Origin of the sequence: Verrucomicrobium sp. BvORR034, from assembly GCF_000739635.1 — a bacterium.
In the GTDB taxonomy this organism is placed as follows: Bacteria; Verrucomicrobiota; Verrucomicrobiia; order Verrucomicrobiales; family Verrucomicrobiaceae; genus Verrucomicrobium.
The window spans coordinates 1-115343 of sequence record NZ_BATQ01000182.1; the positions used below are offsets into that span (position 1 = coordinate 1).

Genomic DNA, 115343 nt, shown 5'->3' on the forward strand with positions numbered 1-115343 from the left:
TCATCAAGTCTGCCCACGACGAGCATCCCTGAATGACGTCGGGCCTACAGCCCTCAACATCTAAAACGAGCGCCTACCTTGGGCGTTGCCCAAGGCTGCAATGATGCCGGACCTTCGGCCCTCAATACTTTCACAAAAGGGAGATGCTCGACCTCTCCACTTTTCCCTGATGGCATTGGTCCCGCATGCGGGACGGAACTCCAACCACGGCGCGAGCATTCGATGAGAGATAGGAAACACTATCTCCCTGTTGGAAGATATCGGCAACGCGGTTCATGCAACAACTTTGCTTCACGCCACATCCGCAGACTGCAACAGACGCCCAACAGCGCCCACAACTCCCAAACCATGAACAAGCGCTCGCACCGGGGTTGGAGTTCCGCGTTTACGCGGCTCAGTCGTGCGTCTCCATCACGTCGATCTTCGGCGAAAGCTTTCCAATACGCCGACTAAAGTCGGTACTCCAACCACGGTGCTCCCTTCAATCGGAGTTATTGCCCATACTCGCGCTGATCCAAATTGCCCCCCAACAAAAAAGGCGCGCCGCTTTCACGGACGCGCCTCAAATGGATTTGCCAACCAACCGAACCTATTCAATCCGCTTGAGCAGCCCCAAACGGTAAGCGCCATTCAGCAGCTTCTGGTTGTCCAGCTCGGCAGTCACGGCATCGAGATAGAGCAGCTTGGGGAAGTCATCCAGCTTGATGGTGTGGATGCTTTCCTTGGACTCCTTGAAAACCTTGTCGAGATCCGCCAGGTCATTGATCACCTGGCCGTTCACTTCGCTGACGATCGCACCACCCACGCGCTCGTAGCCCTGGGTGCTGCGGGTGGGGAGGGCGGCGGCGAGGATCACGATCTTGCGCTTGCCTTCCTTCTCGTAGTCATCTGTGTGCTTGGCCACGTGCACCAGGCGAAGCGGAGCGCTGGTTTCCCAGTCGTTGCCGAAGCTCTGGAGGAACGGGATGGAGAGCTCCTGGAAGATGAGCCCGCCCATGACGAGGAAGTTCGTGCCGCGATCAAACAGATAAGGGGCCACCAGGAAGTCCTTGGGGTTCTTCCGCGTGAGCTTGCCGGTGAGGGTCTGCTCTTTGCCTCCACGGAGGACCTTCACCTTCAGTTCATCGCCCACATAGCTGCTGCCGCGCACGATGTGGCTCATGTTCAGCGTGCCGTACTTGGGATCCTTGTAGTCGCCGCGGGAGTCCACCTTGAAGCCGTTCATCTCCAGGATGATGTCTTCTTCCTTGAGCCCAATCTGCTCCGCAGAACCGCCCTTGGTCACACCGCTGACATACACGCCCTGCTGGTCTTTCTTGAGCCCCAGGTACTCGCGGAACTGGTCGTCCAGCGTGATCTGGAACTCCACACCAAGGCTGGGGAAACCCTGGTACTGGCCATCAGCATTGTCCTTCAGGAAATGCTGGATGATGGGTCCGGGCAGGATCGTGGCGGTCTGGTTCTTGGAATCATATCGCAACAGCAGGCCGGCAAGCTTGCCATCCCGGATGATAGGGAGGGTGAAGCTGTTGGCCTCACTGCGGATGATGCCGATGGTTTCATAGACCAGGAACATGCTGCCCTCGACATTGTAGAGGGAGGTGAGCACCTTGTTGATCTCCATCGGGGTGACGATGAGGTCCCCCACGCGGCCGAGCTGCCAGGTCTGGAGCTTGTCGCCCACCCGGGAGTCGGCATCCACCTTCAGCGGAGTGAGGTCTGCAAAGAAGTCCTTCACAGCGGTGGCGGGTTCGAGGAGTGCGAGGTTGGCCTCGTAGTCCACGGCCTTCACCTTGGCGGGAATCTTCCGGCCGGTGTCGGCCTGTTCCAGCTCGATGTAGGTGGCATCGGCCACGATCTGGCCGGTGACGAGGATCCGATTGCCGTCCAGCAGCACCCCCAGGCCACGACGGGCACCAGGTGAGGACTTTTGCCACGGGATGCGGTAGTTCCAGGGCTGGAAGGTGACGTTCACCTTCACAAGAGCGGTGTTCTTGCCGGCGGCCTCGATGATGGGAGCGGGCCCGCCAGCAGCGACGACCGGAGCCTCCTCTGCAGCAGCGGGAGCGCCGCCGCCAGCACTGCCAGGCTTGGGCATGTCACCCGGGCCGGCCTGGGCCAGGCAGACGCCGCTGGTCAGCAGCGTGAGCGACAGCGAGGTGAAGGTGAGTGTAGCGCGAAAAAGATTCATGATGGATTCTGAGGAAAAAGGTCTGTCAGAAAGAAGGGTAGTGGGGAATCGAGGAAACAAAGCCGGACCTATTCGTCGCCCAGGTAGCTCTCCTCGCTCACGTCATACTTCTGCATGATCACCGGATGCGCGGCATCCGCCAGCTCCCGCTTCAACACGAGCGGGCGGTTCTTCTCCAGAAGCTTGATGACCACGAACTTGCCGTCGCCCTCTTTCTTCTTGAGCGCCTCGGCCAAGTCCTTCATCGTCTTGATCTTCATGCCGTTGACCTCGTCCACGATGCTGTGTTGATACCCCTGGAGGTAGCTGTTCACTTCATCGGGCAGGATGGTGGTGAGGATGACCACTTCCGGACGGTCCTTGAAGATCTCCTTCGTCATGTAGTTGTCGAAGACGTAGTTGACCAGCGGATCGCGGATGGAGTGGGCCTCCATGAGGTTGCGGTTCATCGGCTGGAACAACATACCTGCGTACATCACGTACTTGGGCCGCTGGTTGTACTGCTCACCCAGGGTGAGGTAGGGCAGGTACCGCTTGAGCGTCAGCTCCACGGACTTCTTCTCCCCCTTGCGGAGGATCTCGGCCTTGATCTTGTCACCGGCGAACTTGCGCTCGACCACTTCGTTCATGTTCACCAGCTCGCCATCCACGCGGATGAGGCCGTTGGTGTACACCGGGCTGCCGTCCAGGGAGAGGATGACATCGCCCACCTCCAGCAATCCAGCCGCACAGCTCGCGCCGTCCACATTGGCGACCATGACACCCAGACCGTTGTCCTCGAGCCCGAGGGCCTTGATCTGGGCCGGGTTTTCCACCGGGAAGTCCGTGACCGCGAGATCCATGTAGTGATCATAACTGCCATCTTCCACATCCTTGAGGAAGCGGTTGATGACCGGCACCGGGATCATGTAGCCCACGTTCTGGGCCACGGAGCCACTGTAGCCCTGGAAGGCCACGCCCACCACCTTGCCGTTCTGCAAGACCGGACCGCCGCTGTTTCCGGGGTTGATGGCCGCGTCCACCTGAATGGCCAGGTGCTGGTCGATGCCACTGTGCGAATAGCTCTGGAAGTCGATACGGGACACCACGCCGCGGGTCACGCTCACGCGGTCGCCGCCGATGGGATAACCGACCGCGATCACCTCTGTGTTGAGCTTCGGAATGCCATCGATCTGAAACGGCTTCAGATGCTCGAACGGCTTGGGATCCACCGCCTCGATCATGGCGAGGTCACAGTCATGGGCGATGAAGAGAATGCGAGCCTCGAAGGGCTCGGGATCATTCATCGTCCGGATGATGAGCTTGGTACTATTGCTCACCACGTGTGCGTTGGTGAGGAAGCGGTTCTTGCCCACCAGCCAGCCCGTGCCGCTGCCGCTCGAGGGCCGGCCACCTTGCCACGGGATACGGTAGTCAGGCTGAAGGAAAGCCGCCTCGATGCGCACGATCGCTTCAAAGGGGTCCGCATCGCCCGGCTTGGTCCGGTTTTCCGAATCTGGGGCGGGAGGCGGGGCGGCGGCGGGTTTTTCCTCGCCCTTCAAGGGCAGTACCATGGCCGCAATAGCGATGGCCGGCAGAAGCAGGAGTCTGGACATAATCTTGGGGATAACGCGCGGAAGGAGTCGTCTCAGACAACGGAGGCGCAAGAACTTCCAAAAGTTTTGTTTGTTGAATGCGAAAAAATTCCCGGCACACCCTGCCCTGCAGAGACACGACCATGCGGGACCATCTGGTCGAATACGCCCGTCCGCCAAATCTGGGCACACCGCGATGACTTGCCGGGGCGTCAGAACCTACTTTTTCCCGAAACCAAACCAGCCCTTTTTCTTCTTCTCTTCTGCTGGTTTGGCATTGGAGTCCGCTTTCACCGAGGCACGCCCACCAGGATTCACGGTCATGATCTGTGGGGATCCGGGCGCTTGCTTCACGGTCGTGCTGGCGGGCTCCGGGCCGGGCACCACGGTGGTGAAGTTCAGCGTCGCCGGCTTCATGTTGGGCGCATTCACCACGTAGTCGAATGCCTTGGGCGGAAGGGCCTTGCCCGTCGGGTCGTACTGCCGGATGACGCGTCGGAACACCTCGCTGCGCGTGTTCACGCAGCGCTCCTCAATGAGGCGGCCCAGACTGTCGAAGTAGAATTCCACCCGCGCGATGAGATTGCCTGCGCCATCGTGAATGAGGCCCTGCAACGGATCGCCGTTCTCATTTAGCAAAAACGTCTTCTTCGCGATCGCCACATTCCGGGAGTCGTACGTCGTCTCCGTGAGCTGTCGGCCTGTGAAATCCTTCACCGAATCTGTACGAGTCCCATCCTGGTGCAGCACCGCCTTGGCATGCATGGAGGTATCCACGATCTGCTGGGCCTCCGCCCCGGCGGCGAGGGCGAACCAGACGCCAGCCACGCCCGCGAGCAACGCAGGAAGTCTGGGGGCGAACGTACAAAGGCGGAAATTCATTTCCCGGGGATGCTAGCGGAACGGCCTTCTGAGGGCAAGGACGGGATTTTACCAAGGAATTCAGCCTTTCGTGGCCATGCGGAATCGCCAAAACTGGGCGGTTTCGAGGCAGATATTCGGTTCCCAATGCCCCGGCCCGGCTTGAGACGGGCGGCTCCCCTGCATGAGCAGGCGATCTAAAGCTTGCGCAAAAAGAGCTCCAGCGTCGCACCGTCATCGACTACCGATCCCATGGGAAGATCCCCGTCCTGCGCCTTCTCATGGCGGCTGGAAAATAGGAGGTAGGCGGGGTCCCCTTGCGAAGGATCAAAGATGATCTTGCGCGAGAGCCCCTCCCCCCAATAGAGGTACTGATACTCTGGAGGCACCTTCTTGAAGAGGACACAAGCATCTTTCGGGACCGTTTCGTCGAATCGGCGGAAACGCTCAATCCAGGGGAGGTTTCCCCGACACAGCTGCCACATTCGGTCGGTCTGGTTGAAGATTGAGCCTTCGAAAAAGATGGTCCCCTGGGTGCTGTAGAAGGGACTCGTGTACCGGAAAAAGCCTCCGTTCACACCGCAGAAGACCACAACAACCGTCGCGGAAACGAGGAAAGCCTGCATCATCAGCGGGCCCATCCGGGACTTTCCACGTGGCGACGGGCAGAAGAGGGCTGCGACCAAGGGACCCAGGAAGAGGGAGAGATTAACGAATGAGCGCCCTCTCCAGGGATCGTAGCGACTCGAAGCGGACTGTGCGAGAAGGTAGAGCAGCGCTCCCAAGATGAGAGCGATCACCAGCAATCGGTTGGGGAGTCGGAACAGGGCAATGAAAGCACCTGGCAACATCAGCAAAAGCAGAACGGGACCTGCAAAGGAAAGGTCATCATTGGCGGTCCAGAACAAATCTGGCTGAAAGGGTTGGCGACCTTCTGACATTCCCAGTGTATCCAGACCCGCTCTGGCAGCCAGCGCCACCAGGGGAGCCCGCAGAGACGACTGCCATCGGAGGGTCTCCTCGGTGAGGGGGAACCCATCCAGCCCCACAAAGTGGATGGCATATCTCGCCGTATTGGTGAGGGCTTCTTTCGCGAGCGAAGCCGGGCCGATCGCTGGCAGGATGACAGCTTTTCGCCAGGAATTCGGGCCCATGAAGTGGCCGTATTGGGAGGCATTTTCGTAGTAGCCCGCCGGAAGCACAAACAACACGCCCCCCAAGAGAGCCGTGGCTGCCATGGTGGCCCACCCACTTATACCGAGCGTGGATCGCTTCCCCCACCAGCAGGCCAGAAAGACCGCCCCGAGGGAAGGCAGCAAGAGCAAAGCAGAAGCCTTCGCCCCGCACGCCATGGCCACACAGAGGATCGCCAGCAGCAAGTCGTGAAGTCGGCCCGAGTCAGCCCTCCAACGAATCACAAAATACAACGACATCACCACAAACAGAGTCACCGGCATGTCGAGCTGCGGGGTGACCGAGATCATGATGAAATTGGCCGCCAGACCCGCCGCAGCCGCAGCCGCCAACGCTGGCAACACGCGCCCCGTCAGCATGATCGCAATCCCGAAGAGGCTCAGCAAAGTCAGCCAACTGCAAACGAGAGTCACCAGTTGCACTCCCCACTCTGCCCGTCCCGTCATCAGGTACCCAAAGACCTGCAGGAGGGTGGCACCCTTGAAATGCACGGTCATCGCCACATAGTTGCTCTCGAAAAAGTCCAGCGAACCCTGCTGCAGGTAGCACGCCAGCCGAGGCATGATGTAGGTCATGCTGTCGTGGTTGGCAGGTGCCAGTCTCACCGCTATCAGCAGTTGCGCGATCTGCACAGCGGCCAAGGCAAGGAAGAGCAGCAGGCTGAGCGTCCCGTGAACGGGCGCAGCCCTGAACTCCTCCCCAATTTGACGGAACAAGTGAGCCCACGCAAAACCCTGCCTCTCCGTTTTGCTTTCTGCACCTCCAGACAGGAGGCGCCTGCATAGCCCCCTCCCCAGCAGACAGATCGCGGCCACCACCGCGATTCCCACCAGCCAGGCCATCGTGTGATTGAGCAAGCCCATCCACGACAGGGTGTATCCAACCACAAATATCCCACCCGTAGAATAGGCGACTATCCCCAGGATTTGATCCAGCGGCGCAAGGCCGCTTGCCATTTCGGAAGCAGCCAGTTCCCTGGCTGGAAGGTTCTGTGAAGCGGCCCTTCGAAAAATCGAAAAGGGAATCCAGGGCAACAGCAGCAGCAACACGCCGCAAACGCCAGGCACCGACTGCGCACGGTCCCCCAAACGATGCCAGGCCAGCCACATGCGGGGGCCATCGGCCGAGACAGGCACCCCTGGAGCAGGGCGCAGTAAAATTGATTTTGCCGACACGACGAACCTGGGTCCGTCCCGCGCCTTCAGTTCTTCCCTGCTAGAGACAGGGGCATAGACAGAAATCCTGGAGTCCACCACGGTGCCCGTAGAAACCTTCGCGATGGGAGTGTCCCTGGGTATGGGAAATCGGTAGGTGGTTCCGTCCACCAAGGTGACTTTGTCAGTCCGGAGGGGATCACGCTGCCAGAATGGCGAAATCGGGGCCGCCAAAGGGGAATTCAAAATGAGGAGAACCAACCCTAGAGCCGCGAGGACCATTTTGGTACGAGCACGACTCACTCCGATCACTGACATGGGTCCGATACCCCGATGGCCCTCATTTTTGGCAGTCGGGCTGCCTGCGTTTTCCGGCATAGGAGATGGGCTTGGTGCGACCTTCCGATTTCGGTGAATCAATCTGCCAAACCCTGAGAGACGGCAACAGAATTTCTCTTCAGACGCCGCCTCAAGCACGAAGCGTCGCTACAGCAGGCGAATGCCATCAAGCCTCTGGCCCCTGAGGAATTCAGCGGCAGACATCGGCTTGCGACCTTCAAGCTGCACGGATTCCAGTTCCAGAGCACCTGACCCACAGGTGACCCAGAGTCGCCCCCCCTGCTCCGACACGGTACTGGGATCGCTGTCTGTCGGAGTGAATCCATCTCCCAGCGAAGCCTTCAGAATCTTGAGCTGCAGAGGTCTCTCACCTCCGGGCAGCCGCGCAAACGTTCCCGGCCAGGGCTGGTAGGCACGAATGAGACGCTCGAGCTCTTCGGCAGGCCTTTGCCAGTCCAGATGACCGTGCTCGCGCTCCAGCTTCTTGCAATGGGTGGACTGACTGTTGTCCTGAGGAATCTTGGGAGCATGGCCCGCCTCAATCAAGGCCAGAGCCTTGTCCAGAGATGCAGGAGCCAACTGGGCGAGGCGATCGTGCAGAGACCCGCCCGTCTCATCAGCACTCAAGGGGAAACAGTCCTGTAAAAGGATGGGCCCGGTATCGAGACCTTCATCCATCCACATGATGGTGACCCCGCTCTCTGCGTCGCCTTCTCGAATCGCGGCCTGGATGGGCGATGCGCCCCGATGCCGGGGCAGAATGGAGGCGTGAATGTTCAGGCAGGCCAGGCGGGGCAGGTCCAGCACCTGACGGGAGAGGATCTGCCCGTAGGCCACGACCACAAAGACGTCTGCCTGATACTCCGCCAGTGCGGCCACGTTCTCCGGCGTGCGGAGGCGCTGCGGCTGTAGCACCGGGATGCCCGCCTCCAGCGCACGCACCTTCACCGCGGGCGGCGTGAGCACCTGCTTGCGCCCCACGGGCTTGTCAGGCTGGGTAACCACGGCCACCACCTCGTGGGAGGTGGCCGTGAGGAGATGTTCAAGCGAGGGCAGGCCGATATCGCCCGTGCCCAGAAAGACAATGCGCATGCAGCAGGTAAAAGACGGGACGAACTAGACGCGGTGACTCTGCATGACGGTCCAGGCATCCAGCTCCATGATGCGGCTCAGGATATGGTGCACCACCTTGGCCGGAGGCTGGCCAGCATCAATATCGGTAACGATGTTGCGCCCCGCGTATTTGCCGGAGGAGTAGTAGTCCAGGATCGGCTTGCTCTCCTCTTCGTAAGTGCGGATGCGTTTCTGAATGACCTCATCGCTGGCGTCATCGAAGCGGTTGTCCTTGAGCGCCCGCTTGCGCAGGCGGCGGGCCAGTTCCGCACGGTCCGGGCAGCTCAGGTGAAACACCTGCAGCACGTCAATGTCCTGCTCCATGAACTTGGCCTGCTCCACATTCCGGGGAATGCCGTCCAGTACGAGGAAATCGATGTCGGGCTTGAAGCGGTGAGTCTTGTCGTGGTCGTGGATGTTCGCGCGCCAGAGCTTGACGGTCGTTTCATCCGGCACCAGCTGCCCACGGCTGGAGTAGTTCACGAATTCCTGTCCGAGAGCCGTACGGGTATCAAGCGAGCGGAAAACATCCCCGCAGGCCATATGATAAAATCGCGGGATCGTGCCCAAGACTTTCCCTTGGGTACCCTTGCCACTGCCCGGCGCGCCGAACATCAGGAAGGTGCGGAATTTTTGGAATGGCTTCTCGATTTTCTCTGACATGGAACAGAAACGTAGCAGCGGGAACGCTCCTCACAAGGATCACGAATGAGTTTTCTGCGGTCCATCAGCCAGCAGTGTGGCTGATTCCTCCCATACTCTGGCGGCACTCAGCTCGGCCAAATCACCCGTCTCCTCCAGCAGAATTCGGACGCCAGCGTTCCTGGGGGCCCAGATTGCCGGATCGGTGGGGCCGAAGAGCAACAAGGACCGCACGCCGACAGCGGCGGCCAGATGCCCGATGCCGCTGTCGTGCCCCAAAAAGGCGGCAGATGCCGCCAGCCGGTGCCCCAGCTCCGGCAGCGGAAGCTGGTCCCAGTGCAGAAAATCAATCCCCTGCCAGCCCCTCAAGATCGCGGCCGTGGTGCCCCGCTCAAGCTCAGCTTCCCCCGTGACGAGGGCGAGCCGCCATCGAGGGAAACGGGAAGAAAGTTCCCGCCCTGTGGCGATCCACCGATCCAGCGGCCAGTTCTTCTTCGTCGATCCGCTCCCAGGGTGCATCGCCAGGATGGGGCGGTCCTGCGGCACAGTCACGCTAGGAGCCAAGTCCAGACGCGGAGCGGGATCCTCAAGGTACATCGCAAGTCGCTCCAAGGGACGCGCCAACTGCTCTGCGGCATGTCCTTCCCCTGGGACTACACGATGCGAGGCCTCCAGGAAGGTCTTCACGCCGATGCGCTCCATGTTTCCCCGGAAATAGCCGTCGGGGTCATACAAGTAGCTCACGACGAGGTTAAAACCACGAAAGTACTGCAGCAGGGCCTCGTCCAGGGGAACATTCGGCACAAAGAGCTTGGCCATGGAGACATGCTCCAGATGCCGGGTCGCCTCCGCCAGTCCGCCCGCCAGCGCGAGATCCAGAATCGGCTTGTAGCCCAGGATCTCCAACTGGATGCCGGGGATGCTCTCCCTCAGCAGCTGAATGGCTGGCAGCGTGAGGATGAAGTCGCCGATGGCCCCTCCACGGATGACGAGGACTCGGGGGGCTGCCATGGCTACAGATCGCTTCCGCTCCTAGGAAGAGCAGGTTCTCCTGCCTCAGATCAATAGTTCACCAGCGCCACCACCAGCAGCACGATACCGTAGGCCGCACCAGCCAGGGAGGCCAACTTCCAGCGCCCCGTGGATTTGGTCGCCCAGGTGATCCAATCCCGCATCAGGTAAGGCATGCCCACGAAGAACATGCCGACGATGATCCAGACGTAGGCGAGGATAGGGAGCAACAGACGGCTGATCTGCGGCTGGAGAAAGGCGGCGTGCAGCACCGGCGACGCCGCAAGGAGCATGAGTGTGCCGAGAGCGCGTACCGCCAGAAACTCAGGCACATACATGACCACCAGCGCGAAGGTGACTGGCAGGATCATGAGCAAGTACCGACGGAAGGTGAAGAACTCGCCCATGTCCATATAGGCGGCGAGGAAGAGGCTCCAGACCAGGCAAACGCCCAGAATGACCACGCCCCAGGTGCGGTTACGCGGGAAGCGCCGGGCGATGGCGATCGAGGCCTCAGCGTTCCACCAGGCAAAAAGGTGAGACAAGGCCAGAGCCAATCCCAATACAATGCCGGTAACCTTCAGCGACAGCCCTGAAAAGTCGGGGTTCTGATGGAAAATCCAATTGTAGAGCTCCTGAAGATTCATGCGGGGCGTCGGTAAGGCAGAAGGCGGGCGGTCTAGTTCGCCAGAACCGCTTCCCCGTAAAGGGTGAAGTTTGCGAAATCAGTCACATGAACGTCAAAGATCTGGCCCGTGAGGCGTTCTGCCGGGCCCTCGAACACGACAATCTTGTTGGTGCGGGTCCGGCCGACCAGGCGGGAGGCATCCGTCTTGCTGGGCCCTTCGCAGAGGATCTCCACCTTGGTCCCGATCAGCGGCACGTACTTCGCCTGGGCGTGGGTGTTGATCAGCGCCAGGAGGTCCTGATTGCGCTCCTCTTTGACCCGCTCAGAGAGCTGGAGGGCGTCATCCATCTCCGCCGCCGGGGTGCCGCGGCGCTTGCTGTAGCGGAAGATGAAGGCATTCTCAAACTGCACGCGGTCACAGAGCGCGCGGGTCTCCTGGTAGTGCTCTTCCGTTTCACCGGGGAAGCCCACGATGATGTCCGTACTGACGGCAATGCCCGGGCGAGCCGCGCGGATGCGGGCCACAAGATCCTCAAACTTGGCTGCACTGTACGGGCGGTGCATCTTCTTCAAGATGGCGTCCGACCCGCTCTGAAGAGGCAGGTGCACATGCTCCGCCAGCTTGGGAAGGTAGGTGAAGGCGTTGATCAGGTCCGCCTTGTAGCCAATCGGGTGCGGGCTGGTGAAACGGATGCGCTCGATGCCTGGCACCTCATGCACGCCTTCCAACAGCTGGACGAAGGGGCTCTTGCCATCCTTCATGGGAAACTCGTGACGGCCATACAGATTCACGATCTGGCCCAGCAGGGTCACCTCCTTGATGCCCTGGTCGGCAAGGCGTCGCACCTCCTCCACGATCTCCGCAATCGGCCGGCCTCGCTCGCCACCCCGGGTGTAGGGCACGATGCAGAAGGTGCACTTCATGTTGCAGCCCTGCATGATGCTGACAAAGGCCGAGGCCTGCTTCTCCTTCAGGATGTGGTCCCGGATCGCGTTCTGGGAGGAAGTCTCCTCCTCCACGTCCACGATGGAGAATTTCTCGTCGTCCATCTGGCGCTCTTCCTTGGCGCGAACGATCTCCTCCACATACTCCACCACGCGATGGTACTTCTGGGTACCCACCACGAGGTCCACCTTCGCGGTCTTGAGGAGTTCCCCGGCGCGACTCTGGGCCATGCAGCCCATGAAACCCGTCACCACATGGGTGCGCTGGCGGTGGATCTTCCGCAACATACCCATCTTGCCGATGGCCTTCTGCTCCGCCTGATCACGCACGGAGCAGGTGTTGATGAGCACGACATCCGCCTCCGGCTCCTCCCGGGTCATGGTATAGCCGCGCTCGATGAACATCTGCGACACCTGCTCGGAGTCGCGCTCGTTCATCTGGCAGCCATAGGTCTTGATGTAAACTTTGGGCATGGGGAATGGGGAGCCGGGAGGATACGCCCGGAGAAGTCGGGAGGCAAGTGGCGTGCGTGGAGGGGTGGGGGCAGTTGGCAGTTGGCAGTTGGCAGTTGGCAGGCGGAGGGCGGAGGGCGCAGAGCTGTATGGGCACACCTTGAGTGGCAACGCGCTCCACGCGCAGGACGCTGCGGCATGCCATTTCACAGGATCACTGCTCCGATTTCGATCGGTTGTTGACGCTGTAGGGCGAGCGCCCCGTTTGCCGCGAACGGCCCCTCACTTCTCTTCCCGCCAAAACAAAAACGGATGCCCCAGTGCGCTTGGGCACCACGGCATCCATTTGAAAAACGACTGGCGGGAGAATTACAGCGAATTGCGGCGGCGCTTCACGCGAAGCTGGGCCGTGGAGCGCTGAATGCTGGCCATGACGGTGGCGAGCTCTTCGCCGCCGATGTCCTGCGAATGCTTGAGCTTCTCGACCGTTTCTTCGGCACGCTTGAGGGCCTCTTCGACGGCCTTCTCATCGATGTCGCTTTCAGCCATGGCCATGTCCGTGAGGACGGCCACGCGATGTCCGGTGATCTCCACGAACCCGGTGCCCACCGCGAGGTGCTGCACAACACCTTCCTTGGTGTAGGCCAGCTCGCCGGGATTCAGGGCGGTGACGAGGGGCACGTGAGACTCGAGCACTCCCAGTTCACCTTCGCTGCCCGGAAGCACGACGGTGTCCACCGTATCAGAGAACACGCGCTTTTCAGGAGTGACGATTTCGAGCTTGAGGGACATCTGGAAGGGAAGGTGGTCGGTTTGGACGCGGAAAAGGGAGAAACGAACCGGGTTTCAGCCGGGGAGGGATGCTCCGCGCGCTTGAAACCCGGCTTGAGGAAACAGCACTAGGAGCGCTTCACCTTGTCGATGCTGCCCTTCATGTAGAAGTTGGCTTCGGGCACGTCGTCCCACTTGCCTTCAAGGATCTCAGCGAAGCCACGGACGGTGTCTTTCACGGAGACGTACTCGCCGGGGGTGCCGGTGAACACTTCGGCCACGGAGAACGGCTGGCTCAGGAAACGCTGAAGCTTACGGGCGCGGTACACGGTGAGCTTGTCTTCGTCGCTCAGTTCATCCATGCCCAAGATGGCGATGATGTCCTGAAGGTCCTTGTAACGCTGAAGCACGCGCTGCACGCCACGGGCGACGCGGTAGTGTTCCTCACCCACGATTTCCGGGGCAAGCGCCTTGGAAACGGAGGAAAGAGGATCCACGGCCGGGTAGATGCCCAGCTCAGCAAGGGAACGCTCAAGCACGACGGTGGAGTCGAGGTGGGCGAAGGTGTTGGCAGGAGCGGGGTCGGTAAGGTCATCCGCCGGCACGTACACGGCCTGGAAGGAGGTGATGGAACCCTTCTTGGTGGAGGTGATGCGCTCCTGCATGGCGCCCATTTCGGAGGCCAGCGTGGGCTGGTAACCCACCGCGGAGGGGGTACGGCCAAGGAGAGCGGACACTTCGGAACCGGCCTGGGAGAAACGGAAGACGTTGTCCACGAAGAAGAGCACGTCCTGGTTCTTCTCATCGCGGAAGTACTCGGCCATGGAGAGGGCGGAGAGGGCGACGCGCAGACGAGCACCGGGAGGCTCATTCATCTGGCCGTACACAAGGGCCACCTTGGACTCCTTGAGATTGTCCGGCTTGATAACGCCGGAGTCGATCATTTCATGGTAAAGGTCGTTCCCTTCACGGGTACGCTCACCCACGCCAGCGAACACGGAATAACCACCGTGGCCCTTGGCGATGTTGTTGATGAGCTCCATGATGACCACGGTCTTGCCCACACCTGCACCACCGAAGGCACCCACTTTACCACCCTTGGTGAAGGGGCAGATAAGGTCGATGACCTTGATGCCCGTTTCGAGAATCGTGGCGGAGGGGTCCTGGTCGACCAGCGTCGGAGCCGGGCGGTGGATCGGATAACGCTTGGTGGCATTGACGGGGCCTTTCTCGTCCACCGGCTTGCCGGTCACGTCGAAGATACGGCCGAGAACTTCTTCACCGACAGGAACGCTGATGGCAGCACCGGTGTCACGCACGGCCATGCCCCGGACGAGACCTTCGGTGGTGGTCATGGCCACCGCGCGCACCCAGCCGTCACCGAGGTGCTGCTGGGTTTCGAGCACGAGGGTGGTGTCGCCGCCGTAGAGCTTGTAGTCAATCTCCAGGGCGTTGTAGATGGCGGGAAGCTGGCCCGCTTTGGAAAAGTCGATGTCCACGACGGGTCCGATGACCTGGGCGATGCTACCGATGTTATTGCTCATGTTGTTCCTTTGGAAAAATGTGGGTGGTGGGGAGGATGACGGGGCGGGGCGGGATCAGGAGGCTATTCCAGCGCCTTCATGGCGGTGGTGATTTCCAGCAGTTCGTTGGTGATGCTGGCCTGGCGCAGTTTGTTGTACTCGAGCGTCAGGTCCTTGATCATCGACTTCGCGTTGTCCGTGGCGCTCTTCATGGCCACCATCCGCGAGCTGTGCTCGGAGGCACGGGCTTCAAGAATCATCTGGTACACCATGTAGTCGATGTACTGGGGAAGCACCTGGTCGAAGACCGCAAGCGGGTTGGGCTCGAAAAGGTATTCCTGGCCGACAGCGGCGGCGACTGGCGGAACGTCCGCACCCATGCCTTCAAAGTCCTTGGGCTTGCCGATCGTGACGGGGCTGACGGGAAGAACGGTTTCGATCAGGGGCTCCTGGCGGAGCACGTTGACGAAGTTGGTGAAGGCGACCTTCACGCGGTCATACTTGCCGTCCAGGAACTGCTGGATCAGGAAGCGGGAGACCGGGCGGGTTTCAGCGAACTTGACCGGATCCTTCACACCGAAGTCGGCGACCAGATTCTTCTTCAGCTTGCCGAGCGAGTTGCGCAGCTTGCTGCCCACGGTGATGAAAGCCACATCGCCACCCTTGGTCTGCTCGATAACTTTGCGCAGGAGGTTGGTGTTGAGGCCGCCGCAAAGACCTTTGTCGGTGCTCACCACGAGGATGAGTTCGCGATTGCCTTCGCGTTCTTCCAGAAGGGGGTGGACGAGGTCACCCGTCTTGTCCTTCAGGCTCACAAGCACCTTGTTGAGCAGTTCCGCGTAGGAGCGGCCGGCCAGGGCCTGATCCTGGGCGCGCTTCATTTTGGAAGCGGCCACGAGCTGCATGGCCTTGGTGATCTGGGCCGTGTTTTTGACCGACTTGATGCGTCGGCGAATGTCGCGGGTGCTGGGCATCTGGGGTGTTGCGTTCCGGTGTCAGGATGGCGGGGAGCGGCGCGGGCGGGACCTCCGCCCGGCGGCGGGCCGGGCTGGCTTGGGCTTACTTCCAGCTGGCTTTGAAGTCAGCGAGGGCGGTTTTCAGTTCCGCCACGATGTCTTCCTTGAGCTCCTTCGCGTTGCGAAGCTTGTCGAGGTAGGAGGACTTGCGGGTCTCAAGGAACTCTTCGAACTTGGCCTGGAACTCCTTCACGCGATCCACTGCGACGTCATCGAAACCGCCGTTCTGCATGGCCCAAAGAATGGAGGCCATGATTTCAAGGGACTTCGGATTGTACTGGCCCTGCTTGAAGAGCTCCACAATGCGCTGACCGCGGTCGAGCTTGGCCTTGGTGGCGGCGTCGAGGTCGGAACCGAACTGGGCGAAAGCGGCGAGTTCGCGGAACTGGGCGAGGTCGAGCTTGGTGGTACCGGAGACCTTCTTGATGGCCTTGGTCTGGGCGGCGGAACCCACGCGGGACACGGAGAGACCCACGGAGATGGCCGGACGCACGCCTTGGTAGAAGAGGTCGGTCTCAAGGAAGATCTGGCCGTCCGTGATGGAAATCACGTTCGTCGGGATGTACGCGGACACGTCACCGGCCTGCGTTTCAATGATCGGCAGAGCCGTCATCGAACCGCCACCTGCGGCGTCGGAAAGACGGGCGGAGCGCTCAAGAAGGCGGCTGTGGAGGTAGAACACATCGCCGGGATAAGCTTCACGGCCGGAGGGGCGGCGGAGCACCAGGGACACCTGGCGGTAGGCGACAGCGTGCTTGGAAAGGTCGTCGAAGATGATGAGAACGTCTTCGCCCTTGTCCATGAAGTACTCACCCATGGCGCAACCAGCGTAAGGGGCGAGGTACTGGTTCGTGGCGGAGTCGGCGGCGGAGGCGCTCACGATGATCGTGTAGGGAAGCGCACCGGCGTCTTCAAGCGTCTTGATGACGCGGGCGATGTTCGCCTGCTTCTGGCCGACGGCGACGTAAATGCAGATCACGCGCTTGTGGCCCTGGAGCTGGCCTTCCTCGGCGGCCTTGTTCTGGCGGGCCTGGGAGATGATGGTGTCCACGGCGATGGTGGTCTTGCCGGTGGAGCGGTCACCGATGATGAGCTCACGCTGGCCGCGGCCGATCGGGATCATCGCGTCCACGGACATGATGCCCGTCTGAAGGGGCACGCTCACGGACTTACGCTTAACGATACCAGGAGCGATCTTCTCAACGGGGTAGAAGGCGTCGCCTTTGATCTCACCCTTGCCGTCGAGAGGCTGACCGAGGGAGTTCACCACGCGGCCCAGAACGCCGTTGCCCACTGGCACTTCGAGCAGACGGCCCGTGGTCTTGACTTCGTCACCTTCCTTGATGTTCAGACCGTCACCGAGAAGAATCGCACCGACTTCGGTTTCTTCCAGGTTGAGTGCCAGGCCGTACAGACCGCCGGGGAACTCGATCATTTCGTTGAGCATGACATCGCTCAAACCTTCGATCTTGGCAACGCCGTCGCCGATTTCCCGCACCACGCCCACATTGGATCTGGTGACGGAAGTCTTCAGTCCGGCGATTTCGGTTTCAATCTCCTGGAGGATGCTGCTCATAACGTGTTCTGGTGTTGGATCAAAGGATCAAATTGACGGGGCTGGGCGGGGCGGAAGGGAACGAATCGGAGGGAATCGTTGACGGGATGGGGCTAGGCGAGGCTCTGACGGAGGGCTTCCAGCTTGGCGGCGACACTGCCGTCCCAAACGTGGCTGCCCACTTTCACACGGAGACCGCCGATGAGAGAGGGATTTTCAAAAAACTCCAGGGTCAGGTCGTCACCATACTTTTTCTGGAGGTCCACACGAAGCTGCTCGCGCATTTCGTTGGAGAGGCGGGAGACGCTCTCGACCACGGCCGTGCGTTTCTCCGTCTCAAGGCGCACGAAGCGCTGGAAGGCCGTGAGGACGGCGATGTAATCGCGAGGCTTTTCCTCGGCGACGCGCTTCACGACGCGCTTCACCCGGCTGTTGTGGAGACGGCCGCTGGAGTCCACACACGCGCGGAAGAGCTGGCGGGCTGAGCGAAGGGCGTCTTTGCTGATCTTCATAACCGGGAGGGAGTGAAAGGAGGAGAAGCGAGCGAACCTTGAACCTTAGAGAGAGACCTGGGCGGCGGTTTCGCGGTTGATGCGATCCTGGTCGTCGTTGTTGAGGACCTTGCCGGTGACGCGGGAGGTGGCATCCACGACCATGCGGCCGAATTCGCGCTTGAGCTGGGTGACGAGCTGCTCCTGTTCGAGCTGGGCGGCTTCGCGAGCCTTGGCGATGATGCCGGTGGCTTCGTTGACGGCTTCCTGGCGCTTTTTCTCAGCCAGGATGTTGGCGCTTTCGCCAGCTTCTTTGATCAAGCGGCCTGCTTCGTCGTCGGCCTTGGTGACGATGGCTTTCGCGTTCTGCTCAGCAGCAGCGAGGTCGCGGGCGATCTTCTCAAGCTTGGCTTCACCGTCAGCGATCCGCTTGCGGCGGGCTTCCAGCATCGCAAGGATGGGGCCGAAGGCGTAGCGACGCAGGATGAAGACCACGATCGCAAAGATGATGATCTGGGCGATCAGGTGGCCCCACTGGAGCCCGAACTGGTCTGTGATTGCCGAAACTGCCGACGCTGCCGCGATCATATGAAAGCCTGGTTGAATGAGTAAGGGTGGGGAAGGGGCGGGAAAAGGGTGGCGGAGGCGAGCTCCGCCACCCGGAATCTGAAGGACCAACGGCAGCGATTAACGGCCGCCGAAAGCGATGATCAGAGCGTAAATGGCGATAGCTTCTGCCAGCGCCATGCCGATGATGCCAAGGGTCATGATGTTGCCATAAGCGCCGGGGTTACGGCCGACGGCTTCAACAGCCTTGCCACCGATCATGCCGATTGCGATAGCGGCACCAGCACCGGCAACGCCGAGGGTAAGGCTGCCATTCACGCCGGTCACTTTGGCAAGTTCAACTGCGGAGGGAGCTGCAGCAACGGCGGCTTCAGCAACGGACATAAGTTCCATCATCATAGTCTTAGTAGGTATCGTGTTTCGTTGTTACTACCGCCGCCCGCAGTCATAGCCACGGTCCCGACGGCAAAGGGGTTTATCAGTGGTGGTCGTCGTGCTCCTCGTCGTGGGCGGTGGAGAGCAGGATGTACACTGAGCAAAGGAGGGTGAAGACGACCGCCTGGAGGAGACCCACCAGCAGTTCCATGAAATAGAAGGGCAGCGGGATCAGGATGCTGCCGATGAAATTGATGACCGGATGGGCCCCATGCAGGATGGACATCATCGTGTGCAGGAGGGTTTCACCAGCGTAGATGTTGCCGTAGAGTCGCAGGGAGAGCGACATGGGGCGGAAGGCGATGGAGACCACCTCGATGAGGCCCACAAAGGCGAAGATCACGCCCATCATCAACATCATGATGCCCTTGAACTTGCCCTTGGGCGCGAACATGTGCTTGAGGAAGCCGATGACGCCCACCTCGCTGATTGTCAGAATCAACCAGACGATCATGAAGCTCAGCGCAATGCCGAGGGTCATGTTAAGGTCAGCAGTGGCCGGACGGAAAAGCGGGGCATGAACCGAGGAGAGCGTCAGATTGCCGCTGCCCTGGCCCCAGCCGATGGTGCCCACGCCAGGAATCAGACCGAACCAGTTCGAGACCAACACAAACATGAAGACGGAAGCGAGCAGCGGGAAGGCGCGCTTGGCGACCTTGGGCCCGATGATGTCCTCAACTTTGCCGTACAAGAACTCGACCACACCCTCGAACCCGTTCTGCCAGCCATGCGGGATGAGCTGCATGTTGGAAGTGGCCTTGCGGGAGACCCACAGAAGCACGCCCAGCACGATGCCGGCGAGGAGGAAGGAGTTCGTGAAAAAGGAGAGAGTGCTCTTCTCGCCGAAGAGCGAAATTGCGTACGGACTCACACCTTCTGCCAACAAGGGAGGCAGAATGAAAAAGGATTCAGAAACGTGCGACATATACTGGAAATCCGAGGCTCGGCTGAGAGAAGGGCCACTTATTAAACCGACCCTGCAATTTCCCGCAAGATTTATTTGTGAAAAATTTCACAAAGTCCGTCCCATGGGGCTTGGAGCGCGATTTAACCGATTCTTATGCTCGTCGCAGCCAGTCTCAATTGTTGGCGATTTTGGGTGAATTTTATGGCACTGGCAAGCTCAGTAATTGAAACACTTCGCCAGTTTTTCTCCTTGCTCTCGGACAGGTTCGAGGCGAGTAAAGCAGCCCTCTAGACGCGCAGGTAGCTCAGCGGTAGAGCGGCTCGCTTACACCGAGTTGGTCGGGGGTTCGATCCCCTCCCTGCGCACTCTTTTTCCAAGCCTGAAATGGCGTCTGGGGCGGTGCGGCGCGATCCTTCTGACCGGAGATTTCAGGCGCTCTGAGGGCGATATTTTGAGCGATGCCGCCGATGAATGGCGGCGGTGGAAGCTGGTCGCCTGTCACCAGTCAAAAGACGCCCAATGTCTGATCCCGCTGGCGGGACTGTGGGGCCATTGGGACATCCGGTCTCCGATCTCGCTCCCGGGAAGTTACAGGTGCTCAGGGCTTTTCACCGCAAGTTGAGCTCCCCGGACGCCGTTGCACTTGGCGGAAACTCCCCTCCCCCCCTGTGCCAGCGGCCTCCACGGCCACCGCCTCCTCAAGACTCCGCTCACCATGCACCGCCGCATCGCTTTCTGCCTTCTCACCCTCGCCCTCGGCTTCACCCTGCCTCTACGCGCGCAGGAGAAAGCCCCCTCTCCGCCGGAGGGGTTCACCGCCATCTTCAACGGCAAGGACCTGAGCGGATGGAGCGGCAGCGAGAAGTACTGGTCGGTGGAGGAGGGTTGCCTCACGGGCGTGACCGATGGCAAGCTGGACTACAACCGCTTCATCACCTGGAAGGACGGCAAGGTGAAGAACTTCGAGCTGCGGGTGAAGGTGAAGGTCACCACCGGGGGCAACAGCGGCCTGCAGTATCGCGGCCAGGAGCGCCCGGACCTGGGCGAGTGGGTGGTCACGGGATATCAGTGCGATGTGGTCCCGGCGCGGGACGATTACAACGGCATGCTCTACGAGGAGCGCGGTCGCCGCATCCTCGCGCACACTGGCGAGAAGGTGATCATCGATCCGCAGGGCCAGCCCTGGGTGGTGGGCAAGCTCCCCATTCAAAAGTTCCCCGCTGAGACCTGGCATGAGTACCGCATGCTTGTGCAGGGGAACCACCACCAACACTGGATCGATGGCGCCCCCACCGTGGATGTCATCGACCTGGACGAAAAAGGCCGCGCGCTGGAGGGCGTCATCGCCGTGCAGGTCCATGTCGGCCCGGTGATGAAGATTCAATACAAGGACTTCTTCGTGAAACACCTGCCCACAGACCTGCCACTGCTCAGCGCTGCGCAGGCACCGATTCCGGCGGAGGCGGTGAAAGTTGTCCCGCAGGGCGGCAAGCCGAAGAAGGCTGCTACAGATGCCCCCGCCAAGTGAGTGCAATCGTCACGCCCCCGCCCGCGCTTTAGCTTCAAATTGAGATCCCCACGCACCCTTCCTTCACATGTTCAAAAGACTTCGCCTTGTCGCCCTTTGCCGATCGTTCGCGCTGCTGGCCCTGCTGCTCGCGGGTTCTATCCCGTTACACGCCGCCGAGTCGAAAGCGCCCCCTGTGAAAGTGGTCATCGCCGGCCTGGTGCACGGGCACGTGAATGGTTTCCTGAAACGCGCCTATCAGGGCTCCGTGGAGATTGTGGGCATCTACGAGCCCAACCGTGAGGTCGCGAACCGCTACCGCGAGCGTTACAAATTTGATGAATCCCTCTTCGGCACCGATCTGGCGAAGATGCTGGATGAGCGCAAGCCACAGGCCATCTGGGCCTTCTCCAACACGTATGACCATCTGGCGGTGGTCGAAGCCGCAGCACCGCGCAAGGTGCACGTGATTGTGGAAAAGCCGCTCGCGGTGGACAAGCCCGCTGCGGACCGCATGGCGGCGCTGGCCCGGGCGAACAAGATCCACCTGCTGACCAATCTGGAAACCACGTGGTACTCCAGCCTCGCGGAAGCGCACGGGATCTGCGTGCAGGACCAGCAGCTCGGCGTGATCACCAAGATCGTGGGCCACTTCGGCCATCCGGGGCCTGATCGCGTGGAGCCTGAATTCCTAGCGTGGCTCAAGGATCCGAAACTGAACGGCGGCGGGGCCTCGGCGGACTTCGGCTGCTACGGCGGCGTCATCATGACCTGGCTCCGGGGCAACGAGCGCCCGCAGTCGGTCACGGCGGTCTTCCAGACCAACCGGCCGGAGACGTGGACCAAGGTGGACGACAACGCCACGCTCATCCTGGAGTACCCCCAGGCCCAAGGGATCATTCAGGCCTCCTGGGACTGGAGCTTCCCGCGCAAGGACGTGGAAATCTACGGTCGCAAGGGCATCATCCGGACGATCAATCCCACGGACTACGACATCCGCATTGCTCCCGCCAAGCAGCCCGAGGAAAAAACCGCCGCGCCGTTGGCCGAACCCTATGGCACCTCGGTGGAGTACTTCGCCGCCGTGATCCGGGGTGAGATCGATCCCAGCGGCAGCCAGTCCTCCCTGGAGACCAATCTGATCGCGGTGGAGATTCAGGATGCAGCCCGCGAGTCGGCCAGGACGGGGAAGAAGGTCGAGTTAGCGAAGTGAGAGACAGAAGACTGGAAGACTTGAGGTCAGGAGTGGAGCGAGGCTGGAGGGGGCAATTCGTCGATTTCGTGCATTTCGTTCTTTTCGTACTTCGTACGGAGAATTTATCAGGGCTCAGGATGAGGGAGTTGTGACGGATCGGTTTTTGGAGGGTGTTTTGGTTCTTGGTTGAGGGGGTGAGAGCACCCGTGATGCTGGAAGACCTGGGGAGCCAGGCAACGCCCAGGGGTCAATTCGCCGAATTCGTACTTCGTACGGTGAATCACTCCGCCCCTGATGGGGCAAAAATGGCCGGCCAGGAGGAACGCCGGCCAGCCATGTTGATGTTTCCTCGAACCAACGCCATAGAGCTCCCTTACCTAACCTACCTCACCCTTACTACCTACCTGCTTACCTAGCTACCCTGCCTCTACCAAGGCAGGCCAGGAAGGAAGGCCTGAGCCTTCTGCATGGTGCAGAAGCCCCTCAGTCAAACGTCCCTTTGACACCTCAGCCCCCTGACTCCCTTCAAACCCACTCCCTCGCAACACCTGGCGGCGGAACCGCTTTGGGACTGCGGTGAGCATCACCGCTTTGGGGACGCCTTGTGAGGTTCGATCCTCCAACGCGGCTCCCAACGAAGCCCCTCCCCCTCCGGTCCCGACAGGCCTTCATCTGGCCGACACAGGACTCCCTAAAGCGGGATCAGGTGGAGGATGCGAAAGGGACAAAGAACACGCAGGCGGCCTGGGAAGCGGAGGGAACGCGCGACTGACGTCCCCGGCAAGATGCCGGGGACAGCACGCAAGATGCGTGCGCTCCCCACTGACTCTGAAGCGGCCGGACGAGGAAACTTGGAATGACGAGGCTGGAGGACGCCTCCACTCGTGCCTGTCAGGGAACCCTCTCTGGAGACAAAGCGTCTCCACAACGCTTTCAGCGTTGAGAGTTTCTCTGACTCTACCCAACGTTGACTCGCCCAGGGCTCGTCCACGTTGGGCTGTGTTACAGATCCCATTCTGGGATCAGAAGCCTCCTTCATGCTTCCTCTAACTCCGTCATCAAAGGCCAAACTCCAGAGATCCCCTTCTGGGATCAACTTCGGACTGAGGTGGGCTGGCCAGGCTGAGGTTCTGAGCGGCGTTGTGCAGACACCCGGCCTTGTGCAGACGCCCGGCGAAGCTCTTCCTCGAAGAGGATGTGGCTACAAGCCCAACGTTGACGAGCTTCCAGCGAGTCTACGTTGGGTAGGTGAGGGTGGGGAAACTACTCCGAAGGAGTTGTGGCGGTCTGGCTCCTTGCGTCGTGAGCGCTCGCATTTGCGTGAAAACGCACTCCATCGCTTCGCTCAGACGAATCCCGGCATCCTGCCGGGAACGTCAGAGTGGGAGCCAGGTGTGTGCCCCCCCTACCAAGCATCAGCGCTCGGCATCTCTGAACTGGAGCCTGCACTCCGTACCACTTCGCCTCCAATACCTCTCCCCAGCACCAGCACGAGCCCCGCCTCCCCCCCCTTCAGCAGGGCTCAAAAAGCCCATTTTTCATAACTCCCTCATCCTGAAGCCTCGCAAAATCTCCGTACGAAGTACGAAAAGAACGAAATGCACGAAATCGACGAATTGGGGGCTGGGATGCAGAGAGGAAGGCCTGATGAAATAGGGTGCGAAGGTGCGGCTGGCGTAGGCGGCGTCACAGCAGATCAGCCCTGCGCCTTCAGCGTCACGGCCAGACGCCCCAGGCTGGTGTCGAAGCGCTCCTGCAGGTGGTCATCCAGCCGGAAGCCGGTGTCCGTGTAGTGAAACTGGGTGTCCACGACGAACACCCCCTGGCGCAGATCGGTGGCCCCCAGCACGGAGAGCACGGGTTTCAGGGAATAATCAATGGCCAGAAGGTGGGCCTGGGTGCCCGCCGTGGCGATGGGGACGATGGTCTTGCCGCGCAGCGAGTTCTGGGGCAGGATGTCGAGCAGCGCCTTCAGGCCGCCCGTGAAGGAGCCTTTGTAGATGGGGGTGGCGATGATGATCGCCCTGGCGGCCTCCACCTTGGCCTTGAAAGCTGTGAAGGACTCACTCTCATAGCGGGCCTGAATGAGATCCTCCGCGGGGAAGTCGAGAATGCTCACCGTCTCGTTGGAGACATTCCAGGCTTCGAGAGCGTTGGCGGCGAATTCCAGCAGAAGGGAGGAGCGGGATTTCGGAGCCGGGCTACCAGAGATCAACAATACGTCGGACATGGGAAGTGTACGTTTGAGAGGGCAGATGGATGTCGGTTTTGAGACCAGCGAAATGTTGACACCGCACCCCTACCCTACCCTGCCGCGGTGGCAGTCGCAACGAGGTTCGTCCGCCCCCCTCTCTCTATTGCGGCCAGCGTGCCAGCCAGCACCGGGGGCCAGCCCTCCATCAGCGCAAGTCTCTCGATCTCAATCCCTTGCCCCGGCACGAGCCTCCGGAAGGTTCATTGCAACAACTTCATCCGAAAAGAACAGATGCCTAGGCCGACTCCTGCCGGTCTTCATGAGGCAGGCCCAGATGCTTGCGCGACTCCGTCCAGCGAATGGCATAGCGGACCACGTCGCCGCCGTCCTCGAGCTCCAGTTTGCTCCGGATGTTCCTACGGTGGACGTCCACCGTCTTGGGACTGATGCCCAGGACCTCGGCGGTCTTGAAGGTGCTGCGCCCCTCCCCCAGCAACCGAAATACCTCGAACTCGCGGTCACTGAGCATGTGCAGGCCGGTCTCCGACCGCGGAGGCGCGCCGGAAGAGTAGGCCATGAGCACCCGGTCAGACAGGCTGCGGCTGACGGCCACACCGCCTTGGGCCACCGTCTTCAACGCCTGCTCAAACACCTCGATGGAGCTGTTCTTCATGAGGTAGCCCCGGGCACCGGCCTTGAGCGCACGCTCGGCGTACAGTTCCTCATCGTGCATGGACACAACCAGCACCGCTGCCTCCGGGTGCGTGGCCTGAAGATCCCGGATCAGTTCAAACCCGCTGCGATCAGGCAGGGAGATGTCCACCAGCAGCATGTCCGCCGCCTGCTCCTGCATCCTCGCGACGGCCTGCGCCGCAGAATTAGCCACCCAAGCACACTCAAATCCCTCGATATTGCCCACCAACACCTTCAATCCCTCCTGCATCAGGATGTGATCTTCAACTATTCCAACACGACAAATGGGCATAAGCGATTTCAGTTTTTGCCCACCAGGGGCTTCATCAGCAAGCAGGATCAACTCCGCCGAAGCGGAAAAGTTGCAGAGTTTTTTCGCCTCGTTTTACCCCGGCCTTCCACGGTGACACCTGCAGATGCAAAGCCGTACCGCGGATGCAGTTATTGGAAGGAACTCGCTCGCTCTGTCGCCGTAGGAGGCCGCATCAAAATCGGCGTTCTGGCACGGTGATAACATCGCCAGGGATGATGATCACTCTCGTCTGATCGGGCTGGGAGGCGAGCCGCTCCAGATTCACCTCATAGACCTGGGTGCCACGCTTCACCAACACCTTGGACTGGCGGGCCAGACGGGTGCACCCACCGGCGAGCGCCACGGCCTCCTCAATCGGCAACTGGGCGGGCACCCCCTTGGGGAAAGTGTATCGGCCGGGCTGCGCAATCTGGCCGAGCACCGCGTAGGCCTGGCCCGCGTACTCCATGACCAGCACCTGGGCGCGGGCGTTGACCAACATCTGATTGGACCGTGCCGTCTCGCTGATCCGCTCCGCCAGTCGGGAGGGCGAGCTCCCTGCGGCCTTGACTTCCGCTTTGCCGTCGGCCGCCAGGATGGGCACACTGATCAGGCCATTCCAGTCCACCCGAACCTGCTGAGTGAGCGTGGGCTCCCCGGCAAAGCTGATGGTCAGCAAATCCCCCGGCCGGATGGTGTAGTGCTCCCCGGCAGGCGGGGGAGCTGGCGGCGGCGGCAGGCTGCCGGAGGTGGTTTTACGCTCCGCATCGGTGGCGCATGCTGAAAGCACAAGGGCCAAAACCGACACCAGCAAACCACAAGGCAGCTTCATGAAGCCATGTGATAACCGGGCAGCCTCCGCTATGTCAATGCCAAAGCGCAAATCCTCTTGACCAAATTAGTTGCATAACGATTAAATGGGAGCCGTGCCCAATATGGACGCAGTATTGCCAGTCTGGGGGAGGTTAGCCATAGCGCTTTTCGGCGGGACCGCGTTCGCGATGGAGGGAGAGCTGGTTTTGCCGATGGTTCCCGGAACGGCGGCCGGGTATGAAGCAGGAGAAACGCCGCCACTCAGATCCCCCACGTTGCTGGATGCTGCCTTGTTTGCCCCATCGGGCAATACCACCGGTATCAGCCGCCCCGTGACCCAAGTCTCGCGTAGAGACACGGACTTGGGCCTCACCGTCCAGCGACGCCGCTGGCACAGTCTCTCCCCTCTCGCAGCGGGCCAGCCTCCCACATGGGGATTCTCCAGGCCAGTGCCGCTCCAGGTGAGCCTGGGCCTGCAGGGGGAGGTGTTCTACACAGACAACATTGCCTCTGAACCAAATGACCGCGCGCAAGGCGGAACGGTGCTGGAGCTCTCCCCCATCATCAGGCTGGATGTGGGCGATGTCCCGCTGGAGGGCGGCCCAGTATCCCAGCGCACGGAGTACTACGGCACGCTGCTCTATGTGCCCACATTGCACCATCTGGTGGATGAAGATGAGACCCAGCACCTGCAGCATGTCTTCAGTCAGGTAGGCCGGTTCACGGAGCTCTCGCACCTGTCCCTGCGGGTGGACTATGACGAGCGGATTGTTTCCTCGTCCGATGACACGTCTCCTGAGGACACCTACACGGTCTTCGAGGTGGCTCCTGCCTTTGACTATCATCTCACTCCCAAGACGCGGCTGCGCACCCGCCTGGCCTGGCGAGACATCACCGTGGCAGACGGCATTTCCAATCGCACCACCTGGACGGGTGAAGCCGGACTGGAATGGGCGGCCACACCCAAGACAACGCTTGGGCTCGGCACGGAACTGGGGCGGCTCGACTTCGAGCAGGAGGAGGCGGGCCGGCAGGAGTATGCACAACTGCTCGTCGTCTGGCGCTGGCGGCCGACAGCCAAACTCAACCTCTACTCCCGTACCGGTGTGGAGCGCCGGGAGTTCGACAAGACACCGCCCAAGAGCACGCAATACAGCCCGGTGGCAGCGGCCGCGGTGCAATGGCTCGCCACGGAGCAGACCCGGGTGAGCGCGAGATTTCGCGTGGGGAATGAGCCTTCCATTGTCGAGAACGGTGCTCTGTTCCAAGACATCCGCTTTGGCACGGAGGTGCAGCATGATCTTAGCACGCACTGGTATGTGGCGGGTGAGTTCCAGCTCATCGGCAGAGACTATGACACGGGCCGTAGAGAAACGGAGCCTGCGACAAGGCTGACGTTGGGCTTCCGGGAGAATCCGGACCCCGGTGCCAATCATCTGCATGTGGAGCTCTATCTGCACTGGAGACAACGGCAGCGCCACGATGAGCCGGAGACGGCCGACCGCACCCAGGTGGGCTTGCAGGTGACCAGATATTTTTGATCTGAAGCAGGATCCTCCGCCATGTCCACCCATGAGATGAAACAGACCACGATCGCTCTGGCCGATGATGCCCTGGCGGGTGAGCGACGGGGATGCTGTCGCGGCCCGGCGGGATGGCGCGATCTCATCGGCCATCATCTGCGGCATGGGCTGCGCCGCGGCACCAAGCGTCTCGTGGACATCGTGGCGGGTGTGATCCTGGTGCTGCTGCTCTCCCCTATCATGATCTGCGCCGCCCTGGCGATCCTCATCATGGATGGACGACCGATCGTCTTTGCAGGCTCCCGCGTGGGCAAGGACGGACGCCTCTTCAAGATGATGAAGTTCCGCACCATGCGCCGGGATGCAGAAGCCATCGCCAGAAAGATCCAGGAGCACAAGATCAACGAGACGGCGTGCAACTTCGAAATCCCCGAGGATGAGTCCGTGCTGAAACTGCGCCACGCCCTGCAGCAGCACTCGCCTTCAGACAAGTACCACCGCGATCCGCGCATCCTCCCGTTTGGCCAGTTCATGCGCCGCTTCTCCATCGATGAGCTTCCCCAGTTCTTCCACATCATCAGCGGAGAGATGAGCCTGGTAGGTCCCCGCCCGCTGGCCGCGTGGGAGGTGGCAGACTTCACTCCGCGAGATCTGCTGCGCCACAAGGTGAAGCCGGGACTGACCGGCCCCTGGCAGATCAGTGATCGCAAGAGTCTCACCCATGACCAGGCCATCAGCCTGGACCTGCAATACATCGCGCAGCAGAACCTCCTGCTGGATCTGAAGATCCTCATGCAAACAGTGCCCGCGGCTTTCAAGAATCGCGGCGGCAACTGACCAAGTCATCCACATCGAGCCTGCCTCTCCATGACCTGCGATGCCATCATCTCCCGCCAGCCAAACCAATGGGTGGAGGACCGGCCCTTTCTTTTGTGGGATCTGGGCACGCACCATGTGCTGGACCATTGGATGGATGTGCTCTTTCGCAGCAATGCCACCCTGCGCCTCTGGCTGGAGGCACCGGATGAGCGGGTCTATGCCTATGTGTGCGAGACCTTCCCCATCAACCGCCGGGTGCAGGTGGCCACCGGGCCTCCCACCTCGCGCCCTGAAGCCTGCACGTTTCTTGATTCAACGGGAAATGTGGTGATTCGACGCGGTGCCCAACTCACGCACTATCTGCCCAAGCAACCTGCCTCACAAACCTGGTTCGCCATGGCGCAGCGCTGGCTGGATGGCCTGCAAAAAAGCGGCAGCAAGGTGCCGGAGCTGGAACATCAAATCAGCCCGGGAGTGTATGTGGGCCACCACTGCTCCATCTCCAAGGACACCGTCTTCCATGCACCCTGCTGGGTGGGCAGCGGCACCACCATCCACGGTGCCACCGTGGGGCCACGGGCGGTCGTGGGAGAGAATTGCGTGATCAGCCGCGGTGCCTCGGTGTCCGATACTTATCTGATCACCGGAACTTATGTAAGTCCGCAGACCAAAATGTCTGGACTTGCAGCCGGTCCTGCTGGCATCATAACACACGCCACCGCTTCCTGCCTTTTTCCATCGAGGTCTGTCGAGACACGTTGATCGGTCCATCGACGCATGAACGCGAATCACCACAACCGGATCATGCTGCTGGCCCCGGACAACGAACGGGGTCACGAGGTGCGGGAAGTCCTGCAGAATGCCCGCGGTCACGACCAGACCGTGCTGGCCAACCGCTCTGATGATGCCTTCCGCAAGATGGGTGAAAAGGCCTGCGAAGTGGCTGTGGTGGCGGGCGATGAGGGTTTGTCGTTTGTGGAGTCCGTCACCGGGCTGGGCCTCAATGTCCCGGTCATCCTCATTGCACCGGATGAAGATGGCTCCCTGGTGGACAGAGCCCGTCTGGCTGGTGCCAGTGATGCCCTGCTCCACAGCCAGCTCACGCCGAAGGCACTGGATGACGCGATCCGCCACGCGCTGCTCTGGCGCACGGAAGAGTCGCCCGATGCCCGACGGGAACGCGAGAACAAACAGGCCAGGCTCTTTGGCATGGAGAACAGCGACTCCCTCGCGCGGTTTGTCTCCGGCATCGCTCATGAAATCCGCAATCCCCTGAGCCTTATTCTGCTCGCAGCCGACTATGTGGCGCGTCCACGTCCGCTTACGGACGAGTCGCGCGCCAAGATTGTCTCTTTCCTGCGCGAGGGAGCGGGCCGCATCGATAACATCATGTCCGGCATGCTGGGGGCCTACGCAGCCCAGCAGATGGTGAAGAGTGCGCATGATGCGGTGGAGGTGATCGAAGAAGCGCTGTCCCACGTGGCCCCGCGGCTGGAAAGCCTGACGGGCATTCATGTCTGCAAGGAATATGGCAAAGCCCTGCCCAAGGTCCTGGTGGACCGCAGCCGCCTCGTGGAGTCCCTCGCGCACCGCCTGGGCAATGCCATCGATGCCATGCCCGACGGAGGACGCCTGAACATCCGGGCGTACGCCTACACCTTCACCTCCAATGAACGGGCCAACTGGCATCGGGAGGCCTGGTTCGAAGCGGGGGACACCACGGTGATCATCGAGATCTCCGACACCGGTGCGATGCCCGCCGACAAGTCCCGGCACATCTACGAGCAGTTCTTCACCACCAAGCCGTCCGAGCCCGCCTGGCTCATCTCTTTGGACAACCAGTGCAGCGCCATGATCCTGCTGGAGGGCATCAGCCCCGAGCGCCAGATCACGGACGACGGATGACCTTTCCCTGAATGCCTTTCCCTTTCCACGTGGCACCGCGCCTCCCGGCACCACGGCCCAGCCAGCTCAACCCGACATGAGTGACTCCATGAACCCGTCCACTCCTGCTGAGCCCCCCAACCAACGCAAGAGGCGCATCCTGCTCGTGGATGACGACCCTTTTCTCACCAGTCTCCTCAGAATGAACCTCGAGGATATAGGAAACTACGAAGTGCGGGAGGAGAACGAGTCCCTCCGCGCCCTCGATTCCATCCAGGACTTCCTGCCGGACCTCATCCTGCTGGATGTCATGATGCCCGAACTGGACGGGGCTGACATCTTCTACCGGCTGAAGAATGACCAGCATCTGAAACACATGGTGGTGGTCTTTCACACGGCCACGGTGCGCAGCTCTGAGCTGAGCGCCCAGGGAGGTCTGATCAACGGCTACCCCTTCCTGCCCAAGCCCTCCTCCGTGACCAAGGTGGTGGAGTGCATCGAGACCCACCTGGCCAATGCCATGCCGGCCGCCGCCAACTGATGCGCCCCCATCACATCTCCCCGCCTGAAACCATCCACATTGCGCCGGAATGAAACTCCAGCCCGCCACCGCCAGGATCGCCTGGGTGACCCGGCGCGAAATCATGGACGGGGAGGTATTGCCCTCGAACCACGCGTGGGGGACGGACCACCTCTTTGCCCAGGGTGCCCGGCGCGTGCCCACACACCGGGTGGCTACGCTGGATCGTCTGGGGGAGCACCTGCGCCTGGGGCCCAACATCACTGAGCAGATCTGGCTCTTTCTCCACCCGGAGCAGTACGACTGCATCATCGCCAAGGACACAGATCTGGTGTGCATCCTCTGCGGGCTGCTCTCCCTGACAGGCAGAAGGAAGCCGATCCATGCCTTCCTCCACTTCCCACTGCGGCGGTCTCTCAAGGATGCGTGGCTGGAGTCTGGATGCAGCACTCTGCTGGCTCTGAGTGACAAGATCCAGCAGCTCTCCCTGGTGGAGCATCCCGGTGCGGCCGCACAGCTGGCCACCGTGCCCTGGGGGGTGGACGTGCCCTTCTACGACCGCTTGCGAATGGAGGCGGGAGGCCCGGCCCAGCCGGAGAATGGACGGTTGAAAATCCTGCTCAACGGCATCACCGGACGGAGCTTCAGCGCCTTCGTGGAGGCCCTCGCGGGTGATATGGACGTGGAAGTCCGCGTGCTGACGGACTCAGCAGAGTTCATGGCGGAGATCCAGGAGATCCCAAACTTCAGCTCCATCCGCCGCTCGCAGGGGCAGCCCGTTCCCTACCGGGAGCTGGTGGACCATCTGGTGGCGTGTGATGTGGTGGCCCTGCCGCTGAACCAGCCGCCTGCCACGGATGCGGAGTTGATTGCAGGGAGGGCCACGCTCTGGGGGATCACCGCCCTGCTGGAGGCCGCCGCGGTAGGCCGGCCCGTGCTGATGACCCGCAATCCGCTTATCGACCTGGACCTGGAGGCGGAGCAGTGCGGCCGGTTCGTGGAAACGGCCGACGCCACCGGCTGGCGGGAGTCGGTGCAATGGTGTCTCGCCAACCGGGCCGCCCTGCCTGTGATGGGGGCGAGGGCCCGTCGGCATGTGCTGGCGCACCGCTCCATGGAGGAATTTCAAAGCCGGCTGCAGCAGATCATTGAGTCCCATCTCGACGGAAGCTGAAGCACGCAACCCATCCCGGACCATGGAAACTACCGTCTGGATCAACGCCCGCTTCCTCCCCCGCCCCGTGACGGGAGTGGAGCGGGTGGCACGTGAGCTGATCACCGCTTTGTGCGACCGGCTGGATGATGAAGGGGCATGGTCCGGTCCTCAAGGCCTGCGGCTGAACTTCCGCCTCGTCTCTCCCGCAGATGTCCCGGCTGAATCCCCCTGGCCCAAGCTTCCGCTGGACCAAGTGGGACGCGGCGGTGGCCATCTCTGGGAGCAGACCAGCCTGCTGGCGGCCACCCGGGCCGGATGGCTGCTCTCCCTCTGCAATACTGGCCCGATGTTGAAACGGCGTCAGGTGCTGTTCATGCACGACGCCCAGACCTTTGCCATCCCCGGGAACTTCACCTGGAAGTTCCGGCTCTGGTACCAACTGCTCTTCACCGTGGCGGGGCGCATCTCCAGCGCCATTCTCACGAACTCCAGCTACTCACGTGAGGAGCTGGTGAAACGCGTGGGGCTGGACCCCGCCGCCATCACCGCCACCTGGCTGGGCGTCGAACATGTGCTGAGGGAGGCGCCGGATGAAGGCGTCTTTGACCGGCACGCGCTTCCCGCAGAGGGCGGCTACCTGCTGGCCGTCTCCAGCAACAATCCCAACAAGAACTTCGCTGCGGTCCTGAAGGCCCTCCAGCTCCTGGGGCAGGATGCGCCGCCCTGTGTGATCGCGGGGCATCATGACCCCAGAGTGTTTGGTGAACTGCCGGCGGACGACTCCCGCATCGTGCAGGTGGGCCATGTGACGGATGCGGAGCTGCATGCCCTGTACGCCCGTGCCACCGCGCTGTTGTTTCCTTCCTACTACGAGGGCTTCGGCCTCCCGCCGGTGGAGGCCATGGCGCTGGGCTGCCCCGCCATCGTCTCCAGCACCAGTGTCATGCCGGAGATCTGCGGGGATGCCGCCCTGTACTGTGATCCCGCCGTCCCGGACACTCTGGCGGCCGCCATCCGCAGGTTGCACCTTGAACCCGGACTGAGGCAGCGGCTCATCGCCCGCGGCCGGGAGCGGGTGCAGCTCTTCTCCTGGGCCAACGGTGCGGAAGCCGCCCTGCAAACGCTGGCCCGCGAGGTGCTGACCCGGCAGCGGCAGGCGGGGGTGGTCGAGACCCCCACACGCCCCAGCAAGCCGCCCGCCCGCACCAGTCTCCAGCCGACCGCAGACAACATCATCCTGGCGCATGATTACCTCCTCCAGATGGGTGGTGCGGAGCGGCTCTTTGCCTCCCTGCACCGCGCCTGGCCCCAGGCACCCATTTTTGTCAGTGCCACGGACTACGAGCACCTCCTGCCGGGCTTCGAAGACGCCAGCATTCACAACACGTGGATGCAGAACGTCCCCGGGCTGAACCGGCACCACAAGTCCTTGTTTCCTCTATACCCCATGGCCTTCCGCTCGTTCGGCCGGCTGGACGGAGCCGCAGCGGTTGTGAGCAGCAGCGGATTCTCCAAGTGGCTGCGGTTCACCCCGCGCACCCGGGTCTTTTGCTACTGCCACACCCCGCCCCGCTTCTTCTGGCAGACGGACCACTACCTGAAAAATGAACTGGGCAGCCGGTTGCTCAAGATCCTGGCCCGCCTGTTCATCCTGTGGCTCCGGCCCGCCGATCACGCCTGCGCCCAGCGGGTGCATCACTTCATTGCCAACTCCGAGACCGTGCGACGCCGCATCAAGGACTTCTACGGACGGGAGTCTGTCGTCATCCACCCCCCGGTGGAGGTGGAGCGGTTCCGCCCCACCGCAGATCACGATGGTTATTACCTCATTCTGTCCCGGCTCGTGTCCTACAAGGGCGTGGACCGGGCCATCGCCGCCTTCCTGGAAAGCGGGCGGCATCTGGTGATCGCGGGCAGCGGGCCTGACCGGGGTCGCCTGGAGCGGCTTGCCCATGGTGCGGTGAACATTGAGTTTCACGGCAGGGTGGATGAGGCCCGGGCGGTGCGGCTGATCGAAAGATGCCGGGCCTTTGTGCTGCCGGGCACAGAGGACTTCGGCATCACGCCGCTGGAGGCCCAGGCGGCTGGAAAACCGGTGCTGGCCTATGCTGATGGCGGGGCTCTCGAGACCGTGGTGGAAGGCCAGACGGGCTGTCTGTTCACAGATCCCAGCCCGGCGGAGATCAATCGGGTTGCCGCCCTCCTGGAGGCCACGGACTGGGACCCCGCGGTGATCCGGCATCACGCCGAGCAGTTTGCTGAACCGCGGTTCATCCATGCCATGCAGCAGTATGTGGACGAGCAGTTGCATGAACCTGTGCCGGTGCTCGATGAGCGGCATTTCCCAGCGATCCGGTCATGAAGGATACCCCGCTGCCCTGCTTCAGCCTCATCATCCCCACCCTGCACCGGGATGAGGAAGTGGCGCGGCTCTTCCAGTCCATTCATCAAAATACCCTGCAGGATCTGGAGGTGATCCTCATCGATCAGAACGAGGACAACCGGCTTGATGATACTTGCAGCACCTACGCGAAGCTCTTCCCACTGCAGAGGGTGCGGATCCGGCCCGTGGGGGTTTCCCACGCCCGCAATCACGGGCGGCAGTTTGCCCGGGGCAGGCTGCTCAACTTCCCAGACGACGATTGCGAACTGACACCCGGCCTGCTGCAACAGGCTGCGGACCGCTTTGCCGCCGATCCCGGCCTGGATCTGTTGTTTGCTCGATCCGTGGATCCCCGGTCGCTCAAAAGCTCCGTGACGCGATTTTGCACGCAGGCCCAGGCCGTGACACCGCGGAATGTGTACAGCACCACGGTGGAGTTCACGATGTTCCTGAAGCGGGAGATCTTTGACCAGGTGGGCCCGCTGGATGAGCGGCTTGGCGTAGGCACCTCCTATGGTGCCGAGGAGGGCGCAGACTTCGTGCTGCGTGCGCTCTATCTGGGAAAGAAGCTCCACTACGACCCAGAGTTGGTCTTTCATCATGCGCAAAAGACGGAGGGGTACGACGCCTCCGCGCTGGCGCGTGCCTACAGTTACGGCCGGGGCTTTGGGCGGCTCTCGCTCAAGCATCTGGTGCATCATCACCAGCCCGGTGCGGCGGTGCGGTTCGTCCACTTCCAGTGCCGGGCTGCCGCGGGCATGCTGCTGCATGCCGTGCGGCGCGACCTGCCCCGGAGCCGTTTTTACCTCGAATCCATCCTCGGCAGATCCGCGGGACTCTGGAACGCCTGGCAGGACTTCCGCCACCAGGGGGCGGAGGCCTGGGCATTGGAGGGAAAGGCTGCATCCCCATGAAAATCACGCTGAACGGCTACTACGGCTTCTCCAACTACGGGGACGACCTCTTCAACCTGACCAGCGTGCTGGGGGCGGCCCGCTGGTGGCCGGGCCACGATGTGGACATCCTGGGACCTCCGGTTCATGGAATTGACGCCCGCTTTCGCGTGCCGACATGGTTTCCCAATGATCTGTACACCGCGCCAGGCTTGGCCGGGAAGCTGAGCCGGCTGGCCTTTCTGGCAGGTGCCCTGACCACCCGGGATCTGCTGGTGTATGCGGGCGGCTCCACGCTCTCTCACAGCAGCCTGCTGAAGAAGCTCCAGCGCGTGGCCGCCGAGCACAGGTGGACCAAGTCCGCCGCTGTGGGTGTGTCGGTGGGCCCCTTCTCCGACGCCGCAGACGAGGCGGAGGCCGCGCGGTTCCTCAGGCAATTCTCTTTCGTCGCGGTGCGAGACCGGCAGTCCCTCGCCGTGCTGGAGCGCATGCGGGTGCCGTACCAGCCTGTCCTGGCCCGGGATCTGGTGGGGGCGCTACCCCTGCTCCTGCCTGGCAGCTTCTGGGTGGAGCCCGCCCCCGCGGCCCCACCCACACTGGGTGTGTCCTTCCGGTTCTATGAAAGTCATTCTGGAGGCGATGTGGAGCGGGAGCGGCGGCGCCATGCGGCCCTCATGGAAGGGATCTGCCGCCATGCGAAAAGGAGGGGCACGAGGGTGCGTATCTTCTGCCTGAACACGCACCCCCGGTGGGGTGACATGCCGCTTTGCTGCGAGCTCCAGGACCGCCTGGCGGCAGAAGGAATGCTCGCTGAGATCATCACCAGTGAGGATCACCTGCTGGGCTGCTGGCACAGCCTCGCTGCCTGTGACGCCGTGCTCTGCGTCCGCATGCATGCCGGGATCACCGCCTATCTCAACAATGTGCCCTTTGCCCTCGTGGAGTATCACGAGAAATGCACCGACTTCCTCGACGACATCGGACAGCCGTCCAGCCTCCGGATCACGGCCAACGCTGCGGATCCAGACGAAGTGTCGGCATTGATCGAGCGGCTCTTGCGCAGAGACGGGCACCCCACTCTTTCACCGGAGACCTATGCGCTGGAGGCGGCGGCGAACTTCACGGCGGCACCGTGGGCGACCCCGGCGGCACGGATGCCGGAGGCGTCGTCCGTCCTCGCACGCTGAACCACACCGCCATTTGCAACTCCTTCCTCGCGATCATCCACGCCACCAGCAGGAAAGCCCATGCGGCAAAGGTGCGCCCCGTGGTGAGGTAAAAGATGCGCACCTGGTCCGTGAGCCCCATGAAGAGGAAGGGATAGAGGAACAACCCGGCGAGCGATCCGCGCCGGAACGCCCGATAGAGGAGCATGACCACCCCGCCAAAGACCGCCCAGAACACCAGCCCCGCCGGGACGCCCAGGTCGGTGAACACCACAAAGATGCCGGTGGGGTTGTTGAACTCCGGATTCCCATCCTCCGCCACCAGGATAGCGGCCAGCTCCGCTGGATCATCCGACCCACCGAGGAGATTCCTCAAGGGCCTGCCCAGCAGCGGAAAACGCCAGAGCCACTCCAGGGTGGCATACGGGAAATAAAGCTCCCCCATCCCGTGCCAGAGCAGGGCACCGTTGTTGAGCGCGGTCACATAGTAACCGGACAACCGCACCAGGCTGAAGCGCAGCAGGGAAGTCTCCCCTTGCTCCGCATAGTAGCCCCATGACCGGAAGTACTCACTGGCGGTGAACAGCGCATACAGCACCACGATGCCCAGAACCGGCACCAACTGGAGCAACTTCCTGCGGGCTGCCGAACTCCGCGCCACCACGCCCAGACGGAGCCAGAGCAGAAAGCCCGGCAGAAGCATCTCGATCAAAGCGAGGCGCTCTGCCAGAAAGACTGCCCGCACGAAGGTGAGCCCCAGCAGCAGGAGCATCGGCCAGCGCACCCGTCGCCATCCCAGATGATGGGCCAGGAAGACACCCACCAGCCAGGTGCCGATGCCTGTTTGGGTGAAGCTGGTGACCCCAGTGATCGCGGCGTCCTTGCGCAGACGGATCAACTCAAAGATGCTCCCCTGCTCCAGGCGCAGCACTCCCACGAGGATGCCGGGCCCGGTCTCACGCAGGATGAGGGCAAACCAGAGGAGATACGCCGCCGAGGTCACGGCCACGCCGATGTGGAACCAAAACAACAGCAACTGCCAGCCAGGGGCGACCTCGCCGGAGGTGCTGATGCGAAGACGCGGCCGGAGCATGGCCCGGTCCACGGCGACCGCAACCATCGCCCCCAGGGCAAAGGCAGCCGCCACCGCCAGGCACAACTGGAGATCTTCCACCGTGAAGAACTTGGGCATGCGCCAGTAGGACTGGTAGTCGGTTTCAGGAATCACCCAAGCCGCCCAGGCCACGACCAGGAGCGGGAGCACCAGCACCCCGCAGGGATTCCACCACCACAGACTGCCTGTTGTGCCCGGTGTTTTCATGAGGCGACCGGTGCCTCCGGTAGCTGGGACTTCTGAAAGGGATTTAACCCCTGCCGCCAGAGCAGGATGAAGGCGGTGAGAGCAATGAATCCCTCCGCCGCCAGCACCGCCCAGGCGGCCCCCTCCGCCTGAAGCGTCGGCACCAGGAGGAACACGAGGCCTACGTTCAAAGCTGCCCCCACCATGACGATCCGGTTGTAAGTGCGGTCGAGGCCCAGCGGGAACATCCATCGAATGCCCATGACACTGTTCACCGCCGCGAGCGGGCAGACCAGACCGAGCACCCGCAGCACGGGTACCGCCGCATCATACCCAGGGCCCAAAAGCCACCACACCCACCAGTCGGCCCCCAGGGTGAGGACCAGTCCCAAGCCGGTGCCAACCACGGCCACCAGCAAAGTCCCCTGGCGCACCGTGGTGCGGGCAGCAGGCAGATCGTGTTTCACCAGCCATGCCAGTCGCGGATACAGCACCTGATTGACCGGTCCCGTGAGGCTCAGGATGCCACGCATCATCCGCTCCGGACCTCCGTAGAAACTCACCGCCGCGGGCGCGGCCAGGAGTCCTAGGAAAAAACTGTTCGCCCGGGTGTAAACATTCACCAGCGCCGCAAAGAGGAAGAAACGCCAGGCCTCCCGCAAAGACCGCCACGCTCCAGAGAGAGTGCCCAACCCGGCCCCGGTCTGCCGGTACATGATCGCTAGCGTGATCAAGAGGGAGCACGACAGGCCAGCGGCCTGATACACCAGCACCATGGGCGCATCCGCAGGCGACCTGACCCAGATGAACACCGCCACCACATAGAGCACCCGGCACGCCACCTCCAGCACCGCGGGCAGGCGCATGCGCTCCATGCCCTGAAAGTACCACAGAGGACTCAGCCCCTGGGCCAGCCCCAGCCAGCAGGTGCCCACCATCAGGATGTGACCGCCTGCACGAAACTCCGGCACGCTCCACCAGAGCACGAGAGCGAAAAGAATGGCCAGAAGGCAGAGCCCCATGCGGCCTGCCATGACCTCGGTCACGATCTGCCGCACCTTCTCTGGATCATCCGCATGACGGGCCACCTCACGCGTGGCGGAGTAGGTGAACCCATACTCCACCAGCAGCCCCAGCCAGATGGCGGCGGTCTGCGCAAAGAGCACCCTGCCCCAAGGCCCCGGCCCAAGCACCCGGGCCACGTACGGGATGAGTACCAGCGGCAGCAGCGCATTGGCAAACATGACGCCATAGAGCGCCAGGGCATTTTGCACCAGGCGCTCACGGCAGAGGCGGGCGATTCGATGAAACATCGCAGCAGGCGGGTTCTGGATGTTCACTTGTAGCTGCCGTAGCTCCCGTACCCCAGGGAGTTCCTGGACACCTGGTTGAGCACAAAACCTGCCGGGGGATGGCCCGCTGCCTGGGTGAGCATCTGCTGCGCTCTCGCGACGGCCCGGCCGGGCGTGGCCCCGGCCCGCACCACCAGGCAGGTGTGCTGCGTATGCGCCACGAGCCGCAGGGAGTCGCTCACCGGCAGCACCGGGGCGGAGTCCATCACCACCCGGTCATAGGAAATAGACGCCTCCTTGAGCAGCTTCTCCAACGCGGGAGAAGCCAGGAGTTCTGACGGCCCTGTGATGCTGGCCCCGGCGGTGAGAACGAAGAGGTGCTCCAGCTTCGTCGGGCGCACCGCCCCCGTGAGCGTGGCCCGGCCCTGCAAGACCTCGGCGACACCAGGAAGACCGTCTTTCCCAAAGAGCTGCGGCCCGACTCCGGGAACCCGCAGGTCGAAATCAATGAGCAGCGTGCGGTGCCCCTCCAGCGCCAGAGACGCGGCAAAGTTGATCGCGCAGAAGGTCTTCCCCTCACCGGGCAGGGCGCTGGTGAAGATGTAGGAACGTCCATCTCCGTTGGAGCCGTGCAGGGTCAAGACCGCCCGCAGGGAGCGCAGGGCCTCAGACGCCGGAGCGGCCGGCTGGTCCAGGAGAAAGATCCGATGCGGCCCCTCCCGCATACGGGACTTGGGCACTGCGGCGATGGCGGGGATGCCCAGGTGCCGCTCCGCCTCCTCCACGCTCGTGAGCGGGGCGTTGAACCACGCCGGGACCAGCGTGGTCAGCGTGCCTCCTGCCAGGCCGAGCAGCAAGGCCACCGCCAGGGCAGCGCTCTTTCGCGGACTGACGGGGCGATCCGGCACGGTGGCGGGCTCCACCACCCGCACGGCCCCCTGCTCCACACCCTGGACGATTTGCGTTTCCTTGAACTGCTTGAGCACCGCATCATAGAGCGTGCGATCCGATTCCACCTCCCGGACCAGAGTGTTGTACTGGATGGAGATGTGGCTCAGCTCCAGTGCCTGCTTTTCCTGGGATTTGAGAGCGGACTCCAGCTTCTGCTCCGTCTCCTGCGCGGCATTGAGCGAGGTCTTGAGATGCTCCGCCGCCCCTTGCGCCGCCTTGGTGAGGGACAAGGTCAACTTGGCCAGTTCGCTCTGCGCCTGGAGGTACGAAGGGTGCCGGGCATCATAGCGCTCCGCGAGACTGGCCAGCGCTGCCTCCTTCTCGGCCACGCTCTGTTTCAGAGCGACGACATCCGGGAGACTGCCGATGCCCGCCATCGCCAGCAACTGGCCCGGACGATCCTGAGACTGGGCCACTGCGGCCACGTCTGCCTCCAGCTTGATGCGTGCGTTCCGGGCTTCACTGAGGCTTTTGTTGAGATCCTTCAGAGACTCCACCACGATGTTCTGTGTCTGCTCCAGCGACACTGCGCGTTTCTCCTCCCGATAGGCCTGCAGCTTTTGTTCCGAGTCCTCCAGCTTCCGTTTCAGGCGTTCCAGTTCACTCGTCATGTAACCATGTGCCGGGCGGGAGGCCTCTACCTTCTGCTCAAAGTTCAAACGGATGTACTCGGCCACGACCGCCTGGCTGAGCTGGGCCGCCAGCGTGGGGTCTTGGGTTCTGACGGTGATATCGATCAACCGCGTGCCACGACGCAAGCCCACCTTCACGCGATCATTCATGAGCCGGATCAAACTGGCATCCGAAGGGCCCTCCGCCTTGCCACGCGGGAGCACAGCCATGAGGCGGGACATCACTCCGGGACGTTCGTTGCGCAGGCGCGGATCATTCAGCAGATCCATGTTGCGGGCCACCCGCAGCAGCAGCTCCGTGCTGCCCAGATTCTGCTCAATCGTCCGCAGGACATCTACGGTGCGGAAGTCCTCCCGCTCCACGTCCTTGCCTCCCACCAGGGTTGGCCCCTGCTGTTCCACCTGAACGACCGTCCGGGCTTCGTAAACCGGCGGTGTCAGAGTCAGCCACCACACACCCAGCCCCAGGGCCAAGACCACCACGGCCGCCAGCCACATCCATCTCCGTCGAAAAGTGCCGGTAATGGCCGCCCAATCCCAGGCCCATGATGGATCTCCCGGGAGATCGCCTCGCGCAGAAGAGGTGCTGGAAATCATGCAAAGGAGCCTCCAAATGCGCTGCCCGTCGTCCGGCTGGAACGACAAACATCGCGATTGGAAGAGGGGCTCCTTCCAATTGTTTTGATTTGATAAAAGATACCAAAAAAAGGAGACACCTCAAAGCGCAAACATCTCCCGTGAAAGGCGGCGTCAAGAATAAGCCACCCGGCGACGGCGGGAAAGAAGAGCCCCCGCCCCCAGCATCACCAGCAGGACTCGCGAAGGCTCTGGCACGGCCACCACGGAGATGGTGCCGTTGCTCAGGAAATCATCGATGGACCATGTATAGCCGTCGGCGAGGCTGCTCATGGCAGCGCTGAAGTCGAAGTTGAAGGCGCCCGTGCGGGTCGGGTTCGTGCCCAGACTGGCCCAGTCAATCAATTGCCAAACGCCTGAAGTCCAGCCGCTACCGCCACTGACATCCGCCACCACAATGGTGCCGCCCAGCACAATCTCACTGGCCGAGGTGTTGATGATCAAACGGTCCGACTCCGTTCCAGCAAGCCCGTCCTCATTGCCAAAGAGGTCAAACTGGAGCGAACCAGCAAGAGTGATGGCCACATTGCCGCCCTGCCCCAGTTGGAAATCCTGGGCTCCGCCCCCGGCCACGCCGTGGGTGGTGCCAATCCGCAACTGAGTACCGGAGTTGATGGTGATGCTTCCCGCGCTACCGCCGGAGATGCTGCCCGTGCCGCCCAGAGTAGCCCCACTGCCTGCCAGTGTGCTCACGCTACCGCTGCCCGTGGCGGAACCTGTGGCGTTGTTCGCCAGGAAGACTCCGCTGCTGATCAGGGTGTTTCCCGTATAAGTATTGCTGCCCGTGATGACCACGGTGCCCGGGCCCGTCTTGTTAAGGCCGCCGTCCCCGGTCACCGCATTGGCAACGGTCAAGGTGTGGGCCGCCTGCTCCACCTCCAGAGTGGCCCCATTGGTGCCAAACTTCACTCCGCGGTTGGCGTCATCGATGGTGACGTTCGCATAGGCTGCCAGGGTGCCGCCATTGATGGTGAGATGGTCGTCGTCAAACGCCGTCGGCCCGTTGCCGAGGTTGCGCTCATCATTGATACGCACCTTGCCCGCATTGATGGTGGTGGTGCCAGTGATGTAGGCTCCGTTGGCGTCGAACGCGGCATTTTCCGTGAACCCGGAAAAAGTCACCGTGCCGGTGCCGTTTTTCACCAGGTTCACCACCCGGTTTTCACGTCGGGAAACGTAGGTCAGGCTAGTGTTGCCCGTACCGTCGAAGATGAGGTTCAGCGTGCCGCCTGCGTTGGTGAGGATGGCTCCCCCGAAGGTCAACTGGCCGTCGTTGGCGATGGTGAAATTCCCTGCCGAAGTGGGGCGGAACTGGGCATTGATCACCTGCGTGCCGCCGCGCACTTCCAGGCGGGTGCCGGAGGCATAGATCACTCCAGCGGTGCCCGTGTTGACCGTGTAGTTCTTCTCCCCGGTGAAGATCATGTTCCGCACATACTTGTTCTCATTGATGGCGGTCACCGTGGTGACGCCCGCGCTGCCGAAGATGACGTCATTGGTCGCGTCGGGCACTGTACCTGCCTGCCAGTTCGCGGCATCCGCCCAGGAGCCGCCGTTGGTGCCCAGCCAGATGTGGGCGTTGGCGGAGGCCACAATGGAGATGGTGCCGTCCACGAGGAAATTACTTGTGTCCCACGTGTAGCCCGTGGCCAGACTCCCCAGGGCAGCGGTGAAGTCAAAGGTGAAGGCCCCGTCCAGCGTGGTCGTGGCGAAATCCACACCGCTCCAGTCGATGAGTTTCCACGTGCCTTCCGTCCACAGGGAGCCGCCGCTCATGTCTGCCACCACCACGTTGCCTCCCAGCGCCAGGGTGCTGGCGGTGGTCGCCAGGTGCAGTACATCCGCCTCTGCCGCGGTGAGGCCCGCCTGGTTGCCAAAGAGGTCAAACTGCAACGTGCCGCCCAGGGAGAGGCTCACATTCGCACTGCTGCCCAGCGTGAGGGATCCCGCCGCACCAGCGACGCCGTGCGTGGCCCCCACCCGCAGGATGGCGGTGGATCCGATGCTGATGCTCTTGCCTGCGGAGGCGGTGATGCTGCCGTTGCCTGCTAGAACCGCCGTGCCCGTCACGGAAACACCGCCCGCGCCCGTGGCGGAGCCGGTGGTGTTCCCCACCAGCAAGGTGCCGGCGCTCACCACCGTGTTGCCCGCGTACTGGTTGTCACTGGTCAGGCTCAGGATGCCCGTGCCCGTCTTCTGCAGACCACCCGTACCGACGATGCGGTTGGCAATCGTCAGGTTGAAGGAGCCCTCCACATCGAAGCCCCCGCCGGTCTCACCCAGAGTGATGCCCCGGTTCTCATCGTCGATGGCGAAGCTGGCATACGCGCCGAGCACGCCGCCGTTCAGCGTCAGGTGGCCGGCATTGTACGCCGTAGGGTTGCCGCCCAGCGCCCGTTCCTGATTGATCCGGATTTTGCCCTCGTTGATGGTGGTGGTGCCGGTGAAGGTTACAGCCGTATTGGACGAAACATCCAGGCTATTCGCCCCATTGATGGTGAGGGTGCCAGAGCCGTTCTTTACCACCGCCAGGTCATAGGTGGCATGGCGGCGCTCCAGTTGGGTCACATAGGTATTACCTGAACCGCTGAAGTAGATGGTCTTGTTGGTGGGCGCGCCTCCCCAGTCATTGGCGGTGATGTGGCTGTTAAAGTTCATCGCCGTACCGTTGTTGATGATGTACACGTCAGAGCTGCTCACACCCACGCGCACCCCTGTGTTGAAGATCTGCGTCCCGCCGCGGGACTCAATGGTGCCGCCGTTCACAGCGTCGCCCGCCAGGTAGAGCACGCCCCCCCCGCTGGTGTTGGTAATCGTGTAGTCGGCCGTGCCCGTGAAGAGGACGTTCCGCACCGTTCGGTCACCAGCGTGTGTCGTGGTGGTGGGTGCGGCCCCTGCGAAGATGACGTCGTTCGATGCGCCGGGGATGGAGCCCGCCGTCCAGTTGCCCGCGTCCGCCCAGGAGGCACTGTTGGTGCCTGTCCAGATGTGCACCTCGCTTCCCGTCTGCTCACGTACGGAGAGCACACCCGTGGTGGTGAGCTGGCTCGTGTCCCAGGTATAGCCCAGGGCCAGGCGGCCGGTGGAGAGGTTATAGGTAAATGCACCCGTCTTCGTCGCCGCACTGGCACCGCTCCAGTCAAAGAGCTGCCAGGATCCCGTGGTCCAGGCCCCGGTGCCGGTCGTGCGCCAGTTGGCCGCGCCGGTGCTGTCCGCCACCGTCACCACGCCGCCCAGCGTCAGGGTGGAGGCGGTCGTAGAAACCACCAGCTTGTCTGCCGAGCCCAGGGTCACGCCATCCGAACCGCTGAAGAGATCAAACTGGAGCGTACCGCCAAGGGTGATGGCCACATTCGTATTCCCCCCCAGGGAGAACTGGGAGGCCGCTCCGTTGTATCCGTTTGCATCCTGTGCACCCGCCAAGATGCCGTGGGTGTTCCCCACCATGAGCTGGGTGCCGCTGGCGATGGTGACGAAGCCGCCTGCCGCGCCGGAGACACCGCCCGTACCGCCCAGCCTGCCTGTGCCGCTGGTGATGACGCTGCTGGTGCCAGTGCCCGTGAGGCTGGAGACGAGCAGCGTGCCTGCCTTGATCTGCGTCTCGCCCCGGTGCGTGTTGACTCCTGAAATCTCCCACGTGCCCGAGCCGGTCTTGCTAAGCGTGAGCAAGGGGGCACCGGTGACATTCCCGCTGAGCTTGCCATTGCCCGCTCCCGTGAGCTCCAGCGTGGAGGCTGTGCTCGCACTGGCGGTGGAGACATCCCCGCTGATCTCCAGCAGCTTGCCCACCACGGTGTTTTCAATGACGCCGCCACCCACGGCGGTGGTGCCGCTCAACCCGTTGTTGATCCGGATGGTGCGGTTCGTATAGCCGCCATTCGCGCCCGTGAAGATGAATTTCCCGATGTTGTTGCCCGTGGTCGCCCCCCCGTTGGACTGCCCCAGGCCAATCTGGCTGCCTCTGCCGATCGCAGAGTTCTCGCCGATGACGTCAATGTCATTCGTACTGAAGGCCCCCACCGAGATGCTGATGTTCCCGGCGAAGCTGTTGTTCGCATTCGAGAGGAAGACCGTGCCTGCATCGGTGCGGTTCAGGCCGCCCGTGCCCGTCACCAACGCATCCACAACGAAATTACCACCTCCACGGAAAGTGAGCCCGTTCGTGACCAGGCTGCCGTCTGCCGAGAGCGTGATCGTTCCGCCGTTGTTGAACCAGCTGTTGCCATTGCTGACGAAGGCACGGTTCGTACTGGTGGCTGCGCCCACATACATGAGGAAGGTGCCATTCCCCAGCGTGATGGCCCCGTCGCTGCCCAACGAGCTGGCCTGCCCGTAGTTGGCGAGGCTGTTGATGAAGAGGGTGCCTCTGGCAAGGTCTGTCCCGCCCGTGTAGGTGTTCGCCCCGCTCAGGTACCACGCCCCCTCAGTGGGACCGTTGGTGAAAATCCTTACCGCCAGGCCCTGCCCGGGCCCCGTCGGCGAGGGGGCAGCTCCCCCGTCGGATATTACTCCGCTGATCCAGTTGGCCGTATTCTGGTTGCTGTTGCGTGAGCCCGTGGTGCCCTCAAGGTTCAAGGTAAACTTCTGCAAGGACGCTGATTCCCCAGCACTGATGTTTCCCGTGATGATCAATCGTGGAGTTGGAGGAGGGGGTTGCCCTTGGGGTGCAGTGTAGAGTCCCGCGACAACGGCGTTTCTGAAGGTGTATCCGCCGGTGAGAGCCCCTGGAACGGCGTCAAGCACCAAGGCTGAGTCAAACCTGACATCTGTCGTGATCATGGGTTGTCCGGGATCAGGGGGGACGATGGCAATCTCTCCCCCTGCGCTCAAATGGAGCTTTTCCCCCACGAAGGTGAAACCACCCGCTTGAAATGACATACTGTTGATCTTCCGATCAGCATCAATGGTGATCGCGGTCGGCTCCGAAGGGAATAGGAACAATGCTGCACCAGTCTCCACGGACCCGTCGGTACTTCCCGCCACCCCAGCCAACCAGTTGGCAGCATCACTCCAGTTCCTGGCACCTCCGCTCGTTTCCAGCCAGATGCCGTCCGCGGCGCAGCCTTGCCTCGCGCCAAGAAACAGGACCGAACTGCAAAACAATCCGTACAACAGGGAGAAGTAGCGTTTGACCATGGCAGAGGGGAGGGAAAGAATCAGGGAGCGAATTTCTTGGTGTTGATCACGCGGAAGCGGTAGTACCGGTCCAGCGAGTCCGTGGAGGAGCTGGGGAGGGTGGCGTAGTCCGGCAGGTTCGGGTCTGCCGGGTCCACATAGCGTTCGATGGTGGAGGAACCACGAGCCTCGGAGAGCACCTCGTCCTTGCGGTCATCCCAGCTGGCCCAGGCTGCCGCATCATTGCCACGGCTCCGGGCGGCCTGGCGCAGCACCTGCACCTTGTAGTGCACGGTGTAGGTGTTGGACTTGGTGGTGAGCCGCGGGTAGAGCGTGGAGTAGGGCCGCTCCTTCAGGTTGTCCCCCGTGAGGCTGTTTGTGGTCCAGAAGGTCCCCATGTTCGCCAGAGTCTGCCCCTCGGGTACGAGGTAAAGACTGCACAGCTCACTGGCGGAGCGGAAGAGATCCTTCTGCGTGTTGAAACGCTCGCGGAACTGCTTGAGCGTCTCCGCCGCATCGATGGCGTAGCGGTAGGTGTTGGGTGCACTGCCCTTGTATTTGTTGGCATCCGCCTTGGGAATGGCCACCACCCGCTCACTGCGAAAGAGGGCGTGCAGACCGGTGGTACGCTCAATGTAGGTGAAGGGCATGAGCTGCCAGTTCATGGCGATCTTCCCCGCAGTGGAGAAGGGCTCGCTGATGGCGTAAGGCTCCACAATGGGCATCCAGAAGAGGTCCAGCAGCAGATGGTCCGCTGGGGAGTCTGCCCCTTTGTGCGTGGCCCCGGTGCCCGTGTGCGGGCGGAAGAGGAGCGTCTGCCACGGCTTCTGGGCCTTCAGCCCCGTGGGCAGGGAGCCAAACATCACGGGGGAGGAAATCTGCCGGTTGGGCGAGAAGAAAGTTGCCCCCAAGGCGGCGGCTTGCTCATTGCGGTCATAGTACGGCACAGCTCCGGAGGAGCCATCCGTGTTCTTGCGGGCGTTGTTTCCTTCATCCGGCTTGTTGATGTACGGGCCGTCGGTGTAGGTGGCGATACCAGTATCCCAGTCGCCCGTGGCGGTGGCGGCGTTCGTAGCGGTCAGTGTTGTGTCGCTGGAGGGGACATCTGGTGCCACGTTGGAGGCATAGGAGGCACCGGCGAGAAACTTGCCTGAGACATCCCCTCCCTGGATGTAGTTGGCCCCGATGGTCTCCGTATAGGCGTGCGCCAGCGGAGAGTTCGTCTTGTACTTGGGATGAATCTCAAAGACGCCAATGGGCACATCATTGCTGGCCGCGATCAGGCGGAAGTCACTGTGGAGCGGCAGCAGGCTGCGCAGCACATCCTCATTGCGGAAGACGCTGCCGGAGTAAGGCACCGTGGTGCTGCTACCGGGGTTGCGGTTGATGGCACTCAAGCGGCCGGGGTAGCCGCTCACTGCGCCATCGGAGGAGAAGCTCCACCAGTTGCGCATGTCCGTGGCAGGGGCGCTGGTGCTACCCGCGCTGCTGTTCGGCGCATCCGGCGTACCGGTGGTGATGAGCTTGGGAATCGGCATGCTGGCATAGGTCTGGAACTGCAGCCGGATGGTCTGCATCCGCGTCGTTTCATCCATGATGCCTGAGTTGCCGGAGTGCAGCTCCAACACCACGTTGCCGCCACCACTGAAGATCATGGTGGAGGTGTCCGTCGCCGCATTGACCGTGATCGGTTGGCTCACAAAGGGATACACATTGGTGGCGTTCAGGCCGGCATCCGCGGGCATGTGCCCGCGAGCGGGCACCCGGCGATTGGTGCCGTTGTACAGGGGCAGGCGGAAGCCGCCCGTGCCGCCCCAGGAGCGACCGTGGTAGAGGGAGGAACCCGCCGTATTCAGCGCGATCACGCCTTCCGCAGGGAATCCCATCAGCGTGGCACCGAGACGCATCGTCTCCAGCCCTGTCACCTTGATGCGCATGTCGGGATGGATGCCTACCGAGCCACGCCCGGGGGAGAAGAGCTCCAGCATCAAGATGGCTTCCACCTGCCGCTGCGTATTGGTGAGCGTGGTACCCGTTGGCAGCGTCTTGTTCGCAGACGTGTTGCTCTCCGCCACCTTGCCATCGGCTGTGCAGATGAAGGCAATCCCCGCCTCTGAGATGGTGTAGAAGCGGCCGAAACCCTGCGTGCTGCCGATGTGGATGGGGGCAACCTGGCCGTGCCCCTTGGTCCCCTGCACAGGGGTGAAGGGCGTGCCGCCTGCCTCCTTCAGGAGGTCATCATGCAGGTTCGTGCTGCGCACATAGTCGAAGATCTCCGTCAGGATCTGGTCGCGGTCTGACGCATCGGCTCCGGCGGGCTGGGGATACTTGGCGAGGAAGTTGCCTCCAAAACCCGGAACGGGCCGCGCCGTGAGGTTTTGCAGATAGGCATAGAGCTCGCGGTTGCGTTTCGGTCCCGCGTCGCCGGGGCTCGCCCCCTCGTAGTCCAGCGTGGGGCTGGTGGAGCTGGCGCGGCTGAAGTAGTAGTCATACCCTGAACCCACGCGACTGCAGAAGGCGATGAGCTTGTCAAACGCGGTGCGGTAGGTGGAGGAGGTGTCCTTGTGCACAGGCCACATGGCCACGCGCGGCTGGTTGAAGAGGTTCGTCTCCGGCGCGCGGCTCTGCGCGGTGAGGAAGAAGCGGCTGCGCTCCAGGGTGGCCTTGTCGATGGCGGACTGGCTCAGGCGCCGGGGGTCATACACAAGCTCATCAATGGAGGCGTAGAGGCGGTCCGAGTCCGGCGTGACGAACTCATTTCCCGCGGCGCCGCCCGCGATGGCCGTGCCCCCTTTGGAACCGCCCGTCTGAATGCGGCTGGCAATGATGCCGATCTGATCCCGGGTGAGCGTGGGGAAGACGGCGGAGAGATACGTGGTGGCCGGGTGCCCGGGGTAGCGCTGGTACTCGCCCTGCGCCGGCTGGAAGTTGGCCAGCGCCTGCTTGTCAAAGACGGTGTTCACATGCGGCGGAGCCCAGTAGGAGCCGGCCTCGGGGGCGGCGTAGGCAGCAGCGGTGCTGGGCGTCCACACATCTCCGGCAGCGGTGTTGATGTTGACCTTGTTGGTATCGTCATCCGTCCAGAAGGCGATGCGCCCGGCGATGGGGTTGTCCATCGTGGGAGCATTGGCACCTGTCCATGTCGCCGTGCTGCCGTTGCCGCCCGTGGGCGCGGTGAGTTGCCCATCCCGCAGCACATACAACCAGCGTACGGGCATGGGTGCCTTGTTGATGGTGGCTCCGGTGGGCGTGGTGGTGCTCAGAGGGGCACCCACGATGTCAAACCCCTGCGGACGCTGATTCGCCGGAAGATCCAGGGATCGAGGATCAACAATCGGGTACTGGTCCACGTTCTGGAGATCCTTCACGGGCAGGTTCAGGTCCGTGAAATGGTTCGGGTTGGTGGACCAGGTCGTTTCCAGGTCCTCCGTGGGGTCGAACTCCCCTCCCCCGGACTTCCACACCATGTTCTTCGCGGAGTACAGCTTGTAGTTGGCCCGGGGGAAGCGGCCCGCGCCCGTGCCGGAACTGTCGGCATAGGTGCGGATCATCCCCGGCTGGGAAGCCCAGGCCACCTCAGAGCCCAGCGTGGTGGCCGCACGGATCTGCGCCATCACCAAGTTCGTTGCCGTGTCAGTCAGGTCCCGGCTGCGCCCGCCACTGTCAGCCAGCTTGGAGGCCTTGGTCTCGGTGGAGATGCTCAGGAAGAACGAGAGCACCAGCCCGCAGACGAGCATCAGGCAGCTCAGGACCACGATCAGGGCCACACCGCGCTTGTTTCCTGCACCCGTGCGCCGGGGTTGTGATGGGGACGTGGGAGATTGGGAAGGCTTCATGGGCTGCAGGTGCCGGCTGGAGGGGGCTGTGGAGGGGTAAGGGGCGGAGTTCTAGGAAAGGCGGCGGGGCGGGGCGGTCGCGCTGCCTCCCGGTGCGAGATGGGACGGAGCGGATCAGTTGGCAGTCTGCTCACGGCTCCACTTCGCGCCCCGGAGGCTCACCTCCGTACTGAAGACGCGGAAGCTGATGCCGTGCGCGGTGAGGTAGCCGGAGAGGGCCTCCATGTCCTGCTCCCGCTTCGCAGGGCTGGCATCCTTGAACATGGTGGCGAGGCCAAAGTTCGGCGGCGAGTTGCCGTACTGGCGCTCCAGCTTCACGGCGGAGGCCTCATCAATGGCCACCATCGTCACCTCCACCAGCGGGGGGAGCTGGTTCAGGCTGTTGTATTCCGCCCCGTTCGCAGCGGCACTGCCCGTGGTGGTAGAGTCGTAGGCGTACTGCGGGGCCAGCTTCGCCCCGGTGGGGTCCACCGTGGGGTCATTGACCGGGCCTTTGGCGGGCAGTTTTGGCAGGATGAACAGCGCAATGATGTTACTGGCCAGCACATGGGTGCGCGGGCTGTTCGCCACCTTCGCGTCATCCAGCCACTTCGTAGCATCGTCGTAGATTTTGAGCTGCTCCGTGGGCTGCATGTACTCCACCAGGCGGAAGCGGTACCGCGTGCTCCCCGGCACGAACCCGGGCCGGTCCGTATCCGGACGGAAGTCCACAAAGTAGCCCCACGTGTTCAGCAGGCTATTCAGCGAAGTGTTGGTGGTGTCATTGGAAAAGCCCAGCGGTGCCTGGAAGAACATGGCATGTCCCGGCTGACGGTCGGCACCGGTGCCCAACAGGGTGCTGGTGGCACCCACCTGAAACTTAAGCTCCGAGTAACGCCCATACTTCGCCGGAATGAAGGTCGCAGCATTCGCCTGGGTGCGACGCTGGCCAGCCGCGTTGAAGTAGTCGTAGTAGGTGTTCAGCGTAGCCTGGGAGAGATTGCGCGTGATGGCCTCGAAGGCATCCCGCGCTTCCCGGAACTGGTCAGCCTTGGCGGTGGTGCTGCGCCAGACATTGCTCGTCTGGCTTGTCACCTGAACAATGACCAGCAACAGAATGGCAAGCACCGTCATGGAAAGCAGCAGCTCCACCAGCGTGAAGCCCCGCCTCTTGCGTCGGGGGATGGGCGTTGGACGGCTCATTTCACTTTGGCGATGTGGCTGGTGTAGGTGACAAAGGGGATCTTTGAAGCCGGGTCCAGGGTGCCGGAAAGCGGGCTGCCGCTGCCACCGATGACCGTAAGGTTGCGATTGGAAGGATTGAGGGCCACCTGGACCGTCACCGTCGCGAGTGAGTTGTTGTCCACGGTTCCACCCACAGTGGGAAGACTGGTGCCAGGCATCACCCGGATGTGGGCATGAAAGACGGCCTTGGCCGCATCCGCGGGCTGTAGCTCCACACCCTCGTCATTGAAATAACGCCGGTCCTTGATCACGGGAACGCCCGCAGGCGGCGTGGTGCCGCTGGCGACATTCACAAGGGTGTCATAGTCGGTCTGCACCGCTTCCTTGATAAGTCGTTGTGCGATCTGGGACGAAACCGTGACGTTCATCGCATCGCGGAACGTGGTCATCCCCGATGGGAGAAGGCCCAGCAGGGTGATGAGCCCGAATGCCGCGATCCCGGTGGCGATGGTAATCTCGACGAGCGAAAAACCTCCCTTGCCAGCTCGCGTGGAGGAATTGGATTTCAACTGTGTGTGCATGGTATTTACGCGAGTGAAATTGCGACAATAAATCGGTAAAAAGAAGAAGGTGCCTGGATGCCTCAACCCGGACGGTAGAGACGCAGAGACCCGTTGAAGGGGTCTATCTGGATGGTCGCGTGGTTGGGCGGCGGGGATCCGGTGTCCTTGCTGCCATGAACGGTCAGGAACCACTCCCCCGTCCCAAGATCCGTCGCGCCATCCGGGCGAAACCGAATGCGATACGCGGTGTAGCTGACATCAATCCCACGCATCAAGGGGACCTTCGGATCAGTGTCTGTCCAGACCTTGACCCGACTGGTGCTGAGAACGCTGGAGAGCGATGGGTCGTCACTTACCACCGCGCCATGAGGGAGATGCTTTACCTCCCCCACCGGTTTCGCAATGGTATTCGTCTCATCGAAAAGAAATGTCTGCAACGCGGCGACTTCATCGGTGGAAGCCATGCGCTCTGGCGTGTTGAATTTGTAAAAGCGCACCTCGACGACGCGGTTGTGGGCCAGCGCGGTCTGCCGGGCGACGCTCAGCTCATCCACCACCGTCTGGATGCCCATGGAGATCTGGTTGGCTTTGAGGGTGCCGCTTGTGGCGGGTACGGCAAGCCCAATCAAGAGCGCCACAAGTGAGATCACCACGAGAAGCTCCACCAGGGTGAAGGCTGAGCACGACCCTTTCCGCTGCCGGGTCAGTTGATTCATCGTTCCTGATCTCATGGTGTCGTCTCTATCTACTGCTCAAATGATCGTGCTCTGGACAGGTGTTTTTCAATTGGGGTCAAGGCCTCCATCCGGGAGGGGCGTTGCAGCGTCGCGTATTTCCAGGGTAAATACACATGTCGGCAACGCACCGTTTCAGAGGCGAGGCATTATTTCCATATAACCAAAGTAGTTGTTTCCAATGAGCTAAAAAAACAGGAAGGGGGATTTCATCTAGAAAACGACCTTCAGAGAGTGCGATCAAGTCGCAATCCCTCCCATTCATCACCAGTTATTTCACGCATCTTACCTAAAGATTCCGCGTAGAAAGCAGCACGCGTTGGCGAACCGCTTTCACTAGTTTCAGGAGTAACAATCCTTCAAGTCCGGCGCTGATTCGCTCAATCCCATGCACGTAAATCACCCCACCCCGTAATAGCAAACACCCGGGAAACGCACAATGCGTCAATCTTTCAGCCGAAAATAGTTTCCTCTATGCAGAAGTTTATTCTTATCTTGGAAGATTGGTGCCGCTTGGAACGTCCAGCCACTCAGGTGAAAATTCACGGAATTTAAGAAAGACAATTCCGGACAACGTTCAGCTGGATCCCTCCTGGTTTTTTCTGGATGTACCCAACACGTTTGAGCGAGGTTGGGGGTTTGTTTTGAGACGATCATTCGGGACCAAAAGGGCCCAAAGAGTTCAGCCATGGGCCGAAGGCCACGAAGCGGACAGGGATCCTGAGGATGGGCATCCCATTGGGTTGTGGCAGCAGCCGCCAACCCACCCAATCACCCGCTCATCCAGGTGCCAGATGGAGCCGCCGACCTGCCCTCCAACTTCCCGTGGTTTGGCGGTCCAGTCGCTCGTTCTCAAAGCCGCAATAAACGGGGCATTTACTACCCTCTGTGGACGGATTCCTGACAAGAATGTCAGGAAGCAGTGTCAGGGCATCCCCAGCCCATTCCCGCCTGCTCTCTAGAGCAGCGGGGTAAACACCAACAGACAACGACAGGCAAAATCCAGACGCCCGGTTGTAGGCAAAACCTTGCGGGGTTTTCATCCCTGTTGACGGACAGACAAAACCCAAGGCCGTGTTTTGTTGATGCCCTAATGGGTTTGCAGGGATCTAGGGGACAATGGCCGACCGCTTACAAGGCGGTACCGGACGGATTTGGAAAGGCGGCAGCAAACTGCCGATGCCAGCCCTGTACTGCACCCCTATGCCCGGCGGGACCGTCCTCCGGCATGCCCTCTCTCGACTGTGCCCACCAGCCGAACTGTCCTCCGCTTTTTGCTTTCTCTAACTACAGCCGTCCACCCCTCATGATGATGAAAGTGCCCACCTCCATCAGGATACCTGGCAGCTCCTGCCCTCCTCAAGCCCGTCCGGGCCGCAGCGCCCTGCACCCTCTGGCGGTGACGCTGGTCTCAACACTGCTTTTCTGCGCAGTTTCCGCACCCCTTGCCGCGCACGATGCCGGCACCGGAGGCACGACCAGTTCTGGAAAGTCCGGCGGGAGCCCCTACGGCGGCCCCTACAATCCCGAGAGCGGCGGTGTGCCGCCAATGATTGCCGAGCTGCGCAAAGCCATCGATCCGAACGAGGCGGTGGACGAAGCTCTCGGTGGGAAAACCATCCGGGGCACCCCGGTGTACCCGCGCACGGCGGAGTGCTTTCCTGCGGAGCAGCGTGATGTCTTCTGGCAGATGGACTGGGTGGCGGATCCCACCTCGGGGGTCTTGAAGCCTCTCGACTATGACGTGAACCGGGATGGCAAGGTGGATGACAAGGAGCGCAACGCCATTCGCGGCCGGAATACCTGGCTGCTCTGGGGAGGCGGGAACGACACCTTCTGGGGCTGGCTGCAGGAGCAGGGCTACGGCATCACAGACTTCCTCGTGCTCATGGACTCCCGGCAGCGGAACAACCGCTTCAAATCCGCGGGCATGATCAACCAGCCCGGATTCCGCGGTGCCGGGCCGGATGAGCGCATCCTGGGCCTGTACATCGACCGGCCAGACGGCGACAAGGCCCTGCTCCGCCCCAAGACCTACAACGCTGAGAATGAGGAAACAACAGACGCCCAGGGCCGGGCCGTGAACCCGCCGGTGGGACTGCCCAAGCCACCCTCCAGCCACCGGGGCACCGACCTCTTCAAGCCTGGCGATCCCGACCTCTACTACAAGGTGCAGGCCATGATGCCTCGCGACGGGCTCGACTACACCGTCTATGGTTACCCCAGCGGCATCTTCGGCCTGCGGCTCATGCTCAACCCGGACTTCTTCGGAGACACCGATGACGCAGAGCGGGCCCGTGCCTACTGGAAGGAAAGGGTGGAGAGCTCCACGCACTCAAACTTCTACACTGATCCCAAGATCAACAAGGACCTGAACCTCATCCGCCCCTTCCGCGTGAGCATGTCCTGCGGCTTCTGCCACGTGGCCCCGCACCCGCTCAACCCACCGGCGGATGTGGAGAACCCCAAGTGGGAGAACCTCTCCTCCGTGATCGGCGGCCAGTACTGGGAGGCCCAGCCCATTACCGCGAACCTGCTGCCGCGCAACAACTTCCTGCACCACTTCCTGGCCAGCCAGCCGCCCGGCACCATCGACACCTCCCTGGTGAGCACGGACCAGCTCAACAACACCAATGTCATCAACGCCGTGTTTGACCTGCCGGCCCGCATCGCCCGGGCCAAGGTGAAGCCCCCGGAAAAGCAGAGCCCCACCAACCTGCTGATGCAGAGTCTGGAAGACGGGGAACCTGCTCGTTATACCCTGGATCCCCCGCCCGCCGGCAAAGACATGCGGCACTTCCCCATGGTGCTCTTCCCCGGTGAGGACAGCTGCGGCGTCTTCGCCGCCCTGGCGCGCGTGCCGCTGAACATCGGCGTGTTCTCAGAGCAGTGGGCCCGCTGTGACAACCCGGTGATCGGGTTCACGAAACAACGGCCCTTCTCCATCGCCACCAACCGGACCAACTCCGTGTACTGGAATGTGAACGAGAAGTACCGCGTGGGCTACATGGCGGACTTCTTCCTGCTAGGGGCCAGCGGCACCGTGCCGAAGAGCACCGCGCCCATGAAGCTGAAGGACGCGGGGCCCCAATGGCTGCCAGACGGTGCGGCGACGCTGGACGGCGCTGGCAAAGCCGTCACGGAAGGCACCAAACACCTCAGCACGGATGCCGGGCTTCTGTCCAAGGGACGACGCGTCTTCCTGAACAACTGCTCCATCTGCCACTCCAGCAAACAGCCGGATGGCTTTGACCTCCGCTTTGCCGAGGACTGGGAGAGCAAACCGGTGCCGAAGCTGGATGAGCCCGCCGTGTACACCCTGCCCTCCCGCTACGGCGAATGGGAGGCCTTCCGCGCCAGCCCGATGATGGCGGACTTCCGCGCCCGCATGCAGGCGCTGGCAGGCGATGGACCGGCCACCCCCGATGCCGAGGATGCCTTCATCAAGGACAACTTCCTCTCCAACGAACTGCGCGTGCCCGTGACCCTGGTGGGCACCAACTCCGCCCGCGCCATGGCCACCAACGCCATCCGCGGCAATGTGTGGGACAATTTCTCCTCGGAGTCCTTCAAGAACCTGCCCTCCGTTGGGGACATCTACTTCTACAACGTCGCCACCAAGACCCCTGATGACCGCTACAACGATGGTCGGGAGAAAGGCGGCCCCGGGTACTATCGGCCCGCCTCGCTCATCAGCGTGTGGAGCACGGCACCGTACTTCCACAACAACGCCCTCGGCCTCTACAACCAGGATCCCTCGGTGAAGGGCCGTATGGAGGCGTTCGACGACGGGATTCGCAAGCTCCTCTGGAATGAGAAACGCCCCACCTACACCACCTACGGAGATGGCAAGGCGCTCTATGTGCCGCCGGGCGACCTGCGCCGCGACGGCGGCCCCTATAAAGAGGACCCCGGCTACATCTACCGTCTGCCCAATGACACGATGGTGGAGTTTGCCCCCTCCTTTACCGAACCCCTGATCACCGGGGTGGCGGGCAAGTTTGCCTTCCGCCTGCTCAGCTTCTGGCTCTGGGTGATTCTGGGTCTCCTTTTCCTGGCCGGGCTCTTCTGGGGTCGGGCGCGTCATGCGGGCATCCTGGTGATCCTGGTGGCCGTGCTCATCGCCGGCGTGCTGGCAGGCACGGGATTGGGCGGCATGGGTGGCACCGTGCCGGGTGCCCTGATGATGGCCGCCAGCGGCATGCTCGAAATGGCCCACTGGCTCTGGTGGCTGGCCGTGGTGGCGGTGGCCGCGGTGGGCTTGTGGCTGCTACTCACCAACAAGGAGCCGCGCAAGCTGGTGAGGTGGCTCTTTGCCCTCCTCTTCGTCGGCACCTTCCTGGGCGGCATTCTGGCCAACAAGTTCCTGACCGGTCGCCTGCGCGATGTGCCCCTGCCCCTGGCCGTCCTGCCAGACAGCCTGCTCAGCGGCGACTACAAGGGCGTGAACGTGGGCCCCATCCCGCGCGGCACCCCGGTGGACCTCCTCATGAACCTGGATCCGGAGAAGAAGAGCAAGCTCCCGGCCGCCATCCTGGGGTTGGTACGCGCCACGGTGGACATCAGGAAACAACACCTGACCGGGGACGACGCCTACAAGGTCTTCAGCGAGAAAGCCCTGCCCGGCCTCGTGGAGGCGAGCAAGTGCCCGGACTACGTGCTGGATCGCGGCCACTTGTTTGGGGAGCAGCTCAAGCCCGACGAGAAAGAGGCGCTCATCGAGTTCCTCAAGACCCTCTGACCTCATTCCTCCAGATCCCGTCATCTCATCTCACCTCACGTCACGCCCCGCATGAGCCAGGAACTCCTTCAACAGGCACAAAGTCCCACCGACACCCCGTTTGACTACATCATCGTCGGCTCCGGGGCCGGCGGTGGGCCGCTAGCGTCCCGTCTGGCGCTGGCGGGCAAGCGGGTGCTGGTGCTGGAGGCGGGGCGGGACCCGCTGGAGCACAAGTCCAGCGTCTTTCCCAATGCGGGACCCGGGGAGGTCAACCAGGTCCCGGGCTACCACGGGGCGGCCACCGAGGACCTGGAGATGAGCTGGCAGTTCTCCGTGCGGCACTATGCCGATGACGCCCGGCAGAAGCTGGATGACAAATACAACCGGCTGAACCAGCCGGTGCCCAACGGCCAGGCGGCTGCGGATGCCCCCGACGGCAAACCTGCGGACACGCCTTATCCGTATCACGACCGTTTCCTCGATCCCACCGGCTGGGACAAGAAGGGCAAGGGCGGCGTCTTCTACCCCCGGTCCGCCGGCCTGGGGGGCTGCACCGGGCACCACGCCATGATCATGGCCGCGCCCAACGACAAGGACTGGGAGTACATCGCCGAACTCACGGGGGACAACACCTGGCGGGCGGAGAACATGCGGGGCTACTTCGCCCGGATGGAGCGCAACCTCTACCGCAAGGCGTATGACCAGTGGTTCCGCAAGCTGCTGGGCATCTTCTACAAGGGATACCAGTGGATCGTGCTCCAGTTCGACCCGCGCGCGGTGCTGGATGACGGCGGGCATGGCACCAAAGGTTGGCAGCCCACCAGTTTCATCGATCCCAACCTCGTCACCGGAATCGCCCGGAAGGACCGGAACTTCTTCAACGTGCTCATCGGCACCGCGCTGGCCGTCCTGCACCAGGACAAGCCGCTCATCGGCATGCTGAAGCAGGCCCTGGTGAAGCTGCGCATCGTGCAGCACATCGATCCCAACGACTACAACACCCGCCGGACCAGCCCGGAGGGTGTTTTCCTCATTCCCACCGGCATCGAGAGCAGCGATGCCATGGACTACAAGGGCCGATTCCTCCTAGGCCGCCGTGCTGGGGTGCGGGAGCTGCTCTTGAAAACGCAGGCGCGCTTCCCCGAACGTCTCGTGATTGACCAGGGCGTGCACGTGACCAAGGTGCTCTTTGAACAAGCGGAGGGCGAAGCCCCCCGGGCTGTGGGCGTGGAGCTGGCCCGCGGCGACTACCTCTATGAAGCCAGCCCCCTGCAGACCAAGGGCAACGCCCCGGGCGAACGCACCCGCTACTTCGCCGCACGGGAGGTCATCCTCTGCGGCGGGGCCTTCAATACCCCGCAGCTCCTGACCCTCAGCGGTATCGGCAATGAGCAGGATGTCAATGCGATCAAAGCCGGCCAGAAAGGCGGCAAAAACGCACTTCCCACCCCGGCGCTGACGGGGATCGACGGTCAGCCCCTCAAGAAACCGGGCAGTGCGGAAAATACCGGGTTCATCCATCTCCCCGGCGTGGGCCGAAATCTGCAGGACCGGTACGAGGTCACCATCGTGAGCGAGGTGGCGGAGGACTTCTCCACCCTGAACGGACTCTCCTTCACTCCCGGCGATGACAACGACCCGGCCCGTCTCCAATGGCTCAAGGACAAGAGCGGTCTCTACCGCACCAATGGCGGGGCGGTGGCCGTGCTGCGCCGCTCCAAGGTGGTGCAGGAGGCGGAGGAACCAGAGCCGGACCTCTTCACCTTCGGGGCACCTGCCGCCTTCCGCGGGTACTACTGGGGCTGGTCACGGGAGCTCTTCCGGCCCACCCTCGGTGCCGCCAAAGACCAGCGCAACATCTGGTCCTGGGTGATCCTGAAAGGCTACACCCGGAACAATGACGGCTACGTCAAGGTGCGTTCCTTGAACCCGTTCGACGCTCCGGAAATCTGCTTTGACTCCTACAACGAAAAGGCGCGGGAACTGCAGAACCGGATGAAAGCCTACCAGGCCACCGGACTGCCCATCCCGCCCGCGCTGCTGGTGCAGCAGGAGTCCATCGACTTCAACCTCAAGGAAAGCGAGCGCGATCTGGAGGCCATCGTGGATGCAGTGAAGTTCATGCGGGACATCAACCGCCGCAGCCCGCGCGAGTTCGTCCACGAGATCCAGCCGGGTCTGGACAAGGAGGACGGCTCCAATGCGCTGCGGGAGTGGATCCAAACACAGTCCTGGGGCCACCATGCCTCCTGCACCTGCCGTATCGGGGCAGATGCCTGGCAGGCGGACCCCACCAAGCTCGTGGACAAGGAGGCAGTGCTGGACAGCCACTTCCGCGTGCACGGCGTGCAGGGCCTGCGCATCGTCGATGCCTCAGTCTTCCCGCGCATCCCGGGTTATTTCATCCTCACTCCCATCTTCATGATGAGCGAGAAGGCAGCAGACACCATCCTCGCGGAGGAGGATCGCGCGAGCTATCCCGCCATCGTGGAGGATCGTGAGGCCCGCGCCATCCTGGGCCGCCGCAACAAGGCCTATCCAGGCCAGCCATCGGTGCCTGTGCCCGCCAATGCCCTGGAATCAGGCAACCCGGCCAACGATGAGATGCCGGCAGTGCGGCACTCTTTGATCAAGCTGCCCAAGGATTCGGTGGGCCTGGCTTTCTCCGGCGGCGGCATCCGTAGCGCCACCTTCTGCCTGGGCGTGCTGCAGGCCCTGGCGGCACGCAACCGGGTGCGGAATCTGGACTTCCTCTCCACGGTGTCCGGCGGGGGCTTTGTGGGTAGTTTCCTTGGACGGCTCTTCACCCGTCCCACCGTTAATGCCCCACCTCCGGGCGAGACCGCACCGGCAGATCCCTGCGGCGCCGTGCAGGATGTGCTGAAGAACACGTCATCTCCCCCGCTCTGGTGGCTGCGCACGAATGCCAACTACATCTTTGCCACCGGGGGTGAGGATCTGCGGCTTAACCTGGCTGTCTTCTGGCGCAACATTTTCACCGTTCACCTGGTGGTGGGCTCTCTGCTCTTTGGCCTCTTTGGCCTGGCCGCACTCGTGACCAAGAAATTTGGACTGCCCAACGGGCCATTCGTCCTGGTCGGCCAGCTTTCCCCTTGGTGGATCCTGCCCGCGCTGGCCCTGGCTCTGGGTGTGCTGCCGGGCACCCTGGCGTACTGGCTGGCTCCAAAGGGGGGCTCCACGCGACCTTATTCACCCTACGGCCTCTTCGCCTGGCTGGTGCTGCTCACTGGCTCAGTCGCCGCATTGACCAGCCCGGAATCCCTCCCCTACGGTGCGGGTGCAGGAGCGATTCTGCTTCTCGCATGGCTATGGCAGGAGGTGGCCCGCTGGGGCGCCACCCGCGGTCTTCCTGCGAAGGTCGCCCCCCGTATCTTGGGCACGATTGTGCGCAACCGGCTGAGCCTGGCGCTCGGGGAAGTGGCGATCATTTTTGCCGCACTCACCGGATGGGCGCTGCTGGATACAGTGGCCCGGCTCGCGGCAGAGCAGACGGTGACCGTGCTGTTTGTGGGCATCATGGCGGCGGTGGGCCCCGGCCTTCCCATCTTGCGCTGGTTGGGCATGAAGGCCCTTCAACAGGTCAGCGAGGCCGGACGTGAAGGCTTGTCGCTGGCCCGTCTCTCGAAGCTCTTCGGCATTCCCCTGGCGGTCATTCTTGTCTTCATGGTGGACCTGCTCGCCCATGAGCTGGTCATGGCAGATTCCGGCATGTGGGGGGTGGGATCCATCGTCCTGGCGCTCATCTTCTCCTTTGTCATCGGCAGGGCATTTGATTTCCTGAACCTCTCCTCCCTCCACACTGCCTACGCCGCCCGGCTCACCCGCACATTCCTGGGAGCCTCCAATGAGGAGCGGGTGTACGGGGGCACCGCGGACGACGCCACGGATGTGAAACAGGCTCATCCCATGGATGATGTGCCCTTTGACCTGTATCACCCCGAGCGCTCCGGAGGACCGCTGCACCTCATCAATGTGTGTCTGAATGAGACAGTGGACCTGGCATCGGATCGCAATGTGCCAAGCCGCAAGGGCCTGCCCATGTGCATCAACCCCGAAGGGGTGAGCGTGGGGCGGAGATACTTCGCCGAATGGACGCACCCTGACTCCTGGCCCAAGTGGCAGAAGCGTCGGCGCTGGCTGGAGGGCCTGGATAGCGATGATGCCAATGCAGTGGGCAAGCGGCGCAAGGTCGCCCTGCGCGCTTTCCCAGTAGGCAGCAATCCCAATGCCTTCCACGTGCTGGCCAGCAAGGAAAGCGACAGCGCTGAGGTGGAGCCGCTGACACTGGGAGCCTGGACTGCCGTCTCCGGTGCCGCGTTCTCGACCGGCTCCGGTCGCAGTACCACGTTCACCATGTCCCTCTTCCTGGGTCTGCTCAATGTGAGGCTGGGCTACTGGTGGGACTCCGGCATCCTGGCCAGCGAACGGCCCGGCCGCTTCCCTGACACCCTCTGGCGGCGCATCAAGCGGCTCCCAGTTTCCTTGTACCGCATGCAGAGCATGCTGCTCTCCGAGTGGCGCGGCCGTTTCCACGGAGCTTCGCGCTGGTTCTGGTACTTGAGCGATGGTGGTCACTTTGACGTGACCGGGTTGTATGAGCTCGTCCGCCGGCGTCTGCCCTTCATGCTCATGGTGGACGGCGGGGAGGACCCCAAATACCAATGGACGGATCTCGCGGAACTCACACGGACGGTGCGCACAGATTTCGGCGCGCAAGTCGAGTGGCTGGAGCCAAATCGCGATGCCTCCTGTCCCCTGCGGCCGGCTGGCAATGGCTCACCCGGAGAAGCCGGCCAGGCGATGGTGCCGGACCCCTGGGACGTGTGGGAAGACGCCGCCATCAGGCTGCCTCAACCTGCCGGAGTCGAAGGCTCGCCGCCCCTCCCGTCTGAGATTGTCCGTGCCTGGATCGATCCGGAAAGGCTGGGTGGCATCCGCGAACTGCAGCGCGGCAGTTCCCGGCACGCGGCGCTCGCGCGGGTGACCTATGCCTCCGCACCAGGGGTGGTGTCATGGCTCGTCGTCATCAAGCCCGGCGTGGGCGGCACCTTGACGGAGGACATCCGGAACTACGGCGACCGCTACCCGGACTTTCCGCAGCAGTCCACCTTTGACCAGTTCTTCGACGATCCGCAGTGGGAGAGCTACCGGGCCCTTGGCCAGCAGGTGGCACTTCAGGTGTTGCGGTCTTGAACCCCCTTTCCGCACCTCTTCCACCCTTCTTCGTTTCAGACCGAACCCTGCCTTCTCATGACACCGCCCACCGGTTTCCGCCGCGCCGTCACCGCACTCATCGCGTTGTGCCTCCTCCCCACCTGGGAGCCGGTGCGCGCCTCGGACCATGCCGACCCGCTGGACCTCAATGCGCTGAACCCTCCCAAGGACGGCGAGCCGCGCATCACGGACCTCCACGTCTATCTGGACAAGGATCAAAACCCCGCCCTCCCGGAGGCGAAGAACCTCATCGTGAGCATCTGCGTCTTCCCCTCCATGGCCCGGCTGGAGGAGGTGCCCAAGGACCAGGTGGACGCCCAGAAGCAGAACCTGGTGATGGTGGGCACCCAGTTGTCTGCCATGAGCGGCGGCGATCCCGCAGCCCCGAAGTACAAGCACACGCAACCCCGGCCACTGAATCTGAAGAGCTACCGCTACAACATCTTCATGGACCTCAATGCGCAGCTCGGCTTCAGCTCTGTGGCTGACCGCGAGCGCTACGGAGCCACCATCCTGCAGCCAGACGACATCTCCTCCGAGGTCGAGCTTGAGTTCACGCTGAACAATGACGGCAGCCTGGACCCGGCCAATTTCAGACTCACCGGCCTGCCCTCTGGCCGCCCCGTGGTGAATGCACCCTACCGGGACAAGGAGATCAACGTACGCACCGGGGTGTTCGACGATCCCTTCATCTTCCCGCGCTTCTTCCGGACGAATATCATTGGCATCGTGGTGAGCATCCCGCTGGACCGGTTCGCGCCTCAACAACGGAACTTCCTCGTCTGGGCCACCACCACCAAGGACGGGAAACAGATCGATCACGTGGGCCGCTCCCAGCGCACCCAGTTGCCCCGTTTCGACGGGCTCAACTTCCTGCCCCCCTCCAAGCATGTGGCCGATATCAACCGCCGCCACAACAACCCCACCATCCTGGAGGACTTCAACCGGACCTTCTTCTCCCCGCTCTTTGCCCGGCGACCCTATGATGCGATGCCGGACGTGCTCATCTTTTCCCGGAGCCAGCCCACCCGCTTTCCCAATGGTCGCGTGCTCTCGGATGACGTGGCGGCCCTCACAGCGATGGCGGGCGACACCCAGCTCTGGGAGGCCTCCTACACCGATGACAACCGCTACCCGCGCGTGACCATGAACGACGGAGAGTACCGCATCAATCCCGCCACGGGAGCCCCGCAGAGAAATCCCCAGGGGCAGCTGGAACAGTTTTCCCTGAAACCCTTTTCCAACGAGTTCCCCTACTTTGCCTCCCCGTGGCTGGTGGGGGAGAAGCCCGAGTACGCCCGCCCTCGCCTCGCCCGTCCCAACCTGACCAACAACACCTGGCGCATCTTCTGGCTCGTGGAGGTAGTGGGCCTGGTGGTATTGGGTGCCCTGCTCTTCTTTCTCGTACGTTCGCGGGTACTGCGAGGCTTCATCGCCCTGGTGGTGCTCTACACCCTCTGGAAGCTGGGAGGCGTGTATGCGGTCAACGATCCCATGATGCCGATGCAGGCCTCTTCAAAGCTCTGTCGGCTCATCGGCGGCGGGGGCGTGCTGGGGGCGCTGGTGCTGGGCATCTTCTATGCACTGGGCTGGCGACACGGCATCAAGCGCCCGCCTGCCGATGCCGCGCTGCCGGACAGCAACCAGGACCTGACACTGCACGACCGCCAGTTCACCCGCTCCACCTTTGCCGAGGTGAAGAAGCAGCTCTTTGATCCCGCCCTGCGCGACGGTGCGAGCCAACAACCCTACTATCACACCTGGGGCGGGCCGAACGAGAAGCCCCTCCCCGTGTACTCCATCACCGCCGGCCGGCTGGTGACCAGTCTGCTCGCGGCCTCCCGCCGCACACTGCGCACACGGGCGGTGATGCGCTGGGGAGATGATCACAAGGGTTTCCGCCGTCTGCTCCACCCCAATGGCATCATCCTCTCCGGCGAGTGGAAGATCAACGACGCCCCGCCCGGGACGAACTACACGGGTTATTTCAAACCGGGCAGCCGAGCCCTCGCGCTCGCCCGCTACTCCACCACCGCCAAGGAAACGCACGCGGGCAAGTGGCGCTCCCTCGCGCTGGTGGCCAATCTCTACCCCACCACCGACCCCAACGATGCGGCGGCCTATCCCACGGCCAGCCTCATCACCCAGGAGGATCTGGGCGGCACCACCACCTACAGCATCCGCGAGGCCGTGCTGACGAACTCCCCACCTGTCACTCCATGGCGACGCGGCGCCGGCATCTTCAGCTTCATCATCACAGCGCTGAAGCTCTTGCGCGCAGACAAACAGCCGCTGGAGCGCCAGCTCTATGAAATCTCCGAGTTCACCACCGGTGCACCGGTGTCGAATCCGTCCTGCCCACGCTTCATCAAGCTCACCACCGCCAAAGGAACGGTCGAGGTGGGCGGTGAAGGAGTGGACTTCCGCGATGAGATCCTGGCCATCATGTACGACCGCGGCGACGCCACGCCCAAGCGACCGCTGGTGTTTGACGTGGCGGTCTCTGACGTGGGCGAGCGCTCCAACATCACCCAGCGCGTCCACGGGCAGAAGTGGACCACCATCGGCACGCTGACCTTCACAGAAGCGGTGGCCTCCTACAATGGCGACTACGTCTTCCATGTTCCGCATCCGCGCTGGCGGGATGATCGCAACGATCCGAAGTCCGTGGCCCGCGAAGACCTGCGCTGACCGCCCTCATTCCCACCCACCCCACTGCTGCCGCCCATGCAAGTGTCCATCACCCATCTCTCCACCGCCGGGGTGCTGTTGGAGATTGGCTCCCTGAGAATCGTCACCGATCCCGTGCTGGACACTGGCCTGAGACGCTACCCGGCTGGCCTGGGCCTGCATCTCACCCGTTACCGCGGCACCTCCCTCACGGCGGCAGAGCTGGGCCCGCTGGATGCCATCCTGCTGAGCCATCCCCATCATGTGGATAATCTGGACGAGGGTGGCCGGGCCTTGTTCGCCCAGACACGGGAGGTCATCACCAACCCCCACGGCAGACACCATCTCAAGGGAGTGTCGAACGTCACCACTCTGGAGGATTGGGGCACCACCACCCTCTTTGGGCACGATGGATTTAAACTCACCGTCACGGCCACACCAGCCCAACATGGCCCCCGCTGGTTTCCTGGTACCCGGCACGTCTCAGGTTTCGTGCTGCGGTGGGAGGGGCAGAAACACGGCGTGCTCTACCTTTCAGGAGACACCATCTACTTCGACGGAATCCGGGAGGTGGCCAATCGGTTTGCGGTAAACACTGCTGTGTTGCACCTGGGCGGGGTGAATCTGTGGCCCCCGCTGCCTCCAGCGATCAAGTTCACCCTGACGGCGCGCGACGCGGTTCAGACGATCAAGATGCTGACCCCGCGACAGGTCATCCCCATTCACTACGAGCAGGCGGTGTGGGCACATTTCAAGGAGGACATCTCCGCTTACGTCCAGGCCTTTCAAGCTGCGGGCGTGGATCATCTGGTGCGCTGGATCCCGAATGCACTCTCCTGGCCCGCAGCAGATGGTTCAAGTGATCGACGGTATGTCTTTGAGATCTGAAGATGGAGATCACTCCACCTCGATCTCGACCGCCAGACGCCAGGTATCACCCGCCGGCAAGGTCACCGCGTCGTCCGCCGCGAAGCCCGTCTCCACACAGGCAAAGTAGGGCCACTGGTCCTCCCCCAAATCTTTCAACGCCCGCGCCTTCTCCGTCCAGGGATTCCAGACAATGGTGCTCTTCCAGCCTTCCAGACCGGTGAGGCGAATGGAGCGGTCCTCCGCGCGCAAGGTGACAGGCCCAGGTGAGTCCACAAATAGTCGGTCCGTCTCTTCGGTGAAGGTGATCGGCCCCTCCTGAACCTTGCGACGGAACCCCTCCGTTTGGTCCAGATACGTTTTCCCCTCCAATCCCTCCACCGTGGCCTGTTGCACATTCTCCAGGGCAAAATAGCTGTGCAGCGCGGTGTCGAAGGTGAACGGGAACTCCCCCGTGTTTTGCACGCGAAAGTCCAGCAACAGACCCTTTTTCAACAACTGGATCCTATAGGTAGCCACGAAGGCGTGCGGCCACATCGCCAGCGTCTTTTCGTCCGACTCCAGCTCCAGCACTGCGCAGTCACCCGCTGATTCCTTCAGCGCCCACACCGAGGTCCGGGCAAAGCCATGCGAAGGCAGTGACGGGTTGGTCGCATGCGCATTGAACCACGGGAAACACACCGGAATCCCACCACGGATCGCTTTACCCGGCTCAAACACCGCCCGCGGACTGAGAAACAACACCGGTTTCCCGTCCAGCTCCCACGTGGCAAGATGCGCCCCCTGCAGGTGAAGCGTGGCAGTGGCGTTGGACCGGTGCAGAGTGAGCGTGTTCATGTCAGGCGGCGGAGCTGTGAAGGAAGCGAATCCCGTGCCGCAGGCAATCTACAATTATTTAACCACAAAGGCACAGGGAGCGCAGAGCAAAAATTAGGAATTAGGAATTAGGAATGAGTTGCCCAGCCCACAAGCGAGGGTCTTCGGATGATTCATTCATAATTCCTAATTCATCATTCCAAATTTTAGGAACTCCCTCTGTGCCTCTGTGGTTTTATTTAATTTTGTCCTCCTGACATACTGTTGTCACCAGCCTGTTGCAGACTGTGTCCATTATGAACACCCGTTTGCAATCCCTCCAAAAGTCCTTCCTTGCGCTGATCCCCGTGATCGCGCTCACGCTGCTCATCTCCGCCGTGCCGGGATCTGACCCCGGCCCGGCCACCAAGGGCAAGATTCACCACACGGGTTACATCTGGCTGAAGGAGCCAGGGAACAAGGAGCATCAGCAGCGTATCATCGATGCGGCACACCGCTTTGCCGCCCAGATTCCCGAGGTCAAAGGCCTTTCCGTCGGCAAATCCGTGCCCAAAGGCAGCCCCCTCATGGACACCACCTTTGACATCAGCCTGACCATGCACTTCGACGATCAAGCCGCCATGGAACGCTACAACAAGCATCCCGTGCACGAGAAAGCCGCCAAGGAAGACTTCCTGCCGCTGTCAGCAAAGATCCTGTTCTATGACTTCGTCAGCGAGTGAACTAAGCTTCCAAAAATTAGGAATGCTGAATTAGGAATGAGGAATGAGCTTCTGCGGACGTCGGCAGATCCTGTCTGCCAAATCTCAACCGCAGCGAGGAGGCTTCTCAACATTCATAATTCCTAATTCATCATTCCTAACTTTTCCCTACTGGATTCTTACTTTGACTCCCGCCGTCACCAGCGGTCTAAGTGCCGCGGCGTCCCAGTTGGAAAGGCGGATGCAGCCGTGGCTGCCAGAGCGGCCGATGGTTTCAGGAGTTGACGTGCCGTGGATGCCCACGCCGGGACGGTTGAGGCCCATCCAGACGACTCCCACGGGGCTGTTCGGACCAGGGGGCAAGTTGTAGAAGTCCTCCGTACGCTCGCCGCGCTTCAGCACGCCTTCATCCCAGCGATACCAGGGGAAGGTGGTGATGCCCACGATCTTCCAGTCGCCCGCCGGCGCGGGATGCTCTGAGGAACCAGGGGTGATGGGGAAAGCGGCGATGAGAGGTCCGCCTTCCGCGTCATAGACCTCCAGCATCTTCACCCGCAGATCCACCACGATGAAACGGTTCGCCAGCGCAGGGTCCTGCACGCGGGCGGTCTTTGAGGTGGCCGGAATCTCTGTGACGAACAACGGCCGGGCCACATTCGGCACCGTCACGCTGGCGCCCGCGGGTGCGGCGTCCACATTGACACCGGGGTTCAGTCTGGCAACAAAGGCCTTGGAGGTGTGAAACCGCTCTGCCAGCAGCTCCGTCAGCGAGGTATAGGGCTGCGTCTTCTGAAGCACCACCACGGAGGGGCTGCCACCCTGCACTCCGATCTTGCTCACATCATCCGCAGTGACGGTGTAGGTGGTGTACGGATCAATCGAGCCCAGATCCGGGAAGGCATCCCCGGCCAGACCATGCGCGGTGTTGTAGCGGGCCAGCGCCTTCTTGGTGAACTCCCCTTCACGACCATCCACAATGCCGGGTCCGAAGGACTGGTTGTCGAGGTGGATCTGCAACTTGACCACGTCATCCTGCACCATGTCCTCCGGACGCGGTGCCGTGGCCACACGGGGTGCAGTGGTGCTGCAGCTGGCGCTGATCAAAGTCCAGCCGGCGAGCAACGTCGCAGCCCACAGGCGGGGTGTGATTTTGGAGAGGCGATGGCCTGAAGCAGGAGCAGCGGTCAAGGAAGGGAGCGGAGAGCCAAAAGTCATGGGGGGTCTAGGGGGATAGAACGATGAACAGGCAAAAAACGAAGCCCGGCGGCTGGGTGCCGTCGGGCCTCAGGGGAAACTACGATCCAGACCCCGGTGCCGGTTGCATCACGTGCGGGGTGCGGGTGGTGGCGACGACGGGGCTGGCCTGGACGGTGACTGACTTCAGTGCGAGCCCGAGCTGACGCGGGTCTTCGGCATTTCCTTGAACCGGAGGACAGAAGATGACCAACAGATCATCGTTCTCACCCGGCACAGGCCTGCGCCGGCTCTGGCCATCCTTCGGTGCAAAGACCCAGTGCCCGGGCCGGGAGGCGTCTTTCTCGATTACGAGCGGGGTGCGGTTCCACCAGAGCCGGATCTCTCGTGCTTTCAGCGGGCGGGCCTCGATGAACTCCAGGGTGACCTGGGGCACCTGATCCATCGGCTTGAACCGCCAGAGGCTGATGGGCGCGGTCCATCGGAAGTCGGTGCCCTCATGGTGCTCCAGTGCATGACAGCCTGCCAGAAAGGCAGCATCCATCTCACCCACATGGCAGGGTTGGCTCGCCTCGATCCGGCGCGGCAAGGGGTGGGCCTCATCGCGCAGAGGTCCCTGTAGGGCGACTGAAAGGTCGCCATAGGTCTGCCACACCCTTTTGAAGATCGCATAGGCTGCCTCTTCACTGAGTCCGGGGTTCTTGAACTTAAGCCAGGTCGCGACAAACTTGAAAGCGATCCGGGGTACTTGCATCATCCGCTGCCAGACGAGGAGACCTTTCCCGGGGATCGGCGGGAGATCCGCCATGTGGGCCATTTCCTTGCGGGTCACCAGATCCCGCACATGACGGCGCATCGCGTTGGAGGCGGCAAAGGCCTCCGCCAGGGCGGGATCCGCTTCGGCGCGGGAGATCGTTCCCTTCGCCACCTTGCGCGTGCGGGCGACCTCCCTCTCCTTTCTTCTGAACTCCCACACGTATCCCAGGAGCTCACCCATGTCGGTGGGATTGTAGTGCGTGATGGCGGCGTCGGGTGTGTAGCCCAGCGTCAGCCCCATCTCATGCAGTCTGGCCGCGAGCGTGGTTTCACCGTACCTGAGATGTCCCTTGGGGAATCCTCCCGCCGCAAGGTAAGCCGACTTCTTTACGAGCGTGCCCCGCTTGGTGAACTTCCTCCAATCGCCCTCCTTCGTCCAGATCGCGGCGGCTTCCTCATACAGGATCGCCTCCATGCGGATCATGCGGTGCCTGTCCAGCGGTGTCGGCAGCGTGCGCACACAGGCACCTGCCAGGTCATGCGTCTCGCTGTACCGGATCAGCGTGGCCAGGCACTCGGGCTCGGCCACACAGTGCGGTTCGGTGAACATGATCCAGGTCCCTTTGGCCGCCTGCACCCCGGCATGATACATGGCCATTTCATCCCGCGTCTTCAGCCGGATGATCTGGTCTTGCGGGCGCAGGATTGCTGGCACCTGACGCTCAAACCAGCGATGACGGCCCGAGGCGACCACGATCAGCTCAGTCTGGGCCCCTTCTGGCAAGGTCTGCTGGATCCAGCTCTGCAGGCACTCCACGGGCCTCTCTCTGGGGTACTCCAGAGTGGTCACGATGGAAACCAAGGGGGCGGGGGCGGTCATGCGCGCCCACTCAAAAAGCACTCCCTGCTTTCTGCAAGGCAAAACGGAGACACCCGCCTGCCGCTCCGGCGCACTTCCCGCTTGATCCTGCCCCGGCCTCCCGGCAAAGGTTGGCCCCATGGAACCCTGCACCCATGCCCTGGAAGGCTCGCTGGTCATCACCCCGGCCGAGCTGGATGCAAAGGCCCTGTCCGCAGAGCACCTGCGCCAGGCCGCCCTCCTGCTCCATACCCGCGGGTACGTCATCCTGAAGGGGGCCATGCCCCTGCTGATCGCCCACGCTGCGCAGGACGAGTTTGCCCGCATTTTTCAAGACTGCGTGGCCAGCAAGGAGGGAGACGGCTGGTACCAGGTGGCCCGCGAGACTCAGGCGGTCTTCTGGGAGCGCAACTTCCGCTGGCGTATTTTCCCGAAACTGCGCGGCACCTTCAGCGATGCGTGGATCGTGGCCAACCCGCTGGCCATGCAGGTGGTGAACCATCTCCTGGGCAGTGAGCTCTACTGCAAGTTCGTCTCCAGCGATACCTGCCTGAAGGGCGCCGTCATCCAGTCTCCCCACCGCGAGCTCGGCAGCGGCGATCAATGGAGCCCCCGCGCCTATGTGGTGAATGTGCCGCTCGTCCACTGCGGGCTGGAAAACGGCCCGCTGGAGGTGTGGTACACCGGCAGCCATCTCTGGCGCAACGAGGTGCTGCGCGGTCTCAGCTATGATGATGATGTGCAGGACGGCCGCAACCCTCAAGCAGAGGAACTGGCCGCCCTTTTCCCCTCCCGCCGGGTGGTGCTGGAGCTGGGCGATGTCTTGATCCGGGACCCTGGCCTGCTGCATCGGGGCACGGTGAATTTCACCGATGACCCACGCTCCATGCTCACCGTCTGCCTCATGCGGCAGGGCGAAAGCCACAGCTATGGGGAGGCCACCTACAGCCTGGATCGTGAAATGTGGCAGGCGCTGGACCCAGCGGTGCAGCCGCTCTTTGCCCATGCTTTCCGCGAACCCGAGCCAGTCACGCCGGCTGAGCTGCCCGCACCGGCATCGGCCCCCACTCCGTCTCCTAGGGAGACCAAGAAGCCCGCCAAGGAAAAAGCCTCTGGCAACAAAAAGGAAAAGACCCTAAAGGCCAAACCCCGGCGCGGACTCCGGGCCTGGTGGCCCTGGACACGTGGTTAGAGGAAGAACTCCTGCGTCCTCATCCCGGCTGCCAGCCTTACGCTTGCGGCCGGCGGATCAGCAGCACCAGCGCCCCTTTCAGAAATCCCCACGCGTACCACAGCCGGATGAACCACGTGGGGCGCTCATTGCGGTACTTCACGCACCCCAGCCAGAAGCGCCGGAGCACGGTCATCAGATCCTGCCAGGCCCACCCAACCGCCCTGGCGCGGTTGGCCAGCGTGAAGGGTTGGCGATCCCCCAGCAGTCGGAGATAGGCTTCTACTTCGCCAAAGCCCTGGTGCAGAGGGAGCAGATGCCGCAGGGGCATGCGCTCCTTGGGGATCCAGTGACGCAGCTTCAGATCGGGGCAATACCACATCGTCCCGCCCGTATTGCGGACGCGCAGTTGCACCTCCGTGTCCTCCCCGGCCATCAGCGACCGGCCCCGGCGACCGCTGAGATGACCCAGCTCCAGATAGCCGCTCTTCACCACGGCCTGCCGGTTCAAGACCAGGCCCGCTCCGCAGAATGCCCGCTTTCCTTCATCGGGCACCTGCATGGGTTCATCCCCCCAATCCTGCCGGGCCAGACTCTCCCCATAGGCCTCGCAAAGGGCTGAAGGAGGCTCCTCCCACAGCAGCGCATTGCGTCCGCCGATGACTCCCACGTGAGGATGCTCCGTCACAAAGCGTGAGGCATGCATCAGCCAGTCGGCCTCCATCAAACAGTCATCGTCCACAAACACCACCCAGTCTCCCCGGCTGGCAGCGATCCCACTGCGGCGCGCATACGCCGTCCCCAGTCGGGGTTCGTGATGCAGCCTCAGTTCCGGTGTTTCACCGTCTCCTGCCATCGCCAGGCTCCACTCGGCTTGCAGTTGCCGGATGAGTTCGCTCGTCCCGTCGTGGCTGGCATTGTCCACCACCAGCACCTCCCAGGTCACCCCGGCCGGACGCTCGAGCTTCATGAGTTCGCGTACACATCGCTCCACCAGAGGACGGCGATTGTGCGTGCAGATCATGAAGGTAAACAGCATGGGGGTGCGGCTCTTCGGTCTTTTTTGTGCGGCGGCACCCACACTGGACCAGCCCTGGCCCTCCTGCATGCAGGATCTCGTCATTTCCACCATCCCTGCACCCAGCCGTGCTCCGGCACCGATTGCATTTGGAAAAATCCATGCTGACGTTTAGGCTTCATCCACTTCCGGCGGGCCCAAAAAACACCCCTGCGACCCTCCTGGTTGACTGAATCACCGATTTACTGATCCACCGACATGCTCACCACCTCCACTTACGATCAACTGTGCACCGCCGCCCGTGAAGTCTCCCTGCTCCACGGTGCCTCCGCCGTGTTGGGCTGGGATCAGGAAACTTACATGCCGCCCAAGGGCGTGGAGCACCGCTCCCGCATCCTCGCCCAGTTGAGCGGGCAGGCACATGAGCAGTTCACCTCCCGTCGCTTCCGGAACCTTCTCGAGAAGGCCGAGGACGAAGTGGACGACCAGGCTGCTGCCCGCACCTCCATCGTGAAGGCCAACATCGAGCAACTGCGGCGCGAACTGGACCGTGCGTTGAAGCTCCCCAAGAAACTCGTGGAGCAGAACAGCCAGGCCATCTCGCTCGGTCAGGCCGCCTGGGCCAAGGCCCGCGCCGCCTCAGACTTTGCCTCCTTTGCCCCGCATCTGGAGCGCCTCGTGGGTCTCGCCCAGGAGATGGCCGCCCGCTGGGGCGGGAAGAACGAGCCCTATGACGCCCTGCTGGATCAGCATGAGCGCGATGCCACCGCGCAGGACATCGACAAGCTCTTCACCGCCCTCCGCCCCTCCGTGGCCAAGATTGCCAAGGATGCCGTAGCCCGCTCCGCCGCCGAGGCTCCCCCTCTGAAGGCCATGCTGGGCAACTGCCCGGTGGAGAAGCAGCAGATCCTGAACCGTGAGGTCGCCGAGGCCGTGGGCTTCGACTTCGACGCCGGCCGCATCGACACCACCTCGCACCCCTTCTGTTCCGGCTTCGGCCCCGGCGACGTGCGCCTCACCACCCGCTACGATGAGCGGGACTTCCTCTCCTCCCTCTTCGGCGTGCTGCATGAGACCGGCCACGGCCTCTATGACCAGGGCCTGCCCGAAGGCGAGTGGGGCCTGCCCTCCGGCAGCGCCGTCTCCCTCGGCATCCACGAGTCCCAGTCCCGCCTCTGGGAGAACCACGTGGGCCGCTCCCGCACCTTCTGGGAGCGCTGGTTCCCCCGCGCCGTGTCTCTCTTCCCGCACCTGAAAAAGCTCACGCTCGACCAGTTCCTGCTGGGTGTGAACCGTGCCGAGTACTCCTTCATCCGCGTGGAGTCAGACGAGGCCACTTATGACCTCCACATCATGCTGCGCTTCAGCCTCGAGCGTCAGCTCTTCAGCGGCAAGCTGAAGGTGTCCGACATCCCCGATGCCTGGAATGCCGAGTTTGAGTCCTCCTTCGGCCTCACCCCGCCCAACGATGCCCACGGCTGCCTCCAGGACATCCACTGGTCCATGGGCGGGTTCGGCTATTTCCCCACCTACACCCTCGGCAACCTCAACGCCGCCCAGCTCTTCGCGGCAGCGATGAAACAACGCGCCATCAAGAACGCCACGACCAAGGCCGAGTACGCCCCTCTCCTGAAGTGGCTGCGCGACAACGTCCACGCCGCCGGCTCCTGCCTCTCCCCCGCCGAGCTCATGGAGCACGCCACCGGGAAGACGACGGAGTCAGGGCCTTATCTCAAGCATTTGAAGGCGCGGTTCCTCGCCTGAGGCTGAAAGTAATAATCGAATTTGCATTTTTCTGCTATCCGATTTCATATTTATGAAATCGCTTAGTCTTTCTTTTCCATGCGAATTCCGATACGACTCCAATCCGTCCTAGCAAGAAATCTGACACTCGACGGTGTGGTGAGATCTAACTTGCCATCATTCACCACCTGGATTTCAGCATCGAAAGTTCCGTTCTTTCCAGAATACACTGACCACGGCATTTCACACATCGAATCGGTTCTTGATACAGCTGTCGGGCTCATGACAGAGGATTCCTGGGAGGTATTTAGCGCCACAGATGCCGCAGTCCTAATTCTGAGTGTGCTGCTCCATGACAGTGCCATGCACCTGTCGGAAGAAGGGTTCCTTAGCCTTCTAAAAAAAGGGCGGAGCGAGTGCTGTGTGCCTGATCTAAATGACCCCCCTTGGGCCAACCTCTGGCAAGATTTCTTGGCGGAAGCCCGGCGATTTGATAGGAATAAGTTGCAACAAATATTTGGCACTGCCGATCCCATCACTCCGCCATCTTTTTCGACAGACAGCATGACAAAGCGTGACAGATTGCTAATTGGGGAATTCTTGCGCCGTCATCATCCACGCTTAGCCCAAGAGATAGCGCATTTTGGAGTGCCTTCGCCGCACTCGAACACAATCCAGTTGAACACGCTAAATGAGTCAAACGACCACATCCGCACAATGATCGGTTTGGTTGCACGGAGTCACGGGCAATCGATCCGATCACTTTTCCCCTTCATAAAATCAAAACTCGACCTGCGTGAGTACAAGGGCGGACATGTGGTATACCTCATAACTTTACTGAGAATTGCCGACTATCTCAAACTTGAGTCAGATAGGGCGCCGTCGGAATACCTAAAGATTACCCGCCTCTCAAGTCCGGCCTCAGTCGGCGAATGGAAGGCCCACAGCGCAATCACGGACATAAGGACAACTCACGAGGATCCTGAGGCTGTATACATTGATGCAACACCTAGCGATCAGAAAACTCTTGCAAAGATAAGGTCGTGGCTCAATGGCATCCAACAAGAATTGGATGTCTCGTGGGCGGTGTTGGGTGAAGTATACGGGCGCTTCAGAGGCTTGAACAAGCTAGGACTACAACTCCGCAGGGTTAGGTCATCGCTTGACAACTTGGACAGCTATTCAGAAAAGACGGACTTTTTCCCGATCGATGCAAGATTCCGGGCTGCTGACGCAGATCTATTAAAGCTCCTAACAGAACCTCTCTATGGAAATAGACCTGAAGTTGGAATTCGAGAATTGACACAGAACGCAGTAGATGCGGTTAGGGAAAGACTTGAGCTCGCACACAACCTCACAGAGGCAACCAACGACAGGCAATCAAGTGAAGCTCCGCTCGTCTCCATCAAGATCGAAAAGTTGGATGAACAATGGTCATGGGTCACTATTGAGGACAATGGCATTGGGATGACACCATCCACAATCGTTGATTATTTTCTCACTGCCGGTGCATCCTACAGGCGCAGTGATGAATGGCGGAAACAATTTGAGAATATCGATGGCAATCCTAGACTAATTAGAACTGGTCGATTTGGGATCGGCGCACTCGCAGCTTTTCTTCTGGGTCCGGAGATTGAAGTGGCAACGAGGCATGCAAGCCAGCAAATTGGAGTTTTATTCACCGCCTGCATTGATAGCGATTTGATCGAATTGAAAAAGGTCCATCGTCCTGTAGGCACAACAATCCGAATTCGCATCACAACGGACCTTGCGGGAAAATTCGAGGGTTCGGCATCACATGCGGCTCCCTCCTATGGAAATCAGCAAAAAAGGTTTTGGGATTGGTATTGCCTCAAGAAACCACAAGTTGCCCGAAGTGTTTTTGGAGTAGCACTAAAGCAGACTTTCCTCGTTCCAGATCTTAAAGATTCACTAGACGAAAACTGGATTGAGATTCCGGATCTGCGTTTCGACCGAGTGATGTGGTCTTACAAAAAGGGCACTCCAGAGTTGGCAGTCAACGGGTTTGTAATTCAAGGATCTCCAAGAGGGGACTGGGAAAAGAGCTATGGGTTAACCAAACCCCATGTCTCAGTTTTTGACTCTCGCGGCCTCATGCCTCTAAATCTTCAGCGAACCAATTTGACACAAGATTCTTATCCGTTCGAGGAGGCATTGCTTGATTCCGTTATGGACAACTGTATTACAAAAATTGCCCAGCACAGTGTCGAAGCTGCACCGAACATGTTCGCAATGAGGTCATTTAAAGGCTGTCCATTATATCCAGGTTTGGCGCTCAGGGACTTGTCTTGGAATAACTCATCATATGCAGGATGGTATTTTACAGGATCAGGATGGGGACTGGTTGACAGTCTATTGCAACGACCGGAAGTCACCAATTTCGTGTGCATTTCAGCACCTGGACTCAAAAACGAGGGGGTAACTCTGATTCCGCACGATGAAACACCAATGATGATCAGCAGACATGATAGCAGTTTAGGAGATTTGGACAATGTTGTGCGAAAATTAGCTTCTCCAGCATACAAAGCATGGCGGCACGAGTTTGATTGGTCGACACCAATAATCAACTTGCTCGATATGGCCAATATTGTCGGAGTGAGGATCTTGCTTTCAGAGCTTGCCCACGCACGTGCCATGAGTAAGACGGGTTTACCAAAGCGTCTTCTTCGAAAAGTACATCAGTTGCACTCGTCAGATGGGTGGCACATAATAGGCATTGGCGACCACAGCTCTGGACGCTTTGATTTCGAAAAATTCCTACAATCTAACCTGCACTCACTTAATGGATTTACAGTGATCGGTGAGTTCTTGCTTTCTAAAAATCAACTACACAAGTCCTTATCACCACTCAGCATCCATTGGCAGAAATTGGTGGGGAATGCTGTAATACCATATAAGCCGTCTAGCAGTTGCATAAAGTAACTCCTTCGAGTTGTGCAGCTGATTGGTGTTGAAGTAATGATAGATAGTTAAATGTCAAATCTCCTCATCATCGATCTCGAGGCCACCTGCTGCGACCGCGGCAAGGTGCCTCGGGATGAGATGGAAATCATCGAAATCGGGGCCGTGCTGCTGGACGGCAAGACGCTGGAGACGGTGTCGGAGTTCTGCACCTTCATCAAGCCCGTGCGGCATCCGGTGCTGACGCCGTTTTGCACGAAGCTGACCACCATCACCCAGGCTGATGTGGACGCGGCCCAGATGTTTCCTGAAGCCCTGGCCAATCTCAAGGCCTGGCTGGAGCCTTATCCTGATTGTTTATTCTCGTCGTGGGGTGCCTACGACAAAGGCCAGTTCCAGCAGGACTGCGCCTTTCATGATCTGCCCTACCCTTTCGCTGAAACGCATCTGAACCTCAAGAAAGCTTTCGCCGAAGCCAAGGGCCTGAAGAAACGCCCCGGCATGGGCCAGGCGCTAGGGATGCTGGGACTGGAGCTGGAAGGCACGCATCATCGCGGGATCGATGACGCGCGGAACATGGCGAGGATTGTGGCCCGCTGCGCGGGAGACATAAGACTAGAAGACACCAGACAGAAGACCTGAGCTCACGCATGGCGTGGACACGCCTAGTGAATCGATCGAGAAAAGGAAAGCGAGCGTGGCCAGCCCGCTCAGGTGCCGCACCTGACTGGGGCAACCGAAGCGGTCGCCCTACAACCCAAGACGTTTGGACCCGCGGTCGGAACAGAACATCCAATGGCCCTTGCGCGTCCATTACTCCCCTGACTCACTGTAGGGCAAGCGCCCCGCTTGCCACGCGCCGCCCCTGACGCAGCAGACCTCACCGCACCCAAGCGCCCATCGCGCTGCATTCCTCTGCTCCCGAAGCCGGTTGGGACAACCGGACTACGCCGCACGTGACAGCTGAAAGTAGTGCAGAGTCCCGCATGCGGGATCGGTATTGGAAGACGTGGGTAGCGCGACTGACGATCCCGTGACTGCGGGACTCTGCACTACTTTGCTCCGTCCCCGATTCGGTCGCCCTACAACCCGGGGTGGCGAAACATTAAGTGGAGCTAGAGGCCTCCCGGGACGTGCGCGTCGGAGCTCATCACAGACGGTCAGCCTCCATGGCACCCGCTCGCGCGACGCCTTCCTCCGCTCACCTGCGGGGCCGGAGACCCCGCCTCCTTTACTCCGCGGCCATGTGGCCTCGTAGCTCGTTCCTCCCCCCTGACCTCACGTCTTTCGTCTTCTGTCTTCCAGTCTTCTGTCTCCCTCGAAGCCGGACTGGCTTATTCCGCGCAACACGGTATAGTGACGGTTCCCCCGGCGATCCCGCCCTCCGAACTCTCCATTCCGCATTGATTTTGAAGACTTTCCAAGACCTCGGCATCTCCGAAGCACTCGTCCAGGGGCTCGAAGAGCTCGGCATCACCAAGCCCACAGCCATTCAGCAGCAAACGATTCCGCACGTTTTGGCGCACCGCGGGGACTTGATTGCCCAGGCCCAGACGGGCACAGGGAAAACGGCCGCTTTTGGTCTGCCGATGCTGGAGCGGATCATCCCCCACGCCGCCAAGGCGAAGGCTGGCCAGATCGACGGCCTGATCGTGGCCCCGACCCGGGAACTGGCCAAACAGATCGGCAAGCAGCTCTTCAAGTTCACGAAGCATGTGCCGGACAAGATCTTCGTGGAGACGATCACGGGCGGCGACGACATGGACCTTCAGATTTCCCGGCTGCGCCGCCCCACGCACATCGTGGTGGGCACCCCCGGCCGTCTCATGGACCTCATCCAGCGGGAGGCGCTGAACCTCTCCAAGGTGCGCTACCTGGTGCTGGATGAAGCCGACGAAATGCTCAGCCTGGGTTTCAAAAAGGAACTTGAGCAGTTCTTCCAGCTCACCGCCAAGTCCCGCAAGAACACCTGGCTTTTCTCCGCCACCATCCCCGAGGGCATTCAGGAGCTGATCGAGGGCTACATGGAGCCCGAGGCGCACCGGATCACGATCGACAAGGCGCATGTCGTGAACCGCGACATCACCCACCGCTACATCATCTGTGACCGCACGGAGAAGCTGGATCGCATCTCAGAGTTCCTCGAAGACCGCACGGAAGACCGCGGCGTCATCTTCTGCCGCACCATCGCGGGCTCCATCAACCTGGCCAAGGAACTCGGCACCCGGAACTTCTCCGTGGGCGTCCTCCACGGCGACCTCTCCCAGCTGGAGCGCGACAAGGTGATGCGCGCCTTCAAGAAAGAACGCCTCCAGTACCTGGTGACTACGGATGTGTCCGCCCGCGGCATCGACGTGGTGGGCCTCGCCTTCGTCATCCACCACCAGCTCCCGGAGCAGACGGAATACTACACCCACCGCAGCGGCCGCACCGGCCGGGCGGGACGCAAGGGCATGTCGCTCGCTTTCATCGAACCCAAGGAAAAGTCCGCGATCACCCGGCTGGAGAATGAACTGGGCGTGGAGTTCTCTGAGCGGAAGTAGTGGAGGAGGGCGTCGGGGGTGGGAGGGAATGAGGAAAGAACCACAGAGGCGCAGAGGGCACAGAGACTGATTTTTTAGACAGAATTAACGGAATTTACAGCATTGGGATTCCGCTTCGGCGCATGCACGTCAGGTTAATGGGTAGACCCTTTTTTAGGCGCGCATGCTCTGACGCCAAGGGCGTCAAACAAAATAGTCCCGCATGCGGGATCAGGTGAGGCACGAGCCGCCACCCTGGGTACATGGGCAGGTGAACCAGAACTCCGAAGTGAGTTCTACAAACCGCGGCAGCATCCCTGAGGTGTCCACCGCATGCAGAACGGTCATCTCCGGGTGTCTGGACGGCTTGTAGAACTCCCTTGGAGTTCCATGCTATCCCGTCGATACCCGGGGTGGCAACCGCTTCGCGGTCTGATCCCGCGACTGCGGGACTGTTTTGTATCACGCGGTTGGCGTGGGGATGTTGCCATGAGAAATATGGGATCACCGTCACGACTTGCCCGCCGCCCTTTAACCTGACGTGCATGCGCTTTGGCGAGCCTAGCTTGAAGCTTGCTTCTGCAACGGTACAAGCAGACTGCAGGGACCTTCTGAGACACGACGTCCTCATCCAACAGTTCAGAAACCCAATTCCGTAAATTCCGTTAATTCTGTCTAAAACTCCACCCGGAAACTCGCCTGAAAGTAGTCTTCGTTCCCCGCCCCGACTGACGTCAAAGAGTCCCCGGCTTCGTGGTGGGTGTAGCCGAGGAAGAGTTCGGTCTTCTCCGTCACTTTCCAGGTCAGCGCAGCATTGAAGGCGGCGCCGAGATAGCGTTCCCCATCTGGGGCCGGACCAGCGAGGCGTTGCAGGGGCGGGGCATAGACATCGTCCTCCGCGCTGAAGCGCCAGAGGAAGTTCACGCCGAGTGACGCCTCGACTTTCGGGTGCGGCTTGAGGCTCAGCACCGGGTTGAGGTTGTACAGATTGGAAGGAGAGAGAAAGCCGCCTTCGTTGAAGTAGTTGTTGGCCTGAAAGAGCGGGTGAAACGTGTGCAGATCTCCATCCGGACCGCCACCGGAGATGAAGTCCGCCCGCAGCATGAGCGTGGGCTGCCACGGAGTCTGGGTAAACTCGTACCCCAGGCCCAGGCTGCCGGCGCCGGCCACAATGTCCCGATCCCCCACCCGCCCGAACTGGAAGATCAGCTCTGTGTTGTAGATCACCGGGCGGGTCTTGTTCCACCAGCGTGTGCCCACGGTGTGGCGCAGTTCACGCCCGCCTTCGCCATCCTCGGGTTCAAGGAAAACAGAATCCTCATCGTGAAGCCCGATGTAATACAGGTCCACCGCATGCCCCTCCCCCAAGGGTGAAGGAAACACGCCATACACACTCCAGAACCGCACCCGTTCCGGATGCGAAGTGTTGTCGAAAGCACCGTCCTCGATCTCAACCGGCGAGGCCACGAAGGCATCCACCTGATACGTGTCACCTTGCTTCCATGAAAGCAGCAGCGCATCATGCGCCAGACGCTGGTTGGCCCCTTCCCGCGCCGCCAGAAGCCGGCCAGAGCCATAGTAGAGCGTCTGCCGACCCGCCTTGAAGGTCAGTGAATCCTCCTCCTCCCAGTGAAAGCGGTACTGCGCGTAGAGCTGGAGGAAATCCACCTCATCCTGGTCCGGGGGAGCGAGCGAGGAATCCTTGCCCCACATCCGTCCCCAAGTGAACTCTGAAGCCAGCCGGAAGGTTTCCTCATAGTCCGCCGTGAGCAGCACCTGCACCCTCTGATGCACCCACGCGTCATCCTTGACCGGACCGAGCCCGAGGTCGAGACCCTGGTAAGTCTCCTGCATGGTCCGGGCATGACCTGAGATCGACCCCGTCCAGCCCTCCAGCGGCCCCGCTGCGATAGCCGACACCCCTCCCAGACAAGTGACCGCGATCACGGCCAACAGAATGGGAGAGGTACCGAATGACATGGGACACGCCCCGCGGAAAACTTGGGAACTAGAAGGCAAAGCAATCGCAGCCCGAACCCCAGAAGGATCCAAAGGGGTTGCTCCCGCTGTCGGCCGTGCTGCTGATCGAGCGCGTCTGCGCCCGGCCGGTGCGGGCCGGATGCTCCAGCGGCAGCGGCACACCAGCGCGCGCGGCTTTCTTCACATCCAGCGGAGCGCCATAGCCACCGAAGACGCTGATGGGCGACCATTCCGGCAGCACGGGCAGCGGCCCGGGGGCATGCGGGCTGAACTCATCCCGTGCATGCACGACCTTCCCACCCACCACCGTGAGCACGGACTCAATGCCCTTGATGGCCTCATCCGGTACGCTGAAATAATCGTCCGTGAGGACCACCAGATCGGCAAGCTGACCGGCTCTCAGTGCGCCCTTTTTCCCCACTTCCGTGGAGAACCAGGAACTGCCCTGGGTGTAGAGCCGCAGGGCCTCCTCCCGCGTCAGGCAGTTCTTCTCCGGATACAGGGCGGTGCCACCCACCGTGCGACCGGTGGTGAGCCAGTAGAGAGAGACCCAGGGATTGTAGCTGGCCACTCGCGTGGCATCGGTACCAGCGCCCACGGGCAGACCCATCTCCAGCATGCGGCGCACCGGCGGGGTGCGCTCCGCGGCGGCCTTGCCATAGCGGTCCAGGAAATACTCACCCTGGTAAGCCATGCGATGCTGGATGGCCACGCCGCCGCCAAGCGCTTTCACCCGCTCCAGGTTGCGGTCGGAAATCGTCTCGCAATGGTCGAAGAACCAGTGAATGTCCCCAAAGGGAATCTCGCGGTTCACCTCCTCAAACACGTTCAGGAAGCGGGAGATGCTCTCGTCATAGGTCGCATGCAGGCGGAAGGGCCAGTGATTGGCCGCCAGCAGAGAAACCACCTCCTTGAGCTCCGTCTCCAGTGTGGGAGCCAGGTCGGGACGAGGTTCAAGGAAATCCTCAAAGTCGGCGGCGGAGAACACGAGCATCTCACCAGCCCCGTTGCAGCGGTAATAGTCATCGCCCACGCCGGGGCCGGTCATCTTGATCCAGCGGGCGAAGTCCGCCTTCTCCTCCTTGGGTTTCTGGGTGAAGAGATTGTAAGCCACACGCAGGGTCAACTCACCGCGCTTGTGGAGTTCATCAATGACAGCATAGTCCTCCGGATAGTTCTGAAAGCCGCCGCCGGCGTCAATGATGCTGGTCAGGCCGAGCCGGTTGAGCTCCCGCAGGAAGTGGCGGGTGGAGTTGATCTGGTGCTCGGGCGGCAGCTTGGGCCCCTTCGCCAGCGTAGAATAGAGGATTGTCGCATTGGGCCGGGCAATGAGCAGACCGGTGGGGTTGCCATCCGCATCCCGCTGGATCTCCCCACCCGGAGGGTTGGGCGTGTCCCGGGTGTAGCCGCAGGCGCGTAACGCGGCTTTGTTCAGCAGAGCCCGGCAGTAGAGGTGGAGAATGAACACAGGCGTGTCCGGTGCCGCAGCATTCACCTCCTCCAGCGTGGGCATGCGTCTTTCCGCGAACTGAAACTCGCTCCAGCCGCCGACGATACGGACCCACTGCCCGGGAGGGGTGCGGGCTGCCTGGGCCTTCAGCATGCGCAGCCCATCTGCCAGGGAGGGCACGCCGTCCCAGCGCAGCTCCATGTTGTAGTTCAACCCACCGCGGATGACGTGCAGGTGGGAGTCGTTCAGCCCCGGGATGACCCGGCGGCCCTGAAGGTCGATGACCTTGGTCTCAGGGCCTGTCGTGAAGTCACGGGCATTGTCCACGCCGACGATGCGACCGTCTTTGATGACCAGCTCCTTCGCCTCCGGATGTGAGGCCTCCAGGGTGGTGATGCGGCCGTTGATGAGGATCAGATCCGGTGCCGGGGAAGCGCTCATGGCAGAAAGAGTTTGGGGGTATGGGAAATAAACGTTTTCAATTCCGCCCGGGTGGATGAAGCCAGCGATGGGCCAGCTTCACCAGCAGGGGCATGGCCACCCACGCGAGGGTGGCAGTGATGCCGGCGGCGACCACGCCCGTCAGCAGGAGCTTGGGCAGGAAGCCGCCCAGCAGGGGAATCAGAAGACGGGGCACGATCATGCTCACCGGCCAGACGGCCACCCACGTGAGCAGGGCCATCTTCCACTTGGGCGGAGGGGGCCGGCCCGAGGGATCCCGAAACCAGGCCTCCAGGCCGTGGAGGTCCCGGCACTCGGCCTCGCCCTCCACCAGCGGTCTCACACTCTCCTGCCAGGCCAGATAGAGGGGCGACGTGTAGAACGCCTCCCTGGCCTCCTGGCTGGAGAAGGTGCGCAGAATGCCGTACTCGTTGGACCCCGAACCCGGAGCCGGATAGAGGAACTGCACACCCCGGGTGCCCGGGGCATGGAGCGAGTCGCGGGCAAACTCCGTCAGCGCCTTTTCAAAAGCGCTGACGTGTTCCGGCCGGACCCGGCGGGTGATGGCGACATGCACAGCGTCGTCCATAGTCCTGAAGTTCTCAGGTTAGGGGTGAATAAGTGATGGGATCGATCAATGATGCGCGGAAGCGGGCACCACCTGCGGCTTGATGGCCGACTGCGGAGCCTTGTGCACCATGGTGTACGCGTACTCCACGCCCACGCCATAGGCGCCGCCCTGGCCTTTGATGAGGCCCATGAGGTTGTTGTAGTGCTCGCGCTTCGCCCAGTCGCGCTGCCACTCGAGCAGGGCGGGAATGGTGGTCACGCGCACCGCACCGGCCTGGACCATGCGGGAGAGAGCCGCCTCATGCGCCGCCGGGGAGGTGGCGCCGCAGCAGTCCTCCACGACGTAGATGTTATACCCTGCACCCAGCATCTCGATGGTGGGCCAGGTCACACAGACCTCCGTCCAGAGACCGGTCATGAGGATGTTCTTCTTCCCGGTGGCTTCGATGGCAGCGCGGAAGCCAGCATCATCCCAGGAGTTCATGGAGGTGCGTTCCACCACCGGCTGGCCGGGGAACACATCCAGAAGCTGCGGCCAGACATAACCGCTGAAGGATTCCGTCTCCACCGCGGTGAGCACAGTGGGGATGTTGAACTCCTTGGCCACCTTGGCCAGAAGGGTCACGTTGTTGATCAAGGTCGCACGATCAATGTTGGCGACGCCAAAGGTCATCTGCGGCTGGTGGTCGATGAAGACAACCGCGCTGTCCTCGGGCGTGAAGAGTTTGTGGTAGGGGCTCATGGCGTGTGGGATGTTTCCTATACCGTCCTTGGAAGCGGTGAATGTGCCTGCCGAGACCTGTCTCAGGCCTGCGCCATCCACCTCGTCTTGTCATGTCGGGTCTTGTCTCTTCCCCGGTCAGGGGAACGCACCGATCATCTCACCACGGGCGCTTTTTGACCAGATGGCATGGGGATGATCTTTGCGAGCGACAGGAGGATGGGGGTGGACTCATCCTTTTGGATGAGCTGGCAGAGGGAAGGAAGGATCAAAATTCAATGACCAAACTTCAAACTCCAGGGGAGGGCGGCAGAGCGAAACAAAGTAGTCACAGGCTTCAGCCTGTTCAGTCGTGCGGCCCACGTGTTCCGACGCCAGGCTAAAGCCCGGCACTACTTTAAACTGCTGCCTGTATCCCACCTCTTACCATTTACCTCTCACCAATCCCTTCCGGCTCGCCACCGCGATCGCCTCGGTGCGGCTCAGGACATCGAGCTTGCTAAACAAACTCCGCAAATGGGTCTTCACCGTGGGCTCGCTGATGCTCAAGGTGCTGGCGATCTCCTTGTTGCTCCGTCCCTTGGCCAGCAGCTCCAGCACCTCTTGCTCCCGGCGGGTGAGAGGTTCATTGCTGACGCTCGCGGCCAGCTTTTCCACCAGAGACGGTGCCAGGCAGGTCTCCCCGCGATGCACCCTCCGAATCGTATCCACCAGCTCCTCACGCGGCCCATCCTTCAACAGATAGGCGCGGGCCCCGGCTTTGACTGCCCGGTAGATTTCATTGTCGGTGTCACAGGTTGTGAGCACGACGACCCGGGCCGAGTTGTCCAGCCGCCGAATCTCTTCAATCACCTCCACGCCGTCCAGGCCGGGCATGCGGATGTCCACCAGAGTCACATCCGGCCGGTGCTGCTGCCAGAGCGCCACCGCCTCCCTGCCATCGGACGCCGCGGCCACCACCTGCATCTCTTCATTCCGGTTGATGATGACGTTGAGCCCCTCCAGCACCGTGACATGATCGTCCGCAATCAGCACGCGTATGCGCGAATCAGATCCGGTGCCGACAGGGGGTTGTTTCATGCAAACGTGCCGCTTTCCGCCTTGGGCCGCCCCAAACGGATGCTGATGGAAGTACCCCGCCCTGGCTTGCTGCGCAAGCAGAGACGTCCTCCCATGCCTTCCACCCGCTCACGAATTCCCGTCAGGCCAAAGCCGTCGTGCTGCTGATCTGGATCAAATCCCCGGCCGTTATCATGCAGGTGCAGACGGATCGCGGGGGCGGAAAAGATGAGCCGCCCCGTGAACCGGCTCGCCCCGGCGTGGCGGATGGCGTTGGTCAGCACCTCCTGCCCGATCCGAAGGATATTTTCCTCGCACCGATTGGGGATGTGGTAGGGATCGCCCCGCAGCGTCACCTCCGCCTGCAGGCCGGTGCCCTCTGTCATCTGCTTGAAGAGGGCGCTCAGAGCCTGCGGAAGGTCCTGCGCCTTGAGCGCCTGCGGTCGCATGGCGCGCACGGACCGCCGGGCATCTCGCAGCGTCTGCCGGGCCAGCTCCCGGGCGCGCTTCAGATGAGGATCCACATCCTCCATCAGTCCTCGGGCGGCGGCGTCTTCCGCCAGCTCCAGCTGCATGATGACGGCGGTGATCCCCTGGGCCAGGGTGTCATGCAGCTCCCGCGCCATGCGGTTGCGCTCGGCCAGCACCGCGAGACGATGCCCTTCCTGCGTCAGGCGGATGAGTTGAAGCGCGAGCATCACCTGATGCGCCAGCGCCTGGGCCAGCTCGATCTCCTCCGTCTGAAATTGAGGCGGGCGAGTGAACCGGATGCTCAGGAAACCGGTAACACGGCCGGCCAGGAGCATGGGCACCACCAGGGTGGATTGCACGCCCTGATCCAGCAGTCTCTGGACCACGATGGGGACATTCGGATTCTCCACCGCATCCGCGTGCCAGGGGTACCAGGGACCGTCGGTCCCATCTAGTGTCTGCACGCGGATGTCTCCGCCATTCCAGTCCCCCGCCACACAGTATATGCCAGTGGCAAAAAAGTCCGTCCAAATCGGGTGCGGTGCGTCACCCTCCTTGTTGAGGGATTGAGGCTCCGATTCATCCACGGTGGTGAGGTGCAGCTCACCGCCCTCCCAGCTGGCCACCAGCTTCACCACGGCGGTTTCCTTGTTTTTCTGCCAGACGCCCAGGCTGTGGGCGTTCAGGGTCGAGGTGATAACACACAACACATGCGCGAGGAGCCGGTCGGGATTGGCCTCGCGAGAGACGGCGGAAAGCGTCTGCGTGAGCGCACTGATCTGGCCGCGCGCCAGGTGCTCGGACTTGCGGCGCTCTTCCACATCCGTGTTCGTCCCGTACCACTTCACCACTTTCCCCTCCGCATCATAGAGCGGCACGCCGCGGAAAATAAACCAACGGTACGCCCCGCTGTGATGCCGGAGTCGCGCCTCAATATCGCCCGCCACTCCCTCGGCGATGATGGACTTCCAATAGGTCACCAGCCGGTCGAGATCGTCAGGATGAATGGCCGTCTGCCAGCCCCATCCAGACGCCTGATCCAGCGTCAGGCCGGTGTAGTCCAGCCAGCGTTTGTTGAGGTACTCGATGTTCCCATCGGGCAGGGAGCTCCAGACCAGCCCTGGGATGGTATCGATGACCAGGCGCAGGTTGTCCTTGTTCCGCCGCAGCGTCTCCTCTGCCCGGCGACGTTCTTCAATCTCGCGGGTCAGGGCCCGATTGGCCGTCTCAAGCTCGGCAGTGCGTTCCTCGATCCGCTGTCCCAGTCCATTGTTGAGCTGTGCCAGAGCCTCCTCCGCCCGTTTCCGTTCGGTGATGTCCAGCACTGATCCGATGAAGCGCACGGGCGCTCCCGCCTCATCAAAAAACGCCTGTCCGCGTGCCAGCACCCAGCGCCCGCCAGTCGCCTCTGGTCGCAGCGTGCGGTACTCCAGTGCGTAGCGGCCGCCTTCCTGGCCCATCAGCGCCCCTTTCACCGCTGCGTCCACCTTCTCCCGGTCTTCCGGATGCACGGCGGTGAGGAACATGTCATGCGTCACCTCCGCATCCAGCGGCACGCCGAATATTTCCTTCAACCTGTCTGACCAGTGACCCGGGTTGGAGTCCGGCGTGGCCTGCCAGATCCACAGCCCCAACCCGCCCAGCTCCATGGCCAGGCGCAGGCGCTCCTCGGCCTCGATGAGGGACTTGTTGTGCTGGCGCAACTGCACGAGCTGTTGCTGGAGGTGTGCAGGCGACCCCATCGGTACCGGAGCCGCAGACTCTGGGGAGCCCGCGAGGTCACCCTTCACCGGCAACTCACGACAGGAGACGATGAGGCAGTCTCCCCGATCAGAGCTGGCCACGCGACGGACGCGGGCCTCCACCCGTATCACATGCCCCAGACGATGCGCCAGCGTGAGGACGAAGGTCTCGGTGGCGTCACGCGAGCGGCTGCGCAGCCACTCCCGCACCTCGAGCGGTGAGGTGGTCGGCAGCAATTGCCAGGGCCGCATTTCCAGTATCTCCACCCGCGACCAACCCGCGAGCTGGCACGCAGCCTCATTCGCTTCCAAAAAGCGGCCGCTCAGGTCCACCAGCAGCACCGCATCCGGATGCTGCTGGAAGATCAGCCCTGCCAATCCCGGGTCAAGCTGGGTGGCAGGCTCTGTCTGAAAGGCAACGTCGGATGGCATGGTGGGATCGTGCGCAAAAAGCGATCATCTCCCATGCCACGACAACCGACAAGAGTTTCCCGCCCATGCCTGCGGTAGGCATGACACTTCCCAGTGTCAGTGGTTCCCCCAAGCGCCGCCCTGCGGATCCACCTCACCCCTCGTTCACTTCCCCCAGTTCTTGTCGGCGAAGTCCATGTACTTCTCCCAGTCGAAGAGCAGGATGTCGTGCTTGCCGGTGCGATTGTGATACCCCAGGGCCTCCCCGACGCTCACATCCGGCGCGGGCGGCTCCGCCACTCCGAGGCCTTTTTTGCCAAAGAGGGCGTACACCGGCTCCGCCAGCTTGGTCCCCAGGAACTCGCCCTTGGGATCCGCCCAGAGATCCTCCGTGGCACTGGCCACATACACCGGTCGCGGCGCGCACAGGGCGATCAACTCATGCTGGTCAACCGGCAGGGCGGCTTCGTTGATGCTGTACTTCTTGAAGTTGCCGTTGAACCAATGGGGGAAGTTCGTGTTGAGCTTGTTCACCGTCTCACCGAAGTGGCGCTTGCTCAGCGCTGCCCCACCCGCCCCGGAGTTGTTGCTGATGACAAGGCTGAAGCGGGTGTCCTGCGCTCCGGCCCAGAGGGAGGTCTTGCCCAGCCGGGAATGACCCAGCACGGCGAGGCGCTTGCCATCCACCTCTGGCAACGTCACCAGATAGTCCGCCATCCGGCTCAGCCCCCAGGCCCAGGCCCCGATGGAGCCCCATTCGTCCGCCTCCGGCTTGGTCTGCCCCGCCTTGTAAAAGAGCGGCTGCACCCCGTTCTGGAAGCCGTCGTCGAAGTCGGGGTCCAAATCTCCATAGTAGGCGGTGGCCACGCCGTAGCCGCGGGCGATCACCTCGGCCATCGGCCAGCGCCGGGCGTCCGCCCCACGAGACGCCTCGGTGGCGCGGTTTTCCGTGACCCCGGTCTCTTTATTATTGCGGAACCAGCCTTGGGGCACCGGGATGGCGGGATCCTCCGTCACGGCGTGATTGCCTCCGAAGTTTAGCCCGACAAACACGCCTGCTGGCCTCTCCTTGGACACGGCATTGGGCAGGTACACCAGCACGTCCAGATGGGGCGTGTCCGCCTTCGTGAAATAGATCCGCACCAGCCGTTGCGTGGCCTTGCCCTCCAGCGCCCTCTTGTTTTCCAGTAGCACTTCCATGCGCCCGCCTTCCAGCTTCTTCTCTGGCGTGCGCCCGTACACCTCGGTCTCGAAGAGCTTGAACAACTCCGGACGCCGCTTCTCCAGCCACTGCTCCTTGGTGGTCACCTTGGTGCCATCTGCGCAGGTGAGCGGGTCAGGGATGGGCAGGTTGCCCACGTGGACCTCGTCCTGGTTGATCACTTCCTGCGGCTTGGCCGCGGTGGCTGGGGCAGTTGCGGTCTGGGCCATGGTGAGGGAGGCGGTGGCCAGCGTCCCCACGCTGAGCATGAGGACTGCGGCGGGCGAATAGCGATTCATGGGAAAAGAACCCTGACTGAAGCGCAAACCTTTCGCCAGAAAATATCATCAGACTTGCCATCCGCCCGCTCACTGGCTCCAATGATGCAAAAAAATGCCCGTCCCCTTTTCAGCCGAACAGGTCACTGCCTTGGCTCCGGACACTGCGTCCGTGAAAGCCGGTCGTGGACTCACCAACCCTGCCAAATGGCCCACCCTCGGCTGCAACAACGAGGCGGCATGGGGCGAATGCCAGGGCAGTGGGTCGAAGCCCTACCAGACACAGGTGGACTTCACCGGTCCTGGCTTCAAATGCAGCTGTCCCAGCCGCAAGTTCCCGTGCAAACACGGCCTCGGCCTGCTCTTCATGGCCGCGGACCGGCCCGGTTCGCTGAAAGAAGGCGAACCGCCCGACTGGGTCTCCGCCTGGTTGCAGACGCGCCGTGACAAGGCGGAGAAGAAGGCTGCCGCGGTGGAAGCCGGGCCCAAGGCCCCTGCTGACCCCGAAGCCGCTGCCAAACGGGTCGCCAAACGTCTCAGCCGCATGCGGGAGGGTGGGGAAGATCTGGAGCGCTGGATGGCCGACCAGATCCGGCACGGCATTGCCACCTGGCCGCAGCAACCCCGCACCCACTGGCAGTCTCTTGCCGCACGCATGGTGGACCACCAGATGCCGGGCCTGGAAAAAGAGATTTCCCTCCTGGGTGGCATGCCCTACCTGGGCGAGCGGTGGCCAGCCATGGCGCTGATGCAGATGGGACGGCTCCACACCCGCCTGGAGGCGCTGCGCCGCTTCGAGTCCCTGGATGTGCCACTGCAATCCGATCTCCGCACCGTGCTGGGCTGGGCCGTGGACAAGGAGGAGGTCGCGACTGCGGGCGAGCGCATCACAGACGACTGGGCCGTGCTGGGCCAGGACTTCGAGGAGCGGGAGCGTCTGTGGGAGCGCCGCACCTGGTTGCAGGGGCGTCAATCCGGGCGCATGGCCCTCATCCTGGATTTCTCCCATGGCAACCGCGCTTTCGAGATACCGTTGGTTCCTGGTACCGTGATTCAGACGGAGCTCCTCTACTATCCTTCCGCCCATCCTCTGCGGGCCGTGCTCAGTACGCCGCCCTCCAGCACCACCCCTCTGGATCGCCCCTTCACTGCGATCCCGGATGTCGCCACCCTGCTGCGGGACTATGCCACCGCGCTGGGCTCGAACCCGTGGCTCACCCAGTTCCCCGCCGTCCTGACCCAGGTAGTGCCCATCCATCGGGACATGGGTGCGGACCAGCCTGGCCAGTGGCTGCTGCGGGACACTCAGGGCACGCTCCTCCCGCTTCAGCCGTTCACCGCCAGCCGTCATGGTTGGGAGCTGCTGGCCATCTCTGGAGGACATCCCCTCACCGTCATGGGCGAGTGGTCAGGGTCCGGCTCCCTGCAACTGCTGGCTTGCTGGCACGAGGAGGAGGGCTACTGCGCTTTTCATGAGACGGCTCCCGCGTGAGGGTCCGCCCCCTTCACGCTGATTTTTTATTTCATCGTTCCCTGTTTGCTTCATGTCCGCTCCGTTTTGGAAACAACTCAGCACCGCCGCCCTCCTGGGCACGGCGCGAACCCCCGCCCTCCCTCCGCTTCCGCAGGGCCTCCAAGATCTCGCTCTGGAGGAAGGGGCCGCTCCTGAAGCCCGGTTGTTGCGCACCGCGGCGGTGGCAGGTCTGGCCCAGATCGCCGGCCTGCAGCCTGCTTCGACGGATGAGCCGCTGCCGGAGCCAGCGATGCCCTCTCCACCAGGGGTGTGTCGGGATCCTCAAGCGGTGTCACTGCTGGCCCAGATCGCGGCAGAGGGTCCCGAGGCTCTGCTCGCGGAGGCCTGCCAGCTTCTGGCTGCGGCGGGGCAGTCTCTGCCTCATCGGCTGCTACCGACGTACTTCGACGCCGCATACCGTGCCAGCGCCCTGCGCGATCCGGTGATGAAGGCTGCGGGCACCCGGGGTGCCTGGTTGTCCGCCAAGAACCACGAATGGAGATTCGCCGCCACCGCCGGGATCGATGAAATCGACATACGCCAGTGGGAGGAGGGCGATGTAGCCACCCGGACGCGGTACCTTCACACCCTGCGCCAGACAGAGGCGGACCAAGCCCGCGAGTTGCTGGAAAAGACGCTCCCCCAGGAGTCCGCCCGCGATCGCGTCACTCTGCTGGGCGCACTGCGCACCCAGCTTGGCCCCTCCGACGAAACCCTGCTGCAAACCCTCCTGATCAGTGATCGCAGCAAGGAGGTGCGCACGCTCGCCGCCCGCCTCCTCTCGGCCCTGCCACAGTCCGCCTTTGCCCAGCGCATGCAGGCCCGGTTGCAGCCTTGCATCACCACCGAGAAGAAGCTCTTCCGCACCCACTGGGTGGCAGCCCCGCCCCAGGCCTTCCCAGCCGACGCGGCGCAAGACGGGATCGAGGAGAAACCACCCGGTGGCATCCGCGTGGGCGAACGCGCGTGGTGGCTGCGCCAGATCGCCGCCCGCACCCCACTGGGCTGGTGGACCGCCCACACCGGCATGACGCCCATGGAACTGGTCCTGTGGGCCGCCAAGACGGAATGGAAAGAGTCCCTTCTTCAGGGGCTGGCCGAGGCAGTCACCTTGCAGGACACCGATCCCGCCTGGATCCATGCCATCATCAATGCGGAGGTCCTGCCCGCGCAGGAGGCAGCGGAGCTCATTGGCGGGCTCGATGGCAAGGAACAGCGCGAAGCCTGGCTGAAGCTCGCTGGCTCCGCCCCCGCCTTCACCTGGTGGCTGCGTCTTGTCATCAAGGCGCCCTTCACCTGGGATACCGCCTTCTGGCTCGCTGTGGAAAAGAAGCTCATCGCCCACCTGCACAGCGACGCCGTGCAGTACGACTACGAGTTGCGCAATCTCCTTCCCGAGCTCGCCTGCCGCATCCCCATGGCCGCCACCTCAAGCCCCACCCCCTGGCCCACCGGCGCCAAGCACTGGCCGTCCTTCGAAGACGCCGCCCACCGCTTCCAGCAAACCCTCGAGCGCCGCAGCCGGCTGCGCCAAATGTTAAATTTAAAATTATGAATTATAAATGAATCTCACGGCACTTTCATAGAACCCTCCCATTCTCGTTCACAATTCATAATTCCTCATTCCTAATTGCCATGTCCGTTCTCCGTCAGCATGCCGAAATCCAGTTCGCCCAGGAGCTTGATGAGCTCCGCAAGTCCGACACCCGGCAGCGTCCGGCCAACTGGGTCCTCTCGCCCTGGGCCGTGGCCACCTACCTGCTGGGTGGGAAGCTGGAAAATGGGTTCGAGGTAACCCCCAAGTACATCGGCAGCCGCCGGCTCATTGAGATCGCGGTCGCCACGCTGGCCACCGACCGGGCTCTGCTGCTCTACGGGGTGCCGGGCACGGCCAAGTCCTGGGTGTCTGAGCATCTGGCCGCCGCCGTGGCGGGAGATTCCACCCGCCTTCTTCAGGGTACGGCGGGCACCAGCGAGGACCAGATCCGCTACTCCTGGAACTACGCCCTGCTGCTGTCAAAAGGCCCCTCCCGCGAGGCGCTCGTCGCCAGCCCGATGATGCGCGCCATGGAGGAGGGCCGCATCGCCCGGATCGAGGAGCTCACCCGCATCCCCAGCGATGTGCAGGACACCCTCATCACCGTGCTCTCCGAGAAGATGCTGCCCATCCCGGAGCTTAACAGCGAGGTGCAGGCCGCCCGCGGTTTCAACGTCATCGCCACCGCGAACAACCGGGACAAAGGGGTGAACGAGCTCTCCAGCGCCCTCAAACGCCGCTTCAACACCGTGATCCTCCCCCTGCCCAACAGCGAGGACGAGGAGGTGCAAATCGTCCAGAAAAGGGTGGCGGAACTGGGCCGGGCTCTCGAACTGCCTGCGGAGCCGCCCGCCCTCAAGGAAGTGCGCCGGGTGGTGCAGATTTTCCGCGAACTCCGCAGCGGTCTCACCGCGGACGGCAAGACCAAGGTGAAATCCCCCACCGGCACGCTGAGCACTGCGGAAGCCATCTCCGTGATCAACAACGGCATGTCGCTGGCCGGACACTTTGGCGACGGCCAGCTCAGCGCCACAGACATGGCCAGCGGCCTGCTCGGCGCCGTGGTGAAGGACCCCGTGCAGGACGGCGTGGTCTGGCGCGAATATCTGGAGACGGTGGTGAAGGAGCGTGACGAGTGGAAGGACCTGTATCGCGCCTGCCGCGACCTCGCCTGATCCCGTCTTCACCTACCGCTTTCTGTTGTTTCCTCAGCCATGGCCTCCCCTGCCAGCAACGTCCATCTCTTCGGCATCCGTCACCACGGCCCCGGCTGCGCCCGCAGCCTGGCAGCGGCACTCTCTGAGCTGGCCCCTGACTGCGTGCTCATCGAAGGGCCACCGGAAGCAGATACCCTGCTGCCGCTGGTGGTGGAAGAGGGCATGACGCCCCCAGTGGCTCTGTTGATCTACGCCGCAGAAAACGCCCGCCGCAGTGCCTTCTATCCCTTCGCGACATTCTCACCCGAGTGGCAGGCCATCCGGCATGCCTTGCAGCATCAGGTGCCAGTCCGGTTCATGGACCTGCCCGTAGCCCACTCCCTGGCCCTGGAGCACCAGGAGGAACCAGAGACAGCGGCTCCTGAGGCTGAAACGACAGCGGCAGAGGAGCCAACGCCTGTGGCGCAGGAACAGGCTGCCGGTGAAGAGACCGAGCCTGCAGATCTGGAAACGGATGACTCGTCTCCCGCCGAGGAGAGGGCGGACGACACCGTCCGGGGTGACCCTCTTGGCTGGTTGGGACGGGCTGCCGGATTCGGTGATGGGGAAGAATGGTGGGAGCACCTCGTGGAGCAACGTCACGATGGCCAGGATCTCTTTGCCGCCATCGAGGAAGCGATGACTGCCGTGCGCGCAGAGGCCCCGGCAAGCAAGGATGATGCTGAACTGCGCCGCGAAGCCCTTCGCGAGGCCCACATGCGCAAGACCATCCGCGCCGCCCAGAAGGAAGGCTTCCAGCGCATCGCCGTCGTGTGCGGGGCCTGGCATGTCCCCGCCCTGGCAAAGATGCCCTCCGCCGCGTTTGACAACGAGCTTCTCAAAGGCCTGCCCAAGACCAAGGTGGAGGCCACCTGGGTGCCGTGGACTTACAGTCGCCTCGCAGCCGAGAGTGGCTACGGCGCAGGCGTAGATTCTCCTGCCTGGTACGAGCATCTCTGGCTGCGGCAGGATGCCAGCCTGCCGCGCTGGTTCGCCCGGGTGGGAGCCGTGCTGCGGGAAGCCGATCTCGATTGCTCCAGTGCCCATCTCATCGAGTGCGTGCGGCTCTCCGAGACGCTCGCGGCCATGCGCCAAAAACCAGCCCCAGGCCTGGCCGAACTCATGGAAGCAGCCCGCGCCATCGTTGGCATGGGTGACGACACCGCCCTGCGGCTGGTGCGGCAAAAGCTGATCATCGGTGAACGTCTCGGCAGCGTGCCAGAGTCCGCCCCCACCGTGCCCCTGCAACGGGATTTGCTGAAGTTGCAGAAGAGTCTGCGGCTGAAAGTGAGCCCCACCCAGGAAACCCTGGATCTGGACCTGCGGAAGGAGAACGACCTGCTTCGCAGCCATCTGCTCCACCGCCTGCGCCTTCTCCGCGTGCCGTGGGGCGAGGTGACCGATGCCCGCAGTGGCAAAGGTACTTTCCATGAACTCTGGCGCATCCAGTGGAAGCCCGAATTTGCCGTGGCATTGATCGAAGCCTCGCCCTGGGGCGGCACGGTGGAAGACGCTGCGGCAGCCTTCGCCCGGGATCAGGCCGCGAAGGCGACGGATCTGCCCACGCTGACCACGTTGGTCAAAGAGGCCCTCCTCGCAAACCTCTCTGCGGCGTTGACCGCAATCGTTCACGAGCTGGAAAATCGCGCGGCAGTGACGGGCGACATCAGCCAGCTCATGGGGGCCGTGCCACCGCTGGCCCAGGTCTCCCGCTACGGGGATGTGCGCAAGACAGACAGCGCCCAGGTGTTGCACGTGCTGGACGGCATGCTCACCCGCATCTGCATCGGCGTGCCCAATGCGTGCGCCTCCCTCGATGATGAAGCCGCGGGTGTCATGAGCAGGCAGATCACTGCGGTGCATCAGGCCGTGAAGCTGCTGGAGGGAGGCTCCCACCTGCCCTCCTGGTTGCGGGCCCTCACCTTGGTAGCGGACGGACACGGCATTCACGGGCAGGTGGCCGGCCTTTGTGCCCGGCTTCTGCTGGATGAGAAGTCGGAGGACGATGCGGTGGCGGCCGTTTCAGCCCGCATGAGCCGCGCCCTCTCCCGGGGCACGCCGCCGGAGTCCGGCGCCGCCTGGCTGGAAGGTTTCCTGAACCAGAGTGGCATGGTGCTGCTGCATGATGACGTGCTCTTCCGGCTGCTGGATGACTGGGTGCGCTCCCTCACCGCGGATCACTTCACAGCCATCCTTCCCCTGGTGCGTCGCGCCTTTGCCCTTCTCGCCAGCGCAGAACGCCGGCAGCTTGGCGAACGCGCCCGCCAACATGGTGGAGCGGCTGCAGGCTCAGCTGGCAGTGTAGATGCGGGGGACGGCGCTGACCTCGCCTGGGATCCCGAGAGGGCCCGTCTGATGGTTCCCGTGCTGCGCCAGATCTTTGGCCTTCCCTCCTGATCTCACTTTATTTCGCCCCCGCTATTGTACTTTCCATGAACTCCACTGCCACCTCCTCACCCAGCATCGACCCCCTGGAGCAGCTTCGCCGTTGGCGGCTCATCCTGGGTGGAGAAGGCGCCGATGGCACCGGTCTGGCCCTTGCCGGGGCGGATCTTGAGATGGATCGCGCCCTGGGCGATCTCTATGATGCCGAGGAAGGCAAGGGGCTCCAGTCCCGCGGCCGCTCCACCAAGGGCGGCACGGAAGGCAGCCGCCCCCGCGTGGCCCGCTGGCTGGGGGACATCCGGAAGTACTTTCCTTCAACCGTGGTGCGCGTCATGCAAAAGGACGCGCTCGACCGCCTGAAGTTGCAGGAGATGCTGACCGAGCCCGAGATGCTGGAGGCCGTGGAACCCGATGTCCACCTGGTGGCCAGCCTCATCGCGCTCAACAGCATCCTGCCCGCGAAGACGAAGGAAACCGCCCGGCTGGTGGTACGCCGCGTGGTGGACGAGCTTGTTCGCAAGCTGGAGGAGCCCATCCGCTCGGCCGTGAGCGGGGCCTTGAACCGGGCGGAGCGCAACCTGCGCCCCCGCATCGCGGAGATGGACTGGCCCCGCACCATCCAGGCCAACCTCAAGCACTGGCAGCCCGAGCACCAGACCATTGTCCCGGAGAAGCGGATCGGCTTCGGCCGGAAGAAACAACGCACTCAGCGTCAGATCATCCTCTGCATTGACCAGAGCGGCAGCATGGCGGCCTCGGTGGTGTATTCCAGCATCTGTGGGGCTGTACTGGCCAGCCTTCCGGCCGTGAAGACCCATCTCGTGGTCTTTGACACCTCGGTGGTCGATCTCACCGACCAGCTGGATGATCCAGTCGAGCTCCTCTTTGGCACCCAACTCGGTGGCGGCACGGACATCAACCGCGCCGTGGGCTACTGCCAGAGCCTCATCACTGATCCCGCCAACACCATCCTCGTGCTCATCTCCGACCTCATCGAGGGCGGTGTGGAGCAGAACCTCCTGCGCCGCACGTCTGACCTCGTCGAGAGCGGCGTGCAGTTCCTCGCCCTCCTGGCCCTCAGTGATGAGGGGTCACCGTGTTATGACCACGAACTCGCCGCCAAGATGGGTGCCCTCGGCGTCCCCTCCTTCGCCTGCACCCCGGACCTGTTCCCCGACTTGATGGCCGCCGCCATCAAACGTGAAGACATCAACTCCTGGGCCGCCAAGCATGAGGTGGTGACCACTCGGAAAGCATGACCGCTTCGCGGAGACACAAGACCTGAGCTGGTGGCAAGCGGAGCGCTTGCCTCTCAGGGCATCAGGGGCCGAGGCCAGGTGTAAAGGTGCGCCGTTCGCCCTATTCCCGAACCCACACCCCAACGATCCTGGGTTGTAAGGGCGACCGCCTCGGTTGCCTCATCGGGAACAGCTCGCGGCAAGCGGAGCGCTTGCATCCTGGGCTTTCGAAGCTTGGTGCCATACCACGAGGGCAAGTTTGCAGACGCTTCAGTTAGTGCCTGCCAAGGAACCTTGGATGCGAAAAGCAGCCAGACCGCCACAACTCCTTCGGAGTAGAATCCTTCAGCATCCCTTCCCAACGTAGACTCGCTGGAAGCTCGTCAACGTTGGGCTTGTAGCCGCATCCTCTTCCAGGAAGAGCTTCGACTGAAAGGCTGGACAGCGTCGGTCACGTGGTGACCACCCCAACCGCGCACGTTTTGAGGTGGCCGCCAAGGAACCAATTCCTGCTCAGTCCGCAGTTAATCCCCGAAGGGGATTTGTAGCACAGCCCAGTGGTTGGACGAGCCCTAAGCGAGTCAACCCTGGGTACCTCCGTGAAGGATGATCAGGTGGGAAAGCCGACAGCATCCGCTTTCTCCCCACCGCCATCCACACCTCCACGTCAGCCCCCTTCAGGTTCCTTGGCAGACACTAGCTGAAGCGTTTGCAAGCTTCGCCTTCTCCCCGTGTCACCAGGTTTCGAAAGTCACTGGAGCTCCACTGGCAGGAAGGGGAAAGCAAACCGCTCCGGAAAATCACTGCTTCGACTTAGATCGGTTATTGGCGCTGTAGGGCAAGCGCTCCGCTTGCCGAGCGTCCCCTGACAAGGCAACCGAGGCGTCGCCCTACAACCCAGGGTGTTGGAACGTAAGGAGAGATGGCCACATCGTGGGACGATTGGAGCGGGCCGATTCGTTGCGCGTGTTGTACGAGGAGAGAGAGCCCAAGTCTTGTGTGTTGCAGTCTTCTGTCTCCCGTGAAGCGAGCCCAAAATGGCACTGCGCCACTTCCAGCTTCCGCTTTCCACCACCGTGCTGTTGGAGGGCAGAGTTTTCGACAGTGCGTAGAGTTTCCAGCGACGGTGCGTTGCGCAGGCACAGGTGGGAAGGTACCCCCTTGAATTTCATTTCCGCGATGCGAGATTGGAGGCATGCGCGGGAGCTGTTATCTTCTAAGGATTGGCGGGGGCTCGCTGGGGGCGTTGTTTCTGACGATCGGGATCCTCGCGCTCATCCGTGGTCTGTCGTCTTGGATGCCCGGCGCAGTGTGCGCCTTTGGCCTCATGCTTCTCGCGATGGCCGTATTCGCGCCTTGTAAGAAACTGGAGAGATGGTTTGGCGGCATCTAGTGGAAGACCGCCGTCCTGAAATCCAGGCTGCCGCTGCAGTGGCGATCTTGTCATCTTCTCGCACCCTCCTGATCTTAAATAGGCCTGACCCTCTAGAAGGAGTGGCTACCGCGCCAGGACTCGAACCTGAAATAAGAAATTGCCCTCCAGCCACATCATAAATCGTTGACGATAAACGGTTAGACACCCCTTGACACAACCCGATACGTTGTTACTGTGGTTGTTACCATGGCTTCTTTACGCAAGCGTGCCAAAAGCCCCTACTGGGTCGCGTGCTACTACGACGCGGAGGGCAAGCGGACCCAACGCAGCACCGAGACCACTAACAGGAGCCACGCCATGAAGCAGGCTGTCGAGTGGGAAGGCGCGGCCCGGCTTGCCAAAGAGAAGCGGCTCACGGTCGACAAGGCCCGCACGATTCTGAACGAAATGCTACGCCTCACCGGTCAGGCCATTGATGCCGAGACCTTGAGGACCTTTTCGCGGCGCTGGCTGGATGGCAAAGCCCGAAATCGGGCCGCCCGGACCGCAGAGTCCTACGAGGGTGTCGTGAAAGCCTTCCTGGCCGTCCTTGGTCCAAAGGCTGACCATCCCGTCTCGACGATCCTACCGCGCGATGTGGAGGCCTTCCGGGACAAGCTGGTGGACGAAGGCCTGACCGGCTCCAGCGTCAACCAGCGGCTGAAAATCGTGGGTGCCATGTTCGCCACGGCCCAGCGGCAAGGAATCATTGGCAGCAACCCGGCCCGGAGCGTGGAGGTGGACGACACTGCGCAGGAAAGCCGGGACCCCTTCACTGCGGACGAGGTGCAAGTGCTCCTGACCAAGCTTCCAGACGACTGGCCGACCGCCGTCGCCCTCGGTGCGTTCGCCTCCATGCGCCTTGGGGACGCCGCGAATCTGGATCTTGCCCGCGTGAACCTGGAGGACGGCGCTATCGTCTACACTCCGCAGAAGACATCACGGAAGGGTCGGGTTCTCACCGTCCCGATGCACCCCGAGGTTGAGAAGCGACTGCGCCCCATGATCGAGAACGGGAAGTCTGGGCCCGCCTGCCCTTCCCTGGCAGGCAGGAAGATCAATGGAACCAACGGTCTATCTGGTGAGTTCCTTGAACTCATGGAGGCCGCGGGCATCGACCCGAAGCGCCGCACAGATGTTGAGGGCCGCGGGCGGCGTCATGCCACCAAGAGCTTTCACAGCCTGCGCCACTTCTTCAACACCGCGCTGCTGACTGCCGGCGTCGATGAGCGTGTGCGCATGGCGTTGTCTGGTCACACATCAGCCAGCGTGAATCAGAGGTACTCCCATGCGGAGTTGAAGGTGCTCAAGAAGGCGGTTGGGAAAATCAAGAAGTGAGAAATGCCCATGGAACCAACCAGTTCAAATAGTGAGCCCGACGACTTCATGTCAGGTTGGGAATCCATGGACCCTGATCAATTAATTGATCAAGTGGCAAGTTGGGGTATCGAACCCGTCCGGACTCTCCCAAGAGAGGAATTGAACAGACTCGCTGATCTGGATCTCCGTATTGAATTCGCACGCCGGAAGATGGAAGGGTTGGACCAATGGGAAAGGTTACTTTGGCCTGCACTGTGCGATCTGGAGCGAACAAGAGGAGCGCCCGAATCGGCAAGGTCAGAGGCGCTTGATGGTGTGCTTGAAGCGATGAGAGCGGCCGTCATGCACCCAGACAACGCAAGGTTAGCATATCCCCTCTTCCGGCGAATGAGTGAGATGTGGGTGAAAGCCACGGACAAAGAGACGTGGCCGCTTGAGTCCAAACCAATTTCCGAAAAGCGATACTACGTCCTTGAGGCAGTCCGCGTTCTCACCAAGGCAAATGCCCGGAAACCGACTCAAGCGGACGTTATCGCCTTCCTGAAGGACCCTCCTGAAGAGCTTAGCCATCTGCGTATGGAGATCCCAAAAGGCAAGGTCTCGGAGTACATTCAAGACGCTGGAATCCAGGACATGATCGCTGATGGGAGGGCTGCTTCAGCGCGTAAATCCGGGAAAGTTCCCGATGGTCGAGAACAAAAAGGAACATGAATGAGGTTTTGTATGCGTCGGGCACTTTGAGTCATGACGCAGACAGAAGCACAGACACACAAGGCGCTCCCGTTTGGAGCGGATCTCATTGAAATGCCGAGTCGTACCCTGGTGTTCCGGGGTCTCCGATTCTCCCGCAGCTCCCTCTACCGCTTGGCTGATGAGGGCGAAATCAAGACGGTGCCCATTCGGTTCACGGGTAGCACCCAGCGCCGCCGGGTGATCCTGAAGGAGAGTCTGGACGCCTTCCTCGACCGGCAGATTGCCGAGGGGATGAAGCAGATCGAGGCGGGCGCATCCAAAGCCTGACCGAAGTAGCGGCAGACTCCGCACAGAGGGAATTTCTGGCCAGACCTGCGCAACCTTTCCTCATGATCGCGACACAAACCCGACGCCTGTGTTTGCGGTGGCTCAACTCCGCCGCTGACGGGAACTTGAGGCTATCGACCATGAACACCTTCACCCTTTAAACACGAAAGCCGCGCCTCATCGGCTGCGGCCATCGCTAAAACACTAGTTGGTCACCCTGGCAGGTCCAACAAGTGTAGCGGTGTCAAAGCCGATTGCAAGCGCGGGAATCACTCCCGCTGATGAAAGACGCTCTTCCTACCCACCTGCAAAAGCTCGGGTGCGAACCCAGGGTTACAGGAGACAAGTTAATTGCTCTTTGCCCGCTTCATGAGGACGCTCGCCCCTCCCTCCGAGCAACCCAACATGGTGACGCCTGGCTCTGGCACTGCCCAGTGTGCGCGAAAGGTGGCACCATCATTGATCTGCACGCCATGATTCACGGCGTCAGCATCCGGGATGCAATCTCGATGCTGCGCCAGGACTACGGCAACCCCGCAGAACTTCCAGTACGCCCCGCTATTGCCCCAAGGCCTCCTGAACCGTGGCCCAATATTGGCCTTGCTGATGGCGGCACTCTGACAAGGCTGGCGAAGCTGCGCGGTCTGTCGGTGCAAGCTATGGCAGACGCCCAGCTCTACGGCTACCTTCGCTTCGGCTGGCGCTATGGGCATCAGTGCTATGTCTTGCTCGATGAGCGAGACTCCTTCGCCCAATACAGGAGGATGGATGGCGGCATGTTCCACCACGGGCAGAAGTCCGACAACCTTGCGCGGCGCAAAACACGCCCCATTGGCCTGCGTCACCTTGGGAGCCAGGAGGTGCCTGTGTTTCTCACTGAAGGCACTGTCGGCTACTTGGAGCTTTTGGAACTTCTTCACCGTGCCGATATGAGCCACTGCACCGCAGCACTCACACTGCCGAGCGCTGCAAGCTCTATCCCGTCCGATGTCCTCCCGATGCTGGCAGGCCGGCGGGTGCGGATCATTGGGGACACCGGAAGGGCCGGGGAGCAAGCGGCCTCCCGTTGGGTTCGAGAACTTCAATCGGTCGGTGCCAACGTCGACTGCGTGGATCTCTCCCGCGTCCCCGAGCTGGCCCGCGTGACCAAGGCTGACCTGGGTGACTTCTTGAAACTGCCTCAAACTCCCAACGTGCTGCAGACCATCACCGCAATCACTTCTCTATGACGCTGCTCCCCGGACTGATTCAAAAGCCTGCTCCGGCCGCGCAAGCGAATGGAGAAAAGCAAGATACACCGTTTGAATGGTCTCTTGTAAGCGCCAACGATCGATGGACCGACGATCCCGACCGGATCGCAAACATGAGCGATCCACCGATTATTGATGGCATGCTGAGAGAGCGTGAAGTCGCTACCGTTGTAGGTCCAGCCAAAACGGCCAAGACGTGGTTCACGCTCAAGATGGCGCTCGCTGTAGCAGGCGGAGACCCTTTCCTTGGACGCGCAACTTTCCAACGGAAAGTGCTTTATCTCGACTACGAATTGAAGCCTGGAACATTCGAGAAGCGCATGTGTATGACATCGGAGTGGCGTCCAGAGGGTTTCCATTATCAATGCTTGAGGGGGCGCGCCAAGCTTCCCGGGATCGCCGACATAACCACGCTCGTCGAAGCGGAAGGATTTGGCTTGGTGGTGGTGGATTCGCTTTATCGTACTGGTTGGCTTCAGGAGGAGAACAACAACGACACCACATCAAGAGATCTCACAGCGTTGCAGAGCTTCACAGCTAAGACCAATTGCTCCTTGATCTGCGTCGACCACACTGCCAAAGGCGGAGGAACTGACAAGAGCGCCGTGGATGCCGCCCGAGGCGCTTCAGCAAAGGGCGGCTTCTATGATAGCCTTTTCGTGCTTCGCCCCACAGATAAAGGGCCAGACATTGAAAAGACGTATGCAGTGCTTGATCCTGTGTTGCGTGACTGGCCGCGTTTCAGCGATCTGCCGCTTGTGGAATTCGCCTGGCACCAAGGGCGGATATCCATCGATGTGGCAGGAGAGGTTCAGAGGGGTGATGCCCATGGAAACGCCGCAAGGGTGCTTGCTGTCATTGCCAGCTCTGATGAGCCGATACGTTTCGCCGAGATACAAGACGGGTCTGGTCTGTCGGAAGGCGCAGCGAGGAGGATTCTTAAGAATCTCGTTGTTTCCGGAAGGGTCGTCGAATCACCTGATCCGGGGCACAAGCAAGGCAAGGTGTACTCCATTAGGGAGTCGGAAGCATGACCGCGCCAAACCCCGCCAAACCGCGCCAACTGTACCTAACGCCACTCGGTTTGCCATGAACGTTTTCAATGATCCTATGAACATAAAAACCGTACCACGCCACTATAAGGATTGGCGTGGTGGCGCGGTTTTGAAAACCACCTCAAAACAAGGGAGCGAGGGGGAGCTTCGCTTTCCCCCTCTCGCCGTCATCCAGACGCGCACCTCTTTCGCTTCGCGTCGGTGCGGTCTTCGTCCCGGCTGGCTCCCGTAGGCTCGAGCACTGACACGACCACCCAGCATGACCCCGCCGACGATCATCGTGGATACCAGGGAACAGACACCCTTGCAGTTCACCCGGCTGGCCTCTGAGGTGGGTACGCTGACCACGGGCGACTACAGCATCAGGGGCATGGAGACATCCTTCGCCGTGGAGCGCAAGAGCGTGGCTGACCTGATCGGCAGCTTGAGCACCGAGCGCGAGCGGTTCATGAAGGAGATCGACAGGTTGAGAGGATTCGACTTTGCCCGCTTGCTGATCGTTGGTTCACGTCGTGAGGTAGAGCAGGGCACATACCGCAGCAGGATGAGTCCTAAGGCCGCTGTTGCCTCACTGTTGGCCATTGAGGTGCGAGGCCTGCCTGTTGTGTGGGCAGAGACGCCAGCACGGGCTGCTCGCATGATTGAGGAGTGGGCCGTGTACTTCGTCAGGGAGCGCGCTAAACCCTTTGCCACCGCTGCCGAGCTCAAGGAGCTGGTGGGTGTCCTGGACGGGGTGGGCGCTGTTTAGACACGCCCCCTGGGGTAAAGGATTCCGCTCGCGTCCAAAAGCGTGGGGTTTTCCCCTCTACCGTCATTTCCGCACGAGTGACCTTTTGAACAGGTTCCCATTCCCTACGGCCCCCGGTGGTGGCCCCGCCCTACTGCCGTCAGCCGTGAGGGCCCCTGGATGGCTTGGAACCATTGGGAACTTGCTCACCCACTTCCCATTCCCTACGTGAGCCTGCGGTTTGCGGGACTTGAAGACGAGAGCGTAGAGGCCGGATTCGGAGATGAGGTTGAGCGACTGAGCCCCGCCGCGCTGACCGGAATGACCCTCGCTATTATCTAGGGTCATTCGTTCATCAGCATCCAAGCTCTTTATTGCGTCAGAAGGATTGGCGATCTCAAGAATCCGGCACGGGGATTACCCCGCTCATTGTGCAGAGTAACCGATCACAGATTCGTGATCCGTGAACCTGCTCCGGTAGATTTTTACCGAGGTGAGTTTTTTCCGAAACTGGAAACAACCCCCAGGTGGCCGGCCCCGCTCCCCAATTTCGGGGAATACTCCGGTTTCAAACCGGAAAACCCATGTGGTGTGACACGCTCCACCCGCTGACGCCGTGCCCATAACCCCGCTCCCGTCCCGGAGTTAACGGACCGTCGCGCCCCGGCGCAAAGCGTTGACACCCCGCCCGTGGGGAATGGGCACTCAAATTCAGGTCGGCGTTGGGGTAAATGCGGGGCAGTTCCAAAGCGGGCTGGCCGCGATGAGTCAGTCTTCAAGCAAGTTCACGACTGACCTCCGCAGCCAACTCGTTGGGGCAATTGGCGGGTTCACACTTCTTACCGCTGCGGCGAATGTATTCAAGAAGGCGCTAGATGCCTCCAGCCAGGCACAGAAACTGAGGGCCAGCCTAGAAACGCGTACCGGCTCCGCATCTCAGGCAAAGCTCGTGCTATCTGAGCTTGAAGATCTTGCCGCCGGTACACCACTCACGGGCGCAGAACTTGGCGAGTCAGCGAAGATGTTGATCGCCTTCGGCGAGTCTACGACGACGGTCACGGACACTCTGCGCAAGCTGGGGGACATCGCAGCCGGGGTGGGCATGCCTCTGTCAGAGCTGGCAGAATTGTTCGGGAAGGCCCGGACCCAGGGCACAATTTTCAGTGAAGACTTGAATCAGTTGAGCGGTCGCGGCGTGCCGATCATACAAAGCCTCGCTAAACATTTTGGCGTGGCGGAGAGCCAGATCAAAAAACTGGCGAGTGAAGGTAAAATCGGATTCGAAGACATGCGGGCCGCGTTGTTCTCCTTGACCCAGGAAGGGGGAGCGTTTTTCCAAATGATGTCCAAGCAGGCTGGCACCTTTGAAGGACAGGTGAGCACTCTTGGCGACGCTTGGGAAAAGCTGCTGAGGAAATTCAGTGATCCGGTGTTGGAGGCGATAACCGGGCAAATCTCCAAGGGGACGAGCCTGCTTGAGAAAATGGGTGTGGTTGCCGATTGGGTCAGTCAACAATGGGCAAAGACCATCGTTGCAATCAGCTTTTTCACTGAGGCTGTAGCCCGAGCCAAGCAGATGGTGGACGACAAGTTGAACGGACGCTCGTCTGGCATGAGCTTCGTGGAGCGCCTCAAAAAAGAGTACGCAGAGCTTCAAGATTTCCTCGCCGATCAGCATTCTAAACTTCTTCCCGAGGACAAGAAAGAAATTAAGTTTCGCGCTGACGTGGACCGGCAGTTGAATGAAGCCAAAAAAAGCAAGCAGCCGATTGCCGAGGAAGTTGACGACAAGGCTGCGAAAGCGGCGGAGAAAATCCGCGAACGGGAGCAGCGACTCAAGGACAATGAAGCCGAGGCCGCACGCGATCGCCTGGAGGGTGAGGCGCGCATCAACGCCTTGATCAAAGAGCGCAATCGACTTCGTGAAGAAGCGGCTAACGCCCCTGATGACGACAAGCGCCTTGATGCTCTGGAGAAGGAGCAGAAGGTGCGCCGCGACATCGAGAAGGAGAAACAAAAGCAGGCAGACGACGCGAAACAGAAAGCCGAAGACCAGCGCAAGCAGGACGAGGCTGACGTGCTTGCCATCGCCCAGGCTCGCGAAGAAGAAGCCAAGGCACGTCGCGAAGACCAGCTTGAGCAGATGACGCCTCAGCAGCGCATTGCTGAATTCCAGAAGGAGAAGAGCCAGCTCGAAGCCGACGCAAAAAACATGGAGGAGAGCGATCCCGCGGCAGCCGCACGCAAGCGCGCCGACGCTATCGCATTGGGTCGCAAGATCCGCGACGAACAAGGCAAGCTAGACGAAGAGGCGAAGCGCAAGGCAGAGGAGCTTAAGAGTAAAATGGAGGAGGAGGCCAAGAAGCGCGAGGACGGCAAGCGTCGCGCCGCAGAGGTGCCCGTCTCCAGCCTCCAGGCCGTCGGCGGCGGCGGTCGCGCGGGTCCGTCGTCTGGATCTGACCCAGTGCTACGAGAGAACCAGAAGCAAACGCAGCAGCAGGGTGAGATTATCATGCTGCTACGCCAGATGGTAGGCGTGACATCCACCCCCCAGTCGGCACCAGCGCGCATGTAATGGCGATCAACAAGAAGGGTCCCTCACTATGAAACAACGCAAATTCCCAATCGACCGCGACCGGCGCGACTACCCAAGTGGCCGGTACATCCCGGTTCTCAGCCCACTCTGGAAAATGATCACGTTCGCGCCCACCCTGGCTTGGCTGTGGCTGATGGCGACCTTGTTTCCTGACGACTGAACCATCACGCCCATGCAGACGCCCATTGATCTCCTCTCACTCGCTGGCCAGCCCCGCGAAGCTGTTGCCGCGGTGTTGCCACTCGATGACGAGGACGGCGCAGCGTGGGGACCGTTTCACGAGTTCGTTGCCTACTTCGGCGAAGACGGTCGGCTGATCGGTGGCCACGTGTTTTTCAACGAGCTGCACTCTCCAGACAGTGCCCACGCCATGATTGCCGAGTCACTCAACATCCGGCCCGGGGCCCATTGCACGGTGCAACTGCATCCGTGTGTTCACCGCTCCGAGATTGTCACCGCCGCCTTCCGTTTCACCGCCTGATCATGCACGCTTACCCTCGACTTGCTGCCAAACTCTTTCGCTCGCCCCTCCTGCTGGATGCTGGCGTGAGATGGAGTTTCGAAACCGCCCTCCTGGCTCGCATGGGGGCCGCCGTTGCGCAATCGTCTGCGATGGAGGGAAAGGCCCCGGACTCCAGAACGGCTGACATCTACGGCACCTTCCAGAACGTGGCCATCATCCGCATTGATGGTGTGATCGATAAACGCATGTTGGCGCTAGAAGCTGAGTGCTTTGGTGGCGTGGATCTCGAAGTGGTGGACGAAGCCTTGAAGCAGGCAGAGTACGACCGCGCTATCACACACGTTGTCCTCGACATCCATTCTCCCGGCGGCGGTGTGACTGGCACGCCGGAGACGGCCGCCCGCATCGCCCGCCTTGCCAAGGTGAAGGAGGTTCACGCTTTCGTAAACTGCCAGGCCTGTAGCGCCGCCTACTGGCTTGCCTCACAGGCTGACGTGATCGCCGCCGCGCCATCGGCAACGGTCGGCTCCATCGGCGTGTATATGGCGCTTCTGGATGAATCCAGGGCGCTGGAAATGGAAGGCTACTCCGTGAACCTCATCAAGGCCGGGAAGCACAAGGCCATGGGTGCCAGCTTCCAGAAGCTCACCAATGAAGAGCGCGCCATCTTCCAAGGCCAGGTTGATTCCATCTACGCCGACTTCAAGAAGGCTGTCACCGCATCCCGACGCATCGCCGCCTCCACCATGCAGGGCCAGAGCTTCGACGGCAAGACGGCGCTCGCATTGGGTCTTGTTGACGTGCTTACATCGGACAGCCTGGAGGAGTACGCAGGCAGGCTTCTGCACTAAGCGTTGACACCGTGAACCTTGTTGAATTGGTCCTATGAAACTCGCAGATATCTTCCATTCGTTCGGTTCGCGTATCGCCTCCCTAAAGAAGCAGGGCAAGGCGGGCGAAGCTCGTGCCCTGATCCTTGAACGGGACAAGGCCGTCACTCAGGCAGAAGCCCCCCCGCCTGTCGCGACCACTCCTTCAGCTCCAACGTCTGCGCCCGCGGTAACAGCCAAGCCAACGTCTGCGCCCGCCCCCGTGGCCGTGGATCACTCCGCCACCATCGCCACGCTGAACACCCGTCTGGCCAGCATGGAGAAGGAGATTGCAGCGCTGAAGACTGAGAACGCCACGCTGAAGGCCGGAAAGCCCGATGCTAGCACTCCAACTCCACCGCCTGTTTCGGCATCGAACCCGAAGCTTATCACGAGGACGGCTTTCAACATGCTCGACGCCAAAGCCAAAGCCGACTATATGCGGAGTGGCGGCAGGCTCACGGATGACAGCGCGGCTCAGCCGAGCGCGAGCCCGGAAGGTCAAAAGCGAATTGCAGAGCTTGTCCTTCAAATCGATCAGTGCCGGACCAATGAGGCACGCACCGCCTTCATGATGCTCCATGGGGAAGAGGTTGCTACACTCCTGATGGCAAACCGGGAGTTGATGAGCTTCTCACTGGCCTTCCCCAACTGGACCACGTTTGCCAAACGCACGAAGGCCTAGACTTTCCGTCCGGTCCCCGAGTGGGGGCGCCGGCATATCCCGAGACGTCCAAGAACAGGCCGGGAAGTCAGACGGACGGGAACGTCTGACCCGGCCGACTCAAAGAAACGAAAGGTCCCTCATTATGTCCATTACTACCACTCAGCCCATTTGGAAACAGTACGCCCAAGAAGGCGAAGCCTCACCCCTGATTGCCTACCGTCGCAATCAGAAGCAGCAGGCAGCAAGCCGCGCTCGTGTCGAGGAATTGAAGGCCTCGAAAGCCATGGTGGAGGTTCGTTTCAACGAACTGACTACTTCAACCGATGACGCCGCCGTTATCGCTCAGGAACTTCCCGCCGTGGAATGGGAGGTCAAACTCCATGAGCGTCGCATCACTGCCGCCGCTTCAGATGAGGCGCGGGTCCTCGATGAGTCCGCCCCTCTCGCTTATGCCGCTCTCGCGGATCTGGCCGATGCTCTGAAAGGCTTTGGCGACCAACTGGAGAAGAAGGTTGCAGAGGGCTTGGCAGAGGCAACCCGCCAGCAAGGATGCGCATGCAAGCTGGGTCCTCAGTTCGTGGCTGACAAGGCCGGGACGATGGTTCAGGAGATCGCCAAGCTTCACCCCGTGGTGGTGCAGGCGCGGGAAGCCTCAGCCGCGGCGGCGGCCGCTGGCCATGACATCGCCTCTGCCCGTGCTGGCATTGATGCCGCGGAAGCCTCCCTGCTGTCCCTCCGCAAGGCGTAGACCTTCCTGACGGTCCCGAGGGACCATTCAACCGTCAGGGACCCCGTCTGCGCTTCGGCGTGGGCGGGGTTTTTGTTTGACGGATTGTCGATCAAGTTCCTCAATCGAGCATGTCATCCAACGAATATCTATATGCGAAGTCGGTTAGAGGCGAAACTCCTGATGAAGCTTTACTACGGGGCAATCAAGTGGCTCAGCGTTTGGAAGAGCACCCAGACTGCAGCCATGTTTTTCCTTGTCAGGTTGCGCCGGGGATATTGGGGTATCTTGCTGTCGTGAAGTACATGTCCCACAGTGGAAATCAAATCGAGATTGCTTCTGACAACATCGGTCGGGAGGGTATCGATAAGATCGACGGTTTGCTTTCCGATGCTTCAGCCGCATCTGTGGTCAAAATTTATAAGGACGACGGCTGGATTGTAGCCGAAGGGCTTTTGCGAGACTTGTCGGGAAGCGAGATTACGATTGAGGCTGTGAAAACCTCTATCGATAATAGGGAAGGTAGAACGCTCTTAGCGGAAAAGACATTGAGCGGTGAACTGAACTTGAACGTCACCAACGGTCTCGACACTTTCTCGTATCGAGCCAGCCACTTTCGCCTGATTGAAACAGATGTCATCCGCGCGAGTTTCCTTGTGAAGATGAATGACAGCCACACTCCATAAACCTTCGAAGGTGGAGATGGTCAACAAAGCCACCGAGATCCGCCTGCTTGCTGAAAAGCAGATGGGGGAGTTTCTGGCCGCGAGCCCGAAGAATGAGGGTGGCCGTTGACGAATGTGTTACTCTATGTGCATGAAAAACGTCTTCTTCGCGGCAGTAGCCCTTGCACTGTCGCTCACCTCGTTGCGCGCGCAAACTACAGCCGAGCCAGTGACGGTCTCCCCATCAATCACCCTGACCGGCAAAACGGTTGGTATGAGTCGGGATGTGACAACCACCTGGCAAGCTCCGTGGGGCAGCTTTAACAAAGAGGCTACAAGCCGTCGATGCCTTGCGATCACAATGTCCACCGTTGCCAGGGCTCCCCAAAAGGCGAAGGTTCAGGTTCTCTTTCTTTTCCGCAACCAGGGCTCGAAGGATCTGGAGATTGAATCTACTGACGCGAAAGAGGCGACTGCCGAAAACGGCAAGCCAGCTATCCTCACGGTTGATGTCATCACTGAAGACACCTACGACAAGTATGTTGCCCTTGGGGCCCAGGCGAAGACGGGGCAGCGGTATGTGGGATGGGCGGCAAGAGCCATTGATGCGAACGGGAACATTGTAGGGACATGTGGCAGCACCACGGCTTACGCCAAGTACGCCTACGAGGCGAGATAGGCGTGAAGCGGTAGGCTCCGAAGTTGATCAGCATGCGATTCCTCACCATGGAATCGAAAGCAGACCCTACCCACATCACAATCAAGATCCCTCGCCGGGCCCTCCAGCTCTGCGCGGACAAGCTGCCATCTGGTGTGACCGTGCTCATGGTGCCGCCAGATGCGTTTCCGCCTGAGTTTATCCGACTGCCGGATAATGGAGAGCGATGCTCTGTCACTGGCATGTCTCGCACCTGGCTCATTGAGCGCATTCGGGACAGCCGCAAGTACGGGACTGCTATCAAGGTGCATCACATCCGTAGCAAGGGCGCTCTCCGCGGAGTGGTGCTCATTGATCGAGCGAGTCTTGTCGCGTGGCTCGCTGAGCACGAAGAGCCAGAGTGGGTAAACGGCAAGATGCCCTCCCCAGTGCGTCAGTCCAGATCCTGAAACGGTGATTTCATAGGTCCTGCCGTTGGGTAAACCTTGGCAACGTACTCATTCGCTGCCTTTAGGGTGACGCGATAGCCGCGAACGCCTGAAAACTTCTTTGCGCGAATGTGACCAGCCTTTTGATGCGTCCGAATGGTCAGCATCGACTTATCTACATGGGTCGCGATCTGCTCAAGGGTGACGTGAGACTCGATCATGGTGGCGAAGGTTTATGTATTAACTGTGGAGGCTCAATGAATGGTAGGTGGGGGAACTTCCTGGCAATGTAGCGGTTTGCCTCTCTCAATGTGAACCGCATTCCGCGAATCCCTTTCGCCTTGGGGCACGGGCGGATGAGGCCATTGTTTACATCCACGTTAATCAGGCGAGTGCATCGCCCGATGTGGGCCGCGAGCTGGTCGCGGTTGATGTAGATTTGCGGCAAGTCATCATGCTGCATGGCTCCTTTTTAAGCGAGGGCCAAGGCGCATCAAGCAACAGTTTTGAGGGGCCTCGATTGAGTGCTTGAACAAGTCTAGCGGGTCTTGTGCTACGCCAGGAGGAATTGACCGAATAGGGCAATCATGCGTGACCTCATAGATTTGAAAAAAGTATGCTCTGCAAAACTTTCCTGTTGCATCAACTTGTACAGTGTACAAGTATACCTGCGTGAACCACGGTGACCGTGGGGAACAAAAAAGGCCTGCCAGGTGTACCACCACCCGACAGACCTCACATGCAATAATCCTGTTAGGAGGATCACTACTATGCAAACATATGAGCGCGGAGCTAGTCCGCAAGCTGAAGCTTGCCAGGGAACAATTGGGCGTCACACAGAAGGAGATGGCCGCACGACTGGGTGTGTCGTACAACACCCTAGTCAGCTGGGAGAACGACGCCAGAACACCCAGCGCCCTGGCCCTGGAGGCGCTAAACGCCAAGCTGGACTCGCTACTTCAAAAATAGATCCCGGTGGCCGCTTTGGTCACCCGAGCCCCGCCGAAAAGGCAGCGGGCATGCTGGACTTCATCGACAGCCAGTCTCAGCAGAAGATCGGGCTCGCGGGGAGTCACAATCTGCCGACGCTGGTGCGCCGGGGGCTTGGCTTCCTGTCCGAGTTCACCAACACGCCGGCGGAGGACATCCTTGCCGTGTTGATCGTCCGTGAAGTGGAAGTGATGGGGCAGTACTTCTGCTTCAATGGACGCAAGGGGTTGGCAACCCTTCAGGAGGTCGGCTGGCGCTACCAGTCCGAGTCGAACGAGCTTCGCATCATCAACGGCAACCTGTGAAGCGTCCACCCGCTGCGGCTCCAGAATGCACTGGGGCCGCGGCTGGGGTGCGCCATCGCGCAACCATTGTCCATCATGACGAATAGCCCTACCTCGTTCAGGATGTCGGAAGAGCTTGAGCAGGCAACCAAGCTGCTGATTGAAAAGCACGGCATTGGCACCATTGGCATCTACATCCGGACGCTCATCCGAAATGACTGCCTGGCAGGCGGCGCTTGTCTCTCGATCGCCATGTCCTTCAACAATCTGACCAACCTCGAACAGGCCGAGCTTGATCGGAAGCTTCTGAAGCGGTTGCAGGGCAAGCCCCGGCCCCGGGGAGTGATGTTGAACCGCATGGTGGAATCCTTCCCTCGGACGGTTTCGGAGGCAGCAAATCCCGCACCCAAGCGACATAGCAAACAGATCACAGTGCGCACGGTGCTGGGCTTGGAGGAGCCTGATGTCCAGCAGATGGGGAGGGAGATTATCCTCAACTTGAGCCCTGAGCACCACACCCTCTTCCTCAACAAAGCGAAGGCGGCCGGGAAAAGCAGCGTGGCCGAGTACTTCGAAGATGAACTGCCTGCATTTGGCTAGGTCAAAAAGATCACCGCCCCCTCCACTTTCTCGGAGGGGGTTTATGATTTCAGATATTCTTCTAGGGTTCTGCCTTGAACCCTGATTCTGTAGGAAACCGCCTGATTCTTAGCCATGTGCTTGCTAAGTTTGACGTGTGTGACGGTGTGTCTCAGTTTTCGGCACGCAACGATGACCATCGGCAGACTGGTCCAGACCGAAGCTAGGGCCGCTTTGCAAGATTCCATTTTGCCGAGGGTTTCAGAGATGATCAGATAAGCGCAGCCGTGATGCTTGCAGACCTTTGGCAGCTTGTCATTCGCCCTCTTGTCGTTCCTCCCCTTGTCGCGCGTAAGAATAAGCCAGTCCCTGTCAGGGTCCGTCTCTGCAAGCTTTGGGATCCAATGACGATCATGTGTACATCCCTTGGCAATATCGTTCTCGTGACTGAATTCCCAGTTGGGATAACTAGATTGCCAGAAAGCGGCCAACTCTTTTGGCAACGCCAATGGCAAATTGTTATCGACTAGGATATGGAGCGGTCTGCTCAAGCAGCTTTTCGGAGTTCGGGAGCATTACGAAAGGCCTCAACAGCGACAACGACGTCGCTAACATCCACTTCGTAGATTCGAGCTGCGTGCTCTGCTCCTCCCTCCGCTTCTGCTGCATCACGAAGCGTTGAGGCTCTATAGACTGTACCTTCTACAGTCGGTTCTCCGAAATTTACACTGGGGTCCATGACCACTCTCTTGGTCACGCCGTCGAACTCGTTCTTCCAAAGTACCCACTTGCTAGCGTGGCCGTCCTTGTCGAATTCTAGACGATCCAGGTACTCGCACATAATAGGGTGCAAGTTCCTGTGTCCTTGGTATGGCCCAGTAAGCTGAATCGTGTTTTCCTCTCCAGGCGGCAGAATCACAACGTCTCCAGCATCATCAACAAAAACTCGATGCCCTCTCTCTGACAGAGGATAGTCGAGGCCGAACTCAGTTTTGCACTTCTCCAGCGCCTCTCTGAGCGCTTTCGCGTTCACATCCTTGGACTTCAAGTAGTGAATAACAGACGCCTGGATGAAATCGTTAAAGTTGAGCCACAGCCCTTCTTCGCCATTTGTGTCAACTTGCCCCTTAATAATCGGCTTCCTGCCCCCATAGGGTCGAAACCATGACCTCAACGTTGTGACAGGTACATGGAGATACGAGGCCACTTCCCGGAAGGAATAGAGACCGCCATACCCCTCCGCGCTGTCTAGCACGCTAATCATTCATCCAATAGTACGTTGCCTTTAGAGCACTTCGGTTGCCTTGTGCCAAGGGAATTTTTCCTTGCAATACGATAATATTGGACCTGACACAGCTAGGCACGTTCAAACACACGTTGTCACCTACCGTTGTTACCGAGGTTGTTTCTCCTCGTTCTTTTCCACGTAAACCCTTCATCTAGAAGAAGTGGCTACCGCGCCAGGACTCGAACCTGAAATAAGAGAGTCAGAATCTCTCGTGTTACCATTACACTACGCGGCAGTTGTCTGGCGAAGGCTTGCACCTTCACCCTAAATCAAACCCGACAGTATGGCTACCGCGTAAGGATTCGAACCTTAACAAAGAGAA

At 61.5% G+C, this 115343-nt stretch carries 87 protein-coding genes and 3 tRNA genes (1 of these 90 running past the window's edge); 46 read left to right on the top strand and 44 right to left on the bottom strand.

What is annotated here, in order from left to right:
• Positions 1-589: 589 nt before the first annotated feature.
• From BV034_RS32200 to atpB, 17 genes are all read right to left on the bottom strand, one after another.
• Positions 590-2191 carry a PDZ domain-containing protein gene (locus BV034_RS32200; protein ID WP_050031040.1) on the bottom strand — a complete coding sequence of 534 codons (1602 nt, stop codon included), beginning with the start codon at positions 2189-2191 and terminating at the stop codon, positions 590-592.
• Between the two features lie 68 nt (positions 2192-2259).
• On the bottom strand, positions 2260-3786 hold the full coding sequence (locus BV034_RS32205) for a trypsin-like peptidase domain-containing protein (protein WP_050031041.1): 1527 nt from the start codon (positions 3784-3786) through the stop codon (positions 2260-2262).
• A 198-nt stretch (positions 3787-3984) separates the two neighbouring features.
• A complete protein-coding gene (locus BV034_RS32210) occupies positions 3985-4647 on the bottom strand; it encodes a hypothetical protein (protein WP_265593716.1) in 663 nt (220 codons plus the stop codon).
• Positions 4648-4823: 176 nt separating this feature from the next.
• Positions 4824-6776 carry a glycosyltransferase family 39 protein gene (locus BV034_RS32215; protein ID WP_265593717.1) on the bottom strand — a complete coding sequence of 651 codons (1953 nt, stop codon included), beginning with the start codon at positions 6774-6776 and terminating at the stop codon, positions 4824-4826.
• 684 nt (positions 6777-7460) lie between these two features.
• Positions 7461-8405 (bottom strand): methionyl-tRNA formyltransferase, encoded by a 945-nt coding sequence (gene fmt / locus BV034_RS32220; RefSeq protein WP_050031044.1) that lies wholly within the window; start codon positions 8403-8405, stop codon positions 7461-7463.
• 24 nt (positions 8406-8429) lie between these two features.
• Positions 8430-9089: a nucleoside monophosphate kinase gene (locus BV034_RS32225; RefSeq protein WP_050031045.1), complete on the bottom strand. Its 660-nt coding sequence runs from the start codon at positions 9087-9089 to the stop codon at positions 8430-8432.
• Positions 9090-9128: 39 nt separating this feature from the next.
• Complete coding sequence (locus BV034_RS32230) at positions 9129-10079, bottom strand: glycosyltransferase family 9 protein (RefSeq protein ID WP_050031046.1); 951 nt, start codon at positions 10077-10079, stop codon at positions 9129-9131.
• A gap of 50 nt (positions 10080-10129) precedes the next feature.
• Positions 10130-10726 (bottom strand): hypothetical protein, encoded by a 597-nt coding sequence (locus BV034_RS32235; protein ID WP_050031047.1) that lies wholly within the window; start codon positions 10724-10726, stop codon positions 10130-10132.
• A gap of 32 nt (positions 10727-10758) precedes the next feature.
• Positions 10759-12126, bottom strand: coding sequence for a tRNA (N6-isopentenyl adenosine(37)-C2)-methylthiotransferase MiaB (miaB, locus tag BV034_RS32240; RefSeq protein ID WP_050031048.1), 1368 nt, complete (start codon positions 12124-12126; stop codon positions 10759-10761).
• 348 nt (positions 12127-12474) lie between these two features.
• Complete coding sequence (atpC, locus tag BV034_RS32245) at positions 12475-12897, bottom strand: ATP synthase F1 subunit epsilon (RefSeq protein WP_050031049.1); 423 nt, start codon at positions 12895-12897, stop codon at positions 12475-12477.
• Positions 12898-13004: 107 nt separating this feature from the next.
• On the bottom strand, positions 13005-14420 hold the full coding sequence (gene atpD, locus BV034_RS32250) for a F0F1 ATP synthase subunit beta (protein ID WP_050031050.1): 1416 nt from the start codon (positions 14418-14420) through the stop codon (positions 13005-13007).
• Positions 14421-14482: 62 nt separating this feature from the next.
• Positions 14483-15373, bottom strand: a complete 891-nt coding sequence (gene atpG / locus BV034_RS32255) for an ATP synthase F1 subunit gamma (protein ID WP_050031051.1) — start codon at positions 15371-15373, stop codon at positions 14483-14485.
• Between the two features lie 85 nt (positions 15374-15458).
• Complete coding sequence (gene atpA, locus BV034_RS32260) at positions 15459-16991, bottom strand: F0F1 ATP synthase subunit alpha (RefSeq protein ID WP_050031052.1); 1533 nt, start codon at positions 16989-16991, stop codon at positions 15459-15461.
• 92 nt (positions 16992-17083) lie between these two features.
• Complete coding sequence (locus BV034_RS32265) at positions 17084-17482, bottom strand: F0F1 ATP synthase subunit delta (protein ID WP_050031053.1); 399 nt, start codon at positions 17480-17482, stop codon at positions 17084-17086.
• Positions 17483-17527: 45 nt separating this feature from the next.
• A complete protein-coding gene (atpF, locus tag BV034_RS32270) occupies positions 17528-18049 on the bottom strand; it encodes a F0F1 ATP synthase subunit B (RefSeq protein ID WP_050031054.1) in 522 nt (173 codons plus the stop codon).
• Between the two features lie 99 nt (positions 18050-18148).
• On the bottom strand, positions 18149-18412 hold the full coding sequence (locus BV034_RS32275) for a hypothetical protein (protein WP_081888299.1): 264 nt from the start codon (positions 18410-18412) through the stop codon (positions 18149-18151).
• A 94-nt stretch (positions 18413-18506) separates the two neighbouring features.
• Complete coding sequence (gene atpB / locus BV034_RS32280; protein ID WP_265593719.1) at positions 18507-19334, bottom strand: F0F1 ATP synthase subunit A; 828 nt, start codon at positions 19332-19334, stop codon at positions 18507-18509.
• A gap of 329 nt (positions 19335-19663) precedes the next feature.
• On the opposite strand from atpB, the gene BV034_RS32285 reads away from it, so the two are divergent.
• The 3 genes from BV034_RS32285 (at position 19664) to BV034_RS32295 (ending at position 22090) form a co-directional block, all read left to right on the top strand.
• Positions 19664-19735: transfer RNA gene (locus tag BV034_RS32285), tRNA-Val, on the top strand.
• A 350-nt stretch (positions 19736-20085) separates the two neighbouring features.
• On the top strand, positions 20086-20898 hold the full coding sequence (locus tag BV034_RS32290) for a DUF1080 domain-containing protein (protein WP_081888310.1): 813 nt from the start codon (positions 20086-20088) through the stop codon (positions 20896-20898).
• Between the two features lie 67 nt (positions 20899-20965).
• A complete protein-coding gene (locus BV034_RS32295; RefSeq protein ID WP_050031056.1) occupies positions 20966-22090 on the top strand; it encodes a Gfo/Idh/MocA family oxidoreductase in 1125 nt (374 codons plus the stop codon).
• A 1678-nt stretch (positions 22091-23768) separates the two neighbouring features.
• On the opposite strand, the gene ssuE is transcribed toward BV034_RS32295, so the two are convergent.
• From ssuE to BV034_RS32315, 3 genes are all read right to left on the bottom strand, one after another.
• The gene (gene ssuE, locus BV034_RS32305) at positions 23769-24302 is read right to left on the bottom strand and encodes an NADPH-dependent FMN reductase (protein ID WP_050031058.1); all 534 of its coding nucleotides are present in this window, start codon (positions 24300-24302) and stop codon (positions 23769-23771) included.
• 259 nt (positions 24303-24561) lie between these two features.
• Positions 24562-25251 carry a response regulator transcription factor gene (locus tag BV034_RS32310; protein ID WP_063768968.1) on the bottom strand — a complete coding sequence of 230 codons (690 nt, stop codon included), beginning with the start codon at positions 25249-25251 and terminating at the stop codon, positions 24562-24564.
• A 193-nt stretch (positions 25252-25444) separates the two neighbouring features.
• The gene (locus tag BV034_RS32315; protein WP_050031060.1) at positions 25445-26083 is read right to left on the bottom strand and encodes a polysaccharide biosynthesis/export family protein; all 639 of its coding nucleotides are present in this window, start codon (positions 26081-26083) and stop codon (positions 25445-25447) included.
• 193 nt (positions 26084-26276) lie between these two features.
• On the opposite strand from BV034_RS32315, the gene BV034_RS32320 reads away from it, so the two are divergent.
• From BV034_RS32320 to BV034_RS32360, 9 genes are all read left to right on the top strand, one after another.
• Positions 26277-27605: a hypothetical protein gene (locus BV034_RS32320; RefSeq protein WP_265593720.1), complete on the top strand. Its 1329-nt coding sequence runs from the start codon at positions 26277-26279 to the stop codon at positions 27603-27605.
• Between the two features lie 21 nt (positions 27606-27626).
• Positions 27627-28424, top strand: coding sequence for a sugar transferase (locus tag BV034_RS32325; RefSeq protein ID WP_050031062.1), 798 nt, complete (start codon positions 27627-27629; stop codon positions 28422-28424).
• 30 nt (positions 28425-28454) lie between these two features.
• Positions 28455-29168 carry a hypothetical protein gene (locus BV034_RS32330; RefSeq protein WP_050031063.1) on the top strand — a complete coding sequence of 238 codons (714 nt, stop codon included), beginning with the start codon at positions 28455-28457 and terminating at the stop codon, positions 29166-29168.
• A gap of 15 nt (positions 29169-29183) precedes the next feature.
• Positions 29184-30311 (top strand): HAMP domain-containing sensor histidine kinase, encoded by a 1128-nt coding sequence (locus tag BV034_RS32335; RefSeq protein ID WP_050031064.1) that lies wholly within the window; start codon positions 29184-29186, stop codon positions 30309-30311.
• An 88-nt stretch (positions 30312-30399) separates the two neighbouring features.
• Complete coding sequence (locus BV034_RS32340) at positions 30400-30831, top strand: response regulator (protein ID WP_063768969.1); 432 nt, start codon at positions 30400-30402, stop codon at positions 30829-30831.
• Positions 30832-30880: 49 nt separating this feature from the next.
• On the top strand, positions 30881-31984 hold the full coding sequence (locus BV034_RS36665; RefSeq protein ID WP_050031066.1) for a hypothetical protein: 1104 nt from the start codon (positions 30881-30883) through the stop codon (positions 31982-31984).
• A 22-nt stretch (positions 31985-32006) separates the two neighbouring features.
• Positions 32007-34328 carry a glycosyltransferase gene (locus BV034_RS35445; protein WP_265593721.1) on the top strand — a complete coding sequence of 774 codons (2322 nt, stop codon included), beginning with the start codon at positions 32007-32009 and terminating at the stop codon, positions 34326-34328.
• Positions 34325-35263 (top strand): glycosyltransferase family A protein, encoded by a 939-nt coding sequence (locus tag BV034_RS32355; protein WP_050031068.1) that lies wholly within the window; start codon positions 34325-34327, stop codon positions 35261-35263. The genes BV034_RS35445 and BV034_RS32355 overlap by 4 nt, the downstream gene beginning before the upstream one ends.
• Positions 35260-36429 (top strand): polysaccharide pyruvyl transferase family protein, encoded by a 1170-nt coding sequence (locus tag BV034_RS32360; RefSeq protein WP_050031069.1) that lies wholly within the window; start codon positions 35260-35262, stop codon positions 36427-36429. The genes BV034_RS32355 and BV034_RS32360 overlap by 4 nt, the downstream gene beginning before the upstream one ends.
• On the opposite strand, the gene BV034_RS32365 is transcribed toward BV034_RS32360, so the two are convergent.
• From BV034_RS32365 to vccD, 8 genes are all read right to left on the bottom strand, one after another.
• A complete protein-coding gene (locus BV034_RS32365; protein ID WP_050031070.1) occupies positions 36362-37729 on the bottom strand; it encodes an O-antigen polymerase in 1368 nt (455 codons plus the stop codon). The genes BV034_RS32360 and BV034_RS32365 overlap by 68 nt on opposite strands.
• The gene (locus tag BV034_RS32370; RefSeq protein WP_050031071.1) at positions 37726-39048 is read right to left on the bottom strand and encodes a flippase; all 1323 of its coding nucleotides are present in this window, start codon (positions 39046-39048) and stop codon (positions 37726-37728) included. Before BV034_RS32370 ends, BV034_RS32365 begins: the two co-directional genes overlap by 4 nt.
• Positions 39045-41180, bottom strand: coding sequence for a polysaccharide biosynthesis tyrosine autokinase (locus tag BV034_RS32375; RefSeq protein WP_081888303.1), 2136 nt, complete (start codon positions 41178-41180; stop codon positions 39045-39047). The genes BV034_RS32370 and BV034_RS32375 overlap by 4 nt, the downstream gene beginning before the upstream one ends.
• A gap of 153 nt (positions 41181-41333) precedes the next feature.
• Positions 41334-46355 carry an autotransporter-associated beta strand repeat-containing protein gene (locus BV034_RS32380; RefSeq protein WP_050031073.1) on the bottom strand — a complete coding sequence of 1674 codons (5022 nt, stop codon included), beginning with the start codon at positions 46353-46355 and terminating at the stop codon, positions 41334-41336.
• Positions 46356-46375: 20 nt separating this feature from the next.
• Complete coding sequence (vccA, locus tag BV034_RS32385; protein WP_050031074.1) at positions 46376-50170, bottom strand: Verru_Chthon cassette protein A; 3795 nt, start codon at positions 50168-50170, stop codon at positions 46376-46378.
• 114 nt (positions 50171-50284) lie between these two features.
• Positions 50285-51352, bottom strand: coding sequence for a Verru_Chthon cassette protein C (gene vccC, locus BV034_RS32390; RefSeq protein ID WP_050031075.1), 1068 nt, complete (start codon positions 51350-51352; stop codon positions 50285-50287).
• Complete coding sequence (vccB, locus tag BV034_RS32395) at positions 51349-51903, bottom strand: Verru_Chthon cassette protein B (RefSeq protein ID WP_265593722.1); 555 nt, start codon at positions 51901-51903, stop codon at positions 51349-51351. Before vccB ends, vccC begins: the two co-directional genes overlap by 4 nt.
• 74 nt (positions 51904-51977) lie before the next feature.
• A complete protein-coding gene (vccD, locus tag BV034_RS32400; protein ID WP_081888311.1) occupies positions 51978-52613 on the bottom strand; it encodes a Verru_Chthon cassette protein D in 636 nt (211 codons plus the stop codon).
• Positions 52614-53937: 1324 nt separating this feature from the next.
• Here vccD and BV034_RS32405 point away from each other — a divergent pair.
• The 4 genes from BV034_RS32405 to BV034_RS32420 are packed head-to-tail and all read left to right on the top strand — an operon-like array spanning position 53938 to position 66147.
• On the top strand, positions 53938-57372 hold the full coding sequence (locus BV034_RS32405; RefSeq protein WP_050031078.1) for a hypothetical protein: 3435 nt from the start codon (positions 53938-53940) through the stop codon (positions 57370-57372).
• 51 nt (positions 57373-57423) lie between these two features.
• Positions 57424-62568: a GMC oxidoreductase gene (locus BV034_RS32410; RefSeq protein ID WP_050031079.1), complete on the top strand. Its 5145-nt coding sequence runs from the start codon at positions 57424-57426 to the stop codon at positions 62566-62568.
• 57 nt (positions 62569-62625) lie between these two features.
• On the top strand, positions 62626-65280 hold the full coding sequence (locus BV034_RS32415) for a hypothetical protein (protein WP_050031080.1): 2655 nt from the start codon (positions 62626-62628) through the stop codon (positions 65278-65280).
• A gap of 36 nt (positions 65281-65316) precedes the next feature.
• On the top strand, positions 65317-66147 hold the full coding sequence (locus BV034_RS32420; RefSeq protein WP_050031081.1) for an MBL fold metallo-hydrolase: 831 nt from the start codon (positions 65317-65319) through the stop codon (positions 66145-66147).
• A 9-nt stretch (positions 66148-66156) separates the two neighbouring features.
• Here BV034_RS32420 and BV034_RS32425 read toward each other — a convergent pair whose 3' ends face one another.
• A complete protein-coding gene (locus tag BV034_RS32425) occupies positions 66157-66963 on the bottom strand; it encodes a D-hexose-6-phosphate mutarotase (RefSeq protein ID WP_050031082.1) in 807 nt (268 codons plus the stop codon).
• 275 nt (positions 66964-67238) lie between these two features.
• Here BV034_RS32425 and BV034_RS32430 point away from each other — a divergent pair, with 275 nt between their 5' ends.
• Positions 67239-67664: a Dabb family protein gene (locus tag BV034_RS32430; protein ID WP_050031083.1), complete on the top strand. Its 426-nt coding sequence runs from the start codon at positions 67239-67241 to the stop codon at positions 67662-67664.
• A 147-nt stretch (positions 67665-67811) separates the two neighbouring features.
• Here BV034_RS32430 and BV034_RS32435 read toward each other — a convergent pair whose 3' ends face one another.
• Together BV034_RS32435 and BV034_RS32440 are read right to left on the bottom strand one after the other, a co-directional pair.
• A complete protein-coding gene (locus BV034_RS32435; RefSeq protein ID WP_050031084.1) occupies positions 67812-68858 on the bottom strand; it encodes a L,D-transpeptidase family protein in 1047 nt (348 codons plus the stop codon).
• 79 nt (positions 68859-68937) lie between these two features.
• A complete protein-coding gene (locus tag BV034_RS32440) occupies positions 68938-70473 on the bottom strand; it encodes a glycosyltransferase (protein WP_050031085.1) in 1536 nt (511 codons plus the stop codon).
• A 118-nt stretch (positions 70474-70591) separates the two neighbouring features.
• Here BV034_RS32440 and BV034_RS32445 point away from each other — a divergent pair, with 118 nt between their 5' ends.
• The gene (locus BV034_RS32445; protein ID WP_050031086.1) at positions 70592-71644 is read left to right on the top strand and encodes a phytanoyl-CoA dioxygenase family protein; all 1053 of its coding nucleotides are present in this window, start codon (positions 70592-70594) and stop codon (positions 71642-71644) included.
• Between the two features lie 37 nt (positions 71645-71681).
• Here the strand turns inward: BV034_RS32445 and BV034_RS32450 are convergent, their stop codons facing one another.
• Positions 71682-72746 (bottom strand): glycosyltransferase, encoded by a 1065-nt coding sequence (locus BV034_RS32450; RefSeq protein ID WP_265593723.1) that lies wholly within the window; start codon positions 72744-72746, stop codon positions 71682-71684.
• A 153-nt stretch (positions 72747-72899) separates the two neighbouring features.
• Here BV034_RS32450 and BV034_RS32455 point away from each other — a divergent pair, with 153 nt between their 5' ends.
• The 4 genes from BV034_RS32455 (at position 72900) to BV034_RS32470 (ending at position 79849) form a co-directional block, all read left to right on the top strand.
• Complete coding sequence (locus BV034_RS32455) at positions 72900-74405, top strand: carboxypeptidase M32 (protein ID WP_050031088.1); 1506 nt, start codon at positions 72900-72902, stop codon at positions 74403-74405.
• 150 nt (positions 74406-74555) lie between these two features.
• A complete protein-coding gene (locus BV034_RS32460) occupies positions 74556-77327 on the top strand; it encodes an ATP-binding protein (protein WP_265593724.1) in 2772 nt (923 codons plus the stop codon).
• A gap of 51 nt (positions 77328-77378) precedes the next feature.
• Entirely contained in the window at positions 77379-77948 is a 570-nt protein-coding gene (locus BV034_RS32465) for a 3'-5' exonuclease (RefSeq protein ID WP_050031090.1), read from the top strand.
• A 767-nt stretch (positions 77949-78715) separates the two neighbouring features.
• On the top strand, positions 78716-79849 hold the full coding sequence (locus BV034_RS32470) for a DEAD/DEAH box helicase (RefSeq protein WP_050031136.1): 1134 nt from the start codon (positions 78716-78718) through the stop codon (positions 79847-79849).
• A 654-nt stretch (positions 79850-80503) separates the two neighbouring features.
• Here the strand turns inward: BV034_RS32470 and BV034_RS32475 are convergent.
• The 7 genes from BV034_RS32475 to BV034_RS32505 all read right to left on the bottom strand — a co-directional run bounded on the left by BV034_RS32475 (position 80504) and on the right by BV034_RS32505 (position 90173).
• Positions 80504-81808, bottom strand: coding sequence for an alginate export family protein (locus BV034_RS32475; protein ID WP_050031091.1), 1305 nt, complete (start codon positions 81806-81808; stop codon positions 80504-80506).
• Between the two features lie 28 nt (positions 81809-81836).
• A complete protein-coding gene (locus BV034_RS32480) occupies positions 81837-83699 on the bottom strand; it encodes an amidohydrolase (RefSeq protein WP_050031092.1) in 1863 nt (620 codons plus the stop codon).
• A 37-nt stretch (positions 83700-83736) separates the two neighbouring features.
• Complete coding sequence (locus tag BV034_RS32485; protein ID WP_050031093.1) at positions 83737-84288, bottom strand: antibiotic biosynthesis monooxygenase; 552 nt, start codon at positions 84286-84288, stop codon at positions 83737-83739.
• Between the two features lie 45 nt (positions 84289-84333).
• Complete coding sequence (locus BV034_RS32490) at positions 84334-85011, bottom strand: hydrolase (protein ID WP_038162578.1); 678 nt, start codon at positions 85009-85011, stop codon at positions 84334-84336.
• 402 nt (positions 85012-85413) lie between these two features.
• Entirely contained in the window at positions 85414-86070 is a 657-nt protein-coding gene (locus BV034_RS32495) for a response regulator transcription factor (RefSeq protein WP_050031094.1), read from the bottom strand.
• The gene (locus BV034_RS32500; protein WP_050031095.1) at positions 86067-88694 is read right to left on the bottom strand and encodes a PAS domain S-box protein; all 2628 of its coding nucleotides are present in this window, start codon (positions 88692-88694) and stop codon (positions 86067-86069) included. Before BV034_RS32500 ends, BV034_RS32495 begins: the two co-directional genes overlap by 4 nt.
• Positions 88695-88838: 144 nt before the next feature.
• Positions 88839-90173 (bottom strand): acetylxylan esterase, encoded by a 1335-nt coding sequence (locus BV034_RS32505; protein ID WP_081888305.1) that lies wholly within the window; start codon positions 90171-90173, stop codon positions 88839-88841.
• Positions 90174-90267: 94 nt separating this feature from the next.
• Here BV034_RS32505 and BV034_RS32510 point away from each other — a divergent pair, with 94 nt between their 5' ends.
• From BV034_RS32510 to BV034_RS32565, 11 genes are all read left to right on the top strand, one after another.
• The gene (locus BV034_RS32510; RefSeq protein ID WP_050031096.1) at positions 90268-91644 is read left to right on the top strand and encodes an SWIM zinc finger family protein; all 1377 of its coding nucleotides are present in this window, start codon (positions 90268-90270) and stop codon (positions 91642-91644) included.
• 52 nt (positions 91645-91696) lie between these two features.
• Positions 91697-93220 (top strand): DUF5691 domain-containing protein, encoded by a 1524-nt coding sequence (locus BV034_RS32515; RefSeq protein ID WP_050031097.1) that lies wholly within the window; start codon positions 91697-91699, stop codon positions 93218-93220.
• Between the two features lie 80 nt (positions 93221-93300).
• Entirely contained in the window at positions 93301-94377 is a 1077-nt protein-coding gene (locus BV034_RS32520) for an AAA family ATPase (protein WP_265593725.1), read from the top strand.
• 39 nt (positions 94378-94416) lie between these two features.
• Positions 94417-96795: a DUF5682 family protein gene (locus BV034_RS32525; RefSeq protein ID WP_050031099.1), complete on the top strand. Its 2379-nt coding sequence runs from the start codon at positions 94417-94419 to the stop codon at positions 96793-96795.
• A gap of 35 nt (positions 96796-96830) precedes the next feature.
• Positions 96831-98042, top strand: coding sequence for a VWA domain-containing protein (locus BV034_RS32530; protein ID WP_050031100.1), 1212 nt, complete (start codon positions 96831-96833; stop codon positions 98040-98042).
• Between the two features lie 1600 nt (positions 98043-99642).
• Positions 99643-100773 carry a tyrosine-type recombinase/integrase gene (locus BV034_RS32540; RefSeq protein ID WP_050031102.1) on the top strand — a complete coding sequence of 377 codons (1131 nt, stop codon included), beginning with the start codon at positions 99643-99645 and terminating at the stop codon, positions 100771-100773.
• A gap of 66 nt (positions 100774-100839) precedes the next feature.
• On the top strand, positions 100840-101466 hold the full coding sequence (locus BV034_RS32545) for a hypothetical protein (RefSeq protein WP_050031103.1): 627 nt from the start codon (positions 100840-100842) through the stop codon (positions 101464-101466).
• A 93-nt stretch (positions 101467-101559) separates the two neighbouring features.
• Positions 101560-101775: a helix-turn-helix domain-containing protein gene (locus BV034_RS32550; RefSeq protein ID WP_265593726.1), complete on the top strand. Its 216-nt coding sequence runs from the start codon at positions 101560-101562 to the stop codon at positions 101773-101775.
• 281 nt (positions 101776-102056) lie between these two features.
• Positions 102057-103004 carry a CHC2 zinc finger domain-containing protein gene (locus BV034_RS32555; RefSeq protein ID WP_050031105.1) on the top strand — a complete coding sequence of 316 codons (948 nt, stop codon included), beginning with the start codon at positions 102057-102059 and terminating at the stop codon, positions 103002-103004.
• Positions 103001-104059, top strand: coding sequence for an AAA family ATPase (locus BV034_RS32560; protein ID WP_050031106.1), 1059 nt, complete (start codon positions 103001-103003; stop codon positions 104057-104059). Before BV034_RS32555 ends, BV034_RS32560 begins: the two co-directional genes overlap by 4 nt.
• A gap of 280 nt (positions 104060-104339) precedes the next feature.
• Positions 104340-104828, top strand: a complete 489-nt coding sequence (locus tag BV034_RS32565; protein ID WP_050031107.1) for an ERCC4 domain-containing protein — start codon at positions 104340-104342, stop codon at positions 104826-104828.
• 63 nt (positions 104829-104891) lie between these two features.
• On the opposite strand, the gene BV034_RS36945 is transcribed toward BV034_RS32565, so the two are convergent.
• Entirely contained in the window at positions 104892-105212 is a 321-nt protein-coding gene (locus BV034_RS36945; RefSeq protein WP_081888306.1) for a Bro-N domain-containing protein, read from the bottom strand.
• A gap of 292 nt (positions 105213-105504) precedes the next feature.
• Here BV034_RS36945 and BV034_RS32570 point away from each other — a divergent pair, with 292 nt between their 5' ends.
• The 10 genes from BV034_RS32570 to BV034_RS32605 all read left to right on the top strand — a co-directional run bounded on the left by BV034_RS32570 (position 105505) and on the right by BV034_RS32605 (position 111901).
• A complete protein-coding gene (locus BV034_RS32570) occupies positions 105505-107382 on the top strand; it encodes a tape measure protein (protein ID WP_050031108.1) in 1878 nt (625 codons plus the stop codon).
• 28 nt (positions 107383-107410) lie between these two features.
• Positions 107411-107563 (top strand): hypothetical protein, encoded by a 153-nt coding sequence (locus tag BV034_RS36670; RefSeq protein ID WP_265593727.1) that lies wholly within the window; start codon positions 107411-107413, stop codon positions 107561-107563.
• A gap of 12 nt (positions 107564-107575) precedes the next feature.
• Positions 107576-107884 (top strand): hypothetical protein, encoded by a 309-nt coding sequence (locus tag BV034_RS32575; RefSeq protein WP_050031109.1) that lies wholly within the window; start codon positions 107576-107578, stop codon positions 107882-107884.
• Between the two features lie 2 nt (positions 107885-107886).
• Positions 107887-108717: a S49 family peptidase gene (locus BV034_RS32580; protein ID WP_050031110.1), complete on the top strand. Its 831-nt coding sequence runs from the start codon at positions 107887-107889 to the stop codon at positions 108715-108717.
• Between the two features lie 34 nt (positions 108718-108751).
• Positions 108752-109420 carry a hypothetical protein gene (locus BV034_RS32585; RefSeq protein ID WP_050031111.1) on the top strand — a complete coding sequence of 223 codons (669 nt, stop codon included), beginning with the start codon at positions 108752-108754 and terminating at the stop codon, positions 109418-109420.
• A 124-nt stretch (positions 109421-109544) separates the two neighbouring features.
• The gene (locus BV034_RS32590; RefSeq protein ID WP_050031112.1) at positions 109545-110150 is read left to right on the top strand and encodes a hypothetical protein; all 606 of its coding nucleotides are present in this window, start codon (positions 109545-109547) and stop codon (positions 110148-110150) included.
• A 110-nt stretch (positions 110151-110260) separates the two neighbouring features.
• On the top strand, positions 110261-110815 hold the full coding sequence (locus BV034_RS32595) for a hypothetical protein (protein WP_265593728.1): 555 nt from the start codon (positions 110261-110263) through the stop codon (positions 110813-110815).
• A complete protein-coding gene (locus BV034_RS36675) occupies positions 110796-110924 on the top strand; it encodes a hypothetical protein (protein ID WP_265593729.1) in 129 nt (42 codons plus the stop codon). The genes BV034_RS32595 and BV034_RS36675 overlap by 20 nt, the downstream gene beginning before the upstream one ends.
• Before the next feature lie 21 nt (positions 110925-110945).
• Positions 110946-111473, top strand: coding sequence for a hypothetical protein (locus tag BV034_RS32600; RefSeq protein WP_265593730.1), 528 nt, complete (start codon positions 110946-110948; stop codon positions 111471-111473).
• 32 nt (positions 111474-111505) lie between these two features.
• Positions 111506-111901, top strand: a complete 396-nt coding sequence (locus tag BV034_RS32605; RefSeq protein WP_050031115.1) for a hypothetical protein — start codon at positions 111506-111508, stop codon at positions 111899-111901.
• On the opposite strand, the gene BV034_RS32610 is transcribed toward BV034_RS32605, so the two are convergent.
• Positions 111886-112101, bottom strand: coding sequence for a hypothetical protein (locus tag BV034_RS32610; RefSeq protein WP_050031116.1), 216 nt, complete (start codon positions 112099-112101; stop codon positions 111886-111888). The two genes, BV034_RS32605 and BV034_RS32610, sit on opposite strands and share 16 nt — an antisense overlap.
• A 559-nt stretch (positions 112102-112660) precedes the next feature.
• Between BV034_RS32610 and BV034_RS32620 the strand changes: the two genes are divergently transcribed.
• From BV034_RS32620 to BV034_RS32630, 3 genes are all read left to right on the top strand, one after another.
• The gene (locus BV034_RS32620; RefSeq protein ID WP_050031118.1) at positions 112661-112849 is read left to right on the top strand and encodes a helix-turn-helix transcriptional regulator; all 189 of its coding nucleotides are present in this window, start codon (positions 112661-112663) and stop codon (positions 112847-112849) included.
• 50 nt (positions 112850-112899) lie between these two features.
• The gene (locus BV034_RS32625; RefSeq protein ID WP_050031119.1) at positions 112900-113175 is read left to right on the top strand and encodes a hypothetical protein; all 276 of its coding nucleotides are present in this window, start codon (positions 112900-112902) and stop codon (positions 113173-113175) included.
• A gap of 102 nt (positions 113176-113277) precedes the next feature.
• The gene (locus BV034_RS32630; RefSeq protein WP_050031120.1) at positions 113278-113754 is read left to right on the top strand and encodes a hypothetical protein; all 477 of its coding nucleotides are present in this window, start codon (positions 113278-113280) and stop codon (positions 113752-113754) included.
• A 526-nt stretch (positions 113755-114280) separates the two neighbouring features.
• Here BV034_RS32630 and BV034_RS32640 read toward each other — a convergent pair.
• The 3 genes from BV034_RS32640 to BV034_RS32650 form a co-directional block, all read right to left on the bottom strand.
• Positions 114281-114997, bottom strand: coding sequence for a hypothetical protein (locus BV034_RS32640; protein ID WP_050031122.1), 717 nt, complete (start codon positions 114995-114997; stop codon positions 114281-114283).
• A 185-nt stretch (positions 114998-115182) separates the two neighbouring features.
• Positions 115183-115256: transfer RNA gene (locus BV034_RS32645), tRNA-Gln, on the bottom strand.
• Positions 115257-115305: 49 nt separating this feature from the next.
• Positions 115306-115343, bottom strand: a tRNA-Gln gene (locus tag BV034_RS32650); it runs 36 nt beyond the window's last position.

Coding starts and splice junctions, on each gene's coding strand:
- BV034_RS32200 (WP_050031040.1), bottom strand. CDS start 2,191: ATGAATCTTTTTCGCGCTACACTCACCTTCACCTCGCTGTCGCTCACG.
- BV034_RS32205 (WP_050031041.1), bottom strand. CDS start 3,786: ATGTCCAGACTCCTGCTTCTGCCGGCCATCGCTATTGCGGCCATGGTA.
- BV034_RS32210 (WP_265593716.1), bottom strand. CDS start 4,647: ATGAATTTCCGCCTTTGTACGTTCGCCCCCAGACTTCCTGCGTTGCTC.
- BV034_RS32215 (WP_265593717.1), bottom strand. CDS start 6,776: ATGGCAAGCGGCCTTGCGCCGCTGGATCAAATCCTGGGGATAGTCGCC.
- fmt (WP_050031044.1), bottom strand. CDS start 8,405: ATGCGCATTGTCTTTCTGGGCACGGGCGATATCGGCCTGCCCTCGCTT.
- BV034_RS32225 (WP_050031045.1), bottom strand. CDS start 9,089: ATGTCAGAGAAAATCGAGAAGCCATTCCAAAAATTCCGCACCTTCCTG.
- BV034_RS32230 (WP_050031046.1), bottom strand. CDS start 10,079: ATGGCAGCCCCCCGAGTCCTCGTCATCCGTGGAGGGGCCATCGGCGAC.
- BV034_RS32235 (WP_050031047.1), bottom strand. CDS start 10,726: ATGAATCTTCAGGAGCTCTACAATTGGATTTTCCATCAGAACCCCGAC.
- miaB (WP_050031048.1), bottom strand. CDS start 12,126: ATGCCCAAAGTTTACATCAAGACCTATGGCTGCCAGATGAACGAGCGC.
- atpC (WP_050031049.1), bottom strand. CDS start 12,897: ATGTCCCTCAAGCTCGAAATCGTCACTCCTGAAAAGCGCGTGTTCTCT.
- atpD (WP_050031050.1), bottom strand. CDS start 14,420: ATGAGCAATAACATCGGTAGCATCGCCCAGGTCATCGGACCCGTCGTG.
- atpG (WP_050031051.1), bottom strand. CDS start 15,373: ATGCCCAGCACCCGCGACATTCGCCGACGCATCAAGTCGGTCAAAAAC.
- atpA (WP_050031052.1), bottom strand. CDS start 16,991: ATGAGCAGCATCCTCCAGGAGATTGAAACCGAAATCGCCGGACTGAAG.
- BV034_RS32265 (WP_050031053.1), bottom strand. CDS start 17,482: ATGAAGATCAGCAAAGACGCCCTTCGCTCAGCCCGCCAGCTCTTCCGC.
- atpF (WP_050031054.1), bottom strand. CDS start 18,049: ATGATCGCGGCAGCGTCGGCAGTTTCGGCAATCACAGACCAGTTCGGG.
- BV034_RS32275 (WP_081888299.1), bottom strand. CDS start 18,412: ATGTCCGTTGCTGAAGCCGCCGTTGCTGCAGCTCCCTCCGCAGTTGAA.
- BV034_RS32290 (WP_081888310.1), top strand. CDS start 20,086: ATGCACCGCCGCATCGCTTTCTGCCTTCTCACCCTCGCCCTCGGCTTC.
- BV034_RS32295 (WP_050031056.1), top strand. CDS start 20,966: ATGTTCAAAAGACTTCGCCTTGTCGCCCTTTGCCGATCGTTCGCGCTG.
- ssuE (WP_050031058.1), bottom strand. CDS start 24,302: ATGTCCGACGTATTGTTGATCTCTGGTAGCCCGGCTCCGAAATCCCGC.
- BV034_RS32310 (WP_063768968.1), bottom strand. CDS start 25,251: ATGCCCATTTGTCGTGTTGGAATAGTTGAAGATCACATCCTGATGCAG.
- BV034_RS32315 (WP_050031060.1), bottom strand. CDS start 26,083: ATGAAGCTGCCTTGTGGTTTGCTGGTGTCGGTTTTGGCCCTTGTGCTT.
- BV034_RS32320 (WP_265593720.1), top strand. CDS start 26,277: ATGGTTCCCGGAACGGCGGCCGGGTATGAAGCAGGAGAAACGCCGCCA.
- BV034_RS32325 (WP_050031062.1), top strand. CDS start 27,627: ATGTCCACCCATGAGATGAAACAGACCACGATCGCTCTGGCCGATGAT.
- BV034_RS32330 (WP_050031063.1), top strand. CDS start 28,455: ATGACCTGCGATGCCATCATCTCCCGCCAGCCAAACCAATGGGTGGAG.
- BV034_RS32335 (WP_050031064.1), top strand. CDS start 29,184: ATGAACGCGAATCACCACAACCGGATCATGCTGCTGGCCCCGGACAAC.
- BV034_RS32340 (WP_063768969.1), top strand. CDS start 30,400: ATGAACCCGTCCACTCCTGCTGAGCCCCCCAACCAACGCAAGAGGCGC.
- BV034_RS36665 (WP_050031066.1), top strand. CDS start 30,881: ATGAAACTCCAGCCCGCCACCGCCAGGATCGCCTGGGTGACCCGGCGC.
- BV034_RS35445 (WP_265593721.1), top strand. CDS start 32,007: ATGGAAACTACCGTCTGGATCAACGCCCGCTTCCTCCCCCGCCCCGTG.
- BV034_RS32355 (WP_050031068.1), top strand. CDS start 34,325: ATGAAGGATACCCCGCTGCCCTGCTTCAGCCTCATCATCCCCACCCTG.
- BV034_RS32360 (WP_050031069.1), top strand. CDS start 35,260: ATGAAAATCACGCTGAACGGCTACTACGGCTTCTCCAACTACGGGGAC.
- BV034_RS32365 (WP_050031070.1), bottom strand. CDS start 37,729: ATGAAAACACCGGGCACAACAGGCAGTCTGTGGTGGTGGAATCCCTGC.
- BV034_RS32375 (WP_081888303.1), bottom strand. CDS start 41,180: ATGATTTCCAGCACCTCTTCTGCGCGAGGCGATCTCCCGGGAGATCCA.
- BV034_RS32380 (WP_050031073.1), bottom strand. CDS start 46,355: ATGGTCAAACGCTACTTCTCCCTGTTGTACGGATTGTTTTGCAGTTCG.
- vccA (WP_050031074.1), bottom strand. CDS start 50,170: ATGAAGCCTTCCCAATCTCCCACGTCCCCATCACAACCCCGGCGCACG.
- vccC (WP_050031075.1), bottom strand. CDS start 51,352: ATGAGCCGTCCAACGCCCATCCCCCGACGCAAGAGGCGGGGCTTCACG.
- vccD (WP_081888311.1), bottom strand. CDS start 52,613: ATGAATCAACTGACCCGGCAGCGGAAAGGGTCGTGCTCAGCCTTCACC.
- BV034_RS32405 (WP_050031078.1), top strand. CDS start 53,938: ATGATGATGAAAGTGCCCACCTCCATCAGGATACCTGGCAGCTCCTGC.
- BV034_RS32410 (WP_050031079.1), top strand. CDS start 57,424: ATGAGCCAGGAACTCCTTCAACAGGCACAAAGTCCCACCGACACCCCG.
- BV034_RS32415 (WP_050031080.1), top strand. CDS start 62,626: ATGACACCGCCCACCGGTTTCCGCCGCGCCGTCACCGCACTCATCGCG.
- BV034_RS32420 (WP_050031081.1), top strand. CDS start 65,317: ATGCAAGTGTCCATCACCCATCTCTCCACCGCCGGGGTGCTGTTGGAG.
- BV034_RS32425 (WP_050031082.1), bottom strand. CDS start 66,963: ATGAACACGCTCACTCTGCACCGGTCCAACGCCACTGCCACGCTTCAC.
- BV034_RS32430 (WP_050031083.1), top strand. CDS start 67,239: ATGAACACCCGTTTGCAATCCCTCCAAAAGTCCTTCCTTGCGCTGATC.
- BV034_RS32435 (WP_050031084.1), bottom strand. CDS start 68,858: ATGACTTTTGGCTCTCCGCTCCCTTCCTTGACCGCTGCTCCTGCTTCA.
- BV034_RS32440 (WP_050031085.1), bottom strand. CDS start 70,473: ATGACCGCCCCCGCCCCCTTGGTTTCCATCGTGACCACTCTGGAGTAC.
- BV034_RS32445 (WP_050031086.1), top strand. CDS start 70,592: ATGGAACCCTGCACCCATGCCCTGGAAGGCTCGCTGGTCATCACCCCG.
- BV034_RS32450 (WP_265593723.1), bottom strand. CDS start 72,746: ATGACGAGATCCTGCATGCAGGAGGGCCAGGGCTGGTCCAGTGTGGGT.
- BV034_RS32455 (WP_050031088.1), top strand. CDS start 72,900: ATGCTCACCACCTCCACTTACGATCAACTGTGCACCGCCGCCCGTGAA.
- BV034_RS32465 (WP_050031090.1), top strand. CDS start 77,379: ATGTCAAATCTCCTCATCATCGATCTCGAGGCCACCTGCTGCGACCGC.
- BV034_RS32475 (WP_050031091.1), bottom strand. CDS start 81,808: ATGTCATTCGGTACCTCTCCCATTCTGTTGGCCGTGATCGCGGTCACT.
- BV034_RS32480 (WP_050031092.1), bottom strand. CDS start 83,699: ATGAGCGCTTCCCCGGCACCGGATCTGATCCTCATCAACGGCCGCATC.
- BV034_RS32485 (WP_050031093.1), bottom strand. CDS start 84,288: ATGGACGACGCTGTGCATGTCGCCATCACCCGCCGGGTCCGGCCGGAA.
- BV034_RS32490 (WP_038162578.1), bottom strand. CDS start 85,011: ATGAGCCCCTACCACAAACTCTTCACGCCCGAGGACAGCGCGGTTGTC.
- BV034_RS32495 (WP_050031094.1), bottom strand. CDS start 86,070: ATGAAACAACCCCCTGTCGGCACCGGATCTGATTCGCGCATACGCGTG.
- BV034_RS32500 (WP_050031095.1), bottom strand. CDS start 88,694: ATGCCATCCGACGTTGCCTTTCAGACAGAGCCTGCCACCCAGCTTGAC.
- BV034_RS32505 (WP_081888305.1), bottom strand. CDS start 90,173: ATGAATCGCTATTCGCCCGCCGCAGTCCTCATGCTCAGCGTGGGGACG.
- BV034_RS32510 (WP_050031096.1), top strand. CDS start 90,268: ATGCCCGTCCCCTTTTCAGCCGAACAGGTCACTGCCTTGGCTCCGGAC.
- BV034_RS32515 (WP_050031097.1), top strand. CDS start 91,697: ATGTCCGCTCCGTTTTGGAAACAACTCAGCACCGCCGCCCTCCTGGGC.
- BV034_RS32520 (WP_265593725.1), top strand. CDS start 93,301: ATGTCCGTTCTCCGTCAGCATGCCGAAATCCAGTTCGCCCAGGAGCTT.
- BV034_RS32525 (WP_050031099.1), top strand. CDS start 94,417: ATGGCCTCCCCTGCCAGCAACGTCCATCTCTTCGGCATCCGTCACCAC.
- BV034_RS32530 (WP_050031100.1), top strand. CDS start 96,831: ATGAACTCCACTGCCACCTCCTCACCCAGCATCGACCCCCTGGAGCAG.
- BV034_RS32540 (WP_050031102.1), top strand. CDS start 99,643: ATGGCTTCTTTACGCAAGCGTGCCAAAAGCCCCTACTGGGTCGCGTGC.
- BV034_RS32545 (WP_050031103.1), top strand. CDS start 100,840: ATGGACCCTGATCAATTAATTGATCAAGTGGCAAGTTGGGGTATCGAA.
- BV034_RS32550 (WP_265593726.1), top strand. CDS start 101,560: ATGCCGAGTCGTACCCTGGTGTTCCGGGGTCTCCGATTCTCCCGCAGC.
- BV034_RS32555 (WP_050031105.1), top strand. CDS start 102,057: ATGAAAGACGCTCTTCCTACCCACCTGCAAAAGCTCGGGTGCGAACCC.
- BV034_RS32560 (WP_050031106.1), top strand. CDS start 103,001: ATGACGCTGCTCCCCGGACTGATTCAAAAGCCTGCTCCGGCCGCGCAA.
- BV034_RS32565 (WP_050031107.1), top strand. CDS start 104,340: ATGACCCCGCCGACGATCATCGTGGATACCAGGGAACAGACACCCTTG.
- BV034_RS32570 (WP_050031108.1), top strand. CDS start 105,505: ATGGGCACTCAAATTCAGGTCGGCGTTGGGGTAAATGCGGGGCAGTTC.
- BV034_RS36670 (WP_265593727.1), top strand. CDS start 107,411: ATGAAACAACGCAAATTCCCAATCGACCGCGACCGGCGCGACTACCCA.
- BV034_RS32575 (WP_050031109.1), top strand. CDS start 107,576: ATGCAGACGCCCATTGATCTCCTCTCACTCGCTGGCCAGCCCCGCGAA.
- BV034_RS32580 (WP_050031110.1), top strand. CDS start 107,887: ATGCACGCTTACCCTCGACTTGCTGCCAAACTCTTTCGCTCGCCCCTC.
- BV034_RS32585 (WP_050031111.1), top strand. CDS start 108,752: ATGAAACTCGCAGATATCTTCCATTCGTTCGGTTCGCGTATCGCCTCC.
- BV034_RS32590 (WP_050031112.1), top strand. CDS start 109,545: ATGTCCATTACTACCACTCAGCCCATTTGGAAACAGTACGCCCAAGAA.
- BV034_RS32595 (WP_265593728.1), top strand. CDS start 110,261: ATGTCATCCAACGAATATCTATATGCGAAGTCGGTTAGAGGCGAAACT.
- BV034_RS36675 (WP_265593729.1), top strand. CDS start 110,796: ATGACAGCCACACTCCATAAACCTTCGAAGGTGGAGATGGTCAACAAA.
- BV034_RS32600 (WP_265593730.1), top strand. CDS start 110,946: ATGAAAAACGTCTTCTTCGCGGCAGTAGCCCTTGCACTGTCGCTCACC.
- BV034_RS32605 (WP_050031115.1), top strand. CDS start 111,506: ATGCGATTCCTCACCATGGAATCGAAAGCAGACCCTACCCACATCACA.
- BV034_RS32610 (WP_050031116.1), bottom strand. CDS start 112,101: ATGATCGAGTCTCACGTCACCCTTGAGCAGATCGCGACCCATGTAGAT.
- BV034_RS32620 (WP_050031118.1), top strand. CDS start 112,661: ATGAGCGCGGAGCTAGTCCGCAAGCTGAAGCTTGCCAGGGAACAATTG.
- BV034_RS32625 (WP_050031119.1), top strand. CDS start 112,900: ATGCTGGACTTCATCGACAGCCAGTCTCAGCAGAAGATCGGGCTCGCG.
- BV034_RS32630 (WP_050031120.1), top strand. CDS start 113,278: ATGTCGGAAGAGCTTGAGCAGGCAACCAAGCTGCTGATTGAAAAGCAC.
- BV034_RS32640 (WP_050031122.1), bottom strand. CDS start 114,997: ATGATTAGCGTGCTAGACAGCGCGGAGGGGTATGGCGGTCTCTATTCC.